This is a genomic window from Chryseobacterium metallicongregator (genome assembly GCF_031324065.1).
In the GTDB taxonomy this organism is placed as follows: domain Bacteria; phylum Bacteroidota; class Bacteroidia; order Flavobacteriales; family Weeksellaceae; genus Chryseobacterium; species Chryseobacterium metallicongregator.
The window spans coordinates 115,344-230,686 of sequence record NZ_JAVIXS010000004.1 but is presented as its reverse complement, the minus strand read 5'-3'; the positions used below and the strand labels follow the sequence as shown (position 1 = coordinate 230,686).

The window sequence follows — 115,343 nt, the reverse complement described above, 5'->3', positions numbered from 1 at the left end:
AGCCTACACTTACGAAGAAAACAGCTAACAGCAGTCCTTTGAAAGGGTCAATCTGGGCTTCCAGTTCATGACGGAATTCACTGTTGGCAAGCATGACTCCTGCAAGGAAAGCTCCCAGTGCCGGAGAAAGCCCGATAACAACCATCAGTTCAGAAACTCCAATAACGAGGAATAGGGAAGAAGCCGTCAATAATTCTGCCATTCCAGATTTTGAAACATAGCGCAAAAAAGGAACAAAGACATATCTGCCCAGTAAAATAAGCAAAGCTACTCCGAAAATTACGGTTCCGGCCTGAAGCCATTCCGGTAGTTTTTGAATCAGAATCTGAATTTCATTATCATGATGCTTGGCTTTATAATTGGCAAGAATAGGGAGTATTGCCAAAATAGGAATCACTGAAATATCCTGAAACAACAAGGTAGAGAATGAAGCTTCTCCTGCTGTAGTCTTAAGATTATTCTTTTCCTGCAAGGTCTGGAGGACAATTGCGGTAGACGATAAAGCAAAACACATCGCAATAGCTATAGCTTTGTCTACTCTCCAGCCTACACTTGTAAATACTAAGAAAAGCAAAAGAATGGTGAGTACCATTTGAGAAAGTCCCAGACCCATTATTTTTTTTCGCATTTCCCAGAATTTGCGCGGTTCCAGTTCTAAGCCCACCAAAAATAAAAGCATGATGACTCCAAACTCGCTGGCATGCATAATGTCATTTACATTATTTCCTGTAAGTTTAAGTACATATGGTCCTATAATGATTCCTCCTAAAATATAACCGATTACAGAACTCAATCCTAATTTCCTGGCCAATGGAACCATAATAATGGCTACACCAAGAAAAATTAATGTGTTCATCGCTAAGCTGGATTCCATATGCTATTGATTGAGGAGTTCTGTAAATTCTTTTTTATGTAAAATAATTTCTTTTTTAGAGAGCTTGTTGGCTTCGTATACGATTTTGAGATGCTTAATATCTGCTTTGAAGACCTTTAATGAAACAATAAGTCCGCTGATGAGTTCATCTATGGTATATTGATAAGTGCCGGTTTTACTGAAAGACCTTTCTTTTCCGCCGGTGGTTACGAGAATATAGACTTCTTTTCCTTCCAGAGGGTTATGTTCACCTTCTTTCAACCAGTCTCTGTCGAAAACTTCATCAATCCATAATCTGAGAAGAGGAGGCATTCCGAACCATATCAGAGGAAACTGGAAAACAAATCGTTCATAGTTTTTTAGGCGTTTTCTTTCCCGAAAAGCTGCAATGTGAAAGTCAGGATATTCTTCGTAAAGATCTCTTAGGGTATAATGCTGGTGGCGAACGTAGAAATTGATGAGCTCTACATTCGAATTGGAGTGCTCCAGATAAGGGTGTGCAAATACTACCAGCGTCTTCTTCATAATCCTGTTTTCAGTAAATATAATAAAAAATATTGAATAAAAGGTGATTTTTTAACGCTTTTGTTAATTTTTTAATATAGAAAATTGAATTTAATGTTAAGATTAAATAAATAAAGGGAGTATTTTTGTCATTTAGATAAAAAACAAGTATTAGTTGGTGGGAGTGAAAACAGGAATGAATAGAATAATCGGTTGAAAATCTATTTATTCATTCTTTAATCCGGATATGAGCCTTGTAAAAAGATATTGTTTATTTTTTGAAGCTGCTTAATGTTTTACGTATGTCTTCACGAAGAATAGTAATCATATCCTGTTTGGTGACTAAATATTTATCATCTTCAGGATTCTCAGTACGTTGATACCAATAGATATCTTCTTTTATGATTTGTAAATTAGAAGGAAGATCTTTTATTTTAACAAATTTAGAATCTCCATTGATACTTACTATTTTTTCTGAATAATCATTTCCGGTATCTTGTTTATATAAACTTTTTATGGTTCTGTTTTCCTTCTTAGGGATCGCAAAATGAGATGATTCATACACAAAGCCAAACTTAGACTTTTCCGAATAACAAAGAGCTATAACGAATTCTTCATCATTAATTTTGACAATTCTAAAATCACTAAGCCATTCAAAACCTGCATTTTTCATTTCTTCTTTTAAGATGATGCTGGCTTCTGTTTTATTCAGCCATACCGTATATAATCTTTTACTTTTTAAATTTTCTTTATTGTTGTTATAAAAATTATAATAGTTTTCTGAATTTATTTTCTGAGAAAATGTACTGATTGAGAAGAGTAAAAAGAAAAGATTAAATAAGAATTTCATGGGTTGAGTTGAAAAAAATTGTAATGAATTCGAAAAAGAATTTAAAATGATAATGTAAAAAAGATGAGGGAGATGTACATTCTTTTAATGGTAAATTTTACCATCCTCCGGATGCACCACCACCTCCAAAACTTCCGCCACCGCCGAAGCCTCCAAAGCCGCCGCCGCCGCCGGAACTTCCTCCGCCAAAGCCACCGCCTCCGAAACTGCCTGGGAATGGGAAGAAACCGCCAGGATAATTTCTGCGTCCTTTTCTTGTGATAATCACATCATCGTCGTCGTCATTATTTCCGCCACGTCCGCCGCCTCTGTTTCCAAAAAGGATCGCAATAATGATGAAAATAACAAAAGCAATAATAAGGACTTTAAAAGCACTTCCGTTACCGGAAGGAGCTGTGGTTGCTACAGGTTTGAATTTTCCCTCAACAGCCTCCATAATGGCTGAGGTCCCACCGTTGATTCCTTCATACCAAAGGCCTTTTCTGAAATTTGGGGTGACAATATAATCTAAGATCTGTCCTGCTACGGATGCTGTAAGATATTGTTCCACGGCACGCCCCTGCTGGATAGACATTGTTCTGTCTTCTGTGGCAACAAGGAAAACCACTCCGTTATCCACCCCTTTTTTTCCGATTTTCCATTTCTCTCCGAACATGGTTGCCAGAAAATTCACATCTTCTCCTTTGGTGGAGCGGATGATGACTACTTCAATTTCTGTTGAGGTAGAATCTGCAAACTTAATCAGTTTATTATTAAGGGCATCTTTTTCCTGCTGAGAAAGCAACCCGGCTTCATCAAAAACAGGATAGAGAACTGCTGGTTTTTCAGGAATGGTGTATTGTGCTGATACAAAAGTGTAAAAGCAGAGTAGTAAAAATGAAAATACTATTTTAAGAGAATGTAATTTCATTTGGGAGTTGGTTTGGATTTTCTCCTTCTACAGGAAAATGTTTTTTGAGTTCAAGTCCTGTTTCCAGGATGGCACTTTTCAGCGCCTGATAATAATTTCCTTTGGCAAATTCAGCAGTGATATAATCGTGAAGATGATCCCAGTAAGACTGTCTTACCTTTTCATGAATCCCGATATCTCCAATAATGGTAAGATATTTTTGTTCGAAATTGACATGGAAAAGCACAGCATTTCGGTCAGCGGTTTTATCCATATCGAGTTTTTTGAAAACATCAAATGCCGTTTTAGCATCACGGTTTTCTGTATTGGAATCAATATGTACCCTGATCTCTCCCGTAGAATGATCTTCTGCAGACTGAATCGCTTCCACGAGGGAAGCGATCTGTTGATTTGTTAGGAAGTTACCCATTATTATTTAAATACTTCAGGGGCTTTCTGAGCTCCTGCATCAGCTTTGAAATAAGGTTTTTCTTTAAAGTTGGTGAAATTCGCCAGAATATTATTCGGGAAAGTTTTGATAGAAGTATTGTAATCCTTTGCAGCATCGTTATAATAAACAGTTTCAGTTCTGATACTATTTTCGATAGCGGTATATTCTCTCTGGAAGTTGATATACTGCTGGTCTGCTTTTAAGTTAGGATAAGACTCTACTACGGCCATCAATCGGCTTAATGCACCCGATAATTCTCCTTGTGCAGCCTGGAATTTGGCAAGATCAGCTTCGGTCATATTCGTAGGATCAATATTGATAGAAGTCGCTTTGGAACGAGCTTCCACAACTTGTGTTAAAGTTTCCTGCTCAAATTTTGAATACGATTTTACCGTTCTTTCCAGGTTAGGAATAAGGTTCGCTCTTTTCTGATATACGGTCTCTACATTAGACCATTTTGCGTTCACAGTCTGTTCTTTGTTGACAAAGCTGTTATATCCGCTTTTTCCCCAAAAGAATAGAATAGCAACAATAATAAGAAGGGCAATACCAATGGTTCCTGCACCCAGACATCCTTTATTTTTCATAGTTTATTTTTTTAAATTTTTTGTGCTAACCAAATATACAAATTATGTGCTAATTTTGTAAAAAATTATTTGAATGACAACAATAGTGGTGGCAATGGGAGAGAAAAACGAAATTGGTTTTGAAAACCAGTTGCTTTGGCATCTTCCCAAAGATCTAAAACATTTTAAAGATATTACTTCAGGGCATCCGGTTATTATGGGGAGAAAGACCTATGAAAGTATTGGAAAAGCTCTTCCGAACCGTACCAACATTGTAGTGTCAAGAAAGAAAGACTGGTTTGAAGAAGGAATTCTTATTGTGGGAAGCATCAAAGAGGCTTTGAAATTTGCTAAAAAGATTGATGAGGAAGTTTTCGTTATCGGTGGCGGAAATATCTACGAACAGACTATGGATATGGTGGACAGGCTTGAAGTGACTTTAGTTAAAGCAGATCTTCAGGCGGATACATTCTTTCCGAAAATAGATCCGAAAATCTGGAAAAAGACCAACGAAATCTGCCATGAGAAAGATGAAAAGAATGGCTATGATTTCTGTTTCCAGACGTTTGAAAAAATTAAGAGTGAATAGTTATAGGAATTCTAGCCTTTAACTTCTAGCTTCTAATCTCTAATTTATTATCTTTGCACTTCTAAAATTTAATAATGAATAAATACATAAAAATTGCAGTAGCAGCACTTCTTATCCTGTTAGGACTTTATATGATGATTTTCACAAGAAATCTGGGATGGGGTATTGTTGTTTTTCTTTTAGCTGCATTTCCCATTTTACTATTCTTTAAAAATGAATATATCCTGTTGGCATTCTGGCAATTGAGAAAACAAAATATGGAAAAAGCTGGTGAGTGGTTATCAAAAATAACAGATTATAAAGGACAGCTTCATAAAACTCAATACGGATATTTTCACTATTTATCAGGACTGACACAAGCTCAGGATCACCCTGCTAAAGTAGAACCTTTCATGAAGAAAGCGTTGGAGTATGGTTTAAATATGAAACACGACAGAGCAATGGCTACGTTGAATCTTGCAGCAGCAGCTATTTCCAAAGGAAGAAAACAGGAAGGGCAGAAGTTGTTGGAAGAGGCAAAAAGATTAGACAGTGCAGGAATGATGACGGATCAGATCAAAATGATGAAAGATCAGTTGAAAATGCCGACTATGCAGAAGCACATGCATAACCCGAATATGAGAAACAGAGGGAAATTCTTCTAAAAAAAAAAGCACCTGAAAAGGTGCTTTTTTTATGTCTTAAATATAAAATTTACATTTCCGAATTATTATGGTCATAACCATAAAATTTAGGCATCTGCCAGTGATATTTTACAGCAAGTGTCCGTATAGCAACAATAAGGAGAATAGTGAGAATCTGTACAAAAGTATAAGATAGTACAGAATATTTGGTCATCAACAGAAAAACTGCTCCGCCCACAATACATGCCGTGGCATAAATTTCCTTTCTGAAAATTAATGGAATTCTATTGAGTAATATATCCCGGATAATCCCTCCGAAACAGCCTGTAATAGTTCCTAATGCAATACAAATCATAGGATGAATTCCTGCATTTAATCCTTTCTGAACTCCGATAATAGTAAATAGTCCAAGCCCAAAGCTGTCGAAGATAAATAAAGTGACTTTAAAATTCTTTTCAAGAGATTTAAATATCATGGAAAAAATACTGGTCACCAGAATCAGGGTACACATCAGAATATCATGCATCCAGAATACAGGGATATCCAGCAACAAATCTCTTACAGTTCCTCCTCCCACAGAAGTTACAAATGCAATAATAAGCACTCCGAACGGATCAAGCCGTTTCTGCATTGCTGCAAAACTTCCGGACATGGAAAAGGCAATGGTCCCCAGGACTTCTATGGCAAAATTGAACTGTTCGTGCATATATGATGAGTATGAATGATAAGTAATGAGCAATGAGTAATAAAAATTATGCCATTTAAATTTGCGATAATTTAAACTTATACGTAGTCATAACTTTTACAAGTTCTTCACATTCTGTTTTTAAATGTAAAATTTTTTCCGGACTTACATATTCTAATTCTTCAATAATTTCAAGCCAAAGTTGAGTTTCATCAATTTCTTCGACTACTATGCACATTTTAGCAAATTTTTCTTTCTCCGATCTCGCTATGGCTACAGCTCTGTAATTGGCTGCCACAGAAGTTGCAGATCTGATAATTTGTTTCTTATTATTGAAATATCATCAGAATAGGGTAATGAAGAAAGTATTCTAATGATAGCAATAGAAAAGTTTTTCTTTCTTTCCCTGAAAATTTGATTAAAATCTACTCTATCAAAATTACTCATTACTTATTGCTCATTACTTATATTTACCTTTCCACTCTTACTGAGTCCGGAACCATCAGTTCGTATTCGCCACCGTGGTTAATAACTTCCCTTACAATGCTGCTGCTGATGAATGATTTTCCTGATGAAGTCAGTAAGAATACAGTTTCCAGTTTTTTGTGAGCTAACGTTCTGTTGGTATGGGCAATCGCTTTTTCAAATTCAAAATCTGCCGGGTTTCTCAATCCTCTGATGATGTACTGAGCATTTTTTTCAAAACAGTAATCTACCGTTAAGCCTTCGAAGGAGTCTACTTCCACATTGGGAAATTCTGCAACAGAGTTTTGAATAAATTCCATTCTTTTTTCAAGAGGGAACATATATTTTTTCTGAGAGTTTTGTCCGATAGCGATGATTAATTTATCAAATAGCGGTGCCGCTCTTTCTATAATGTCGTAATGTCCTAATGTAATCGGGTCAAAAGACCCTGGAAAAACAGCAATTTTCATGTTGTACGAGTTATGATTTTGAGTAGTGCATTATCAGTTAAAAGCTATATATTTCTTATTTCTAACCTCTAATTTCTAACTTCTATATTTACTTATTAAGTGCTTTTTCTACTTCATTTCCACAAAGATCCATGATGGAAATTCCATAATGTCTTGCCTGCTGAGGAAGGATACTTGCAGGAGAGAATCCTGGGTTGGTATTCATTTCAAGCATGTAAGGGATTCCGTTCATCAGAATATATTCACTTCTTGAAAAACCACTCATTCCTAATGAATTGTAAGCTCTTTTGGCAATTTCTTCCACTCTTTTGGTGGTTTCTTCGTCAATTCTTGCCGGTGTAATTTCTTCAGAAGCTCCTTCGTATTTTGCTTCATAATCGAAAAACTCATTAGTAGGAACAATTTCTGTAATTCCTAACACAATAGTTTCTCCTTTAAAATCAATAACACCTACAGAAACTTCCATACCATCAAGGAAGCTTTCAATCAGGATTTCATTATCTTCTTTGAATGCAATTTCAGTAGCCGCAATCAGTTCTGATTTTTCTTTTACTTTGGAAATTCCCAGCGAAGATCCGGACTGATTAGGTTTTACAAACAGAGGAAGATTAAGTTCTGATACAATCTCATCCACATTGATGTCTTCACCTTTTCTTAAATAAATACTTTTTGCAGAAGGAATTCCATATTTAGATAATACGGCAAGAGTGTCTTTTTTATTGAAAGTAAGGGCACTCTGGTAAAAATCACAACCTGTATATTTTTGACCAATGGCATCCCAGTATGCCTGAAGAATTCCATTTTCCCCCGGAGTTCCGTGGATAATATTGAAACAAACATCAAATTTTAAGACTTCTCCATTATCTAAAGTCACAGAAAAATCTCCTCTGTTGATGGCATATTTTTTATCATTTTCTCCTAAAAAATACCATTCATCTTTAAGGACTACTACTTTATATACGTCATAGAGATTTCTGTCCAGAGAATCATAAATCAATTGTCCGCTTTTTAAAGAAACAACATATTCATCAGAATAGCCTCCCATTACTACGGCAACACTTTTTTTATTCATAACCATATAGTATCAATTAAGGCAAATTTAATCATTTTATACAATGCAATATGGGAAATCGGCAAATTTTAAAATCAAAAATGAATTGTGTTAAATAAAAAGTCCATTCTAAAATTATTAGCTATATTTGCGGTTATAATTAAAGTATTTTTAAGTATGCTTAAATCACTTTTCAATTGGAAAGTTTTACTGAATTTAGTAGTAGCCATCGGTGTTTTCGTGGGGCTTGTATGGCTTACATTTCGCTGGTTGGAGTACCATACTAACCACGGTCAGGAAATTCCTGTTCCCAATATTGTAAATAAATCGGTACATGATGCCGTTAAAATATTAGATGATACAGGACTGGAATATGAAGTAGACAGTGCCAATTACGACCCGAAATACAGACCATTCCAGGTGTTGCAGGTATATCCTGCACCAGGTTCCCGTGTGAAAGACGGAAGAACGGTAACGCTTAAAGTAAATCCGAGAACATGGGCTCCTATTGCAGTGCCAAATGTTATCAATAAATATTCAGGGCTGGCATTCCAGAGATTGGATCAGGTAGGTCTTAAAATTGGTGATACCATTTATGAGCCGAGTATTCAGAAAGATGCTCTTTTAAGAATATTATATAAAGGAAATGCTGTAAACCCGGGAACTCGTTTGCCAAGATTTTCTACGATTGATGTAGTGGTAGGATCCGGGCCCATGAGAAATATTTCTATTCCTAATGTAGTAGGACTTACGGTAAAAGAGGCGAGAGCTGTCATTGCCAAAAGTATGTTTGAAGTAGGATTGGTAGAACATGAAGATGGAAGTAAAGATGAGTCTGATATTATCTATTATCAGGATCCTGCTTCCGGAGATGTTCGTGACCAGGGAATGCAGATCGACCTTTGGGCAAGTAAGAAAACTCCGGCAGAATTAAGAGCAAAAGTAGAGCAGTTGAATTCTATTTATCGTATGAAAGTAGATACATCACTTCCTCCGGTTCGATATGAAGAAGTACACAGTGAGCCAAGTTATGAAGCTCCCGTAGTACCCGCTCCAGCGCCTAAAAGAGAAACTCCAAAGCCGGAAGTTCCGAAAACTGAAACTCCTAAAACTCAGACTACAGCAGCTAAACCAGTGGCTACCACTGTTGAAAAACCTAAAACGTCTGCAGGAAACGGTACTCATGCTACAGGAAGTACAGCCAAACCGGCTGCAACAACACAACAACCTGCGCAAAAGCCAAAAGCTAAGAAGGTTGTCGTAGAATAAAATCAGATTAATATCAAAAATACAGGCTTCAACTGCAAAATGTTGAGGCCTTTTGTGTAAAAAATATAAAACAATGTCAGAAGATAACGACGATTTTTTAGATGAAGAATTACTAGATTCCAACAGTATTGAAAACATCGATATTGATGAGGAAAATAAAGGTTTGTATGAACATCTTAATATCACTGTTGACAGCAAGCAGGAACCATTAAGAATTGATAAGTTCCTTTTAATTTACAGACAGAATTCTTCAAGGAATAAAATTTCACAGACCTGCAGAGCCGGAAATGTGATAGTGAACGGAACAGCGGTGAAGCAGAATTACCGTGTAAAACCGGGAGATCAGATCTCTGTACTGCTTACACATCCTCCGAGAGAAAATGTTATTATTCCGCAGGATATTCCTGTGAATATTATTTATGAAGATGATGACCTTGTTGTAGTTGATAAAGAAGCGGGAATGGTGGTACACCCAGGATTTGGAAACTGGGACGGAACATTGGTGAACGCACTGGCTTTCCACTTTGAAAAGAATGGTGAGAAATCCGATCTTGACAGAGTAGGGCTTGTTCACAGAATTGATAAAGATACATCAGGACTATTAGTAATTGCCAAGAATGAATATGCATTAAGCTTCCTGGCAAAACAATTCTTTAACCGAACTACGAAAAGGCTGTATTGGGCTTTTGTGTGGGGAAATATGCAGGATGAAGAGGGGACAATCAGAGGGCATATCGGAAGGCATCCTAAAAACAGAATGCAGATGTCTGTTTATGAAGACGGCAGCCAGGGAAAACATGCGGTGACCCACTATAAGGTCTTGGAAAGATTTAAATACATGACATGGGTAGAGTGTAAACTGGAGACGGGAAGAACACACCAGATCAGAGCGCATTTCAGACATATAGGGCATACTTTGTTTAATGATGAAAGATATGAAGGACATACGCCTTTAAGAGGGGTAAATCTTCCAAAATACAAGCAATTTATTAAAAATGTTTTTGAAATTTTGCCAAGACATGCCCTTCATGCACATACCCTCGGATTTATACACCCAACAACAAAAAAGGAATTATATTTTGAGAGCCCAATGCCCAAAGATATGGCGGATGCTGTAAAAAAATGGAGAAATTATTTGGAAAACTAAAAATATATTGAGATTTTTTTTATATTTGTTGAATTGAAATCAAGATTTGTTATGAGAAAACTATATGCTATCGTATGTTTAGCTCTTTTGTCAAATGCATACAAAGCACAAGAATCACTACCATACTATCAGCAATATCTTTTGGATGGTGAGTTCCTGTTCAACCCAGCTCAATACGGAAAAACAGATTACGTACAGCTCAACGCCAATTATCAACAACAATTTTCAAAATTCAGTAATTCTCCGAATGTTCAGTCAATCGGGATGAATGCGAATATCTTTGATAGAGTAGGTGCTGGTATTTCCGTGTTCAGAGACAGTAATGGACCGATCTCTGCGGGTGGTATCACGGCTGGTGCTTCATATTTTATTCCGCTGAGTAGTGAAGGAGACAGAAAAGACCAGTTCTCTTTCGGTACAAGTGTTAACTTCTATAACATGAATTTTGATTATTCAAAAATTAATACTGAAGAAGGAGGTGACCCATTATTGAGAGGTGAAGAAAGTAACATCTTTATGGTGTATGCAAACTTTGGTTTGGCAGCTACCTACAGAGGTTTATTCGGGGGTGTTTCCGTAAATGATATCGCATTAAGTAATGATGCTTCTATCGTAAACAACTACGAACCTTCTCCAATTAAATTCTTCTTAAACTTAGGATATAACTGGAACATTGCTGATAACATTACATTAGCACCGTCAGCATTGATCAACCTTAATACCAATTCAACGAGAATGGTCGACTGGAACTTGATGGCGACATTCTCTAATGATATTAACGCATTCTCTTTCGGGGTGAGCTACAGAACGGTTCAGAACAGATTTGACAATCAGAACCTGAGTATCTCTCCAATTGTAAAAGTAAGATTCAACAAATTCATGATTGGAGCTACTTATAACCTTGGATTATCTGATATCCAGAGCTATGGTGGAAACAGCTTCATGATTGGTCTGGGTTATAACTTCGACAACTTCATTAATGCTAGAGGATTTAGATACTAATTAATTTAAATTAAATAAATTTGAGCTCTGAAATTTTTCAGAGCTTTTTTTATGATATATATTCACATTCCGTTCTGTAAACAAAAATGCAGTTATTGTAACTTTCATTTTTCAACATCCCTGAATTTCAAGGATGAAATGCTTCGTGCCATGAAAACTGAAATAGCCCTGAGAAAAGATGAGCTGCAGAACAGAACCCTGAAGTCCCTGTATTTTGGAGGAGGAACTCCCTCTATTCTTTCTGTAGATGAAATCAGTTCTTTAATAGATGAAGTATTACGGTATTTCAGTTTTGAAAAGGATATTGAAGTTACGCTGGAAGCCAATCCTGATGATTTAGATAAAATCTTTTTAAAACAACTTTCCGGAACCCCTGTGAACAGACTTTCCATTGGTACCCAAAGTTTTTTTGAAGAAGATTTAAAACTGATGAACAGGGCTCACTCTGCTTCCGAAGCAGAAAGTTCCATTAAACGAGCACAGGATTTCGGCTTTGAGAACCTTAGTATTGATCTGATCTATGGTTCACCCACTTCCAATCTTGAGATCTGGAAAGAAAACCTGAATAAGACAATTGCTTTAGAAGTTCCTCACATTTCATCTTATGCATTGACGGTAGAGCCTAAAACATCTCTGGAAAACTGGATTTCAAAAGGGAAAATAAAAAGTCCTATAGAAGAAGAGCAAAATAAAGAATTCTATTACCTGTCCGACTTTTTGAAAGACAATGGTTTTGAGCATTATGAAGTATCCAATTTTGCCAAACCTGGTTTCTACTCACGGCACAATTCTGCTTACTGGAAATACAATGAATATCTTGGAATAGGGCCATCAGCACATTCTTATAACGGATTTGATGTCCGAAGCTGGAACGTAGCCAATAATCAGCAGTACATTAAAAAACTGAATAATAAATTGCTGGCCAAAGAGGAAGAGATTCTTTCCCAGGAAGATCAGTTTAATGAAATGATTATGATTGGTCTGCGCACCATCTGGGGAGTAGATCTGGAAAGTTTAAAAAGTAAATTTTCAGAAAGAATGCTGGAGCATTTTCAGAGAGAGAGCAAGTCCAAAATTGAAGACGGTATTTTAATCATTGAAAATAATCATTTAAAAATTCCTGAAAAACATTGGTTTATGGCAGACGGAATTGCTTCGGATTTGTTTATTGTATAATAGCTGGATGTATACAGGATGCCATAAAATTCACTATTTTTGTATAAAATTTCAACTCATTTGAAAACGAAAAAACAAGATTATTCACATCTTTCACCAAGCCAGCCTATCGGAATTTTTGACAGCGGAGTGGGAGGTCTTACCGTTGCCAAAGAAATCAAAAGACTTCTGCCTAATGAAGATCTGATTTACTTTGGAGATACAAAGCACCTTCCTTACGGAGAAAAATCTAAGGAAGCCATTATTGAATATTCTACAAAGATCACCAATTTTCTGTTGGAGCAGAACTGTAAAGCTATTGTGATTGCCTGTAATACAGCAACGGCTAATGCTTTAAATGAAGTTATGCAGTCTGTTGCGGGAAAAGTTCCTGTAATTGACGTTATTAATCCTGTGGCAGAAAAAGTATCTTATGAAATCCATAATAATGTAGGGGTTATTGCGACCAAAGCTACTGTGAATTCAGGATTATATAAAAAGAGTATCCGAAAGCATAATAAATGGATCAAAGTGGATGAATTGGCAACGCCATTGCTGGTTCCTGCTATTGAAGAAGGATTTAAAAACCATCCGATTACCCATGCTATTATTTATAATTATTTAAGTAACAGTAAATTAAAAAATATTGAAACACTGATTCTGGGATGTACTCATTATCCTCTTTTAATTGACGAGATCAAGCAGTATTATGGTAACCGGGTTCGTGTGATTGACTCTCCGAATATTGTAGCCAATCATCTGAAGATTATTCTGGATAAGTACAATCTTTTAAATGATAACAATCCCAAGCCGAATTATCACTTCTATCTTTCAGACCTTACCAAAAATTTTGAAAAGATCTCTAAGAAGTTCTTCGGAAAAACAATTGATTTAGAATTAAAAGTATTATAAACAAGAAAGTCTGCCTCGTATGGAAGCAGACTTTTTTATTTGTTACATGTTGTCATTACAAAATCATGTTTTTAAGACACAAAGATTTATTTTTTGTAAAACCTTATACTTCATTTAGTTCCCACAGATTTCACAGATTCCACAGATAATAATGCTTTTAAAATTAAAAGGTGACTAAAAATCTGTGTCCTCTGTGGGGAAATAATGTGCAATTTCATTGGTGTTTGCTGTGAAAGAGATCGTGAATTCGTGTTTAAAATTACGCTTCTACAATTACTTTTTCAGCATTCAGTCTTTTCTTCGGATTGAATTTAGGCTGATTGGCATCTGCTTCATCTCTTTCCCCGATGGCTACAGCAAATAACGTCTCGTATTTTTCATTATTCAGAACAGCATCATATCCTTCAGGTTCAATGCCTTCCATTGGAGTAGAATCTATTCCTATTGCTGCGCATGCAGATAAAAGTACTCCTAAAGATAAATATACCTGATGGCCAAGCCATGATTTTATCGCATCTTCTCCCTTAGGTTTTACCATAGTTCGGTAATAATTAACAGAACCTTCTGGAAGGTTTTCTTCAATTTGCTTTTCAAAGTTTTCTACGTTTTTGATCACCTGAAAGACAATTATATGACTGCTATCTAAAACTTTTTCTTTATTAAAATAAGACTTATCACCTAATTGTTTTTTCAGTTCAGGATCATTCACGAAAATAAAATTCCATGGCTGACTGTTGATGGAGGAAGGACTTAAATTTAAGATCTCCTGAAGCGTTGCAATTTGTTCTTCACTGATTTTTCCCTGTGGATTATACTTTTTTACAGTATACCTGTTTTTCATTTGGTCTAAAAAGTTCATAATTTTATACTATCATTTTTATAGTTGCAAAAGTAATTTAAGTTTCTTAACTTTGCAATAACGGTAAAAAAGGATAGTATAAAATGTATACAATAGATAATAAATCGTATCCCTGCTGTACAAGCGTCACGATGAAATTTATAGGAGGGAAGTGGAAAGCAGTAATTTTACATCATCTTATTGGTGGGGCTAAGCGTTATAACGAGATAAGAAAGTCTATTCCTACCATTACGGAAAGAACATTGAGTTTACAGCTAAAACAATTGGAAGAAGACGGAATTGTGGACAGAAAAGTTTTTACGGAAAAACCTCCTTTAGTGGTAGAATACGAATTAACAGACTTTGGAAAGACACTTTTACCCGTTTTAGAAGCAATAACAAAATGGGGTGAAAAATCGCCTGTAATATCAAAAAAAATAATCAGGAATTAGAGTTCCTGATTATCTTCTTTATTCGGTTCAAAAAAACTGAAACTTACGTTTCCGTATTTTCGGGTATCTATTAAATTGGGATGGTCGAGCTTCATACGACTTTGGTGCTCTACTATCAGAACCCCGTTTTCCTTCAGGTATTTATTGTTTAAAACCAGAGAAATGAGCTCGTGGTATTTTTTCTCTTCCATTTCAAAAGGAGCATCAGAGAAAACAATTTCAAAAGATTTCTTATTTCTGAATTTTTTAAGCCAGTCAAAGACATCTCCTCTCTGTACATTGATCTGAAGTGCCATATCAAGTTCAGAGGCAGTAGAGTTGATAAATGCGGTATGCTTTGGATTCAGTTCCACAGAAGTAACATTCTGACACCCTCTGGAAGCAAATTCAAAGGTAATAGAACCAATACCTGCAAAAAGATCAAGTACGGAAATCGACTGCATATCATATTTGTTTTCCAGAATGCTGAATAAAGCCTCTTTCGCAAAATCGGTGGTAGGTCTTACTTCAAAGTTTTTAGGAGCTGCAATTTTTTTGGCTTTCCATTTGCCTGATATAATTCTGAACATACTGAAATTATTATTGACAGCGAAATTACTAAATGTTGACAAATAAAAAAGAACCAATACGTAATTATTTTTTATTTCGGGAGAATGCCTATTTTTGCGCCTTGAAAAATAATAATCATGAATAAATCATTTTACACATTTTTGTTCAGTGTCGTTCTAAGTTTAACATTATCTGCACAGAATAATTTTGAAAAAGGCTATGTAATCAATAGCACTGGAGAGAAAATTGAAGGGTTGATAAAGAATCTTGATTGGAAAGACTCTCCTTCTCAGATTACCTTTAAACAGGAAAATAACCTTTCTGTTAAAACATATGCTATTGACAACATTAAAAGTTTTGAGATTGAAGGCAAAGTGAAATATGTAAAAGCCGAAGTGAATGTTGATATGTCCAGCGATGACATCAATGCTTTAACAGAGGATGAAAAACCTCATTTTACTAAAAAGACAGTGCTTCTTAAAACGGTTATCGAAGGGAAATATACGCTGTACAAATATGCCAGTGAGTATCTTGAGCGCTTTTTCTATCAAAAAGAAGATGGAATAGAACCTCTGATATTTAAAAGATACCAGATATCGAGTTCCCAGGTGGGAAAAAATAATACGTATCAAAATCAATTAAAAAGTCTATCGGATTGTGGTAATACTACTGGTTCCCAATTTTCAAATGTAGAATACAGAGAGAGCAGCTTAAAAAGTGTTTTTATTAAGTTGAATACTTGTGGAAATGAAGATTATAAAAGTTTTGATGAAAAAAGAACAAATAAAAAAATATTCCATTTGTCTGTAAGACCCGGAATTAATTTTTCATCTTTAGATATTAAGAATAAGGCACTTAATAATGTTTTTGATTCTGATTATGGAAGTCAAACTAATTTTAGAATGGGAGTTGAGGCAGAGTTTGTCCTGCCGTTCAATAATAGCAAATGGTCAATTATTGCAGAACCTACCTATCAATATTTTAAAGCAGATAAAGAAGTATTTACAAATACTATTTTGGGCGAAAAAGTATCAAATAAATCTTCGGTAAAGTACTCGTCTATTGAAATTCCTGTAGGAGTAAGATATTATGCATTTTTGAATGAAAAATCAAGGCTGTTTTTTAATGCGTCAGTGATATTTGATGTTCCAATGGGAGATTCAGAAGTGAAATATGAGATATATAACTATGCTAAGGAAAATTATAATGTTGAACCCGGAATGAATTTAGGCCTTGGAATAGGGTATAAATACAATGACAAATATAGTATTGAATTTAATGTACATACAAAAAGAGACCTGCTTAAGGTGGATCAGCAAGATACATCTTATCAAAACTTTTCAATTATCCTGGGATACACATTATTCTAGATATAAAAATAATGAAGACAAAAAAAGGTACTGCCAGCGCAGTACCTTTTTTAATTTAATATAAAATTCTTATTGGGAATATTGTCAAAGACAATTTTCAGATTTTTAACAAATTTCTGAAGTTCAGAAATGAAAGTTTCATTTTCCGTGGTTTCGCCATAAGCATAAAAGCTGGTTTCATTGATTCCGAAACCTATTTTACTCAATGTAAACATGATGAAATAAAGAAAATCTACTTCTGAGTTGACATCCAGATTATTATAAAGAATAATTTTCTTATTATCAATCGCAAAAAACTCACATTGATTGTGATAAAGATTGATATGAATTTCCTTATTGGTTTTATTATTGATCGAACTTAGAAACTTTTCTCCGGAGAAATTAAAATGAACCGGTATTGCCAGCTCTTTTATTTTCTTATAGTAGTTTTTCGGGAAAGTATAATAAAACTGAATATTGAATTTTTTGTTGATAGAAAGCATCAGCTCTTCCTTCTCTCTGTCGGTAGGAGCGTTGAAAGCAATCAGATCAAATCCTGCATCATGCTCGGAAAAACCTTCCGGCATCAGGGTAAAATGATTCAATGCTGAAATCACATGGATTTCGTCATAGCGCTGCTTTATAAGAACTTCATCCAGCTTTTGGTCAATAAGATTGGCCGGTGTCTCTTCAGTAACGAAATAAGACTTTTCCTCCAGAATGTTTTTGTTTTTAACAATCTGGCAAATCAATCCGTCTTTGGTAAAAAGTAAATTAAGTACGTTCATATTTCAATTCCTGCAAATTTAGTGAAATTCTACCATTACCGCACCCGATTGATGGTGAAGTATTTCCTTATTATAAAAATCAATATTAACCTGGCTTTCCAATACATCCCGAACCATCCTCTGCAAAGTCCCGTCACCAATGCCGTGAACAATTTCCAGTCTCTTCAGGTTGTTTTTTCTGCAAAACTCAATCACTTCAATCAGTTTTTCCTTTTGAATAAACAATCTTTCAAAACTGTCATAATCATTAGGATTCTTTACCAAATTATGAAAATGAAGGTCTAAAACCAAATGATTTTTCTGATGTTTTTTAGAAATAATTTTTTTAGGTTCTGTTTTTCTTACGACTCTGATATTTTCATAAAGATCAGCATCTTTAGGAACCAGTTTTTCTTTGTGGTATTGATGAGTAAAACCATATTCATCTTTAAAAAAGACAAAATTTCCTTTCACGGAAGTAATTACTCCGCTTAAATCTTCATCTACTACCGAAACCTTATCGCCGATCTTCATAATTTTTAAGACTTATCTGAACCCAATGTTTCTGCAAAGGTAGAAAGTAAAATGGATGAACACAAACTCTCAAATTCTCAAATCCTCTCACCCCGTCAGGCTCTTGGTCCCAGTTCAATGACCTCCAGATCTTTAATTTCTTCACCGTCTACCACAAATCGCATCATAGTTCTTACTTTATGCCAGCCCTGTTTACCACAAGCTCCTGGGTTCAGATGAAGAAGACTGTTTTTCTCGTCATACATTGCTTTTAGAATATGAGAGTGTCCTGAAATAAATAATTTCGGAGCTTTTTCTGCAATTTCTTTTTTTGTAAGTGGAGTATATTTTCCCGGATAACCTCCGATGTGGATCATCAGAACTTCCAGTTTTTCACAAAAGAAACGGTTCACTTCCGGAAATTCAGCCTGAATTTTAGCATTATCAATATTTCCGTAAACTCCTTTTAATGGTTTTATTTTTTCCAGCTGTTCAATCACATCCATACTTCCGAAATCTCCGCAATGCCATACTTCATCAGCCTGAGAAGCATATTCCAGAATTCTGTCATCAATATAAGAATGAGAGTCGGAAAGGAGAAGGACTTTGGTCATTATCTAATTGTTCTTTCAGTAATATTTTCGTTGTATTTATCTTTGAAAATGGCTACACGGTCGGGATTCAGTTCTCCGTCATGATTAATGACTCTTTCTTTCAATAACCATTTCACCAGCTTTTCCATCCCTTTTTTGGAATTCATAAAATTGGCAATTTTAGCAATATCAGTAGATTCTACCTTTACCTTTTCTGTCAGAAAATTCAGGATAAAATAATCATCACTTACATAACTTGGCGTTTCATTATCCATATATCTGTAAAGAAGAACTTCCTCATCATCTTTCATGGAGAAAAATGAATATTGTGCTACATTGATCTTTTCAGCTTTCAGGATTTGTTTTCCATCCAGTAAAACTTTATCGTCTTTGATGGTTACATCCTGAGAAAAGTATAAATTACAGCTTATCATCAATAAGAAGAAAGTCAATAATCTGTTAACTGTCATTTTACTATTTTTTAAGACTGCAAATATAAAGAAGCTTTTATCAATTCACAGGAGATCCTAATCAGTAATATTTTTTGTTTTTCTGATAGAATCCATTTTCTTTTCAATATCTGCACTGAAAACCTTTTTTAATTTCAGTTGATTTTCTGTAAGTTTTGAAATAACAAAAGTACCGGTCATATTGGTATTAGACGGGAAAACTAATGTCACTGTAGAATCAGAAGCTTTTCTCCAGCTCCCGATATAACGGTCTGGCTTTTCATTTTTTTTATTTGCAGGTTCTTCTAAGGAATCATATCTTAAGGTAGATTTAATCAGATTTCCTGTGATTTTTCCATTTTTCTGAAATCTTATTCCTTCTCTTCTTGCCTCAAAACCATCCTGTTTTTCATAAGTATAAATATAGGTATCCATTTTACTAAGATTCCAGGTCTGTAAAAGCAAAGGATTGGAAGTTCTGTCCTGGGCTTTACCACTGATTGCGAAAAAAGAGAAAATACAGATACAAATAGGCTTTTTCATGAATACTGCTGATTTATCGTAAAGTTTTAGCACGGCTAAAATTAGCATGCGTAATATTTAGTAAATTTGGGAAAATTAAAATAAACAATGAAACAGAAACTTTCTTTTTTCATTTTTCTTTTGACCGTTGGATTGGCCAATGCGCAGGTAGAAGAAAAAAAACTGGATGAACTGATCCAAAATACCCTGAAAACCTTTGATGTACCGGGAATGTCAGTAGGAATTGTGAAAGATGGAAAAATGATCTATTCCAAAGGGTTTGGTGTACGTTCTCTTACAACAAAGCAGCCGATGGATGACAATACGCTAGTTGGGATTGCTTCCAACTCAAAAGGCTTTACCTGCACAGCATTAGCCATTTTAGCAGATGAAGGAAAGCTGAACTGGGATGATAAAGTTTCAAAATATATTCCTGAGTTTCAAATGTACGATCCTTACGTTTCGCAAAATGTTACCATTAAAGATCTTATCACACATAGAGCAGGATTAGGACTAGGACAGGGAGATCTTATGTTTTTTCCGGAAGGAGGAAATTTAACCGTTAATGATATTGTGCATAATGTGAGATATCTTAAACCGGAAAATCCTTTCAGAACAAAATTGGATTATAACAATATCATGTTTATTGTGGCTGGGGAAGTGATTCACAGAGTTTCCGGATTAAGCTGGGCAGAATTTATTGAGCAAAGAATTATGAAGCCTGTAGGAATGACTTCAAGCTTCGGAAGCTATAACAGAGCAAAAGCTACAGCAAACAAAATTGATGCACATGCTCCTGTAGACGGAAAAGCAATTGCTGTTCCTCACGACTGGAATGAGACTGCCAATGCTGCTGGAGGAATCATGAGTAATATCAAAGATATGACAACCTGGGCAGAATGTCTATTGAATAATTTTACCACTAAAGATGGGAAAAAACTGGTTTCTGATAAGAATGTTCAACAACTTTGGAGTCTGCAGATTCCGGATAGAGTAGCTGCAAAAAATCCGTATGATACAAGTTTTTACGGATATGGTTTAGGATGGTTTCTGAGTGATGTTAAAGGACACAAACAGGTACAGCATACAGGAGGATTGATCGGAACTGTTACTCAGTTTACCTTAATTCCGGATATGAAGCTGGGAATCGTAGTATTGACCAATCAACAGTCAGGAGCGGCTTTCAATACAATTACCAATACGGTGAAAGATTCTTACCTTGGGGTAGCAGACAGAAACTGGCTGAAAACATACGGCGACAGAATGTCTAAAATGGAGGCTGAATTCAACAAACAGAAAAAAGATGCCTTTGCAAAATCTGAAGTATTCAAAAAAGAAAAATCACTTCAGCCAAAAGCAGAACAGTTCACAGGAACATACAATGATGCCTGGTTTGGTGATGTGGAAATTGTTCAGCAGGGAAATACCTACAGAATCTCATGCAAAAACTCTCCAAGATTAAAAGGCGAGTTACTTCCTTATTCCAACAATTCCTTCATTATCAAATGGGATGACAGAAGCTATGATGCAGATGCTTATATTATTTTCAATTATGATGAAAACGGAAAAGCAGAATCTGCTAGATTGAAAGCAATCTCTGATGTGACAGATTTCAGTTTTGATTTTGATGATCTGGATTTGAAAAGAAAATAAAAAATGAAATCGCAAAAGATATTCAATAGAAACGGGCTTTAGCTCGTTTTTTTCATTTTTACCACGATAATGGCTTTAGCCGAAGCTAGCCACCCCGTCAAAAAATAAATTTTTTGCCACCCCCTCCAATGGAGGGGAATATGCAGCCGGTACAACAAATATTGGTTTATTTTACAAGATTCAGATCCTGATTGGCTAAAGTAAGTTCTGTGTTAAGATGTAGCTTTTCAAAGAAATTTTTCAGCTCAAGAAGTCTTTTCTTATTGTCATAATGGATACTTGAATTCAGTTTTCTCTGGCAGAGCGAGCAGGCTCTGGCAAGATGATAATCTGTTTCGGGTAATGAATTAGTGCCGTTCATCGCACAGTTGGCATTCAGACAATGACTAATTCCAAACATATGGCCAATCTCATGTGAACTGATTTTTATTAGTCTTAAAAGACTTTCATTAAAATTAGAATCTGTTAATTGACCTCTGGCAAATCTGTACATCGAGGTTACTCCCACGCCATCCTCATATGAAGCCAGTCCGAAAACGTAGTTCCATTCCGGTTTTGGAAAAAGATCTTGCTCTGTGATTCCCATCAGTACCAATGCATCTTTCGGTTTCTTTTTAATCAGAATACTGTCTAAAACATATCCTGCAAGAATCTGTTCCTGTCCTTCTTTTGAAATTCTTTTAACCTTTTCAGGAAATATTGTGTTGGGTAAAACAGGAAGTACCTTTGTTTCCAGCTGAAAATAGGTTTTCAGATATTGTTGGGCAAGTGCTATTTCTTTTTTCTGAAGTTCATCAAATTGTCCGATCGGCTGCAGATAAATGGTGTTCTTTCCAGGCTCAGGTTTTATCTTTTTTAATTTCTGAAAATCTTCCAATGTCTGGAAATGTTCATTATGATTATACCGCCAGCTTCCGGGTTTGGGAGAAGAGGAAAGCTTTATATCATTCAGTGCAATAGATTCATAGTAGGTTTTCTTCTGTTTCTGACATGAGAAAAGAAGGATTAATAGGGGTACATAAAAAAATAAAGAGATGAAGTTATATCTTCCCTGGCTCATAAAAGAAGAGTAGTTTCTTTTTAGCACCGTCGAATTCTGCCCAGGATTCACAGTCTACTTCAAAACCGGCAACTCCGCAAGTGGGAAAATGGAAAATATCCTCAGAAATGGAATTGGCAAAATTGGAAATTCCATTATTGTGAGAGAAGAACGCAACTGAATTCAGGTTGTCATCCAGATCATAAATTACAGATTCAAAGCTTCTTTCCGAAGGGTTATATAGTTTTTCATCAGTAGAACAGTTCAGCTGATAGGCCTGATTAAAGATTTTACAGGTATTCAGTGCACGAACCGCGGGGCTCGATACAAAATGGTCTATAGAAATATTATTGCTTTTCAGGAATCTGGACATGTGCATAGCATCCTCCAAACCTTTGTCTGCCAAAGGTCTGTCAAAGTCCTCCGTTTCCTCCGGCCAGTCGCTTTTTGCATGTCTAACGAGGATGAGTTTCTTCATATAATTGTTTTTTGGAAGATTAAAATTATAAAAAAAATAATGGAATAAAACATGATTTATATAAAAAAACTGCGTTATGAATAAAATCAGTAAATTTTACTAAATTTGCAAACTTATGGGACAAATCCTTGCAATAGACTACGGAAAGGCTCGTTGTGGTATCGCTGCAACCGATGATATGCAGATTATAGCCAGTGGACTGGAGACTGTAGAGAACCGTTTTTTAATGGAATTTTTGAAAAAATATTTCAATGAAAACAAGGTAGATGAAGTGGTAGTTGGGCTTCCCATAGATTTGAAAGGAAATGTTTCAGAAGTGGAAACCGATATTTTAAAATTCATAGAAGAATTTAAAAAAGAATTTTCGGATATTGCAGTTCACCGTTTTGATGAAAGGTTTACCTCCAAAATGGCTTCATTTTTTATTTCCCAAAGTGGAAAAAACAAGAAAAAGAGGCAGGAAAAAGGATTAATAGATAAAGTAAGTGCAACAATTATATTGCAGAATTTTTTAGAACAAAGATTAAAATGATATTACCGATAAGAGCTTTTGGGGATCCTGTTTTGAGAAAAGTAGGAAAAGATATAGACAAAGATTATCCCGAATTACAGGAACTGATAGATAACATGTTCGAAACCATGTACAGCGCAAATGGCATAGGTCTTGCAGCGCCACAGATTGGTTTGGATATCCGTCTGTTTGTAATAGATGTAACGCCTCTTGCAGAAGATGAGGATTATGAAGATATTAAAGACGAGTTGGCGGAGTTCAAAAAAGTATTCATTAATGCACAGATTCTTGAAGAATCAGGGGAAGAATGGAAGTTCAATGAGGGCTGTCTTTCTATTCCTGATGTAAGAGAAGATGTGAAAAGAAAGGGTACAATCGTTATTGAATATTATGACGAAAATTTTGTGAAACATACAGAAACTTTTTCCGATATTAGAGCCCGCGTAATTCAGCATGAATATGACCACATTGAAGGAGTTCTGTTTACCGACCATCTGAGTGCTCTGAAGAAGAAACTCGTAAAAGGTAAGCTGACTAAAATCTCTCAGGGGGATGTGAACATCGGTTACAAAATGAGATTTCCAAAATAATTAAATAAGGATTAAAACGAATAATAAAAAGCAAAAAGCTAGTGCTGATTGCAGAATTTACAAAAAATAAAATTATGCTGTTAGAAAAAATAATTTCAATTTCTGGAAAACCAGGACTTTTCAAATTAGTTTCTCAATTAAGAAACGGATTCATCATTGAAGATGTTACCAACAAGAAAAAAGTAAGCATTGGAAACTCAAGCCAGGTAAGTTTATTGGACAATATTGCCATGTTTACATTTGAGAAAGAAGTTCCTTTGTTTGAAGTATTTGAAAATATTGCTAAAAACAACGACTATAAGGAAACAATTTCTCACAAATCTTCTGATGCAGATTTGAAAGATTTTATGCTGGAATCACTTCCTAACTATGATACAGAAAGAGTATATTCTTCTGACATTAAGAAATTGGCTCAGTGGTACAACATCCTTCATAAAGCAGGATATATCACTCCGGATAGCTTTGTAAAAGCAGAGCCTGAAACTTTGGAAGGTGAGCCGGCTGAAGAAGTAAGCATTGAAAAAGAAGCTAAAAAAGCTCCAAAAGCAGAAAAACCAGCTGCTCCAAAAGTAAAAGCTACTTCCGCTGCAAAATCAGCTCCTAAGAGTACACACAGAAAACAAGGATAATTCATTTTTGAATTAAAAATACAAAACCTTGTCTGGAATTTCCGGACAAGGTTTTTTGTTTTTTATTAGGGAGCAGGAAGCAGATGTTAGGTAGCAGGGAGCAAGGATCAGCAAAATTTTCTGCTGAGTTCAAGCTTCGTCTTTATCTTTATCTTTAAACCTTAAACCTTAAACCTCGAATCTCACTAACCCCGTATCTCGTATCCTATTAACCATAAACGTCCAAATTTTCACTTCAAACCTCTACCACAGACCCAAAATAACCCTTACATTTGTATAAGATTGAATTTGCCATTATTTATGAATACGAAACAAGAGAAACTGGAGGCCTTCGGAAGATTACTGGATATTATGGATGATTTACGTGAAAAATGTCCATGGGATCAGAAACAGACATTACAGTCCCTTCGCCATCTTACCCTTGAAGAAACCTACGAACTTTCAGATGCTATTTTACAGGAAGATTTACAGGAAGTAAAAAAAGAATTGGGTGATGTTTTACTTCACTTGGTTTTTTATGCTAAAATAGGTTCGGAAAAAGAAAGTTTTGACATTGCAGATGTTATCAATTCCCTTAATGAAAAGCTGATCTTCCGTCATCCTCATATTTACGGAGATGTTGAGGTGAAAGATGAAGAAGAAGTGAAACAGAACTGGGAAAAATTAAAATTAAAAGAAGGAAACAAATCTATTTTGGGTGGAGTACCGAAAAGCCTTCCAAGTCTGGTAAAAGCCTATAGAATTCAGGATAAGGTGAAAGGGATCGGTTTTGAGTTTCATGATGCAGAAGATGCATGGAAGAAAGTAGATGAGGAGATTCAGGAGTTTCATGCTGAGACTGATCTTGATAAAAAAGAACAGGAACTTGGCGATGTATTTTTCTCACTGATCAATTATGCCAGAATTTCAGGAATCAATCCGGATTCTGCGCTGGAGAGAACCAATCTTAAGTTTATTTCAAGATTTCAAAAGATGGAAGGGCTTGCTGAAGAGCAGGATTTAAAGTTGGCAGATATGTCTCTGGAAGAAATGGATGTCCTTTGGGAAAAGGCAAAAAAACATTCATAACTTCTGATTGGAACAATTAATGCTTCTTACATTCAATTAAAAAAATAAAAATATACCTATGTTACGTTTTCTTATTTTACCTGCTTTGCTTTTATTGAGCTGTAATCCGAAAGCTCAGAATTCTCCCACTAATGAGGACGAATTAAAAGTTCAGTTTTCCTTACCTAAAAAGTTGAAGGAAGTTTCCGGAATTACTTTGTCAAAAGATAAGAAAACGATCTGGGCAATAGAAGACAGAGGAAATAAAAATGCAATATACGGACTGAGTGATAAAGGTGATATGCTGGCAAAGATACCTGTGGAAAGTACTGAAAATACAGACTGGGAAGATATCATATCAGATACTCAGGGAAATATTTATATTGGGGATTTTGGTAATAATGATAATAACAGGCAGGACCTTGCTATCTTAAAAACAGATTTGAAAGACAGCAGACAAAGTACTACCAGGGTTGTTCAGACTACGAAATTCCATTATCAGGGACAGACGGAATTTCCTCCAAAAAAATCAAATCTTTTGTATGATTGTGAGGCGTTTGTTGAAATGAATGGTAACTTTTATTTATTTACCAAAAACAGGAGCAAAGGTTTTGACGGGACTTTCCTTGTATTCCAGGTGCCTAATAAAGAAGGTGATTTTGAAGCAAAGCTAATAGGAACACTGAAACTTCAGGGTGGATATAATGATGCTGCCATTACTTCAGCTACCATCAACAGTACGAAGGATAAGATTGTATTGCTGACCCATAAAAATGTTCACGTCCTTACCGGATTTACTGCTAATGATTTCAGCTCTGCTAAAATTCAGAAAATTCCATTGAATCATAATTCGCAAAAAGAAGCTATTGTTTTTCTTGATGATAAAACAGTAATGATTGCAGATGAGAAAGGGAAGAATGAAGGTGGAAATGTGTATACTTTTTCTTTAAATTAAATTTTTTATTTTTATAAAAATAGACTAACTAACTAACCATGAAAAAATTGTTTTACATTTCACTTGTGCTGAGTTTGTTTTCCTGCAGCAACAGTGATGACACGACCGAAGATACGCCATCTCCAATTGTACATACAGAAAAAGCTTATGTATATAATACGGATGGTGTAGGAACAGTACCTAACCCTAAAGAATACTATGAGTTTACTTATGAAAACGGAAATTTAGTCAATGTTAAAGGAAGATTTTTGCCAGTATTCTTTCAAATGTTTAACATGTTTTTCTCCGATTTAACTACTCAATTATCTTATAATGATAACAAAATAAAGGTAAGTGTTTTAGAATTTGCTGGCATTTCCAAACATGATGAATATCTGTATTACATGGAAAATAACAGACCCCAAAAAGTTGAATATTATTATGTTAATAAAGACACAGGGAATTCTCCCATAGTATATACAAAAACTTACACCTATGGGCAGGATAGAGTAGAAAAGACGTCTATAAAATTTAATAATGCAGCTAATACTGAATATGCTACAACATATTATTATGACGACAAAAATAACCTTACCAAATCTGAGATGCTTGAAACAGGAAATGGGGTAACTTATCAACGAACCACTACTACTTATTCTGATTTTGATAATGCTGCAAATCCATTCAAAAAACTTTATCTCATTAATGATGTTTTCTATGAGAAAAGCTTATCTGCTAATAATTTCAGAACAAAAGAATCTGTTGTTGAAAGATTAAATCCTAATAGCACTGTTCCCCCAAAAATATCGAAAAGAACTTGGACCTATAAATATGATGTCAACGGACAAGTACTCTTATACTTCCCTGTACCATAAATGAATAAATAAAACCCCAAAGAGAAATCTGTGGGGTTTTTGAATATATGAAATGTTAATGAAGTGATTGACGTTTGCATTGTTTACGGAGTCAGATATGAGATATGAATATTTCCGCTGGATAATCTGAAATCCTGAGTATAGCGGCAGCGTATTCTGAAGGTTTCTCCTGTATTAAAAAAGTTAATGGAAGAAAGGTTATGATTCAATCCCGTTGTACGTTCTCCATGGCCCGTAGATATGCCTGCTAGCGTTGTGAGTGTGGGGGAAACTTTTTGTATGTATGAATTAGCTGTTCCTGCAGTTTGTCCTGATGGATTTAAATTGAGATCATAGGTGGCATAAGGAACAATATTATAAAATCCAGGTTTTACAACTGTGAAAAGACCTGTTGTTGAATTATAAGTTAAATAAGCCGTATCAATTTTATTACTCACATTGAAAATATAGGTTTGTGAATAATTCTCATGAGTACTAACCGGAGTAGAATGGGTACCTGTATAACTTCCGCTTGCCGGACTGATGTTTGTTTTGTTTCCTACATACACCACCTTTAGAAAGTTTTCAGATTCAATCGTTTTCCAAACCGGGGCATTTCCCGCTCCGTTGGACATTAAGACCTCGCCTTTGTTTCCTGAATTTCCCTTTGTTCTGTCATCTCCTCCTACATTCAGATCTTTAACTACCTGAAGTGAACCGTTGACATGCAGAGTATGTTGTGGAGTTGGAGTTTTGATCCCTACCTGTGCATTTAAGTGTATGAACATGACAAATAATGCCATATACAGTAGCTTTTTTTTCATCATTTGTTGATTTTTTGTTGCCACAAATATAAAATGTTTTTAAAATGTCAATTTTTTGAAAAATTGATAAACATATTGAACTATGTCTGGTTTTGACTTATGTAGCTGAAAATATGACTTTTAATTAAAAGCCATATTTGTTTTATCAGTAAAAAATGTGAGTTGAAAATTTGAATTGTTAAATTTTATTTAAATTGATTTTTTTTCGAATATTCAATTTTAAACAAATTAATCAACTGTTAATCAGTGTGTTGTAGTGTTTTTAAAAAAGTAAATTTCTTTTGTCTTGAAAAACTTAGAACTTCATACCCACTCCGGCAGAAATCCTTCCTCCGTCTGAACCATAGAAATAATTCAATCTTGCAGACATCATTTCCACAATACTCAGCCATACTCCTGCACCGGCAGATTGATGCCATTTTCTGGAATTTTCATTGTCGTTCCATACACGGCCGATATCATATCCGATAAGAATTCCCATGTTTGCCGGAACAATATTATTTCTTACCCTTCCAAAATCCCATCGGATTTCCGAGTTATTGGTAAAATATGATCTTCCTGAGAATCTTTCATTTCTGAAGGCTCTCATTCCATTATTGCCTCCAATAGCTGCAGCCTGATAGAATTCAAAATTATTATTATTAATCCACATGACATTACTTGAATTGGCGAATACAAATGTTCCCTTTTTATCAATTCTGTGGTCAATGGCAAGCTTTCCTTTTACGGTTACGAAATTCTTGTTAAAATCAGAAAGCGTTGCTTTCCAGTCTGCATTCAACATAAATTCCAATCCAAGAGTAGGGAAGGCCGCATTATCTGCATTTTTATATCCGAACGTATAATTTGCTCCCACAAACTGCTGACTGTTGAATACGCCTGGTCTCACATCCGGTGACTGGTTGATGAAGCGGTCAGCTTTTCTCTGTACTTTATTATCTTCAAAAGTCAATTGAAACTGGTGGCTGAGGTTCATCCAGCTCTTTTGAGAAATGGAAGGAGCAAAGTTGAACTTGGAAATTCTGGCTCTGTTGTATTCCCTTTCTGTATCTTCCTTGTCATACTCACTTTCATTGGAAAGCCCAAAGAAGTTTTGAGAGAATCTTGGGGTTGTATAAAATGCATCAAGGTTGATATCCCAACCTGAGATCGCTTTTTTAAATACACCTTTGTACGTAAGACTAAACCCTGCAGTAGCAGTATAAAAATTAGCTTTTAAGCTGTGCCTTTGGGTAAAAGGATCACGAATGAAATTATTCACAGTATAATTGGCCAGAACCCCCACAATGACTCCATCGTCCGGGTTGTAATCCAGGTTTGGATATCCGGCAACCGAATTATATTTCGGGTGTTTATAATTATAACTGTTGATATCATAATCATCAGTTATATTCTTGGTTGCATTTCCTGCATTATAGGTATTCTTCTGAGATTTAAAATCATAAATCTTCACTTTTCTTCCATCCGCAACGTTATAGGTATCGTGGTTATATCCTCCAATCAGTCTGATGGTCATTTTAGGATTTCCACTACCTGTTACTACGTAGGTATCATCATCTTCCAGTCCGTAGATCCATAATTCTTTAGTTTTTGAATCATGATAAGTCTTTTCAAAAACCAATTCATTCTGATCTTTATTTTTACCCAACTTATATTGCTGTACCAGTACGGAGTGTCCGTTTTTGGTGATCACAAACTTATCAGGATTTACCGTTCCAGCCAGAGGAACTTTTTTCTGCAATACATCATAATACTGTGCAGCGTAGCTCTGAAGTTTTGTTTTTCTGATTTTCAGTTTTCTCTGGATTTCGGCAATGGTGTCATCCTGTACTTCTTTCGGAAGATTATGGAAAGCATCATCAATATCTGCATCAGTCAGGTGTTCCTGTATGTATTTTGCCTGAGTTTCCCATTCACTTTGATCAGCTCCTTTTAAAAATACAAGATCCATAGGATAAGGTTCCATCGCAAGCCATTTCACACTGCTGATATCTTCTGTAAAGGTTTTCATGTGACGGATGGCAGGAACATTCATAATAATCCTGAAGGCTGCACCGTCATATTTACTGAATGCCTGATCTCTGTCTTTTGGAATGGGTTTATAAATCACTTTATCACCTTCTTCATATTGTGCCCATTTCCATTGGTCTGAGTGTCTGTCCCAATCACCGATAAGCATATCAAATAATCTTGCTCTGATGTAAGATTCTCTGTCGACAGAATATTTACTGCTTTTGTTGAGGTTTTTTAATACATCATCTGTAGAAACGATATCATTTGCATGATCAAGAGAAGCCAATGTTTTGGGATCAGAAGAAAAACGTTCTTCAATCATATACATTTCATCTCCGTAATTCTCATTGTACCTTCCCAAAGCTTGTTGTTTGGGGATATAGTATAGTTTTGGATTACTATGGAAAATATTGAGCTTTTCCGACATATTTCCAATAGTAAACGGAGTAAATGGATGATTGGTGGTATAAAAATCCAGCAGGAATTTTTCAGGATATGAATCTGCAAGCTCTTCTCCTAATGTACTTTTCTGAAAAGCCATATTGTTTAAGAAACGAATTGCACTTTTTTTCACCCCTCGCATTACAAACTCCTGCCCGTCTGCAGACTTCAGCCGCAAACTGTTAGATTGGTTTCCTCCACCTTCTCTAAAAGGAATATACCCTCCGTTCAATTCTGAAAGGTTAGCTGTGGGAGCTTCAATGGGAATTCCATAATATCTTCTGTAATGATCTCCCCAAAGCCACCGGTAAAACTTTCTTTTTTCGGTAAGCTGCACCGGGTAAATGGTTGAAGAGAACTTTGCAGGAAAAGAATTAGGGAAATTATTGACAAATACATCAGGTTTGGAAATCACAGAAATATGAGTCAGTTTTTGAAGCTGGGCATCTTTGGTAGAAAAATACTCCACATCTGTACTTTCATCTTTTCTGAAATTTAAAACAGCAAAACCGCTGCCTCCGTAGGAAAAGTCTGTTTTTTCTACAATGGTTGCCGGATCTGTTTTAGAACCTGCGCCACTGACGATCTGTCTCAGGTTTCCATCTTCGTGATATTGCAGGTTATGATCATGTCCGGAAACGAAAATAATATTTTCTTTATCCTGAACAATGCTTTTCAGCCTGTTGGCCAGATCTGCATAATGTTGGTTATTGATATCTTCAGGACTGGCTCCTGAAGAACTTCTTAAAATATTGATTACACTTGCTACCACAGGAACAGGAACTTTACTCTTTAATGGAAAGAGATGAGATTTTGCAGAATTAAAACCTGCATGGGTTCCACTGCTGATGATAGGATGATGTAAAGCAACAATTATTCTTTTACCCTGATTTTTAATGATAAGGTCTTTAAACTCTGTAAAAAAATCTTCACGGGTTTTGATATTACAGTTTTTATTGATTCCCGGATAATTATCCCAATTGGCAATCACCCATTCTGTATCGATTGCGATAAGCTTGATATCTTTAGAAACGTTAATATCATCAATAGGGCAGCCGTTTTTAGGAAGAAAAGCTTTTTTATCATCAAGATATTTTTTAACCAGCCCTTCCTGGGTATTCAATCCTTCAATTCCATTGTACCAGTCATGATTTCCGGGAATTACGAGTGTTTTTCCTTTGAAATTTTTGGTAATGGCAAGCTGGTTTTCCAGTTTCTGTTTTGCCTGGGCATAGTCTTTATCTGTTTCTTTGGGCATTCCATTGGGATAGATATTATCTCCCAGAAAGATCAGCATAGAGTTACTGTTGGCAGAATCCAGCTTACTTTTCAGTAAATTCAGAGTTTTTTGGGCCTGAGGTTCATCTGCATTTCCTGCATCTCCAATCAGAAAAAGTTTAAAATCATTTTCGGATTTTATTTCGGAATCTTTTACTTCAAATAAGTTTTTGCCCTTTTGTACGTTATAGGTAGCACAGGAATAAAGGACTCCTGCGGACATTACTGTTCTAAGAACAATAGAAGTATTTTTTAGATGAGTTTTAAAGGATAAATTCATAAATTTACATTAACAAAATTTCAGGGATGAGCATTTTACAAAAAGCTAAAAATTATGTTGAAATCTTATTCAAAGATAAGTTATCTTCGGTATATTTTTATCATAATTTTATCCATACTGCCTATACAGTTAATAAGGCTGAGGAAATCATGAAAAACACACCTGTTTCTGAAGAGGATCAGGAGAAGGTACTCGTTGCATTATGGTTTCATGATACTGGGTATATAGAATGTGCCCTGAACCATGAGGAAAGGAGCGTGGAGGTGATGAAAGCCTTTTTACACCAGGAAAACTATCCGGAAGCCTATATTGCAGATGTTGAAAAACTGATTCTGGCTACGAAAATACAATATGAACCTCAGAATTTACTGGAGAAAATTGTAAAAGATGCCGATTTCAGCCATTTTGCCGGCCATGATTACAGTGATATTTCCGATGCTTTGAGAAAAGAATGGGAACTTACCAATGTAAGATGTTTTTCCAATGAAGAATGGAATGCCGGAAATCTGGACATGCTGAAAAATAAGCATACTTTTTATACAGATTACGCCAAAGAAAACTGGGAACCGCTGAAAAAGAAAAATATTAAAAAGATCGAAAAGAAGCTGGAAAAAGAAGAAGAGAAAAAGGAAAGTAAAAAGGAGGTTTCAGAAGGCAAAAAAGAAAAAGAAAAATCGGACAGAAGTGTAGATACTTTATTCAGAGTAACGCTGAATAATCATACAAGATTAAGTGATATTGCAGACAGTAAAGCCAATATTCTTTTATCAGTAAACGCCATTATTATTTCGGTTTGTCTTTCTGTATTGGTTCCAAAGCTGGATGCTCCTAAGAATTCTCACCTGATTCTTCCAAGCTTCATATTATTGCTGTCTAGCGTACTGACAATCATATTTGCTATTTTATCCACAAAACCGAATGTAACAAAGTCAACATTCACTTCTCAGGATATTGCCAACAGAAAAGTAAACCTGCTTTTCTTCGGAAACTTTCAGCAGATGTTGTTTGACGATTATAATAATGCGATGAAAGACCTTATTAAAGATAGGGATTATATCTACGATTCTATGGTGAAAGATCTGTATTATCTTGGGAAAGTTCTTAACAGGAAATATAAGCTTTTATCCATTACCTATAAGATCTTTATGGCTGGAATTATTATTTCCGTTTTATCTTTCGGGGTGGCTTTTCTTAGTCTTTAATTAAAAATATAGACACAAATGATTGTCAGACAACGTACGAATTGGCTGAAAATGTTATTTATATGGAGAGGTTCCGTATTAAAAAAAATTGTTGTTCAGCTTTCCATCATCACGCTGTTTTCCCTGGCAATCTATTTTTTCAAAGGGAGAATCTTTGATTATAAAGTGCATCTTAATCCTACCATTTTTACATTGATAGGATTGGCATTGGCTATTTTTATGGGTTTCTGTAATTCTGCGAGCTATGACCGTTTCTGGGAAGGACGTAAGCTTTGGGGATTACTTGTGATTGAAACCAGGTCTTTGACGAGACAGATTTTATCCTTAGTAAACGATTCTTCACCTGAAGCTAAAGAGGAAAAAGCAAGAATCATTAAGCTGATCTCTGCATTCTCCTGGTCACTGAACTTTCAGCTAAGAGATAAAACAGGGACAGAACATCTTGAAAGACTGCTTTCGCCCGAACAATTGGAACAGGTGAAGAATAAAAAATTCATTCCCAATATTATTCTTGGATTTATTGCAGACTGGCTTAACGAACAGCATAAAAAAGGAAATATAGATACGATTGTCATGACTTCCATGGATCATCAGCTGAACCAGTTTTCTAATATTTCCGGTGGGTGTGAGAGAATTTACAATACACCATTACCCTTTGCTTATAGTGTTTTGCTGCATCGCACCGTTTATCTATATTGTTTCTGGCTTCCTTTCGGACTGGTAGATTCTTTGGGATGGATGATGCCTTTGATCGTTTTGCTGATCAGCTACACCTTTATTGCTCTTGATGCTATTATTCAGGAAATTGGAGAACCTTTTGGTGAAGAAGAAAATGATCTTGCCCTGAACAGCATCTGCCGTACTATTGAATTTTCTATTTTTGAACAGGCAGGAATTCCTCAAGGTGAGCTTAAGAAACCAGATACTTATTTTGTGGATTAGAATAATTTCTATTCCTGTGGTAGGGTAAAAGAAACCCTTAATGCCAGCAATCCCGTAATTCCCTGAAGATCTTCTACTCTTAAAAATTCTATATCATTTTGTAGAACTCCTTTTTTCTGGAGTTTAGAAATGTAGTCAAGATATTCCTTCTGATTTTCCATTCCGAAATAGACGATGGTGATTTTTCCGGGTGCAGTGATGCGTTCTGAAGAATCTTTCACGTGTGCTTTATCCAGACGCTTTTTGATGATTTCGTAATAAGAATTGTAAGCTCCATCAACATCAAAGCGTTTTTCATCCATTCTGAAACGGATGTCTATTTTTTCATTATACACAAAGATCAGTGAAGCAATATCAAGCGGTACCGGAAGATACTTTTTGAACGACTGAAATTCAAGTTCCATTTTACAGATGGTTTTCAGCTGCCAGTATCTCAGTTTGTGAACTACTTTCGAAGTATAGTGTAGTTCAGGAGCTATGGTAGAACCACTGTACAGATTGTGTTCCACACCGTCTGACTTAAATCTTTCATAGTAATGTGGGAAAATTTCCTGTGCTTTTACCTGGCTTTCATCCAGCATATCTGCCAGTTTTCGGTTGACCAGGGTGATAGAATCATCAAGGTTTTTCCTGTGGTGATAAAACAGATCCGTAGAAGTAAAGATGTGTGAAAAATAGTCTTTGATTTTCGTTTTTATTTCTCTCGAAGTTCTAACTTCCAGTTTTCCTTGTAAAAAAGGATGAATTTCTTCCCTTAATAATCTCTGGAAACGCTGTTCCGTATCAGCTTTGATCTCGTTGTTGATTTCATTCTCAAAAACATCAAGTGCCAGTACAAATTTTTCTGAATCGGAATTGGTGAGTACCAAAACTTCATTCAGCCATTCAATTTGTTGGTTAAGATCCTGCAGCATCAGGTTAAAACGCTTTTCCGAAGAAGAGCGGATATCTGAAACGCCAAACAAAGGAGTGAGATTTTTAAAGGCAATCTGCTTTAAAGTATATATTTTTTTTCCGAGCGATGCTGTAAAATATTTTTCTGCTTCATTTCTGAACTTCCACACCACACTGTCGTGGATGGTTGTATATTCACGCTGGATAATGGCTTCTATCTGATAGTTTTTTTCAAAGTAGAATCTGTTCAGAGAGAAAAGAACCATATCGGTGAAAAACTCCAGTTTTTTAAGTTTTAAACCATTGAAACTTCCGGCAATAGGAGAGGTGAATTCCATGATAGCAAGGAGCTCACCATCTTTCATGATTGGGATTACCATGAAGCTGTTGACATTATTATCCTTTAATATACTGAAGGAAGGAAGCTCTTTGACATTTTCATCGAGATTGTTGACATTGGAAACAACAACTGGTTTTGAATTATGATTTAAATTATTAAAAGTACTCTTTCGGGTATCTTCATCAAATGCATTGATCCAGAAATCCAGGATATGATTGGTGAGAAGACTCTCATAAATTGGGAGCTTATCCAGTTTTTGTTCCTTTTTGTTAAAAGTCATCAGGCCGAAACTAAGCTCTGAAACATCAAAATAGGATTTAAAAATTTCCGTCAGATTTTCATTGGGATTCATATTTTCCGGATCAATTTCAATCATGCTTGATTTCAGATCGGAAAGGGCTACTTCAGAGGTACAGTCTACCAGTGAAATGATAGTAAATCCTTTCAATATCCAGGATTGAGACGGGAAATATTTTTTCCACATTTTAAAGTCATCCAGGTTTTCCAGCAACATATCTAAAACATCGTCGGACGGAATTTTGGCATCTTCTGTGGGAGTAATTTCCGTAAAATCTGAATTGACCGTAATTTTATAATGTTTCATGATTCCCTGCTTATTGGGGATATCATAATAAAACGGGATGGTACTTTTAATATCTTTTTTGAAGTAGCTCTGAAGAATCAGACAGCAACAGAATACATAAAATTCATTATCTGAAATATTCCTTAGCTCTATTTCGAAATCTTTTCCCGCATCTTTCAGAATATCTTTAAACCTTTCGGTATAGTTGAAGGTAATATTGGAAAGCGGAATACTTGCTGCTTTTATTTCGTTTCTGGTGAGGCCTGTTGGAAAAAGATCGGCAAGAAGCAATCTGATGAGGTCTTCATGTTTTTCAAGAAGGGTCGTGTCCTGAAATCCTTCTCTAAGGTCTTTAAAATTTCTGGTGCTCTCTAGTAAAGACTCAGCATAGTTCACCCTGTATTCCAATCTGTCATTATACCGGATATGTTCCAGAACATCCAAATATTTTTTGAATGATATATAAACCTGAAAGGGAGAGTCTTTTTTATAGAGATTAGCCAAGAGCTGAAAAATTTAAAGTAAAGTTATGAAAAAAGCAGAATATTGATAGTGTGGAATTTTTATTTTTATTGTACATAATTTGCAGGTGCTTTGGGAAACTCTGCAAGGTATTTTATAATTTCTTACTGTTTTTTATACAGACAGATTATAGATTTACTGATAAACAAAAATTGTAACTTTTTTGAGTAAGATATTAATTATTTAAATAAGATAATAAAAAAGCACAACTGAGAAGTTGTGCTTTTTATATTGTAGAGTTCTGATTTTACAATCCGAACATTCTTGCAAACATATCCGGGAATATCCCAAGGATAACGATCAGGACAATAACAACTACTCCAATGATGTTGTAAGTAAGGGTTACTTTCTCTGATGATTTGAATGTTGATTCTTTAAAGAAGAACATCGCAATGATCAGTCTTAAATAGTAAGCAATAGATAAGGCAGAACCTAAGACTGCTACCAATACTAAGAAAGCCGCACCGTTCATAGCCTGGGAGAATAAAGCAAATTTCCCCATGAAACCAGCTGTTAACGGAACTCCTGCCATGGAAAGCATAGAGATCGTAGCTGCTGTTGCCAGTAAAGGTTCAGTTTTTGCCAATCCTTTGAAGGCTCCGAAAGAAGTTTCTCTCTTTAATTTCTCTACCCAGATCAGACACATGAAAACTCCTACTGTAGATAAAGAATAAGCAAACAAATAGAAGGCAAGGTTATAAGTAGAAAGGCTTGTCATTCCGAAGAATACCAATCCGATATATCCTGCGTGAGATACTGAAGAGTATGCCAACATTCTTTTTGCATTCGTCTGAGCAAGACCCATAACGTTTGCCAAAAGTAAAGTAATGATTAAGAATACTCCTAAAACATTGATCCACTCATGAGTTACCCCAGCAAAACCAAGCGTCATTAATCTGAACAGAGCAAAGAATCCGGAGATCTTTACCACACTCGCCATGAAAGCTGTGATTAATGAAGGAGAACCTGCATATACATCAGGACTCCACATGTGGAAAGGTGCCAAAGCTACCTTAAATGCCAATGCACAAAGAATCAGTAATACTCCTAAGATGAACATTACATTCCCTGAATTAGCAACCCCAAAATCGTGGATCTTGTAAAGATCAAAACTTCCTGCACTTCCGTAGATGAACGCAATACCGAACAGTAAGAAACCTGTTGCGAATGCACCCATAAGGAAATATTTAATAGAAGCTTCGTTAGATCTAAGATCTGTTTTATTAGCTCCAGCCATTACATATAATGGAATAGAAAGAATCTCAACTCCTAAGAACATCGTCACCAGGTTCTGGTATCCGAAAAGGATGATCCCTCCACATAATGCAAATAGCATCAATGCATATAATTCTGACTGGTGGCTTCTGTGATTGCTGAAAGCAAAACCTCCCAGAAAGAATAACAATAAAGTTGTTACGATTGATATTTTAGTGAATAATGCAGTATTGTCACTGTACTCATACATATGCTTGTAATGATCGAAAAACGAACATTCCGGCATAAAACTTACGTACAATGCGATGATTAATCCCAAAATCCCAATGTATCTTGCGAATTTTCCTTGTTCAAAAACTCCTGAAAATAACGCAATAACTGCCGTTAGGAAAACAATAATTAAAACACTCATTTCTTAAAATATCAAATTAACTTACCATTGATTGGTAGATAAACTTCACCGAACTACTCACCATGTCGATTACCGGTTGTGGGAAAATACCTAGTAAAATCACAAAAACCGCTAAACTTGCCAATACAGAAAATTCTACCCCTGATAAATCTTTTGCTGTACTTAAAACGGCTTCATCTCCTTCTCCAAACATTGCTTTTCCGTAGAATCTCAATAAATACACCGCACAAAGAATTACCGTAAGACCAGCAATTACTGCTGCTGTTCCGTTAAAATCATATACTGATTTCAACAAAATAAATTCCCCGATGAATCCATTCGTTAATGGAACTCCCATTGAACCTAATATAATGATCAAGAACAATACAGCAAACTTAGGAGCTACTTTAGCTAAACCACCCATTTGTCTGATGTCTCTTGATTTAAATCTCTTGTATAAAATATCACAACAGTAGAATAAACCTACTACGTTGATACCGTGGGCAAATGTCTGTACCAATGCTCCTTCAGCTCCTTCCACATTGAAAGTCCCTCTCAAAGTAACTACTGCAGAAGCAAAGATCCCTGCTACCATCAATCCTACGTGAGAGAAAGATGAATACGCAATGATTCTCTTCATATCCGTTTGGATGATAGCGATCAACGCACCGTGAACAATTCCTACAATAGCAAGAATAATTACGATCTGTCCTGAAATCCCGGCTATCGGAAGCGGAGTGATTGGAAGTAAGTAACGCATTACCCCATATACTGCCATCTTAAGCATGATCCCTGATAACAACATCGATCCCTGAGTAGGAGAGTAGGTATAGGTATCAGGCTGCCATGTATGGAAAGGGAATACCGGTAATTTCACTGCAAATGCAAAGAAGATAAACCAGAATACCACAGTCTGCTGTACTTCATTCAGTTGTGCATTGTATAAATCTGTTAAAGCGAATGATGCTGAGTGGTTGTACACATAGATCAATCCGGCTAACATAAATAACGATCCAACGAATGTATATACGAAGAATTTCGTAGTGAATTCAAACCTTTTATTCTCTTGTCCCCAAAGTCCGGCAATGAACCAAATTGGAATCAAAGTTACTTCCCAGAAAATGTAGAATAACAATCCGTCTAAAGAAGTAAACACTCCTACAAGTCCGAACTGCATTAACAGAATCAATCCGTAGAATGTATTTCTGTAGTTTACACTTTCGTTGAAAGATGACAAAATAATGATTGGAGCCAGAATGTTGGTCAATAATAAAAGAAGCATGCTCATTCCATCGATACCGAAGTGAAGAGAGCTCTTCATAAATTGTGACCATGGATAATTGATCTCATGCTGCAATACGCTGTCTACTGTCGGAGTAAAATCAAAATCCGAAAGTACGTAAAACGTAAGGAGCATTTGTACCAATGCAATTCCAAGCGCCAAATATTTGCTGGAATTATTCTTCCAGGCAAAAACTAATCCCGAACCTACTAGAGGTAATAGTAATAATGTTAATAATAAACAAGACATTATTATTGTAATAAAAAGTTAACAATTAATATAATTCCCACAGCTAAAGACATGATAAGGATATATGTCTCTACATTTCCGTTCTGTACACGCTTCATAGCTTTTCCGCTGTCTTCAGCACCATCACCTACAAAGTTTACAAAACGGTCTAAGATACCCTTATCAAACATTTTTCCTCCGCGTCCTAATCCTTCAACAGTTTTTACAATCAATGCGTTGTAAAGTTCGTCAACGTATAATTTCTTAGCAGAAAGCTTTTCCCATCCGGTATAGTTTTCCTCTGCAACAGCCATCTTTTTCTTACTTACGTAAGTGTTTCTAACGATGAACCATACAGTGACGAACATCAGGATTGTTGCTGCTAATAATATCATTTCAGTATTGAAAGGTACTCCTGAAAGAGTAGCTTCCATCTGGCTGTAGCTTTGTTCCGTAAGTACCGGCTTTAACCATTCCATCAGTTTAGCATAGTGCCCGTGACCGATGAAGTGCGGCAGGTTGATGAAACCTCCAATTACAGAAAGAATAGCCAATATGATCAATGGTAATGTCATATTTGACGGGCTTTCATGTAAGTGGTGTTTTTGTTCTTCAGTACCTCTGAATTCTCCGTGGAATGTCAGGTAGTATAGTCTGAACATATAAGTTGCAGTCATTGCCGCTAAAACAAATAAGATTACCCAGTAAATAGGGTTTTTAGCGAAAGCTGCTACTAAAATTTCGTCTTTAGAGATCATCCCTGATAATAAAGGGAAACCTGAGATAGCTAATGTTCCGATCAGGAATGTAGCGTGCGTAAGAGGAATATATTTTTTAAGACCTCCCATGAAACGCATATCCTGTTCGTTGCTCATTGCGTGGATTACAGAACCAGCACCTAAGAATAACAATGCTTTAAAGAATGCGTGCGTCATTACGTGGAACATTGCTGTTGTATACGCTCCAAGACCTAAAGCAATGAACATAAATCCAAGTTGTGAAACTGTAGAATATGCCAATACTTTTTTGATGTCGTTCTGACGTAGCGCATAGAATCCTGCCAAAGCAGCTGTTAAGAATCCGATGAATAAAATTCCTCCCTGTACAGTAGGTGCCAAAGTAAATAAGAAGTTAGATCTTACTACTAAGTAAATACCAGCTGTTACCATCGTTGCCGCGTGGATCAACGCTGATACAGGAGTAGGTCCGGCCATCGCATCCGGTAACCATGTATATAATGGAACCTGAGCAGATTTACCGGTAGCACCGATGAATAAACTCGCTGTGATAAAGATAATCACTGTTCCGTCTAATTCAAATTTTGAAGCGTTTTCTGCTACAGAAAGATAATCTACAGCATTGGTCTGTGAAGCAATCATGAAAATACCGATCAATAACGCAAGGTCACCAATTCTGTTCATGATGAAAGCTTTTCTTGCTGCTTTACCGTATTCTTCGTTAGTGTACCAGAATCCAATCAACAGGTAAGAACAAAGACCTACACCTTCCCATCCGATGAACAGGATCAGGTAGTTGCTTCCCATTACCAAAAGTAACATGGAGAAGATGAAAAGATTCAGATAAGTAAAGAACTTGTAGAACCCTTTATCATGACTCATATATCCGATAGAGTATAAGTGGATCAGTGAACCGATACCCGTAATGATCATTACCATCATTAAAGAAAGCTGATCAATCTGGAATCCAAAATTGATTTGAACTCCATTTACTCTAAACCATTCAAAAGCTTTTACAATAACAGGCTGGCTTTCAGAATTGAAATTCATGAAAATACTTACCGCAATACAGAAAGATCCAAAAACCATCAAAGTAGCCAAAGATCCTACCAATATTTTTGGAAGATTTTTTCCGAATAGCCCGTTAATAAGAAACCCTAAAAGTGGTAAAAGTACTATTGCATATACTAGATTCTCCATTCTTATCCTCTTAATTTATTAAATATACTCACATCTACAGAACGGGTGTTTCTATATAGCATAGCAATAATTGCCAGACCTACTGCTACTTCAGCAGCAGCTACCACCATAATGAAGAAAACTAAAAGCTGCCCGTCGCCATTGCCTTTATATGCTGAAAAAGCTGCCAATAAAAGGTTTACAGAATTCAGCATAAGCTCTACACAGCCCAGAATCACAATAGCATTTTTTCTAAGCAATACTCCCATTACTCCCAAACAGAACAATACTGATGAAAGAATGATGAAGTAGTCCAAAGGGATGCTTTGTATAAATGTATTTACTTCTCCCATAATTTTATAAATCTTTTTTACCGATTAATACCGCGCCTACAATACCTGCCAGAATTAGGATGGAAGCAAGCTCAAACGGTAAAACATATTCATTAAACAAAAGTCTACCCAGATTTTTCGTAAGACCAATACCTCTGTCTACATTTTCAACAACAATGTGTTTGTCTTGTACTCCTCTGAAAACTCCTAATACACCTACCAAAAGAAGACCTGCCGTAAAAACTCCAACAAATTTTAAAGTATTGTTCTTTTTACTTTCGTCTTGCTTATTAAGGTTAAGCATCATTAAGATGTAAAGGAAAAGTACCATGATAGCACCTGCGTACACTATAATCTGGATAATTGCCAGGAACTGTGCATTGAGAAGAATGTACATTCCTGCAATTGAAAACATCGTAACAATTAATGACAAAATAGCATAAAGAGGATTTCTTGCAAATACAAAGTAAACAGCACTTGCCACTGCTAAAAACGCCACCAAGAAAAATAAAAACTGATCCATTATTTTACCGCATTTTTTTGTTTCTCGGATTGTCTTGTCGTGATATCAATCCTTTCATTTATTTTTTCAACTAATTTATCTTTTCCGTAAATGAAAGAACCTCTGTTGGTTTCTACGTCTACCAATCTGTCAGTAAGATAGATGGCAGATTTAGGGCAAGCTTCTTCACACATACCACAAAAAATACATCTTAGCATATTGATTTCATATACTGAAGCGTATTTCTCTTCTCTGTAAAGACCTCTTTCCTCTTTAGTTCTTTCAGCAGCAGTCATCGTAATGGCTTCTGCAGGACAAGCTACCGCACAAAGTCCACAAGCTGTACATCTTTCTCTGCCTTCTTCGTCTCTTTTCAAAACGTGCTGACCTCTCCAGATGGTGGTTCTTGGTTTCTGTACTTCCGGATACGAATATACTGCGGGAGCACCCTTTATCACGGTTCTTACAGCATGCTTAAATGTAATCCCCATCCCTGTAAAGATGGCAGGAAGGTAGATTTTTTCAGCAAGGGTCATTTCTTTATTGGAAACAACTTTTGATCTGTTTGTAAGTTTCATTTAATTATAGATATTAGATGTTAGACATTAGATTTTAGACTAATCTTGTCTGTTATCTTAATTATTTAATATTGATGATTGAATATGATATGCTAAAGATAAAACTTTGATTTCATTATCAAATTTTCAAATCAGCTCATTTTCAAATTTTCTTAGTTTGCAAATGCTAAAATTACAGCTCCTGTAATTAATAGGTTTACCAATGCCATTGGGATTAATGTTTTCCATCCTAAGTGCATTAACTGGTCATATCTGAATCTTGGAAGTGTCCATCTGATCCACATAAAAATAAGAATTCCGATTACTGTTTTTGTAAGGAATGCTACGATACTTAAGATACCTGCAGTGTTCTCACCCCAGTTCTGAGTTACCCATTCAATACCAGGATAGTTATAACCTCCAAAGAAAAGAACGACCATAAAAGCATTGGAAATAAACATGTTCACATATTCTCCGAACATATATAATCCTAACTTCATGGAAGAGTATTCTGTAGAGTACCCTGTTACCAATTCAGATTCACATTCAGGTAAATCAAACGGGTGTCTGTTGGTTTCTGCCAAAGCAGCTACAAAGAAAACAAGGAATGCAATCGGCTGGTAGAAAATGTTCCAGTTTAATCCTGAAACCCAAGGAATAACTCCCCATAATTTTCCGGTAGTCTGACTTTCAGTAATTTCTTTTAAATCCAAACTTCCTGACATCATAATGATAGAAAGAAGTGCTAATCCCATCGCCAATTCATAAGAAATCATCTGAGAAGAAGCACGGATAGCACCTAATAATGAGTATTTGTTGTTCGAAGCCCAACCTCCGATCATAATTCCGTAAACCCCGATGGAAGCCATTCCGATGATGAAAAGTACACCAACATCAATGTTAGCAACCTGAAGATCAAAAGAAGTACCTGCAATATTTAAACTTTTACCCCAAGGAATCACAGCTCCTGTAATCAATGAAATAAACATTACCAAAGCTGGCCCTAATACGAAAAGGAATCTTTCTGCATTGGCAGGTGTAAAGTCTTCTTTAAAGAAGAATTTTCCACCGTCAGCAAGAGGCTGCAGCAATCCGAAAGGTCCTGCTCTGTTAGGACCAATTCTATCCTGCATGATAGAGGCTACTTTTCTTTCTGCCCATGTAGAGTAGGCTGCAATCGTAAGCGATAGCAGGAAAAGTGCTAGTACAAGTATAAGTTTAAATGTAAGTAAATCCATTTTTATTTTTATAGATGTTAAAGGTTAGAAGATGGGAGCTGGAAGATGGAAGTTATAGTAATCACATCAACAGAGGCTCTCATTTTCAAATTACCTCATTTTCAAATTTTATTTTTCGTCTTTTTCACTGATTTCTTTAGCCATCGGATTGTCTAAAACTCTTAGCTCATCTTTAGGCTTTTCGTAGTGGTTCAATGAAATTACAGAATGTCTGTCGATATGTCTAGGACCTTCAATGTTCCAGTCTGATAATGCTTTTCTTTCGAAACGACATGTATCACAGATGAATTCTTCAACTTCACCCCACTGGTCTTTTCTTGCCGTAACTCTTACAATTTCGTCTCCTTTAAACCATACTACAGCTTTTCCAGAACATTTATCACATTTACAAGTTGCATTCATAGGTTTTGTAAACCAAACTCTGCTTGCAAAACGAGCTGTTCTGTCTGTTAATGCTCCTACAGGACAAACGTCGATAACGTTTCCGATGAAGTCATTGTCTAAAGCTTTATTTAGATAGGTTGAAATTTCAGCGTGATCTCCTCTGAAAAGGATACCGTGTTCTCTTGTTTCTGTAAGCTGATTGGCTGTCAGTACGCATCTTGCGCAAAGAATACAACGGTTCATATTTAATTTGATGTTTGGTCCAAGATCATCAGCTTCGTAAGTATTTCTTTCGAATTCTGTTCTTGTATTTTCCACACCATGCTCATATCCTAAGTCCTGAAGATGACATTCTCCTGCCTGGTCGCAGATAGGGCAGTCCAGCGGGTGGTTTACCAATAGGAATTCGGTAACCGCTTTTCTTCCTTCCTGAGCTTTCTCAGAAGTAAGATTTTTTACTTCCATACCGTCCATTACATTAGTTCTGCAGCTTGCTACTAATTTTGGCATAGGACGAGGATCTGCTTCGGATCCTTTAGAAACTTCTACCAGACAAGTTCTACATCTTCCTCCACTGGTTTCCAACTTGCTGTAGTAGCACATTGCAGGAGGTACAGATTTACCACCGATTTGTCTTGCAGCTTCCAGAATAGAAGTACCAGGCAAAACTTCTGTAGTCTGTCCGTCTATAGTTATTTTGAATTTTTTAACTTCTTCGCTCATATGATATGCTTTAAGCTTTATGCGTTAAGCAATAGGCTTTGTTATTTATATTTCTTTGTATTAAATGTATATCCAATTCCTCCCAGAATCTGTCCGAAAACAAAATCCTGACGTGCTTTGTCCGGCTTATTATTCAACGTGGTTTTAATGTCCCACATATTAATATAACCGGCTTTTCCTTCTAATCTCAGCATCCAGTTTTTCCAGAATACTAAGTTAAGACTGGACCTGATATCAGTTCCCATCCCTGCAACGTGAAAACGGTCACTTCTTTCATTACCAAAAAGCTTTACATTACTTTTCGGAAACATAAATCCGATTCCGGCTCCATAAGACCATACTAAATCTATATTTTTCTTATGAACAAGATTTTTGTATTTCTCAAGACCTAAGTTTTCATAATTAAGTCCATCAGTATGTTCGAAAGTAAGGAACTTCTCATCTGCAAGGTTAACCTGCCCGTTTTGAACCATCGCTGCATATTCAGGATCTGAAATATGTCCTTTGAAACCGACAGTCTGGTTCTGATCCATTACATATTTCATATGGTCTATCCCTAATACCAATGCTAAATTGTCTTTAATGAAATATCCTATTCTGAAATTATACTGTGTTACAGTAAACCAGCTTGGATCAAAATAGACAATTCCGAATTTTGTAGGTCGGTCTTGTGCAGTTACGTTATTCAATTGAAAATCGTATCCGTTTCCGGTAAAATGAATGTCAGAATTACTATAAGCAGCTCTGTTCCATCCATAAAATACGAAAACCTGACCCTTTTTGCTTAATGGTAAAGGTTTTTCCTTTTTCTCAGCTTTAATCTGCTCTTTCTCACTCACTAGATATGACAAATCCTCTTCTACGGATCTGTTATAATTTGCAGTATCACTCTTCTTGTTCTGTGCAAATACAAGATTCGACATCATTAAGCCGACAACCAATAATTTTTTCATCTTACCTACGCATTCTTTTCAACAGCCGGGATAGGATCTGCATAATGTGCCAATCCATAATTTTGTGTCTGAGACAATTCAGGGTTTTTCACGTGCCACTCAAATTCATCTCTGAAGTGACGGATTGCTGCTGCAACCGGCCAAGCTGCTGCATCACCCAACGGACAAATCGTGTTTCCTTCGATTTTTCTCTGGATATCCCAAAGCAGATCGATATCTTCCATTTTTCCTTCTCCTTTCTCGATTTTCTTTAAAATCTTGTACATCCATCCCGTTCCTTCACGGCAAGGCGTACATTGTCCACAGCTTTCGTGATTGTAGAATCTCGCTAAAGTCATTGTGTGATCTACAATACACTGGTCTTCATCCAAAACGATGAAACCTCCTGAACCCATCATAGTACCGGTAGCAAAACCACCATCTGCCAATGATTCATAGTTCATATATCTTGGCTCTCCGTTCACTGTTCTCAACAATAAATTAGCCGGAACAATCGGAACAGAACTTCCTCCAGGAATACAAGCCTTTAATTTTTTACCATCTTTAATACCACCACAATATTCATCAGAGTAGATGAATTCTTCTACAGTGATCGTCATATCGATTTCGTATACACCTGGTTTGTTGATGTTTCCACAAGCCGAAATCAATTTCGTTCCTGTAGATCTTCCAACACCAATTTTAGCGTATTCAGCACCTGTAATATCAATGATCGGAACAATTGCCGCAATAGATTCAACGTTGTTTACCACCGTTGGTCTCTCCCAAAGACCTTTTACAGCCGGGAATGGCGGTTTTAATCTTGGGTTACCTCTTTTTCCTTCAAGGGATTCAAGCAATGCAGTTTCTTCACCGCAGATATATGCTCCACCACCTCTCTGCACATAGATTTCAAGATCGAAACCAGTTCCTAAAATATTTTTACCTAAAAATCCTGCTGCTTTGGCTTCTTCAATAGCTTCTTCAAGGATATCCGGAATCCATGAATATTCTCCACGGATGTAGATATAAGAAGTATTGGAACCTAAACAGTAAGAAGAAATTAGCATTCCCTCAATCAATAAATGAGGAAGAAACTCCATCAGATATCTGTCCTTGAATGTTCCGGGCTCAGATTCATCCGCATTCACAACAAGGTGTCTTGGAACACCTTCAGGCTTAGCCAAAAAGCTCCATTTCATTCCTGTCGGGAATCCAGCTCCACCACGACCTCTTAGTCCTGAAGCTTTTACTTCTTCAAGAATTTCGTCAGGAGTCATTTTCAAGGCTTTTTCAGCTGCAGTGTAACCTCCCTGTTTGCGGTAAGTCTCAAAGTAGCGAATACCTTCTATATGTGCGTCTTTAAGTAAAAGTTTTTTACTCATTGTTATTTGCTTATTGCAATCGGCTTTTGGCTTCTTGCATTAATTATGATTAAACGTTAAGTGAATAATTTAAAATCTAAAATTTAGAATTTAAAATTTCTATTAGTCTAAAGCAACTTGTCCCTGTCTGCAAAGATCAAGGATTTCATCTACTTTTTCTATCGTTAAATTTTCATGAAAGAACTTTCCTAACTGTAGCATTGGTGCATATCCACATGCTCCAAGACATTCAGCAGGCTTTAATGTGAACATACCGTCTTCAGTAGTTTCTCCATCCTTAATGTTCAGTTTGGTTCTGATATGGTCAAGGATTTTTTCGCTTCCACAAACCATACAAGGTCCTGTTCTGCAAACTTCCAAAACATATTTACCCACCGGCTTCATATTAAACATGGTATAGAAAGTAGCCACTTCATATACTTCGATCGGTTGGATACTTAATAGTCCGGCAACATAATCCATCACAGGAACATCTAACCATCCTCCGAATTCTTTCTGTGCCAGGTGAAGTACAGGAAGAAGAGCAGATTTCTGTCTTCCTTCAGGATATCTTGCGATAATTTTGTGTACCTGTGCTAAACTTTCCGGTTTAAAAGCTATTGTTTCGCTCATTTTTGAAATTTTAGATTTTAGATTTTAAATTCTAAACGAATAACGGTCTAAAATCAATTTATAATTTATAATTCAAAATTTATAATTCCAGTTATGCGTCTAATTCTCCCGCAATAATATTCATACTACACATCGTTACAATGGCATCTGAAATTACAGAACCTGTAATCATTTCAGGGTATGCCTGATAGTAGATGAAGCATGGTCTTCTGAAGTGAAGTCTGTAAGGACTTCTTCCTCCGTCACTCACAAGATAGAACCCTAATTCTCCGTTTCCACCTTCTACAGCATGATAAACTTCTCCTTTAGGGACATCAGTTTCACCCATTACAATTTTGAAATGGTAGATTAATGCTTCCATTTTCTGATATACATCTGCCTTTTCAGGAAGATAGAAATCAGGAACATCCGCGTGGAATGGCCCTTCCGGAAGATTTTCGTATGCTTGTTTGATAATTTTGATTGATTCCCAGATTTCCTGTTGACGAACCATGAAACGGTCGTAAGTATCTCCTGAAGTTCCTACAGGAATAATGAAGTCGAAATCTTCGTATGAGGAATAAGGCTGTGCAACTCTTACATCGTAATCTACACCTGCTGCACGTAAATTTGGACCTGTGAAACCGTAGCTTAATGCTCTCTCGGCAGAAATTGCTCCTGTACCAATGGTTCTGTCCATAAAAATTCTGTTTCTTTCTAATAGTGTACAGAATTCTTTGAATCTTGGTGGGAAAGTTTTTAAGAAGTCTTTCAGCAACTCATGAAACTTAGGAGTGAAATCTCTTTCGAAACCTCCTATTCTTCCCATATTGGTTGTCATTCTGGCTCCGCAGATCTGTTCATACATATCATAAATACGTTCTCTTTCGATGAACATATAAGTAAGACCTGTAATGGCTCCTGAGTCCATTCCGGTTACCCCGTTACAGATCAGGTGGTCACCGATTCTGGCTAGCTCCATCAAGATAACACGCATATAGTCTACACGTTTTGGAACTTCCACGCCAATCAGCTTCTCTACTGTCATGTGCCAACCTAAGTTATTGATGGGTGCAGAACAGTAATTCATACGGTCTGTAAGGGTAGTGATCTGAGAATAGTTTCTTCTTTCAGAAATTTTCTCAAATGCTCTGTGGATGTATCCTACTGTTTGCTCTGCGTGAAGGATTCTTTCTCCGTCCATCGTTAAGATATTCTGGAAAATCCCGTGCGTAGCAGGGTGGGTAGGTCCAAGATTCAGGGTATATAATTGTCCGTCAATCTGTTCCTTACTTTCGTACTGGTTTAGTATATTAGATAATGAGTTATCTTTCATAATTTAAATGCTTTAGGCTATAGGCTCTAGGCTTTAAGCATATCGCTTACTGCTTACTGCTTATTGCATTATTTTTTATCTTCCGAACATGCTATCGTTCTTGTCGGTTCTTGTACCGTCTTCAAGGCGATATTCCTTCAACATTGGGTGGTATCCAAGATCTTCCATATTTAAAATAGGTCTGAGATCCGGGTGTCCTTTAAATTTAATCCCATAGAAATCATACGTTTCTCTTTCCATCCAGTTGGCTCCTGCATATAGCTCTACAAGAGAGTCTACTTCAATATTTTCTCTGGACATAAAGATTTTCAGACGTAATCTGAAATTAGCCATCATATTATGCAAATGGTAGACAACACCAATTTCCTTTTCAGGGAATTCAGGATAATGAATACCACAGATATCCGTAAGGAAATTAAATTCCAGTGATGAATCTTTCAGATAGTGAATGATTTTCTTAATATCTTCTTTCTTCACTTCAATCGTCAGCATTCCATAAGGTTCTGAGCTTGAAATGACAGATTCCGGAAATTCTCTTGTGATGGCTTCTAATACAAATTCGTTTGTCATTTCCGTTTAGTTGCTTATGTTGTAAGAATCTAATAATTTCTGATATTCAGGCATATCTCTTCTTCTGATGCTTTCGCTTTCTGCAAGAGCCTGTACCTGCATTACGCCTTCAATGATCTGTTCAGGTCTTGGAGGACATCCAGGAACGTAAACGTCTACCGGAATAATTTTATCAATTCCCTGAAGTACAGAATACGTATCAAAAATACCACCGCTGGAAGCACAAGCTCCAACTGCTACAACCCATTTCGGCTCAGCCATCTGAGTGTAAACTTCTTTCAGGACTGGTCCTAATTTCTTTGATATAGTTCCGCAAACCATCAGCATATCTGCTTGTCTTGGAGAGAAAGAGTTTCTTTCCATACCAAATCTTGAAGCATCATAAGTCGGGTTCAGGGTAGCCATAAACTCGATACCACAACAAGAGGTTGCAAAGGGTAACGGCCAAAGTGAAAACTTTCTTGCCATCCCGATTACACTGCTCAGTTTTGTTGCGAAAAACCCTTCTCCTTCATAGCCTTCGGGAGCAGGTGCATCTGTTCTTATTACTGGTTTTTTATCTGACATTTTTAGTAAATATTTAAAGATTAAAATATTTAAAGATTAAAAACAAGACCTTTACAATCTTTAAATTACTTAAATAAAATCAATCTTTTAATGTTAAAATTTATTTATCCCAATCCAGTGCGCCTCGTTTCCAGACATAGAAAAACGCTACGAAGAAGATCGCAACGAATGTAAGCACGGCAAGGAAACCTTCCATACCGAATTCTCTGAAGTTGACAGCGTAAGGATAAAAGAATACGATTTCAATATCGAATAGTACGAACAATACCGCAGTCAGGAAGTACTTGATAGAAAACGGTGTTCTTGCGTTTCCTTCTACAGGAACTCCACATTCCCAGCTTTGGTTTTTTACAGAGTTTCCTTTTTTCTGCTGTGGACCTAAGAAATGTGCTCCAAGCAAAGAAACAGCTACAAATCCTACTGCTACACCAGCCTGGATAAGGATTGGAATATAACTTTCAGGTAAATTCATTTTTGCATTATTATCTCAATTTGCAAATTTAGCGAATAAACAAGAAAGCATGAAATTTATCAGCTTAAAAGTCGGATTAAAATGAGCTAAATCGGTAATTTAGAATCAATAAAAATTAGCTTTTTATGATTATTTTTTTGTGGTGTTTTTCCCCTTTTTTTGTAGTAACTCTGGAAAAATTATATCCCATCATGTACATTGCGGATATTTTGAATTTATTTATTAGGGAATAAAAGCAAGCGATTAAAGGCCCTCTTGGGTTATGTTTATCACTTATTTTTTCATTTTTTTCAAAAGAGTGTAAGCCATAAAGGAAATATATCCAAAAAGAATACTGGCAAAAAGAATATTAATTACTGTATTGGTTTTGTCATCGGGCGACTGAAAAAAAATGTTATAACCGATAAATCCGGCAATTAAAATAGCAAATATAATAAGCTGTGGTTTCATAAAGTTCAAAGTTTGGGTGTGAGTTTACGTTTTACAAAGTGCAGTATCAATTATTTGAGTTCCATTGAATACGTTCTTCTTCTTTTATGATTCACCGGATTGTAATCCTGCCACAACAGCTGAATACTTTTGTTTTCTTCCAGTTCCGGATTGGTTTCAAGGTATTTAACACCCTTTTTTCTGAATATGTCCCAGATTTCTTTGAAAATAATTGACGTTACTCCTCTTCTCTGATAATCCGGATGAATTCCGATCAGGTAGAAGTTTGCTCTGTCATTTTTCTTTCCTGCCTGTAAGAAATGCCACCAGCCAAAAGGAAGCAGTTTTCCACCGGACTTCTGCAGGGCTTTGGAATAAGAAGGCATTGTAATAGCGAAAGAGATCAGATTATTGTGCTCATCAGCAATACAAACAATGAAATCTTTATCAATAAGTTTGAAATATTTCTCTTTGTAGGTTTTGCGCTGTTCATCTGAAATTGGAGTATACGTAGAAAGATGTTTGTAAGTCTCATCCAGAAGATCAAACATAGGATCTACATACTGAATAATCTCTTCTTTGTTTTTGAATTTTAAAACTTTCAGCTTGTATTTTTCAGAAATAAGCTGATTAAATTTATGAATTTTGTCCGGTAATGTTTCAGGGAAGATGATTTCAAACTCTACCCATTCCTTTTCCTTAGTCAATCCCAGGTTCTCAAGATGTGTTGGATAGTAATCACTATTGTAAATTCCTATCATTGTTGCCAGCTGGTCAAAACCTTTGATCAGCATTCCTGCCTTGTCAAGATTGGTGAAGCCCATTGGACCTTCAATCTTGTCAATATTTTTTTCTTTGGCATAATCAACCGCTTTTTGAATCAATGCCTTTGAAACTTCAGCATCATCAATAAAGTCGATCCATCCAAAACGTACTTTTTTAATGCCTAACTCTCTCTCTTCTTTGTGGTTGATCAGAACTGCAATTCTTCCTACAATCTTGTTATTCTTATAAGCCAGAAACTGTTTGGCTTCTGAATATTGAAGCGCAGGATTTTCATCCGCATTCCAAATGTTGATTTCGTCATTGATAAAGGACGGAACATAGTAGGGATTGTTTTTATACAAATCCATCGGAAACCTTACGAATTGCTTGAGCTGACCCGCTGTTTTTACTTCAATAATTGAAACTGTAGACATGTTTTTTGAGAGGAATTAAAGGACAAATATAAATAATAATATCTTATACTTTGGCACAGTTTTTATATGATTATGGGTAAAATTAAACACAAAATTTATATAAAATGGTGGGTTATTATATCATTATTGGTATTTCAATGTTGGTGAGCTGGTGGGTTTCGTCCAGATTGAAATCGAAATTTGAATATTATTCCAATGTACACCTTCGAAATGGTCTTTCGGGGAAAGAAGTAGCGGAAAAGATGTTGAGAGACAACGGAATAAATGATGTTCAGGTCATATCAGTACCCGGACAGTTGACGGACCACTATAATCCGGCAGATAAAACAGTAAACCTTTCTGAAGGCGTTTATATGCAGAGAAACGCAGCAGCAGCGGCAGTAGCAGCTCACGAATGCGGACATGCAGTACAACATGCGGTAGGATATTCTATGTTGAATTTACGTTCAAAACTGGTTCCTATTGTGAATATAAGTTCCAATCTGATGCAGTTTGTCCTTATTGCGGGTATCGCGGTAATGGCTGCATCCAGAACAATTGAGAATCCAAATGGAAATACAACTGTGCTGGCAATCGGAGTTGCAATGTTTGCGATGACCACACTTTTTGCTTTTGTAACACTTCCAGTGGAATACGATGCAAGTAACAGAGCGATGAAGTGGCTTAAAGATACCGGAACGGTAACTGCAGAAGAATTTGTTGGAGTACAGGATAGTTTGAAATGGGCTGCAAGAACTTATGTGGTAGCCGCATTAGGTTCTCTGGCACAACTTCTTTACTGGGGATCTTTGCTTCTTGGTGGAAGAAGGGATTAATCATTAAATTCAAATGAAACATATTGCATCTCGGAAAGCTTTTCTGAGATGCTTTCTTTTTGTGCCAGTTTCAAGGATGCGGTGAGAATACAGTTTTCATCAGCATCGAAATTCAAAACTTTGGCATCAAATTTAGAAAGTAGGGTGAAAATAGTATTCTGCTGATTGAAGTTAAATTGAATCTCTACTTCTGTTTCTAATTCTCTGGTAATAATACTTGCTTCCTCCAATGTAATCTTCGCAGATTCTTTATAAGTTTTTACAAGTCCGGAAACTCCCAGTTTGGTTCCTCCATAATAACGGACAACAATGACAAGAACATTCGTGATTTCATTAGCCAAAAGCTGGTTGTAAATAGGTAAACCGGCACTTCCGGAAGGTTCACCATCATCATTGGCGCGATAGTTTTCCCCATTTAATCCCATTCTGAAAGCATAGCAGTGATGAGTAGCTTTCGGATGTTCTTCCCTTATCTTTTCCAGCGCACTCTTTAATTCTTTTTCATTGGTTACCGGGTAAGCAAATCCGATAAACTTGCTTCCTTTTTCTTTTAAAAGTGTATTTTCTATGGGTTTTTCTATGGTTTTGTATTCAAACGTCATCAGAGTAGCTGCTTTGTTTTGCAAAAATATTAAATAAATCCTAGTAGTTAATTAAAGAAGCTGCCAGATTTCTGACAGCTTCCCAATTTTATGTATTGCAACTTTTATTATTTCTATCCGCAATAATCCAGCGGAAGTAAACAAATGTAGTTTGTAGGGCCACAGAAGTCTGTAGGACAGAAATCTCTACATCTTGTAAGGTCTCCATTAGGCAAAGTACAGTTTACAAAAGCTCCGCCTTGAATTGATTTTAAACCGATTCTTGATACTTTTTTCAAATTTTTCATGATATTAGTTTTTTGTTTTATATTAAAATTTAACAAGGGAATGTTCCATCGGCCCAGGGTGGTGGACAACTCATGCTGGAAGGTGTTGCACAGCAATGCTGTAATGAAGGAGGGTAAAATGAGCAGCATTCCGGAGCGATACCTCCCTGAACTGTTTTCAGCTCCTGTCTTGAAACTTTCTTTAAATTTTTCATAGTAATTTTGATTTGTAAGACTAATGTAAAGAAATTATTTCATTTTACGGTGATAAAAAATATTATTTTGCTTTAAAAAATGAAACAGTATTATCTCTGAAATTTTCAATTGTAGCAGGAATTTGATCGAATTCCGGGGCTTTTGTCCCATTTTCTAATATCAAATTCTCATTTTTAATTACAATGGCTTCGTCCCAAAGATTAGCATTGATAAACTGCTGCAGAGTAAAACGGCCGCCTTCAATAATGACAGACTGGATTTGTTCTTTATACAATACCTCCATAAGTTCCCGCAGAAAATGAGCCTTGTGGATTTGAATAAATTGAATGTGTTCTTCAGTACTTTCTTTCACGGAATTTAAAACCAATGTTCTTGCTTCACTGTTATAAATATTGAAACTGGCAGGAACTTTTAAGTCAAAATCAATCAGAATTCTGACAGGATTTACGCCTTCAGTATTTCTAACGGTAAGACTTGGGTTGTCATTCAAAGCGGTTTGCGTGCCTACTAAAATGGCATGCTCGTCAGCTCTTAACTGGTGAACAAACTGGTTCACTAATGTATTGGAAACGGCTGTCGGTTTAAAATCTTTATCCAAAAATCCATCATCGGATTCTGCCCATTTTAAAATGATATATGGTCTTTTCTTTTCGTGGTAGGTGAAAAACCTTTTGTTAAGTTCAATGCATTCTTTTTCAAGAATTCCTGATATGGCTTCAATTCCAGCATCCTGAATGATTTTCTTTCCTTTGCCATTCACTTTATCATGAGAATCCATAGCACCAATCACCACTTTTTTAAACCCTAATTCTTTAATTTTCAAGGCACATGGCGGAGTTTTTCCATAATGTGCGCAGGGTTCCAGAGATACATAGATTGTAGATTCCGGAATAAGATCTTTATTCTTAACAGAATTGATTGCATTGATCTCTGCATGGTGTTCTCCTGCTTTGTGATGATATCCTTCACCAATGATCTCTCCGTTGTGTACGATCACACTTCCAACAAGAGGGTTAGGATAGGTGTTGCCAAGAGCTTTTTGAGCCAGCTCGATACATCTTTTAATATAAAATTCGTCGTTGTTCATATGTATAAAAAGAAAAAAGCGAAGACAAATTGCTTTGCTCCGCCTTTATTTATTTTGTTATCTGTTAATCTCCGCTGATAATACTGTGAAGATTTTGTTTTAACGTTTCAAGATGAGCTTTTTTCTCATCAATCGTGTTATATGTGTCTTTTAAAAGAGGGTTTTCTCTGGACGGTTTGTTAAAGAAAGAAAGGTTATTTTCCAGTTTAACGATTTCTGCCTCAAGATCAGAGATTTGATTTTTGATCTTTCTGGCTTTGTCTGTAAGTTGGTTTTCAGATAAACCTTCCTCTTTCAGCTCAAGTTCATTGATTTTGTTTATTTTCAATTTCTCTCTTAATGTCTTGTTGAATTCAGAGTTGATTGAAATTTTATCTCTAGGAACTTTTCCGATGTTATTCCATGAAGTTTTAATTTGCTCAATTCTTTCGATACTTCCTTCTTCGTTGGAAACTTCCTTAAGTTCATCAAGAAGAGCTTTTTTGTTCTTATAGTTTTCTTTCCAGTTGTCAGTAGATGTGTTGCTCTTCTCTCTGTAGTTGTTGAAGAATGCATTACAAGCGTCACGGAATTCATCCCAGATTTTATTGGTCATGCTTTTTGGAACATGCCCGATTTTTTTCCAGTCTTCCTGAAGTTTTTTGAATAACGGAACGGCAATATCCCATTCCTCATTATTCATATTGTCCTGTGCAGTCTGGATCAGTTTTAATTTTTCTTCAAGATTCGCCTGTTGAGAACCTTTTAACGATTTATAATAGTTATTTTTCGTTGTATTGAAACCTCTTAGTGTTGTTTTGAAATCATTCCAGTTTTGGTTGGAAAGTTTTCTTGGAACACTTCCTGTCTTTAAAAAGTCAGAACGCAGATCTTCCACTCTTTTGATGGCATTTTGCCAGTAGTTGTGGTTAGGAGTTTCAGAAGGTTCAGACAGTTTCTTGATTTCAGCAATAATCTGATTTTTCTTTTCAAGATTTTCACTCTGTTCTTTTTCAATAGAAGCTGAAAGTTCAGATTTTCTTTCATGAATTTTGTTCGAAATTTCTTTGAACTCTTCCCATGTTTTCTCACGGAATTCCTCTGCTACGGGCTCAGCTTCTTCTTTCCAAAGTTTGTGAAGATACTGAAGTTCATTTAGAGCCTTCTGGATAACGGGTTCATTTTCCAGCTCTTTAGCACGGGCAATAATGTGTTCTCTCTTTTCCAGATTGTGGCTGTATTCCTGCTCCAAAAATTCCTTATTAAGATCCAGCATCTGATAAAACTGATTCAGGTGATGGAAATAGTTATTGTTAAGAATTTTGAATTCAGACTTTGCAACCTGTCCTGCTTTTGACCAGTCTTCTTTAATCTCACGAATAGATTTGAAAAGATTGACACCCGGTTCAGAGTTGGTGTATAGATTTTTAAGTCTTTCGATAATGCTTTGACGGTGATCAAGGTTTTTCTTTTGCTCTTCTTCCTGTCCTTTCTGGAAGGTATCATGTTTTTCCTTGAAAATATTAACCAACGCAGAATACTTAGTCTGAGAAGGGTGTTCGTAGCTGAAATTTTCAGCTGGATTTCCGGCTTCTACATATTCATGCTTTTTATCCTCCACTTCATCATGGATGTAATGACTTGCTTTCTCTTTCAGCTGGTTGAATCTTTTGAAGTTCTCACCGGCGTTGGGAGTATTGATGATTTTTTCCATTTCCTTTAAAGCATCGGCAAGGGAAATTTCTTCTTCATGGTCATCCAAGTGTTCTGTATCATCTTCATGTTGGTTTGCATCATGAGAAACGGTGTTTTCTGATGGGTCCTGAGATACTTCGTTAGGATTTTTCTTTTCTTCGTTTTCAGAAAGATTGTTTTCTGTAGTCATAGCAAATCTTTTATGTGAGTGGCGTTAATATCCTTTAAATATAGCTTTAAGGCCAATTAAAGTACTAATTTATGTTATTTTTTTTGAAAATTCCAAATTTCCCAAGCTTTTTCTGCTTGCTGTTCAAGCATATAGTACCCATTCACTGTTTTTGCTCCTTTTTCTGAGGCATTGATGATGAATTGGGTGTAGTTTGGGTTGTAAATCAGATCAATAACCAGATGATCTGAAGAAAGCCCGTCAAAAGGAAAGTTCAGACAATCTTTCACATTCGGGAAAGTACCTACCGGTGTACATTGGATGATAATTTTATGTTTGGCAACAGTTTCCTGATCAAGATTTTCATAATTGATTTCTGTACTCCTTGAAATAGTTACAGAAGGAATATTGTGTTTGTCCAATGCATATTTGACTGCTTTTGCTGCGCCTCCGTTTCCTAAGATCAATGCTTTATCCTGTGAAGGTTTTTTGTGTAAAAGAAGCGTCTTTTCAAAACCGAACGCATCTGTATTGTAGCCGGTTTTTTTGCCATCCTGAATAAGAACGCAATTGACGGCACCTATTTTCTCAGCTTCATCACTTAGTTCATCAAGATAATCGATTATTTTTTCTTTATAAGGGATGGTCACATTGAATCCTAACAGGTCCGGAGAAGCAAAAAGGTTTTCTACTTCATTGATTTCATTCAGATCAAAAATATCGTAGGAGAAATTCTTCAGCATGAGCTTTTGGAACTTGTTTTCGAAGAATTTTTTAGAAAAAGAATAAGAAATATTTCGTCCTATCAATCCTAATTTTTTATTGGAATCCATACATCAAAAATAAAAAAAAAGACCGGATAAATCCGGCCTTGGTTTGAAATATTTTTTAATAATTAATCTACGATAAATTTAGAAGAGAAATTATCTGTTTTAAGGATATAAGTTCCTTTTACCATACCTTTAAGGTTGATTTTGTTTGAATGTCTGAAAGGGTTTGCAATTGTTTCAATTAGTTTTCCTGAAAGATCATAGATCTCAGCTTTTGAAATTTTGCTAAGGTTTTCTCCTTTTACAAATAATTCATTATTTCTTACCGGGTTAGGGTAGATGGTAAATGCTGATTTGTCTTTTTGGTTTTCAGCAGTAGCTAACGTAGTTCCGAAACATGTCCAGCTAAGATCATCCAGAGCAACTCTGTTGGAAGTAGAAGAATTTGTCAGTTTAATCACCGCATTTCCGCTTACATTTATATTATTGATGGTAGTTGTAGTAACAACATTACTGTAAGGAATAGTTCCTACATTAACATCGTTTACAAAAACATTGAAATATCCTGCGCTTCCGGAGAATTTCAATTGAGTTGTTAAAGTTAAGCTTTGAACTCCACCTGAAAAAGTTGAACTTGTTAAAGTTCCATTTTTTATGGTAATGGCTTTATTATTGATGGTTTGGTCAACTCTTGAGTCAGTAGCAGTCCATGAAATTCCATTGTTGGTCCAGTTTACTGTCAGGTATGTATTTACAGGACCGCTGATTGTTTCGAAATTTTCAGTTCCACAGCTTCCTCCACCGGCAGGTACATCAAGAGTTGTTTCTGTAGCTGTTGTACTTTGTGGAGAAGAGTTTGCGAAAGCATCTTTAGCAATGATGTAGAATGTGTATTGAGTCAATGGTGATAATCCAGAAACAATAGTAGATGTTGTTGTGCCTGAAACAGTCGCTTTTAAGGTTCCGTTGGCATAAATCTCATACGAAGTTACTCCCACATTATCCGTAGCAGCTGTCCAGCTTAAAGCAATAGAGTTTGAAGTTGGGTTGCTGGCAACAAGGTTGGTTGCTGCTGTAGGGGCTTGGTTATCAACAACCGGAGCTCCCCAGATCTGAGTGACATATTCAGGGTGATCAATGAAAGGATTTCTGTTTCCCTGGTAAGTATAAGAAGCATTGTTTCTTGCAATTTCTTCAGCAGACACAGGGTCCATAGCATTCCATGCTAAATATTGATTAAGTGCCCAAGGCTGTAGTCCCGGGAATGCTGTGTTACCAAGCATGTCACCAGTAGTGAAATTAGGAAGTTTATCCTCATATCTTGTCACAAAATAAAGAATCATTCTCGCAATGTCTCCTTTGAAAGCGTCAATAGGTTCAAATACCGTACCTCCGTATCCTGCTGATACGGATGTACCTAGTTTAGATCCGTTTTTAGATGTAAAAGAAGTATTGCCAACGATTCCGAAAGGGTAGTTGGATCTCATTCCGTTTACTTTTCCATCGGTAGCTCGGATAAAATGAATATCCGCAACCATAGGAGAAGCACTGTTGAATAAACTCTGAGGAATCACGTGCTCTCTGTTGTAGCAGTCGCCTTCATTAGAATATCCTGTAGATCCGCACTGACTGGTTCCCAGGGTGAAATTATACTGATCCGGTCCATTTGGATTTTCAGAATAAATATCCAGAATTGTCCCGTCATTTTCATAGAAATAATCACGATCCGTGGTAGCATAGCCTGTCCATAAACCACCATAGCCATGATCTATATGTCCATCACTGATAATGGTTTTAAGAGCTGTTTTAAGAGCAGCACCTGTTAAGGTCGGCGATTGGTTATAATATCCTGCCGGAGCCTGTGCCAAAGCGCTTATAAATGTCACGCTTAAAAGAAAAAAAGATAAAATTTGTTTCATTTTTTAAAATTGGGGCGTAAAGGTACGAAAAAATGAAACCGAAGTATATTAATTGTATGTAATATATAAAGATGAAATGTTAGCCTTTAGTAATATATTCTTTACTGATTTTTGAAAAGAACCATGAAATAGTAATTCCAAATAAGGAAGCTGTAAGAGCTACGATAAGATAATTTTTACCTACAATTTTTACCGGGAATGGCAGAACCTCATTGGCTCTGAAGAATTCTGTGTAAAGCTGGAAGTAGCAAAGTGCTGTTCCAAGAATTAATCCTGTAATCACTCCGGAAATAACAATCAGGAGCCCAGTGTAGAAATAGGTCATTCTTAAATGGCTTAAAGGGAAGCCGAGTGATATCAATGATTTTGCCTGCTCCTTTTTATCAAGCTGAAGAATAATAATGGCTCCGGCAAGATTAAAGGTCGTAATAAAGATGACCAATGCAAAGATCAGGTAAATAAAAAGCTTTTCAGTGTTGATCATTTTCCAGAAAGCTGCATTTTCCTCTTCCTTGGTTTTGATCTCGATATTTTTTCCGAGAGAAGAAAGCAGGCTTTGTTTTACAGTATCTGCATTTTCCGGATTTTTCAGTTTAATAACAATCTGGTAAGCGGACTTTTTAGGAAGAGTAAGTAATTCTTCTGTAAGCTCAATAGGAGAAACGATATAATTGTCCAGCTGGTCTTTTCCTGGGAAAACACCCGTTACCAGAATATCTCTTTTATTATAGATGTCTTCTTCCTTACTGATAATCCCTGTTCCCGGTTTGGGCATAAAAACGGTTGCATAATGATTGGAAGAATCCACAGGAATTGAAAGTCTGTTATCCAGACTGTTTTCCATCAATACCTCATTCGAGTATTTGAAACTTGGATAAGTTCCGTAGAACACTTCTTTATTAATAGGATTTACCTTAACATAAGCCGAATCTACACCTCTTAGGTAAGCAATATCACCCTTTCCGTTGAAACTGATATATACTTTTTCTTCAATAACGCGGGAAAAACTACTGATTTCCTTATTGTTGCTCAAAACTTTACTGACGTTATCCAGATTTTTGATGGTTTTTCCGGAGGTGCTTTTTAACGTAAGATCAGCATGAAGATTGGAAATAAGATCTTTGTTCAGGTCTTCAAGTCCTGAAAAAACAGAAATAATGACGAACATTGCAGCCACAGCAACCGTCATGGCACCTACGGCCAGCCACGTAATGAACGTAACGGCAGTACTTCCCTTTTTAGCCAAAAGGTATCTGGATGCTATGTAAAATGCAATATTCTTCAAGATCTATAAAACAGGATTGTCGCCTTCGCCTCTTAATTCTCTTTCCAGTCTTTCAACATCATCAAGAGCGGTATCCAGGTAAAAGTTAAGTTGTGGAATAATACGCACCTGTTTTGCCATTTTCTGGCCAATGAAGTTTCTGTATTGAGGTTTGTTTTCTTCAATCTCCTTCATCACAGCGGTACGGAATTCCTGTGGGAAAATGCTTAAATAAATCTTAGCAATTCCTAAGTCAGCAGTTACTTTTACATCTGAAACAGATACCAATATGCTCTGTTTGCTTTCTGAAGCCTGTTTGCGGAAAAGCTCTGCGAAGTCTTCCTGAATGATCTGTGCTACTTTTCTTTGTCTGTTACTTTCCATAATTTCTGCAAATTTAGTACTTTTGTTTGAATTGATACTTTGAAATTCAACTACAGTATCAAATTTACGATTTAATTATATTGATTAGTATTTATGAAACTAGAACATATTGGTATTGCTGTAAAGTCTTTAGGGGTTTCTGATGAACTTTTTGCCAAATTATTAGGAAAAGAATCCTATAAAAAAGAAACAGTGGAAAGAGAAGGGGTAGTAACTTCTTTCTATGAAACGGGAGAAAGTAAAATTGAGCTTTTAGAAGCCAGTAATCCTGAAAGTCCGATCTCTAAATTTATCGATAAAAAGGGAGAAGGCATCCATCATCTGGCATTTGGCGTTGAAAATATCGTGGAGGAAGTGAAAAGACTGAAAAAAGAAGGATTTCAGTTTATCTCCGAAGAACCGAAAGAAGGTGCTGATAACAAATTAGTTGTATTCCTTCATCCTAAGTCTACAAACGGTGTACTGGTAGAACTTTGCCAAGAAAAGCAATAAAAAATTTTGTAGTGAAAGAAATTTTACTATTTTTGCAAACACAAAATTTAACCAAGTTTTGAGGTCCTATAGCTCAGTTGGTTAGAGCACCTGACTCATAATCAGGTGGTCCCTGGTTCGAGCCCAGGTGGGACCACGAAAGTGAAGAATAGATTTCTTCAAAAAATTACAAAGCCTCTATTTTAGGGGCTTTTTTTATGCTTTGTTTCGTCACCATTCGTCATGGTTCATCACAAAATCGTCCCCCTTTTCGCCCCCTCTCTCTTTTTGATAAATTGTACCAGTGCAAATAAATGATAATTAATTTGTTGTATAAATCAGACTAATTAATCACATTAACGAGAATTTAATATATTTTAACTTTATTATAATTAATTGATAATCAATCAATTAATTTGATGATTCGATATTTTTATCTATCTTAGCTGATTTTTTAATTGTTACCGATGTATGAATAAGGAATAACAATTAAATATTATAAAATGAGAAAGCCAATTATTAAAGCAATCATTAGAACTGATAAGGTTGATAAAAAAACAGGCGAATGTCCTATATGTATTCAAATCAGAATAGATGGAGATAAAAAAAGAATTTCAATCGGAGAAAAAATACATCCTTCGCATTGGGATACGGATGCAGGTCGTGCAATAGGTAAAGGATATGGAAATCTGAATAAGATGATTGATAAGCGAAAAAGCGATTTAGAGGAATTTTGTGCAGATACTATTATAGCAGGGTATCAATTATCATTTTCTGATATAGATAAATTTTTAAATGGGACAAAGAATAGTAGTTTTTATGATATTTTCGATTCAGTGATGGAAATAAAGAAACCCAAAATTTGTGATGATACTAAGTATAAGTATGATACTTTGCGTAGCAGATTAAAAGCATTTCAACCGAGAATATCTGCTTCAAATATTGATGTTGCTTTTATCACAAGATTTGATAATTATTTAAAAAACTTGAATATAGGAGATGGAGGTATTTACAATCATCATAAGTGCTTGAAATGTATTATAAATGAAGCTAACAGATATAAGAAAGCAAAAATTGAGCAACCGTATGGTAAAGATATGTTCACAATCAAGACTCCAAAGCATAAAACTGTCTTTTTAGATGAAGAGGAAGTAATTAAGTTTAGAGGTTTTAAAAGTGATAGTATTTTATCTAATACAGTAAGAGATATGTTTTTACTTTCCTGTTATTCAGGTTTAAGGTATTCTGACCTGTTTTCATTGAAAGTATCAGATATAGACTTTAACAAGGGAATTATATCAAAGAAGATGTTAAAAACTAAGCATAATATTGATATTCCGATGAATAGTCAAATAAAAACATTACTCTTGAAATATATGGTAAGTCAAAAATCCAATACAAAAATCTTTAGAGAGGTTAGTAATCAAGTAGGAAATTCTATTCTGAAAGAAATAGCAAAAGAGTGTAAGATCAATAAAAATATAACATTTCATGTTGGACGTCATACTTTTGCTTCTTATTTGGTAAACAATTGTAATATCTCACTTCCTATTGTAAGTAAGCTACTAGGACATGTAAATATTGCCAATACTTTAATTTATACAAATTCAAATATTAATAATCTTAAAAACGTAATGAGTAATGTTCGTTTCGGATAAATTAATAAATTTGTAAAAGAAAATAATTTTTAACGATAAAGCGTAAGCTGTTTATTTGTTCTGCCGAAAACTGGTAATTTTTAATACAGACAAAATAGATAGTGATACGCCTGCGCATTGCGTGGGCTATCCTATTAGTCTGTATGGGTATACCAGTACCTCGGTAGTTAATATGGTTTAGTTCCACGCTTTTTCTATGTATTAAACTGCCGTTTTGGAACTGAATGGTTACTAATAATCATGGGAAACTTTTCTTATCTGATTCAGAAAAAATTTCGAGACCTGAATTCAGAGCAACAACGAATCTTTATCAACGAATTTGAAAGACGAAAAAAATCTGTGGGAATATCTTACCTGCTCTGGTTTCTTTTAGGTTGGCATTACGCCTATCTTAAAAAATGGGGTTGGCTGATATTATATATTCTTACCGCAGGAGGTTTTTTTGTCTGGGCAATTATTGACCTCTTCAGAATTCCTAAAATGGTTGAACAATATAATAATGATCTTGCTTTAGAGATATTACGAGATATCTTAATCATGTTTCCCGATGAGGGTCGTAATTCAGATGATAATAATGTTTCTAAAAAGGCTGTAAACGACTTTTACATCACTCAAAAAATGCAATCAGGAGAAAGTTATTCATTTTATATAATTGTTGGTATTATCATCCTGTTTAGCGTTTCTGCTTTCTTCTTAAAGCCCAATAATACAGAAATGAAAAATAAGATTGTTGATGATATTATGACTTATCAGCCTCAACTTTTCAAAAGTATAAAAGATTTTTTTGCTGGTGAGAAGCTCAATGAAAGGCAATCCCAGAGCTTTATAACTTTATTTCTATCAGAGAATGGTTATGATAATAATAAGGTATATGATGAAGATCTTGTTTTGCTAAGGAAATTAGTCTACAAAGATGAAAATGATAAACAAAATCTGATAACTGCTTACGGCTTCTTTGGTTATACAAAGATTATATATGAGGATGAAAATCTGAAAGAAAGAAAGTTTGGAAGTTATAAAAATGAGCGGAAGACAAAACCTTATGAATATAGTATAATAGAATCGACGAATAAATATCAAAAATTTGAAAGACTTAATTCTGAAGAAAACCAATCACAAACTAAAACTAGAGAAAAAAATAAGGTATCCCAGAATTCTGAAGTTGAAAATAAGCAGGGAGATTCAATACAAATCAATTAATCATGAAAAACTTAATAACATTCATTTTATTCATTAATTATGTTCTGGTTTTTAGTCAGAAAAATATCAATGAGGAACTTGCAGAAGCTGAAAATTTTGCTAATAAAATAATAGAAAATAATCCCGATAAAATTTTACATTATTATAAGCTGAATAATGGCATCCTTAAAAGGTACTATCCAGATAACGATAATTATGAGGACGATGATAGTGAAATCATGATGTCATACAGAATCATTAAAAAAAATTATAAGATCATTTACATTAGTAAATCTGATAGTTTTTGGGGAATGGGAGATTGGAATAGTTCGCAGGACTTTTATTTTGATGAAAAAGGAGTTTTGCTCGGGGCTGTAAAAAAGGAAGATTGGTTTTTAGAAAACAAATGTGCAAGGCAGATCAGATACCGTGGTATTTATAAAAATTATGGAAAGTCCAAATTATATAGGGTTGATAAGTTTTACAACGAAAACGATAAAGAGATCGATTTAGATTCTCCCAACTGTAAAAAAAGTAAAAATGAGGCATTAGAAAATGCTGAAAGAACTGATAAAATCACCTTCAGAAATTTGGAGGGATTTATGAAAGCTGAGAGAATCAAATATTATAAATAAGGTTTGGAACGAAAAATAAAACAAGTCGAAAGCAAGTAAAAGCATAATACGGTGGCACTGAAATAATCAAGTAAAAGCATAAGTTGGAATGCAAGAAGAAACAAGTGAAGCTTTTCTACTATGCTTCTATGAGTCCCGAAAAAAAAATGATATTATTTAGATAGAATTTTATCTTTTTAAACCTGTGAGAGAGGAGTAATACAAGTGAAAAGTTTCCAAACCTGCTAAATGACATTCGATAAGATACCATAGACGACTTTTAAGTCGTCTATTTTCGTTTTTCTTAACTTTTGATAACAAAATTTAACAAAAATTAACTCGATTTTGAACATTTTATTTTTGTTTCCCTGCTATTATATAAGAAACCATTCAAAATGAAATTACTGAAGGAAAGACGGTTTCTGTTTTTACTGAACCGTACTAACAAACTTAAAAAAAGAATAGCAGTATTAGAATCTTTAGCATTAGAAAACATAAAATCCAAAGAGATTTTGACTGTAGAGGAAACGTTGGAGTTATTCAATATGAGCCGATCAACATTTGATAGATTAAGAAAAAAAGGTTTTGATGCTCCTCAGCCCAATAGGAACGGGAAGATTTATGTTAATAGAGCAGAACTGGAAAAATTTTTACAAAAAAAGTAGTATGGTAGATTTAATTAAATTTTATCTTGAAAATGTATCGCTAAGCGATTATATCTTAGCGACAAAATTTATAAAAATAAGAGAGGAAGGTGGATTTGAAATTTTTAAAGCTGACCCTGATGTGATTTCTTTTTTGTCACAAAAGGTAAAAGCTGAAGATTGTAATTTACCAAAATCTGAAATTGTAGTTCAACAAGAAAATATTATCAAAAGGCTGTCATACCAGAATAAGTTCATCAGTTTTAAAAGAAAATTGAACGCAAAAGAAGGTAGATTGTCGGTTTGTCAAAACATAAGAAAAGACTTTATCCGCATCAAAAATTTAAATCCTTTTACTGATCTAAATTATCTGAATTTTGTTGAAATAATCGAACTGTATGCGCACGAGTTCGGGATTGAAAAAGAAAAATTCTGGAAGGCAAAAATTACTCAGGTGGAATTGGGGGTAAATATCAGATTTAATATGAATATAGCTTCTATTATGAGTAGTGTTTCAAGAATGAAAGGTATGGAAAATACGCTACGAATAGGAAATACTGTTAACTTTAAAAATCAGAAATATGAAGTCTCTGTATATGATAAATTAGAAAGAGAATCTCAACAAAACGAAGTTTTCAAAAATGCAAGCAAGGCAAGAAGAAAGCATTTGGTGAAAAAAATCTCAAAGAATAATAGCTTTGTTAGGATTGAGCTGAGAGTGAAACGAGTTAGTCAATTTAATCGGGCTTCCATAAAAAGCAAAATACAGACTCTGGAATCTATCAGAAAAAATTTTCATTCGTTGGGTAACGAATTATACAAACATTTTGTTAATATCTCCTTTGTAAATGAGATTTCGCCAGATATTGCTCAGGGTCTTTTGAAGTCTCAGTTAAATAGCAAGAGCGCAAAAGCTTTTGATGAATATCTGAAATTTCTAGGATTGAAATATTTTGGAGTCCAAAAGTTTATTGAGTTCGCATCTCCGATCTTGAATACAAATAATAGAAATAGATATCTTGCAAGTTTGGAGGATCTTTACAATCAATATAAAGGAGATAATGATTTTGTGAAAAAACAGTTTTTTCGGAAATTGTCAGCGAGGATTAATAAACTCACTGTACCTGCTATTTCAAGTAGTAACTAAGGTTAATATATCTCTAAAACTATTACTACTAATATACTAAAAGATAGTAAGGGGGCAAATGGGAACGGGTAAACGTAATATGGTGAATGCCAGAGAAAACATGATTACTGTATTTCTTATGTTTCATTGAAATACCAATGATTCTTACGAAGCACTAATAGAAACAAGTTATAAGACTCATGGAAACATGCCTTTTGACGACTTTAAATAATTTGCAGTCTCTTTCTGCATATTTTAAAATTAGAAGGAAATTAAATGACTGGACTATCTAGTCATTTTTATTTTCAGATTTAAATAAATATTACTTGGTAATTTGAGCTATTTTTGTAATTTGATTAAAACAATAAAAACTATTTTGATGCCTGATACAACAATTAAAATACCGTTTAAAGTTTCTGCTAGAACTGCAAAGTTAATTGGCTTAGAAAACTTTTCAACCGAAGAGGGTGCGGTTATTGAGTTGGTTAAAAATACATATGATGCAGATGCAAAAAACTGTATTATAATTTTTGACTTAAAAAAGAAAAAAGTCAAAGAAAAAAATGAAAAAGAAGAAGAATTCGAAGTAGAAAAGTTTGACAAGGAAAATAGTAGCATTTATATTTTTGATAATGGTGTCGGTATGAACGATAAAATTATTAAAAACCAATGGATGACTATAGGTACAGATAATAAACTGTATGAGCATACTACAGAAGGAGGGAGAGTCAAAACCGGGGCAAAAGGTATTGGTCGTTTCGCTCTCAACAGATTAGGTATGTTAACATCTATGACTTCTCTTCCGAATTTATTGGAAGTAATAGATGAAGAGAATAGCGAAATTGAAAAAGAATCAGAAGAGTCTCCAAAAACTAAATTAATCGAAAACATTACAAACGCAAGCTTTGATTGGACAGTTGATTGGAAAGACTTCGATAAAAAAGGTGCTACAGTATCTGATGTTGAAGCAGTTTTGTCAGCTAAGGAGAATTTAAATCTTAAACAGGAATTTTTGAAGCGATTTTCCTCTTATCCTAAAATTAAAGAAGTATTAGAACAAATCGATTTTAAATCGGGAACTGCCATTGAAATTACTGAACTAAATGATGAATGGAATGAAGAGAAGTTAAGCAAGTTATTTGGAAATTTAGAAATGTTGCTTCCTCCAGAAGAACAAAATGATTTTAATATTGATTTATTCTTATTGAATAACTTACAAGAATTTGGGAAGGTAAAGCGAGCTTATTATGATGATTATGATTATAGGATCAATGCTTCTTATTGTCAGGATAACGATAAAACACTGAGGGTAAAAATTTATCGTAACGAATTAGATTTAGACGCTTTAGAGAAAAAATATTCCGAAGTATTTGAATTTGATTTAATGAAAAAATCTCCATATCGACTTGAAGATTTCAAAAATGAAAAAATTGAACTTAATATACCTATAGAAAAATTGACTTCTGATGAAGTAGACAAAGACTTATTGGAAAGAATTGGAAGATTTGATTTTACATTTTACTTCTTGAAGAATACCATTTCAGATGACAAGGATGATGGAGATTTGAAGAAATACCCTTATAACAGTATAAATAGTGCAAATAGAAAGTCTTGGTTAAAAAAGTTTGGTGGTATTAAAATATTCAGAGATGATTTTCGAATAAGACCTTATGGAGAAAATGGAGATGATTGGTTAAGATTGGGTGAACGTCAAGCTCAAAGTCCAGGAGGTGCAGGACAAAGATTAGGGGGATATAGAATTAGACCTAATCAGATAGCCGGTACTATTAAGATTTCAAGGCTTCACAATGCAAGTTTTCAAGACAAATCTGGACGAGAAGGCTTAATTGAGAATGATGAATTTGAATTATTCAAAAATATCATACGAGAAATAATATCCTTATTTGAAAGAGATAGAAATGTAATAATGTACAATCTCTCTGAATTGCATAAAATAAAAAATGAGGAAGCAGAAAAACTGAGACAAGGAAAAGAAGGGGCTGAGAGAATTAGAAAACAAAAAGAACAACGAGAGCAAGAAAAAGCAAATTCAGAGAGTAAAAGTGGAGAAAATAACTCTTCCGAAGAAAAAAAACAATATTCTGAAAATGAAGAAAATATGGCTGAGGCTATATTTATTTTAGAGAAAGAAAATGATAAGAAAGATGATGAAATCAGATTATTAAGAAGTTTAGCTAGTGTAGGTTTAATTGTTTCTTCTTTTGCCCACGAACTGCATAATTTGAAAAACAGACTTGTTCCGAGAACTAAATTTTTGGAAGAAGAAATGCAAAAGTATATTGATAAAGATATATTTATTGACAAGTCAAAATATGAAAATCCATACTATATGTTGGATTTGATTAAGAAAGAGGATTTGAAACTTCAACATTGGCTAGTTTATTCTCTAAACACCTTAAAAAGAGACAAGAGAGAAAGAAAAAATGTTAATTTAAATAAATATTTCGAAGATTTTAGATCTATTTGGCAAAATTCTTTAACTGATAGAAAGATTGCATTTGAGTTTAAAGAAGATGCTACAGATCAATGTATAATTAGAGCATTTGAAATTGATTTGGATTGTATTTTTAATAACCTATTATCTAATTCCCTCAATGCTCTTAAAGGAGTTAGTGATGGTGAAAAGAAGATTTCAATTTCTTGTCAAAATGTAAATGACAATATCGAAATATTGTTTTCAGATAATGGTAAAGGACTTGATAATAAGTATAAAGATAATCCTGAACAGATCTTTGATTTATTTGAATCGTCAAAAGTTGACCAATACGGTAATGTTATAGGAACAGGACTAGGTTTATCAATGGTTCAAGCAATTATATCTGAATACAACAATTCCACAATTAAAATAATTGAATCCACTAAAGGATTAAGTTTTAAAATAACTTTTAAATTAAGAAAATGAGTTACCGATTAGCCTATATAGATGAAGAAGAACAATCACTGAGTAATTTTTATAGTCATTTTAAAGATTTCTATGAATTAGTTATGATAGAGGTTGATGAATCTACAACTATTGAGTCAATTTTAAGTCAATGTTTTGATAAAGAGACTGATGCAATAATAACTGATTACAATTTAATTGAAGGTGGAGAAGTCGGCTTTAATGGAAATGAATTAATAAACACCATTACAGATAAATACCCTCATTTTCCAGTTATTATGCTAACATCTTACGAACCAGATGCAATTAATCATATGGAAAATGTTCATTTAATTTATAATAAAGATATACTTAACGGCACAAATGGAGATGAGTTTAAAGTATTCAATTCAAAAATAATTACTGCTATTAAGAATTATTATAAAAAAATTGAAGATACCGATTCTAGAATAGCCGTATTGGTCGATAAAAGAGACAATGCTGAGTTGGATTTAGCGGAAGAAGAGGAATTAACAAAATTATATATGCTCTATGATGAATTACATCCAGATGGCAAAGAGATTCCAACTAATTTGATTCAAAAAGGATCTATTACGCAACTGAACGATTTCGTTAGTGAAGCTAAAGAAATACTTGAGGAATTAAAAAAGATTAATAAAAAGTAATAAATGGGCTTTAGAGAAATCAACAAAATTCCTTCACGTAGAAATATTACAACTGCAGTTGCCCACTATAGAGATCACAGAGGAAATCTAACAATTGATTTTAAGCAAAGGTGTGGTTACTGTAATGATGTCCATTTTTACAGGACAGCTTCATTTGAAATAGATCATTTTATTCCAAGGAAAAAAAATAAGAAACCTTTTCTAACCATTAAAACAGAAACAGATTATTCTAATTTGATTTATGCTTGCAAATCTTGTAATAATGCAAAGAGCAATAAATGGCCGACAAATGATGAAAACATTTGCAACCATAACAATGAAGGATTTATTGATCCTTGTGATGTAGATTATGACAATCAGTTTGAAAGGTTGCCAAATGGTCAAATTAAAGCTTTAACAGATCTCGGCAAATGGATGCGAAAAGAATTAAAATTAGATAAACCGCAACACGAAATTATCTACAACCTTGAGCAGTTGGATATCATAATTGATCAGTTAGAAGAGGATCTGAAAAATTTAGAAGATATTGGCTTATATAAACGCATTACAGCTCTTTTATTAAGATACAGAGCATATGTAAAACAATTGGGAACTATATAATGAAAGAAGCTACAAAATATCTAAGTCAAAAATGTAACACAGATCCCTGGTTTGTGGATAGGCTTATTATTTCTGCATTTCTGTACATAAACCAAATACAATTAATTAATAATAGGCTGTTACTAGAATATTGTATTCGTGAAAATGATGAAGATTTTGAAAACTTGATTGGGTTTATTGAAACAATAAACAACATAAAGAATGAATTTGTTATTGAAGATTTAATTGAACTTTTTGAATTTGTTATTTCCCCTTCAGATAGAATTATTAACGGTGCAATATATACACCGTCTGAGATAAGAGATTACATTGTACGTCAAACATTCAGAAATAATGCAAATATTCTTAACGAAGTTACTATAGCGGATATTTCGTGTGGTTGCTCAGGATTTTTATATACTGCATCTAGAGAGTTAAGAAGAAGAACAAGAAATACCTATCAGCATATTTTTCAAAATCAAATTTTTGGTTTAGACATTCAGGAATATTCAGTAACACGTAGTAGATTACTACTGTCATTATTGGCTTTATCTGAAGGAGAAGATGTAGAAGAATTTCATTTTAATTTACATCAAGGAGACGCCTTACTTTTTAACTGGGAAGAGCATTATCCAGGCTTTGATGGATTTCAAATCATTGTGGGAAATCCACCGTATGTTTCCGCTCGTAATCTTGATAACGATGCAAAAGAAAATGTAAAGCTTTGGGAAGTTTGTACTACCGGAAACCCCGATTTGTATATTCCTTTTTTTCAAATAGGATATGAGAATTTAGCCCCTAATGGGATTCTTGGCTTTATAACAATGAATACTTTTTTCAAAAGTCTGAATGGTAGAGCTTTAAGAAGTTATTTTGAAAGAAATAATACATCTATTAAAATTATTGATTTTGGAACCCAACAAATATTCAAATCTAAAAGTACATATACCTGCATTTGTTTTTTAGAAAATACGGAAAGGAATTATATCGAATACTATAAGTCAATAGATAAAGAATTACCAACTAATAGAAATCAATATAGCAGAATAAATTACACAAGTCTTGATGCAAGAAAAGGCTGGAATCTAAATGAGAATGAAATTATTTCAAGAATTGAAGCAACCGGAACACCTTTCGGAGAGAAATATAAAACAAGGCACGGCATTGCTACTTTGAAAAATGACATTTATATTTTTAAACCAGTAGCTGAAGATGATGATTATTTTTATCTTCAAAATGGAAATCTATATCCAATTGAGAAAGGAATATGTAAAGATATTTTGAACTCAAATAAATTGAGTAGAGATATTAACTTTGATGCAGTCGTTGAAAAGGTGTTGTTCCCTTATAATGATGAGGTAAAACCGAAAGTGCTCGATGAAGACTTTTTAAGAGAAAATTTCCCAAGAGCTTTTGAATATCTGCAGGTAAAAAGAAAAATTCTGGCAGGAAGAGATAAAGGTAAAGGCAAATATGAAAAATGGTTTGCCTTTGGAAGAACTCAGTCTTTGGAAAAAGTTGGAAACAAATTGTTTTTCCCAAAATTTTCAGATAAAACACCAAGTTATTTAATTAGCAATGATGATGATTTGCTGTTTTACAATGGTCAAGCAATTATAGGCCATTCGGAAGAAGAAATGCAATTAATTAAAAAGATTTTAGAATCACGCTTGTTTTGGTATTATATCAAAACAACAAGCAAGCCATATTCTTCCGCATATTATTCTTTGAATGGTACTTATATGAAAAATTTTGGGATTCCAAATTTTAATGAGGAAGATAAAAGGTTTTTAATTGAAGAAAATGATCAGAGAATTATAGATAGGTTTTTGGAAGATTACTACGGTGTTGACCTAAGTGAAAATGCTGTAATGTAATTTAAATATCCCCTAAAACGCCCCCTTTAAAAATTGAAATGCTTGAAAGTCCCATAAATAAAAGTCAAAATAAAAAATATTCGAGCCCAGGTGGGACCACTTTTTAAATCAAGCACTTACAGAAATGTAGGTGCTTTTTTATTTTTCTGACTAACATTTGAGAGCGGCTAATCTTTTTTATATTTTATTTGTATTTTTATATTCTAAAAAGATTGGAAAGCAGGACAAAATATAATTCTTGAATTTATAAATAAATATAGCACATTTAAAACCTCGCAAAAGGATTATTTGGAACTAAACAAAGGTGATTTCAGTTTAACAGCAGATATTTTGTCAAGATATAAGGATAAATTATAACTATCTTAGTTGTAATACAAGTCCTTTCGTATTTAATAATCGCCAAATCATTGCAATAAAAGATGCAATGATTTTTTTGTTGTAAAAAAAACATTGTAAAAATGTGTTCAATACTTAGTTTATCTTATTTAGGTTTATTTTACAAAATTGTACTGGTTTAGTAAGTGCTGTAAGCATATACTTTTGATAAAAAAGTTTTATGAAACCAACAGAAAAAATTATTGCATTAGGGAAACAAATTGCTACTCTAATAGAAACACAAACAGAATTCACTTCAAAAGCCTTGTTAATCCTCTCTTTAGGAGTTAAAAGTATCTATTCAAAAGAAGAGGCTGCACTTTTTTTTAATCTTGACCCTGATTATCTGTATCAGCTTAAACACCATTGGAAGATATTACACGATTAAAAAAGACTTTATCCTTAAAAAATATGTTGAAATGTTGAATTGATAGCTAATGAAAATAAAATTATTGTTTCGATGTTTTACATCGAGCAAATGTTTTCAGAACTTAAATTACCGATTACTGAAAAGCATGATTGGTTAGCGAATCAAACAATTCTTTCAAGAAAGAGTTCAATGCAGATAAGAGATTGAATAACCAATTGAATAAAAAATTTATGGAATTTGATCCAAAATATCACGCATTTTTTGAATCGGCCGAGTTTGAAGAGACAAGAAATTTAATTATTGAAAACATATCAGAAACCAAATCGGCTTTAAAAAAGATAACAGAATATAATTCTAATTTTTTGGTTTCTTTTTTTATTGATATTTTCCATATGCATATCAACAGGACTTTTATTTCCAGCCAAAGATTGTTCGAAATGATCATTTATGATTACTTACTCCGCCACAATAAGATATTGTCTAAACAGTCTTGGATGCTAAATTAAAATATTGAAAACCAATATTTTGAAATAGAAATAAGCCCTGTAAATTTATAAATCTATATTGTATTTATTAGGAAATCTTATAGTGAACAGATAAATTTGCTGCAGAAAATATAACATAGCGGAATCCGAAAAGCTTATAGAGTAGGACAATTCAAGGAACTTTCAAATGATTATTAGTAATGTGTATTTTCCGAATCAATTAAATGTTATGATGTTTATGTTTTGTATGTGTACGGTACATAATTAAATATAGCTGATCATCAAAAAGCCCAATGCCAGGGTGTGTATGGCAAAAACAAATTTTAATTTTTATTTTTTTTTAATTATGAGAATAAAAAAAATATTACTTAGCATATTCGCTGCTCTTGTTTTAATGATATCAATATTTCTTTATATGAATAAGGATAAATTTGTCTATGTAGGTTCAGTAGATATTATTGAAGTCGATTGCAGCAAAAAAATTCAAATCTTGAGCGAAGTTTTAGAAAGTGACCAAAGGATTAGAAAATCAAATGAATTAATCAAATACGCTAAAGAAGATCACAGGAATCAAGAATTAGTCATTAGCATTATTGAAAAGTGTGGGATGCCAACATTAAAGGAGGTGGGTCAAAAACAAATGGATGCAATCTGGTTGGGACTGCAACATACTACTAACGAAATCAGAAAAAAGTATTTTCCACAAATAGAGAAAGCGGTTGAAAATGGAGACTTATCTAAACAACAATATGCATTGATGAAAGATAGGATTTTAATGGACGAAGGAAAACCCCAAATATATGGTTCGCAAATAGAAAATGGTAAATTGTATAAATTAGAAAATCCTGAAACTGTGAACGAAAGAAGAAAAAAAATGGGAATGGAACCAATAGAGGATTATTTAAAGAATTTCCATATTCAGTTCAATCCGAATTAACAACACAACATATAACTCCGGTCATAATTATAGGAGTAGGTGATTTATCGATACGTTTATGTCTTTCTGGACGAAGTGCGTTTAATATTCTTGAATTAATGAAATGCATGGGTGCCCCTATAGAATACTGCAAAAAACTTATTCTTACGACGCATATCAATGTGATTTCGAAATAAGTTTACAAAGATAAAATTTCTTATAATTTTTCCTTAATGCAAAATATTTGCATTAATATATTTTACATTATTATAAATCATATAATAGGGAATGCCCTGCCCCCTTTAAGTGCAGAGTTAATACTTAAATCGTTTTATTATGTTAAAATTAGAAGATTTCAAAATTAAAGAAATTGAGACTTTAGATTCAATCAAAGGTGGTAAAGGAGATTGTCTTTACACGACCCATGAAACTGTGAATTTTTTAGGTTGGATCATTGAAACTGGTACTAAGGGTGATATAAGCCCAGATTAGTATTAGCAAGAGCTAATTTGCAATTAATTACCTCTATAGCAAATTCTTATTTGTAGATAGAGGTAATTTTATTTTAAAATAACAATCGATGGCAAAACATTTAATTGTAACTCAAGATAGTGATGGATCTTCAGATGAAGTTTGTAGCTGGTTTTATAGATATGGTGTGTCTTTTAAAAGATTAAATCTTGATTCATATAAAATAATAGATCGTAATAATGATCTATATTCAGACTATTTTAATTTCGATAATATTGACATAAGTATTCCCGGTGAAAAAAAAGTTAATGATGAAAACTTTACGGAAAAATTTACTTCGATTTGGTATAGAAGGCCAAGTGCTAATGTTGAAAACATGGTAATTGACGAAACTGAGTCAGGTCTCTCTAAATTTCTTCTCCATAAAATAAGATCAAATCAAAAATCGGAATTAAAAGAACTTTACAGTTACATTTTCAATTCCATACAGGGTTCGGTCATATTAGGAAATAGATTAAAAACTAGAGTGAACAAATTAGAAATTCTATCTATAGCAAGCAAATTAGGAATTTGCATTCCTAGAACCAAAGTAATTTCTACAAAAAGTCAAATTTTAGAATTTCAAAAAGAGGTTAACAGTTCCCTTATAACTAAATCAATTTTTGAGCCAATAGCTGCTATGGACGATGACTCAAAACAAAGACACATATCTTACACGAATGAATTGACGGATTCTATACTAGACAAAATACCAAATTATTTCTCACCGAGCTTGGTACAAGAAAAGATAGAAAAAGATTTTGAAATCAGAACTTTTGTTATGGGAGAAAACTACTACAGCATGGCTATATTCTCCCAGAACAACGAACAAACCGCTGTAGATTTCAGAAGATACGATTTTAAAAAACCAAGTAGAAATATTCCTTTTACTTTACCTGAAGAATTGACTATAAAAATAAAAGAACTGTTAAAAATAATAGAATTTAATACGGGTTCAATTGATATTATCAAAGGTAAAGATGGGAAATACTATTTTTTAGAAATCAACTCAGTCGGACAATTTGGAATGGTTAGCAAGCCTTGCAATTATAATATAGAGTATCACATATATAAATATTTAACCAGAGATGAAGAATAAACTTCTTAATTCGGAAATTTCACTTGAAAAGTTATCCCTTAACAATATTTTAATTGATTCATTTGAATATTCAGATAATAATAACATTAGGAAATTTTTTTTAGCTCGAAATTCATTGATAAATACTAATCAATATGTAGTCAGAGAATATTATAAACAAAATACGACAGTAATTTTGAATTATGAATAAAAATAAATATGTAAGAGTTTTTACAGACTGTTATTTAGTTGATGGAGATAATGGCTATCTAATATATGATTTATCAAGACAGAAACTCCTTTCTATAAGTCAAACTGCATACAACGTACTAAAAGAAATTGATGGAAAAAGGATTGATTCTATAATATCAAAATTTGGGAATGGCATAATTGATATAATTGATTATTTCCTTACAGAGGAAGTATGTTTTTTAACTGACAGTCCCACAAATTTTCCTAAAATTAGCGAAGATATACATTTTGAGAATGAATGCTATTCAGCTATTTTAGAAATAGGTACTTCTACTAATTATGATTATGTTGAAGTAATAAATGAACTTAATCAATTAGGATGTCAAATGTTGATGCTTTCCATTAAATCAGATAGTAATATCACATCAGAGGAAATTTTAAACATTTTTAATGCTACAACAAATTCTTTTTTAAGATGTATTGATGTTGTTGTTCCAAGCTCTTTTGAGAATATATTTTCTATGGACTTTTTCAACCACAATATTAGAATTACTTCTGTAACTTATTTAGGTTCTAAGCAATTTAAAACAGAAGAAAATAAGAATTATGTATTAATAAAAAGAGTAAAAGATGAAGAGTTAAATTGGACTGAAAAATTTGTTCGTTCAAATTTCACTTTTACTTTGAAGAGTTTTATGGAATCAAAGAAATATAACATTGCTCTTAATCGTAAAATTTGTATTGATGAATTTGGTTATATCAGAAATTATATAAATCATCAAGAGCATTTTGGAAATCTATCAGATACTACTACTTCAATAAGCCAAGTATTTAGAAGTCCTGAATTTCAGAAAAAATGGGAAGTTAGTAATGATTTAATTGAAAAATGTAAGTTGTGTAAATTCCGCTATTGCTGTTTTTCCAATACAGATCTTCATTATTCCAATGAGAAATGGTATAAAGTAAATTCTTGTGAAAATTTTGAGCCTGTAAAAGAAAATGCAAAATGATTTTTATTAATATCTAATTAAGACAGTAATAATAAGTCTAAAACAGAAGACAATTAAATATCAGAAAATATAATTAAAAAATAATTTTCAAATAGATTTATTTTGAGAAAGTTCCCGTTTTATAAACAACCCGATACCAAAGATTGCGGCCCCACTTGTTTGCGAATAGTTATCAAACATTATGGTAAGACCATTCCTTTGCAGCAAATCCGTAACCTTACAGAAACTACCAGAGAAGGAAGTTCTATGTTAGGGCTTAGTAATGCTGCTGAAAATATGGGGTTAAAAAGTTTAGGGATTAAAATAAACTATAAAACCTTACAAGAAGACGTTCCATTACCATGTATTGTACATTGGAATAAATCTCATTTTGTAGTAGTTTATAAAATTGATAAAAATAATACCGTTTATATTTCCGATCCCAGTTATGGTTTAATCACTTATAACAAAGAAGATTTTATCAAAAACTGGATTGGAGCAAACGCAAATGAAACCACAGAAGAAGGTATTGCCTTACTTTTAGAAACCACACCTCAATTTTATAAAAGCGATTGGGACGAAACCAAAGATAAAAAATCACCATTACAATTTGGTTTACAGTATTTTGCGAAATACAAATCATTAATCGTTCAACTTTCTGTGGGGTTATTGACTGGAAGTATTATTTCATTAATTACTCCGTTTCTTACCCAAAGCATGGTAGATGTGGGGATACAAAATCAGGATTTAAACTTTATTTATCTTGTTCTCATTGCACAAATAATGCTTTTTATCGGCAGAATAGGAATTGAAGTGATACGCAGTTGGATTTTACTTCATCTTTCCGCAAGAATCAATATTTCCATTATATCAGACTTCTTTATCAAACTGATGAAACTTCCGATTTCATTCTTTGATACAAGAATGACGGGAGATATTATGCAGCGAATCAACGATCATACGAGAATAGAACAATTGCTTACAAGTTCATCTCTGAATACATTATTCTCATTAGTCAACCTGATTATTTTCAGTATTGTACTGCTGTTTTATGATTATAGACTATTTCTGGTTTATTTGGCTGGAGCAATTCTTTATATCGGATGGATTAGTTTTTTCCTCAAAAAAAGGAAAGAACTTGATTACAAAAGATTTTCCCAAATATCCCAAGAGCAAAGTAAGGTCATTGAATTGGTTAACGGAATGCAGGAAATTAAAATGCATAATGCCGAAAAGCAAAAACGTTGGGGCTGGGAGTTTTTGCAGGTCAAATTATTTAAGCTTAGAATAAAATCTTTATCATTAGAGCAATGGCAATCTGTAGGAGGAAATTTCATCAATCAAATGAAAGATATTTTAGTGAGTTTCCTTTCTGCCAAATTGGTGTTAAGCGGAAATCTTACTCTGGGAATGATGCTTTCGGTTCAATATATCATCGGTCAGCTCAACAGTCCTTTATTACAATTGGTAGAATTTATAAGACAAACGCAGGATGCTAAAATATCGTTGGAACGTCTGGGAGAAATTCACGATAAGGAAGATGAAGAAAATGCTGATGAACAATATGTTTCGGAAATTCCACAAAATGATATAGAGGTACACAATATGTCTTTTAGATACATCGGTTCCAGCCAATTCGTTTTTGAAAATCTCAATCTTTCAATTCCGTACCAAAAAACCACCGCAATAGTCGGAGCCAGCGGAAGTGGAAAAACTACTTTACTGAAATTGTTGATGAAATTTTATGAACCCAACAACGGTGAAATTAAAATAGCAAATACTAATCTCAAAAATATTTCTCCCAAAAAGTGGAGAGACCATTGCGGCGTGGTGATGCAGGAAGGTTATGTTTTTAATGACACTATTGCGGAAAACATTGCTGTCGGCGAAGATTTTATTGACAAGCAAAAACTAAGAAAAGCTGTAGAGATAGCAAATGTCAAAGATTTTATTGAGGGACTTCCGTTAAGTTACAATACTAAAATCGGGAATGAAGGAGTTGGTATTAGCGGAGGACAGAAACAGAGATTATTTATTGCAAGAGCTGTTTACAAATCCCCTGATTATATTTTATTTGATGAAGCAACAAGTGCTTTGGATGCTAATAATGAAAAAGTGATTATGGAAAACCTTGAGCAATTTTTCAGAGGAAAAACTGCAGTTGTAATTGCCCACAGACTTTCCACTGTTAAACACGCCGACAAAATTATTGTTTTAGACAAAGGAAAACTGGTAGAAGAAGGAAATCATACCGAATTGGTAGCTAAAAAAGGTGAATATTACAGACTTGTAAAAAATCAATTGGAACTTGGAAACTAGGAAAGACATATTAGATAATATCGAACTTCGCAGCGAAAGCGTTCAGGATATTCTTACACAGCCTCCACATTGGATGATTCGGTGTGGAAATACGGTTATTTTCATTATTATGATAATGGTATTATTGATGAGTTGGTTCATCAAATATCCTGAATTTATTCCCTCATCCATCGTGGTGACTTCACAAAATCCACCGGAAAAACTGGAGGCAAGAACCAACTCGAAAATTGAGAAAATTCTTATCAAAGACCATCAGAAAGTTGAAAAAGGCCAGGTAATGATGGTTTTGCAATCTACGGGAAATTATCAGGATATTTTAAAACTGAGAAACTTGATGGATTCTGTTTCCACCAATCATTTACAAGATTTTCCTTTGAAAATGGTGTCTGCTTTTAAATTGGGAGAGATTCAGAGTGATTATAATAGTTTTGCAAAAGCATTTCAGGATGAAAATTTATTTACAAGACTACAGCCTTATGCTCCGGAAAATCTAGCAGCCAATCAAGGTATTTCAGAGTCTAAAAGTAGAATCACGAATTTAACACAGCAAAGAAATCTTGAAGTTGCAAAAACCGAACTTACACTAAAGAATTATAAACGTTCACAAGAATTGTTTAACCAAGGAGTTATCGCAGCGGTAGAGTTGGAAGGTGAAAAAATAAAATATCTTCAGGCTCAGCAAAACTTAGAGAACATAAATATTTCTTTGTCTCAAATGCAGGAAAGTATATCCAATTTCAACAAAACAAAAAGCGGAGCGGCGATTAATACAGAAAAAGATAAAATCACTTATTCATCCCAGACCCTTCAGTTATTTGAGCAATTAAGAAAATCTTTAAAGCAATGGGAGCAGAATTATTTAATAGTGTCATCCACAAACGGAACGGTAAGTTTTCAACAATTCTTCGGCGAAAATCAATTTGTTAAATCAGGGGATGCAATTCTTTCAATTCTGCCTAAAGACAAAGTTGCTTTAGTGGGTAGGATGTCCGTTCCTGCAACCAACTCTGGCAAAGTTACTACAGGTGAAAAAGTTTTAATAAAATTGGATAATTACCGCTACCAAGAATTTGGAATTGTAGAAGGTAGGGTTCAAAATATATCATTAACACCGAATGGTGAGGGCAATTATTATGTAGATGTTATCCTTCCTAAAGGTTTAAAAACTTCATATAATAAGAGACTTCCATTTGACAAAGAATTGAAAGGGAATGCTGAAATAGTTACCAAAGATTTAAGACTAATTGAAAGGTTTTTCTATCAAATTAGGGAACTTTTAGGACATCAGACATGAAACAATCATCAGAAAATATCCCAAATTATAAACTTAATTTTTAATAATTATGGACCTGAGAAAACTAATCTATATAAAATACGGCTTCTATTAAAGATGTATTGGCAAAATAATGAAGTTAAAAGTTTTGAAGATTTTATACGCAAATACTTTTCTATTCTACAAAAAACGGTAATTTAGGTCAATAAAAAAGTGTTGGCTTCGTTCAGTTTTAATATATTTCCATTAGTGCCCTGCGTAAGAATTTATGAGATACTAATGGAAAGTGTTTTTTTAGGGGAATAATATCAGGAAACAGAAGGAAAAGAATGGAGCATTTTGAAAAATTCTTTATAAGGATGACTCGTAAGCAAGCGTTTTATAATACCTTACGAGATAATCATAAATTACCATTTCAAATAATCTTTGTTGAGAAACAAATAATCTATTGATATTCATATGAAAAATACTCTGAAATAAGAATTGCAGAGGCATTTCTAAAGATTGATCTTTATATTTATAAAGAATGCTTTGTAGTGCTGTGTTCTTTTCTTCAATAGTATGAATAACAAAGTTTCTTTCTTCCAAAAACTCTTTAGAATTAATAAAGTCTACAAATTTAGGTTTGAACTCGCGGTATTTTTTGTCAAGCTGGCTATTGAGCTTTTTATCTGCCTTAAATTCCTGTTTGAAAGTATGATTAAAGTATTTGATCCACTCCAGCTTTTCTTGAATGGAGAGATTAAGTTTATTCAACATCTCATCCATATAAAACAAGCTAACGATGATCTTTTCCTCATCATCATAATGCAAACATTCCAATGTGAACTCACTATTTTTGTAAAACAAGGTTTCTACTTCTTCCATGGTATTCTTTCCATACCTTTCAATTTCCCGGTTATAGGTGTCGACCATAATGGTAAAAATCTCTCCACTATCTATATATGGCTGGAAAATATTTTGTGCCGTATTAAGAATTTCATGGTAATATTGGAGATCATTTAATTTTAATCTTATCCTCAAATGGGATTTAGGATCATAATACCGTATAAAAAACCATTCGGAAATATAGCCGTTCTTCTGAAAAGACTCTATTAAAGGTTGTATTGCTTCTTCAAGGATAATATCAGAAGTTTTTATACCTGTATATATTTTCAGGTATAACCAATTACTTCCGGGGATAAAAGTTCGTTGCATTATTAAATATCTTACTTATTTTTCTCTTCTACGGCTTTATACACTGGAAAAATGAACTCTCGTCTGAAATGGTCATTTTCATTGTATAAAAATTCTTCTATAACGATTGATTTTTGACTTTTAACAGTTTCAATAAAAAGCTTTGCCATGTCATAATTTTCAAGAGCCATGGTTAAAGTATTGTCAAATTTAGACCATTGAATCCAGTCCGGAATTTTTCTTTTGTTTCTCCAGTTTCTTAGTTCCTGTAAAAAATCCTTTTTGTTCAATTTTAATTGATCTAACAAAAAAATATCTTTTTCTGTAATCTTCCACCGTGCTTTTGAAAGAATGATATTATGATATTCTACCCTTGGCAAAAATGTATAAATATATTCTAAATCACCCCAGTTAAAATAAAGCCCGGGTTTGATATTCTGTGTATGTAAATCTGATAAGAAATGATAGACAGGTAATGTATTGGTATAATAATTATGGGCGTTTGTGAGATAAGGTATAACCCTCTTATTTAGTTTTTTTGAACGTAAAATAATCTCATCATTTTTTAAAGAAATATAAAGATCCTCTGTAGATATCTGATTTTCTTGAGGCAATAAAGATTGAGCTAAATAAGGAATTTCATACGCTCTCAAAGTAGGTCTTCTTATTATATTTCCTATTCTTGCTTCTGGTAAATGAATGATTTCGGCCAGGATCTCATCAGGTCTGAGTTCTTCTTCTTTTTTAGCAATATTTTTGAGGAGATTCTGTACTTCCGATTTTTCGGAACAAAATCGTCCTAACAGCGTGCCGGCACTACTTCCTGAACTTGCATTTAAAAATATTTTTTCCTGATTATTTTCAGAAATGATTTCTGCCATGATAGAGGTGGTATCAGGCATATTATCCCAGTTTTCCTGGAAATCTTCAAAATCCGTATCGGTCAGTTCTATACTATACTGGTTATCTAACAGAGCTTCCTGTAACTTTTCGTTAAGTATTATCTGGATTGGAGTAAACTCAATTTTTTTGTTTTGTTTTTCCTGCAGGGTAGGAAGTGCCAAATCTTCTATATAAGGATGGATACCCTTTGAAGATACATTTTGCTTATATCCAATACCTATTTCAGTATCTAAGACATAGAGTAGGGGCATTTCCTGAGTGTCAAACTTTTCGACAAAAGCTTTTTTAAATCTGGAAAATTGATTTTCCTTTTGTGTTAAAGTGATTTTATTCAGAAAACTTATTCCGGTTTTTAATTCTTTTTTCCAACTTTGGGATAAGTAAAAAGGAGAGGTATTATAGAGATCCGTCTGAAAGAGATATTTTTGTTCATACTCCATTGCGAACGATTGTATCAGATCTCTGATTTCATCGTATAGTATAGTAGGATTACCAATATTTAAATCCAGTTTCTCCAGGTTATCCTTTAAAGAAACTAAAATATCAGTTTCATTTTTTATTTCTAATCTGTTTAGAACAGTGATAATAGTATTTAAAAAATCAGTTCCCGACACATTAGGTTCCAGCTCACTTACCAGGACCTGATTATCAATTAATTCTTCTATAAATTCTCTTGCATCATCTTCTGTTATCTCTTCATTAATTAGAATACGAGAAATCTCACTAATGGTTTTACCTTGTTTTGAAAAATTTATTATTTGTTGTAACTCTACAGATATTGGAGCCGAGGAAATAATGTATTCTCTTTTTCCTCCTGTATATTGATATTCTATATATCGAATTCTACGGCCTATTTTATAGATGCTGTTATTAGGGAAAAATAAAAGCTTATTCTTTACTATGGGTAGTTGTGTAAAATATTGTGCAAGAGAAACAAGAAAATGCATATCCAATCTGGTATCCCGTACTAATTGATCAGTTGGTAGCTCGCATCCTGTTGTGTTGTCGGAAAATTTGGATGCTTCCAAAGAAAATTCTCCTAACCCTATACCAGAAAATAAGCCGAATGGAGTACAACGGGTACTCATTCGGCTATAATATTTTATAAGGGTATTTTTTAGTTTATGAAATTCTTTGGAAGAGAGTGGCTTTTCTGAGCTCAGCCATTTATCAAATTCTTCATATAGATGAGATGAAGCAAGATAGATAGCCTCCCTAAAAACAGGATTGTTAAAAATTTCTTTTAATTTTCCATCTGAAATTTCATCTTGGCTAAGTTGTTCCTGAAAGCTCTTTTGTGAGAATAAAGGGGTTCGTACTATATACTCATTAAAAAAATGATAAGGGAAGCGTGACATCTACTTTTTTATTTGTTCTTTTGGTTGGTAGTCGGGATGGCCTAATTGCCAAAATGCAAAAGTAAATATATCATCAATATTAGTATATCTTTGATCTACTGCGACATTATTTCCATGACCTCCTTCAAAATCTATTTTTAATAACTGAGGATTGGAAGAAGTATCATTAAACATTAGTTTAGCAGCATATTTTACTGGCTCCCAGACTATAACCCGCTGATCATTTATTCCTCCGGTTATAAACGTAGCAGGATATTTTTCTCCTTTTTTAATATGCTGATAAGCATCCATTTCCAGCAAACTTTTGAATTCTTTTGGATCGTTAACTGTTCCGAATTCTTTGGGCTGCCCATTAGGGGTTATTTCATCTCTTAGCGGATTCATTACTCCTACTTCAGCAATAACTACTTTAAAGAGGTCAGGTCTCTCCGTCATGGCTCTTCCTACAGTGATTCCTCCGGCACTGGCGCCCCAAATCGCTACTTTTTCCGGGGAGGTGTATTTTTCTTTTATCAGATATTCTGTACAATCTATCAAATCCCTCCAGGTATTGGGTTTAGTTTCTTTATATCCTCCCAAACGCCATTCTTCTCCTTTTTCTCCTCCTCCTCTTACATGAGCTATTGCAACTACACCACCTTGTTGAACCCATAATAAATAAGTGGGTGAAAAATAGGGATTATTAGAAATGCCATAAGAACCATAGCTGTTAATAAGAGTCATATTCTTACCATCTTTTTTTATATTTTTATTATATAGTAAGGATACCGGGATTTCTTGTCCATCTCTTGATTTTACGATGATTTCATTAACAATAATATCCTGAAACTCGGGATATTTAGTAATAGGGGTAAGATTTTCTGGCTTGAAAGAATTGGTCTTTAGGTCATATTTAAATCTTTGCTCATCATTGGCCCAACCGGAGCAAGTTATCCATATATCGGAATGATTTTCTCCTTTGCCTCTTAAATTAATGTCTCCGGATGGATAGGGAAGATCAATAGAATGGTTTTGTCCGTTTTTATATAAGTACAGCTTAGCTTCTACTCCGTTTTTTGTAGTGGTATAATAAATACCATCTTTTGTAATTTTATAGCTTTTAATGATTTCGTCTTTTTTTTCAGGAATCAAAACTTCACCATTCTTAAAGTCAGGATTGAGAATGTTGGTTTTACAAAGCTTATTGAGAGAAGTATTGTAGCCTGATATAAAAAATATTTTATCTTTTTGAAAAGTTAAACTTTTAGCTTTATCGTCCGGATTGGAAAATAATTTCCAATTTTTTTTACCTGCTAATAAATCCTGCTTACGAATGATAAATGTTTTTCTATAAGACTGGAAATCAACCAACATACCAATATAGTATTGATCATCAGTACTAAAGTCTAAAATGATTGGAAATTGATCTTCGGTAATATGTAAATCAGGATTATTTTTAGCAGAAAAAACGTCTACCGATTTATTAGGATCAGTTCCAATTTTATAGAATACAGTTTTTGTATTTTTATAAAAGTTTTGAGATGTTGGGTCAGTTGTAGAAAACTCTACATAGATAAACCCTGTATTATCATCTGTCCATTTTATGCCATCGAAAGTAGCGGGTGCTGAGTTGGTAATAATCTCAGGATGTACATATTTCGTTTTTACATCCAGGATAATTATTTCTGATAATTCTTTTCCTTTTTCAGACATGGAAACAGCTATTTTACTTCCATCCGAACATGGGCTTATATAATTGATAACGAAAGAATGACTTCCGTTATTCTCTTTATACATAGCAGGATCATATAGCAATATTTCTTTGCCTAAAAACCCTTCCTTATAATATAATTTGGCAATCTTTTCATCGCCATTTTTCTTTAAATAAAAATATTTGTCATTATCGGTAATTTCAAAATCCGATATAGAGTACCCCTGCCTTCTGTCAAATTCCAACCTTTTTTCAATATAATAGTTTTTTTTGGGAATTTGATTTAATATAGAATTGGTATAATTGGTTTGAGACTGCATCCAATTTATAGTTCCAGCGTTTTGAAGATCCTCAAGGTTTCTATATTCATCTATTATTTTAGTTCCAAAATAATTTTCTGTAACAGGTTTTGAAGGTGCTAAATTGTTTTTTTGAGCCTTTACAGGAAGTACATATAAAATAGCAATAATGACAAATATTAAGTTTTTCATATTTATTTAAGGCTTGATTGTATGTTTAATGGGTGTGTTTGGATCAACTTCGCCATTTTCATCTAAAAATACCTGATTACCATTCCCTCCATATCCTCCATGGATTCTCTTTAAATCATTAATCTTCATAATCTGTACTTTTTTTAAAGACAATTTCTTTTGCGCGTTGTTTTCTTTTTTCATGATTGTTATTATTATGGTTTATAAAAATTAATTGTACAAAGAAAGCAATATTTCTTTGACCTACTGAAAATATATCTATAGATTTATAAATATATGTTTGTAAAATGTCAATAAAATAATAATGATCAATTAGTTAAAATCAAAATACAAATTATACATTTTCTTGAAAAAATGAATATTTTTGTACGGTATAGAAAAATTAATGAAAAAGATATTCCTGCTTTTATTTGCATTCTTTTGTAGTCTATTTTTTGCTCAAAACAAAATTGATAGTTTAAAATTATTGAATTATGAGGAGTTAAAAAATAAATTTAATGTTTATGATGAATCTAATAAAAAGTTAGAAGCAAAAGTTATTTCTCAATATTACTTAGCAAAAGCAAAAAAAGAAAAAAATATCCTTGAAATTGCAGAAGGGTATAATCTTATGCATTCAACTGAGGACTTCCAGGGGGCTTTAAAGTATATTGATAGTCTGGCTATAATTACAAAAAATGTGAAAGGAGATGTATATCCAGCCAGAACATTTATTATAAAAGGAAATTTATATTATAAATATGACAATTTAAAAGCTGCCCTTGATAACTATATTTTAGGTTTAGAATATTCTAAAAAGCAAAAGAATTTGAAGCAAATAGCTTATGCCAATATGAATATTGCTTATTTAAATAGTTATATGGGGAAAAATAAAGAAGCAGCAAAAACATTTAGATATTATTTATTGAATTCCGACGATATAACAGATGAATATCAGCATGATCAGATGCGGGTAAGTCTTGCATACTGCTATATTAAAATAAATAAAATTGATTCTGCCAGTTTTTTCATTAAGGAAGGATTGAATTCTCCCTTTGTACAAAAGAATATATATAATAGGAATCAGTATTTATATTTATCTGGACAGCTGCATCTTAAAACCAAAAATTATCAAGCTGCTATTGCTGAGTTAACAAAGGCGTATACTTATTTTTCAAGTATTAATGATAACAATCAAAATTTTGTATTATATAGTCTGGGAAAATGTTATGAAGAATTAAATAACAAACAAGAGACGATAAAATATTTTACTCAGATAGATTCCAATGTAAAAAAAACGGAGATTACTTTTCCAGAGCTAGGAGATGTATATACTTTTCTAATAGATTATTATAGGGAAAGCGGTGATAAAGAAAAACAACTCTATTATATTGACCGTTTTCTAAAAGTTGATAAAAAGCTTGATGAACAATTTCGATACTTATCAACGGAGTTGCACCAGAAATATGATACACCCAATCTTTTACAAGAAAAAGAAGTTATAATAAATGAATTAAAAAATAAAAAAACATTTTTGTATGCTTCTGTTAGTATTTTAGTATTAATATTAATCTTGCTTACCTATTTTTATTACAAAACTAAGAAAGCTGAGAAAGAACATCGAAAAATTGCTCAGGACTTAATTCATTTGATTGAAAAAAGAAATCTTGAAGCAGCTCAAAATAAAAATGATAAACCAGTAGAAATATACGAACCGGTAAAAGTAGAAAGTGAGACCAAAACAATTAAAACGGTTCCCGAAGATGTTGCTCAATCTATTTTAAAGGATCTGGACAATTTCGAAAACAAACTTCTTTTTTTGAAAAACGGGATTACATTAACAAGTCTTGCGAAAAATATAAAAACCAATACTGCTTATTTGTCGGAAATCATTAATAACCATAAAGATAAAAATTTCACTACTTATCTTAATGATTTGCGTATTGATTATGCTTTAGATCAGCTTGTAAAAGATAAAAAATTTCGTTCTTATAAGTTACCTGCTATTGCTGAAGAAATAGGTTATAATAATGTTCAGGCATTTTCGATTGCTTTTAAGAAAAAGACAGGAACTACTCCGTCTATTTATATTAAAGAGATTGAAAAATCAATTTTGAATTAAACCAAAACAAATAGTGTTTTAGTATAGAATATATTTTCTGTGTAATTCGAATAATTTCATATTTATCAAATACTTACTTAAGAATTAAAACCGGTAATCTATACCTGTCAAACTGACTTATAATAGTAAGCAAGCGATTATTATCCACTGGAGTTGCCCAGCCGGTTAATCTATTTTGAAGTCCCAGATCATTTTGATCTAATGAAATTTCGCTTTCAAAGACTAATGTATTATTTGAATAGATAAATATTTTACTTGGTATTGTTGAAACATCTGCATTATTATAGTTGAAATCACAGTTAAGCAGACTATGTATCAAAGCTGTATTGTCAGACTTTAGAACTTTCCATTTCGGGATTGATGAGTTTAAATTTTTTCGGTCTTCCGGAGTTAATATTATATATACAACCATATTTTGAGAGCTTTTCAGTTCCGGAATATCTTTTAATTTAAATATTTGGCCGGGTTTAAAGTTAATGGGTTCAGGATCTTTTATATCAGTCGATGAAATGATCAGCGGATTATAGAAAAAATATCCTGCCATTAAGAGGAGCATCGAAAAAATAACTTTTTTAGTCATGTAGTTTAATCATCATTATTAGTATTGTGAATGTAATAAAAAGCCGCACAACTTTTTAAAAATATTTATACAATTTTCATTTTTATTTTCTTAAAAAGAGACATTTTGCAAAAGCTGAATTTCCTATGTATAACATTAAACATTTGTTTAAAAAATCATAAAATACATTTAAAATTCAGTTAACAACCTTTTTCCCCAGATACTGTTGCTTTGCAAAAAAAGTAATGATGGAAAACAACCCCCAATTCAACAGAAGAAGGTTTCTTAAAAATTCACTATTGGCAGCCGGAGGAATTTTTCTTGCTCCTCTTATTGAAAGCTGCAGTGATGATTTTACTGAAAATGGAAATGCTCCCGATAATCTCCAAAACGGAGGTTTCGAATCCGGGGTAGCGAGTTTTGATCCCAGCGCAACAGGAATTATTATCTGGACCCGATATTCAAAAGGAACGGATGCCGAGATTACATGGGAAATCAGTAAAAACAGTAACTTTTCAGAAGTGGTAAGAAGAGGACAGGCGAATGCCACCGTTGTGAATGATTTTACTATAGCGGTAGATGTTCAGAATATCTCTTCCAACACAAAATATTACTATAGATTCTATAATGGTAAAACTAAAGAAGTCAGTGTAACAGGAGAGACTCTTACTTTACCTTCAAAGTCAGATGCTGTAGGTGAAGTAAAAATGGCAGTGGTGTCTTGTTCCAACTTTCCTGCCGGACTTTTTAATGTATACGGTGCAATTGCAAAATCTGAAGCTGATGTTGTCGTACACCTTGGAGACTATATTTATGAATATGCTCCGGGAGAATATGGAACAAATCCTTACACCAACCAGTTGGGAAGAGCCCATCAGCCGGCGAAGGAAATTCTTAACCTCAGCGATTACAGAGAAAGATACAAGCAGTACAGAGGAGATAAGAATCTTCAGCTTCTTCATCAGAAAAAACCGTTCATCTGTGTTTGGGATGACCATGAATTTGCCAATGATACCTATAAATCCGGGGCAGAAAATCATCAGCCTAACGAAGGAGATTTTCAGGCAAGAAAAATGGCGGCTTTCCAGGCATATAGCGAATATATCCCTCTTAAAACGGGGAAAGATATGAGAATTTACAGAAGTTTCAACTTCGGGAATATCGTTTCACTTTATATGATGGATACAAGGGTGATTGCAAGAGATAAGCAAATGGAATATTCCGATTATCTTGATAACACTGGGAATTTTAATCAAATACAGTTTAAAAAAGATTTTTTAAGTACGAACAGAAAACTGATCGGTAATGAGCAAATGGCATGGCTGGGCTCTCAGATCAATAGCGATACAGCAAAATGGAAAGTGCTTGGACAGCAGATTTTAATGACTAAAATGATGGTTCCTGCAGAACTTCTGATGCTGTTGAATCAAATTCTGGCAGAAATTAAACAACATGGAAGCGCACAGCCGGCAACCATGCAGGCACTTCAAAATACGATCACACAACTGATTATTCTTAAAACAAGACACCAGCAGCAGGATCCAACGCTGACTCCGCAGGAAATTGCAAGAATCACAACTACTTTACCATACAATCTGGACGCATGGGATGGATATTTCATGGAAAGAGAACAGCTTTATTCCCTTCTTGCAGGAAAAAATGTAGTGGTATTAGCAGGAGATACTCACAATGCTTGGTTAGGAAAACTGAACGATGCACAGGGTAAATTCATAGGAACAGAGCTTGCTTGCAGTTCCATTTCTTCTCCTGGTCTTGAAGGATATCTGGGGATCACTTCAGATCCTGCAAAAGCGATAGAACTGGCACAGGCATTTTCATTACTGATTGATGATCTGGATTATGCCAATCTTTATAAAAGAGGATATCTGCATGTGAAATTTACCACTGGAAGTTCAGTTGCAGAATGGAGATTTGTAGATAACGTTATCTCTGACACTTATAATGTAAGCACAGAAAAAACCTATACCATTTCATAGTTTCAATAATCATATCTTATTTTCAATTAAGTAAAAAGAGTCACGGTGTACTACGGTGGCTCTTTGTATTATCTAATCTGATTAAGTAGTTTGGAAGCTGGAAGCAGGAGGAGGAAAGTTATTGAGATCATAACAAAAGCTACTCTTCACAACTTTATCATTTTTTTATGGAAAAATTTATGGATTTTACGATAACTGCCAGAAATTATCAGACTAACAGTTGCCCCCAGCCTCCCTCTTCCAGTTTCCATCTATACCAGAGTTTACTTAATTTTTTTGTATCTTGAACAGATGCAAGAGGAAGTAAGAAAAGATTTTTTGCCATTAGTTTCTACAACATGGTGGTTCATGACCTTGTTGACCAGGACTTTTGGGATACTTTTATTGTTGGTAGCGTTTCTGATCATATTAGGATTACCTGTTGTGATGAGTGATAAACTGGTCATATTGGTTATTGTAGCCATACTATACTATCCGGCAGTTGCTTTCGGTTTATATCGTTTTTTTCTTTACCAACGGAGAATCAGAAAAAGAATAGTCAGAAAAATAGAGGTTGATGATAAAGGAGTTCACTATGAGAGAGCCGATGGAACGATAGATAAAATTTTGTACAATAACCTGAAAAAATATTCCTTTTCTGATGAATATGATGTGAGTATCAGTCCAAGGCACAAAACTTATATATTGAAAGTAAATGACAATGGCTCGGTAGCAGAAGTTGACTTTAATGGAATGGATGCAGGCTACACTACTTATATTGGAAATTTGAGAGCTTTACGAAGAAGATACATCCAGGGAATTGTGTATTTTCGACCAGATTTGCGTATAAATCCTTTGGTGTATGATGTCTATTATATTAACCCTGTTAATTTTACTTTCGATCATAAAAAGTTTTGGGCAGAATTTGGGAAGATTTTTGCGGTAATGATCCTATTCTGTTTAGTATTAGGAACAATCATGCTCGGATTAGTTAAATGGCTTTTTTAAGAATTTCTCATTGATTAATGAAGAATTTAAATTTCATATCCTTTTCAATTTATTTTTACATCTCAAAATCTTATGCTTATATTTATTTTATATTAAGGTTTGCCGGTCAATAAAATAGAGTGTATTTCTCTAGAAACTATGGCTGGATTTAAAATTAAATGAATGAAAAGTTTAAAAAAACAGCTCGGACAGTTTCCCGATGAAAAAAGAAAAGAATATTTCAGTACATTGCCCAATTATCTCAACGGACGATTTCAGAATATATTAACAACTCCGGCACTGTTAGAAGGAGAAAGCATGACTAAATTGCTCCTTCAAAGCTTGTGCAAAGTAGACAATGCATCACCAAAAACCGCTCTCCCTTTTGTCGTGACTGACCTTAAGAATCTTCGGCCGGATGAAAATGTGTTGGTATGGTTTGGGCACAGTTCCTATTTCATACAGGTTGATGGAAAGAAATTCCTGATAGACCCTGTTTTCAGTGGCAATGCATCCCCAATGCCCGGTTCTATAAAAGCTTTTCAGGGAGCAGATTATTACAAACCGGAACATATGCCGGATATAGATTTTCTGCTTATTTCCCATGACCATTGGGATCATCTTGATTATAAAACTGTTCAGGAATTAAAAGATAAGGTCGGTAAAGTTATTTGTGGTCTGGGAACTGGACAACATTTCGAATACTGGGGATGGAACTTTGATACCATTATTGAAAAAAACTGGTGGGAAAGTATAGATATTGCAGAAGGCTTCAGAGTTACACTCACTCCGGCAAGACATTTTTCCGGAAGATTACTGAACCGTAATATATCACTCTGGGCTTCTTTTGTTTTAAAAACTCCAACTAAAAATCTGTTTTTGGGTGGTGACAGCGGCTATGGAAGTCATTTTACAGAAATTGGAGAAAAATATGGACCATTTGATTTAGCCGTAATGGAAAATGGACAGTATAATGAAAAGTGGCCTTATATTCATACATTGCCAGATCAGTTGATGACAGAAATAAAAGAACTGAAGGCCAAAAACTTTATCCCGGTACACAATTCTAAATTTAAACTGGCACAGCATACCTGGTATGAGCCTTTAGAATTGGCTTCAAAACATGCAGAAGAAAATAATATTCCGATAACCCTTCCGATGATGGGAGAAAAAGTAGATCTGAATCAGTTGGGAACTGCAGTATGGAAAAAATGGTGGGAAAACTATATATAATTAAAACCCTTGATGTACTACTATAAAAAACTAATAACATTATTAATTCTGTTTTACAGTATTTTGTCATACGCTCAATCCTATGAAAAAGATACTTTGCATGGAGATTTTACATATCGCTTAAAAGCCAGGTTAAATATACAAACAGATTACATTCACGAGGAGCTCTTCTCATTACAGGTAAGTAAGAACCGGGCATTTTTTACGAGTGTTCAATCCCTTAAAAGAGATTCGGTGATAGAAAATTCTTTGCAGACAACAAAGAATCCGGATGGAAGCATTAGTCTTAGCCTTGCAGGGGTATCGGTACCTAAAACAAGATTTCTCTCTACTATATTACAGACCAATGAAAATGTACAATATTTCCAGTTAGCCGGAATGTCTTTGCTTACTTATAAGCAACCCGTTATGAACGGCTGGAAACTTATTAATGAATCAAAAATAATTAATACACTACAGTGCAAAAAAGCGGAACTCAGCTATAGAGGAAGAATCTGGATAGCATGGTATTCCACTGAAATTCCGTTTCCTTATGGTCCCTATAAATTTGGTGGATTGCCAGGACTGATCATAAAAATAGCTGATGAAACAGGAGATTTTGATTTTGAACTTGTAAAATCTGTACCCACTGCTGAACTAAAGGGTAAACCTATTAAGATCAATAAAAGAAGATATACTGAAGCTATAGAAACTACACAGCCAAAACTGGAACAGGCATTAAAGACTGCCAGAGAAAATACTGCTGCTGTGCTGGCAAGCTATGGTACGACAATTTTAAAAGGGCAGGAAATTGTACGGCAAAGGGAAAGAGAGCAAAAACAGAACCTTACATATGATAATCCGATAGAACTGGAAAAATAAAATCCGGCCCATTATTGGGCCGGTTCATCATTTTTATCAAAAAATAATCACTACAAAGGCTCTTTATGGTTGACCTTAGTATGAATGATATCGTAAAATACAGAGGAATTTGCAGCGTCAGGTGTAATTCTGTAAGTAAATGTTGTTTCATTCAGCACCAAAATATCTACAACACGGGTAAAATTAGGAGTAGTAAGCGTTCTCTTTTTCCCATCCGGAGAAATAGACCATGTCCCTTCAGATCTCAAGACATCATTTAAACCGAAAATTTTAAAAGTTCCGTTGGCCTTAAAGTAAGAATATCCTACAAATCCGGCTACACTGGCATCATTTAATGCAACATTATTTCCATTTTTATCCTTAGCTCCGGTAGTTTCCCATGGTGTAGAAGCCAGAGTAAGCTGTCCATTGGTTAGCTCAGCATGAGAGGTTTTTGTATGGATGATATCATAATAAACAGAAAGATCATTGGAGTTAGGACGAATTCTGTAGGTGAACTCATTTTTGTTCAAAACAAGAATTTCAACATCACGTGTGAAAATAGTGGTCCCATCCGGGTTGAGTGCGGCAATAGTTCTTGTTTTTCCCTGTGCATCTACAGACCATGTTCCCATAGATCTTAATACGTCAGTAAGATTATAAATCGCAAACTTTCCATCTGCTTTGAAATAAGCAAAACCCACATATCCGGCTACGCTGGCATCGGTAAGGGCTACGTTATTTCCATTTTTATCTTTGGCTCCTGTAGTTTCCCATGGAGTAGAAGACAATACCTGTGAGGGAGTCTGTTGTTCAATGCTTATTTCATTGTCATCACTTGAGCATGAAACAAAAGATGCTGACAACAATATAGCAGCAGACAGATAACATAATTTTTTCAGTGTATTCATAAGGGTATTTTTTAAGTCTTTGCAAACTTATTTCTAATAAATATCAATGTGTTGTACGAAATATCTCTTTTGTTGTAGAAAACATAACAGATCCCAGATTAGAATGAGAAGAATAATATCATTGACAAATTTAACAATCAAAGGTGTGAAATTCCCCTCCCTTGGAGGGGTGTCAAAAATTCAAAGAATTTTTGATGGGGTGGTTTCTAACATCCATCAAAAATTCTATTTTTGAGTATGAATAACAGAAACCGTGGAAAAAATACAGGTGATGATACCTTATTTGGCTCAGAAAAACAGATCTCTAAACTGAGACTAGCTGTTGAAGACATGCAGTATCTGTTAAGCAGAGAGTATCCGGAAAAAGCAGCTTCTGATCTTGTAGGCAACAGATATAGGCTCAAAACCCGTCAGATACAAGCTCTTCGGGGAGCATCAGCATCCTTTCAACAGCTTCATAACAGACAATTAAAGCATGTTGGTACTTTAGATTTAAAAGATAAAACGGTATATCTTGATGGATTTAATGTTCTTATCTTACTGGAAAGTCTGCTTTCCGAAGCTTATATTTTTGAAGGATTGGATGGCTGCATCCGTGACCTTTCAGGAGTTCATGGAACTTATAAAAGAGTGAATCAAACCTTAAGAGCAGTAGAATTAGTGGCTTCTTTTTACCGGAAAAATCAGATTCATCAATTGGTATGGATCTTTGATAAGCCGGTTTCCAACAGTGGAAGAATCAAACAGATTATTCTGGAATTTGCCGAAGAACATTATCTCAATTGGGAGGCAGATCTGCAATACAATCCCGATAAATTCCTGGCAGAAAGTTCAGCAATTGTTATTTCCTCCGATGCCTGGATTCTGGATCACTGTAAAGAATGGTTTAACATGATCGGATATTTGATTACAGAAGAAAGTCTTCCTGTTAATCTGATTAAAATGAAGTAAAATATGAATCTGTTCGAACCCTATATTGGCCTGTTTTCCGAAACATGGAAAGACCAATACAAAGCTCTTTTAGCAAAAGAACATCTGGAAGATCTGGAAAAAAATATTCAAAGATTTAAGAAAGGAACCTTAGATTGGGATTTTCCCTATTTTAATGAAGAAATAAAGATCAACAGAGAAGAAAGCTTTGAAAAGTTGATGAAAATTCTTGATAATAATGATTCAGATGAGGTAAAAGCCAAACTTATGGAAACTATTTCAATTGAGGATTGGCTCAGCATTTTAGGACAAAGATTGACTTCAGCAAGCATTCGTGATAAAAATGCCATTCCCCCATTGAAAACAATGTTGATCAATGCCTGCAAAGACCCATTCAACAATGAAATTACGATTGCACAAAGAGCCTGGGAAAAGCATATTGGAAGAATGGATGATGATTTCTGGGGAGAAATAAAAGGAAACAATCAACAGAAACAGGAAAAAGTAATGGCAAAAATCAATGACATCCTTGATAATAAGACCTGGTGGAATGTTTTTTTCCATTACAAACATGAGCTGGTTTTTGAAGTTCGGGAAAAAGAAGGCCATGGAATCCGCTGGAGCCATGGAGGAACAAAGCTGATCGGTTTTCTCGAAAAATTTATCAACGAATAAGTTATCCACAAACATCTGCGCCATCTGTGAAATCCGTGGGAAATAAAAACTCCCGCCGATTATGTTGTTTTTACTCTTAAAACTATTTCACCTTTTCGTTTTTTTTAACTTCTTTTTTACTGCGTAAAAACATTGCGTACCATGCTTCTAGTTTTGCAGCCAAAAAACAGAAGCTATGAATCAGTCAGAACAAAAGTTTTCAAACAGAATTCTGCGAGTTTCCATTTTATATTTAGAAATTAACATTTAATAAAGATTAAAAAACAAATGAATACTTATATTGATATTGGCATTAATCTGACCAATAAACAGTTCCATAATGAACACGAAGAAATTATCAACCGCGCATTAGATCATGGTGTTGAACATATGATTCTCACAGGAACCAGCGTACGTGGAAGCAAAGAATCTGCAGAAATTGCAGAAGAATATCCTGAAATCTTGTTTTCAACAGCAGGAATTCACCCTCACGATGCCAAATCTTTTAATGGACAAAGCATCACCGAACTGAGGAATTTATTAAAAAAGGATCATGTGATTTCAGTAGGTGAGTGCGGACTGGATTTTGACCGGGATTTTTCTCCCAGACCTGTTCAGGAAAAATGCTATAAAGCACAACTGGAACTCGCCATAGAAATGAATAAACCCCTTTTTCTTCATGAAAGATCCGCATTTAAAAGATTTAATGAGCTCACAGATGATTACCTCTTACAGTTACCTGAAGCCGTTGTACATTGTTTCACAGGAACATTGGATGAAGCGAAGATCTATCTGGATAAAGGATTTTATTTAGGATTTACAGGAGCTATCAGTGATGGAAAAAGATTTAAACATCTTGAAGACGTTATAAAATATACACCTCTTGACAGGATGATGATTGAAACGGATGCGCCATTTATGCTTCCGAAGAATATGCCCAGAATACAGAACAGGCGAAATGAACCTTCTTTCTTGCCTTATGTAGCACAAACGATTGCCCATCTGAAGAAGATCAGCATTTCTGAAGTAGCAGAAGAGACTACAGAAACAGCCAGAAATTTTTTCAGACTATAAAAAAGAGCTCTACTGAATAAAGTAAAACTCTTTTTTATAATTAATTTATTTCTTACAAACTCTTTATTGCCGATTCCAAAGCCAGTTCCATCATCGGATTCAACGCTTTTTCTCTTTCGTCAGCAGAGATTTTTTCATGGGTAGGGATAATATCCGTTACCGTAAGAATAGTTGCTGCATTTTTTCCTAAATGCTGGGCATTGGCGAATAAGCCGAAAGCTTCCATTTCTACTGCAGGACAATTATATTTTGTAGCAATTTCCGGAGTGTTAGGATCTTTTCTGTAGAAAATATCACTACTGTGGATATTAATGGCTTTAGCATTTAAAGATAAATCTTTAGCCGTTTCATTGATGGTATTAAAGATATTCCCCTGGTGAGAAAGGATTTCGTCTTCAATTCCCCATGCATATTTGGCATAAGTGCTTTCGCTGGCTGCTTTGTCAATATTTAAAATATCAAAAAGTTTAAGATCTGTATTGTAAGCACCACAAGTTCCGATTCTGATGATCGTATCTACTTCATATTCTGTAAACAGCTCAAAAGAATAAATTCCGATACTCGGGAATCCCATTCCACTTGCTCCTACAGTAATTTCTTTACCCTTATAAAGTCCTGTATAATAAAAAATACCTCTGGTTTTGCTTACCAGTTTAGCATTTTCTAAATAATTTTCAGCAATATACTGTGCACGAAGCGGATCCCCCGGCTGCAATACTACTTTAGCAATTTCTCCTTTTTTTGCACTGATGTGAATACTCATAATATTTTTTTGAATGCGACAAAGATAGCAAATATGTAAATAGTGAACAGACCATCCGGTAGGTTATCATTTTTTATCTATTGCATTCCGGATGCACTGGAGTGTTCTGCATTCTTCCTGAACTGTGTGGGAGGAACGTTTTTAATTTTCTTAAAAACCCGGTTGTAGTAAGGAATATCACTAAACCCTGAAGCAATACAGATTTCAGCGACTGACAGTTTTGTCTTCAATAACATTTGACACGAAGATTCTATTTTAAATTCTGTCAGATAAGTGAAAAAAGATTTTCCTGTCATTTTTTTGAAAAAAACACAGAAGGATGATTTTTGCATTCCTACAGACCTTGAAATTTCTTCCAGGGTAATGTTCCGCTGAAAATTATTTAAGATAAAAAGATATATTTCCTGCAGCTTTTTTTCCTTTTTGTTTTCAGAAACAGGTCTTCCGACAACCTGCATTTTTTTACAGTAAGAAATTAATTCCAATAATTGTATAAAAGAAGAAAGTCTTTCAATACTATTCTGATCGATCATGGAAGTCATTAAAGTCTGGAGCCTTTCTAACAACTCATTTTGAAAAGAAACTGCATTTTCATTACTTTGAATTTCGGAAATACTATTCAACAGTTCAGGGAAACTATTTTTACAGCTTTCTAAAAAATCGTTTTCAAAAACAATCGTGATATTTTCAATGTTACCTTCACTGTCATGCACAGATTCATCAAAAGACCAGCAATGTGGAATGTTGGGAGGAATAAGAATGATTTCACCCTTTGAAAAATTTTCCACAATATCACCAATAATTCTTACACCGCTTCCGGTAATAATATAAGACAATTCCCAGGTTTCCTGCTGATGTAACGGAACCTGCTGATTCCATTTGATATGAACATGATCAAAATGAAACGTATGGGTTCTGGCTTTTGGATAATATTTTAAATTTTGCTTCATTTAAAGAATAAAAATCATAATAATGTAAATATAAGACAATGATTGGAAAATATAGAACAAACTTTTTGATGACAGACCCTCTATTTTTGCATCAAATCTTATTTAAAATATGAATCAGACCTTATCTGTTTCTCAATCGAAACCCCATTATGAAATTCTTGACGGCTTTCGTGGAGTAGCTGCTATCATGGTTGTATTTTTCCATGTTTTTGAAACTTTTTCCAATGGAGATCATACAAAGCAGATTATTAATCATGGCTATCTGGCAGTAGATTTTTTCTTTATGCTTTCCGGATATGTGATCAGTTACGCATATGATAACCGATGGAACAACATGACACTGAAAGATTTTTTTATCCGTCGTCTTGTGAGATTACAGCCGATGATCATCATAGGCTCTTTGGCAGGAGCTGTTTTATTCTATTTTCAACATTCGGAAGGATTAGGGTGGGGCGGAATTTCCACGACTCCGGTTTGGAAAGTAGTATTGGTTATGTTGGTAGGGATGACGGTTATTCCGGTGGGTAAAAGTCTTGATATCAGAGGCTGGAATGAGATGCATCCTTTGAACGGGCCATCATGGTCGCTGTTTTTTGAATATATTGCCAATATTGTGTATGCTTTGGTTTTAAGAAAAGTTTCCAAAATCGTATTGGGAATTCTGGTATTAATTTCTGCTGGGTTTACCATTCATTATGCATTTACCAATCCAAATGGTGATATCATCGGAGGTTGGTCTATAGACGATGCAATACAATTGAAAATAGGCTTTACAAGGCTGGCTTTCCCTTTTTTGATGGGAATATTTTTAGCGAGAGCTGTATCATTAAAATTTACAAAAAATGCCTTTTTTTCAACAAGTATTTTACTGGTCATTTTATTTGCATTTCCACGTCTGGGAGGAACTTCTGCACATTGGCAAAATGCGTTCTATGAATGTTTCGTTTTGATGATCATGTTTCCGGTTGTTATTCTGCTGGGAGCTGGAGGAAAAGTGACGAATGCAGAAGCGAGCCGTTTCTGCAAGTTTTTAGGAGATATTTCATATCCGATATACATCACCCATTTTCCATTGGTGTATGTTTATATGGCCTGGATTGTAAATGGAAAACATACATTGGAAGAACCTTTGTCCTGGATTTTAGGATTGATAACCGTATTGGCTTCGGTAATTTTAGCATACTGTTCTATGAAATTCTACGATATTCCTGTAAGAAAATGGTTGAACAAAAAATTAATTTCAAAAAAATAAAAAGAAATGAAAATAGAGCATATCGCGATTTGGGTGAAAGATCTTGAAAAATCCAGAGCATTTTATCAGAAATATTTCGGAGCCGTTTCCAATGAAAAATACCATAATCCTGTTAAAAACTTTCAATCCTATTTTTTAAGTTTTGAAAATGGCTGCCGTCTTGAAATCATGACCAGACCGGATATCAAAGAAAGCGAAAACTCTTATGAATCTCAGCAATATGGAATGATTCATCTTGCATTTTCTGTAGACAATAAACAAAAAGTAGATGAACTTACAGAAATACTGAGAAAAGATGGATATAAAGTGGTCGGCGAACCTCGTACCACAGGAGACGGATATTATGAAAGTGTAATCCTTGATCCTGAAAATAATATCATTGAAATCGTAGCTTAACCTGTCATTGCGAGGAGCTTTAGCGACGAAGTAATTTTTAGTATAGTAATGAATACGTAATTTCAAACCTTGTAGGTTTTAAAAATCTATAAGGTTTAGATTGTAAGATTTATTTTGCTGAAAATCTTTGATTTTCTTGTGCCTTAAAAACAACATAATGCTATAACCTTTGCGCCTTTGCGTTTTCCAACCATATAATTCCCCCAAAGAATCCATATTTAACACGAATCTTCTTCGCAAAAATTTTATTCTCAACGAAATAATTTTATTTTTGTTAGATCATGGAAACCAAGTCACCGTTTTTAGACACGATCTTTTTGCTTCGTAAAGAAGAATGTATTACTCTTTTTTCAAACTTACAGCAAATTTCCCCTCAGGAAGAGGCGGAAGCAGGAGATTATTTTGAAACTGAATTCGAAAAAGAAAGACTTGAATTTTTGTCAGATCAATTAATCTGCAGCAAAGAAACATCTGTTTGGGCTGCCAAAGTGCTCTACCATAGTGTACAGCTTTATCTCATTAGAGAAAATACAGAAAAAAATATTGACAATCTTATTCCCCGATTCAATGGAATACGGGACATTCCTTCTATCTTATCTGCAGATTTATCCCTGAGATTTTTGCCACAGGTAATAGTTGCTTTAAATACTGTTGATCCTGAAGATCCAATAATAACCATGCTGGAAAATATTCTGACACGGTTTCACTATTCCGGAATAGGGTATGATCTTGATCTGAAGAACGTGAACTGGAAAGAAGAACTGAAAGACAATACATACAGAAAACTCTATCTGGAAAGAATTGTTGAAAAAAGAGATTATAAACTGGCGGAAATTCCGTTTATTAATAAATTACTAATAGCCGAATTCGGAATGCACAAAGATACATTCTGGCGAGAACTAAAAACTATAACCGAAGACCACAATGAAAACGTATGAGAAAGTATTTGAATTTTTAACTGACCCTACAAAAGAAACATTCCTGAAATGCCGTGAACTGGTGATCAATAATCCTGAATATGATCCCTATTCCGAAGACATTGAAAACATGCAGGATTTACTGAATGAAAGTAAATTTGAAGAGGTTATACAATATGTCAACGTCAATATTTTGTTGAGTCCCAGAGCACATATCTGTAAATATTTTGCTTACAAAGAGCTGGGTGATGAAAAAGGAAGGAATATTGAAATGACCATAGCACAGCTTATTTTTGAATGCCTTGAAAAAACAGGAGACGGAACCAAAGATTCTCCTTATATGATCACAAGAATTTCTGACGAAAGAGATCTGATCAGACATCACCTCAATAAACAGGATGTTTCACAAAGTCTGGTTAAGGATGGAGATAAAATCATGGATGCCCTTACACTGGATGACGGAACACAGCTGTATTTCGATATCAAAGTGCCTTATCAGAGACTGGCTTTTTCATTCAGTAAAAGAAATGAACAGGCAGAAAATAAAGAAGAAGAGAAAAACCCGAAGAAAAAGTGGTGGAAATTTTAATTTTTAAAATCAATGAACCAAAATATAAATCAGCTTAATACCGTCCTTAACTACGTAAAAGATACTTTTGTAGGTAAAAATGATGTCGTAGACCTATTGGGAATATGCCTTTTGGCCAGAGAAAATGCCTTTTTGTACGGACCTCCGGGTACTGCAAAATCAGCTATTGTCAGAACATTGGCAAAAACAGTAAAAGACGGAAAAAACTTTGAATATCTGTTAACCCGTTTTACAGAACCGAACGAAATTTTCGGACCTTTTGATATCAGAAAACTGAAAGAAGGGGAGCTTTTGACCAATACAGAAGGAATGATGCCCGAAGCCTCAATGGTTTTTCTTGATGAGATCTTCAATGCGAACTCGGCAATTTTGAATTCCCTTCTGACGGCACTCAATGAAAAAATATTTAAAAGAGGAAAAGAAACCAAACACCTTCCTGCACTGATGTTTGTAGGAGCAAGTAATGTTCTTCCGGAAGATGAAGCACTGAATGCATTATTTGACCGTTTTCTGATAAGAATTAACGTAGACTATGTCAATCCTGAACTTTTACAACAGGTACTTTTGGCAGGAAGAAAACTGGAAAACGAAGAAGAAACGGAAATTCCGGAAATCCATGCCGATGAAATCAGGCAGCTCCAGAGCCTATGCCGGACAATAGACCTTAAACCCATTTATGAAGTATATCTGAACACAATCATGAGCCTCAGAAATACAGGGATTACCATTTCTGACCGTAGAGCTGTAAAACTTCAGAACCTGATTGCTGCAAGTGCTCTGATCTGTGGAAGAAAAGAAGCCGTACTTTCTGATTTGTGGGTGTTGAAGCATATCTGGGATACCGAAGAACAGATTGAAATTCTGGAAGGAATTATCAACAGAACAATTGAGAAAGATGACCATCCGGATTCCCATCCACAGGCCATGCAAAACAAAACTCCCAATCCTGAAGAAGTCATGAAAGACGTAAAAATTCTTGTGGAAAAATGGAATGGAGGAACATTGAGTTTTGAAGAACAGAATGTAATAAAAGATAAACTGAGATATCTGCAGACCCGTTGCGACTGGATCAGAAATCCGGAACAGAAGCAGTATATCCAGCAAGAAATTGAAAGCTTATGGCAGAAGATTCTTCAAAGCGTTTAAAAGAATTCTGGGCGGAAATTCCCCGGGCAGATGAAGACTTTCTGGGCTCAATCCGAGACTGGAAGAATATTCAGATTGCTGTAGAGGATGAAACGATCTGGCTGAAAGGTTTTACCGAAGAACAAGCAACAGCCTCAGAAATACAACAATTGCCCGATTTTATTTTATATGAACTTCGTGATGGCCTTTTATTCAGAAAAGAGGCTTTGGTTCCCAGTAAAAAAATGAGAACAGCATTGCTCTGGATTCCTATAGACAAAGCATTACAACTTAGTCTTCCCCCTTCAAACCAAAACTATTTTGGGATTCACAAGCAGATTCAGATACAACTAAAAGAAAGTAATGAAGAACAGCCGGCCATCGCTTTACTCTGTAATATTGCTGATATTAAAGACCGTATTGTAGCATTGCCCAAATTTAAACTTGAAAAAATACAATGGACTTTACTGGGAGATCAAGCACTGTTTGTAGGAGTTCCTTTACTCAGCTTTCCCGGAAAAACCTATTGGACTAAAGACAGACATTTACTGCCTGCCGGTCTGGATTTTGAATTTAAAAATGTAAGCCCACTGTTGCAGCAGAAATATAATAAAGAGCCGGAAGGATGGCTGTTATGGGATGAAAATGGGAACTGTATTTTAATGAAAGATACCGATTTTCGTTCGTTGTCCGTAAGCTCATTCCGTCTTACCGAAAAATCAAGAGAATGGAATTAAAGACTTATTTCCAGTCCTACGAAAATTACTTTTGGGAATGGAAAACAGATGAAGATGTTCCCGGAGATTCCGGTTATCATGAAAATAATCTCCTCTCCATCCCTGGAGTGGGAGCAATTGCTTACAGGCCTTATGTAATGGAGATTCTGAAAGAGCTTCAACCGCAGGGATGGCCTCCGTTCGGGGCATTGCTTATGGTTTTATATGCGATGCAGGATGGCTATACAGATTTTACCAGTCCATTAAGACGTACAGCAGAGTTTTATAGCGGAGAGGATTTTGAATTCAGTGTAGAAAAACAAATTGAATTTCTTGAAAAAATAAAATCACTTCCTAAAGCCTATAAACAAAGACAGAACAGAATTGTACTGCTGCAGACTCTTTTTGAAAACGGACACAACAGATTGTCTCCAAGCCTTTCCGATGGTTTCCTAAGATTCTATTATAAAAGACCACAGGAACTTGCTTCCAGTGCAGAAAAACATGACGAAGGTTCATCTGCTTTAAACAAAGATTTAAGTGCTCTGAACCTGAACGAAAAGTTTCCTACCATGCAATCCATCATCGATGCCATGAAAGGATTGATACATGAGCCAGAGCTGGATGATGAGGTGATAGAAGAAGAAACAACTGCAGATACCGATAAAGATTTTATCAGAGAATTAATTGAAGAACCTAAGACATTTCAGGTGGGAAGCCTCATTAAAAGAATATGGAGCGGGCTGAAAATTCCGATGCGTCATCTCTCTCCCGGTGAACAACCTATCGGAGGAATTTCTGATATGACCAACAAAGGTGATTTTCACAGGATGCTTCTTTCCGAATTTGCCAATGAAGATGATGTCTTTATGAATCGTGTTGCCAATAACGAAGCCCTTTATATTCAAAGAGAAATTCCGCCTGAAGAAAATATTTTTGAAAGAATTATCCTGATTGATACTTCCCTTAGAAACTGGGGAACGCCGAAGGTATTGGCTTATGCCTCTGCAATAGCCGTTATTAAACATCCCAAAGCCCATTCTGAATGTAAAGTTCTGGCTTTAGGGCAGGCAGCTACTCCTATTGCTTTGAACAAAGTGGAAGAAGTGGTGGAAAACCTTAATCAGGTAAGTGCAGTTCTGGAAGTTTCGGAAGCCCTGGAGAAGTTTTTTAACGAACATCATTCAGAAAAAGATATTGAAGTTTTCTTTATTACCCATCAGGATAATATGGCTGATGAGGAAATTCAGCGGGTTGTACATCAGAACAGAGATAAACTGAAGTTTTTGGTGACAACAGCTTCAGATGGTGAAATTAATTTTTATAAACATCATAAAGGAGCAAGAAAACATATTCAGAAAATAAAACTTCCATTGCAGGAGATGTGGGCCAATCCGCCGCAGCAAAAACAATCTGCTCAGAACTTTAATGGAAGGAAAACAGATCTTCCGCAAAATTATCCGATCTTATTCCCAACACCCGTTAATAAGATTGCTAAGTTCTTATATGAAGGCGAATTTTTCATTCTGAGTTCAAAAAAACAATTGCTGAAGACTTATCTTTCCGATAATTATTATGACAGACATTCCTATGATTATTATAAAACACATCATGGCTGTGAAGTACTGTTTGATCAAATTTCCATAAAACCCAAAGGACAGTTTGCTCTTGCAAAAAACAGACAGCAGCACTTTATTCTCTGTCAGTACCATCCTGAACAGAAACTTATTTTAAAACTTAATCTTAATACCGGAGAATATTCTGACCAGAACCTTACAGGGATGAATATTCCGGAGTCTTACAGATTGATTTATTTTGGACGGAATTTTTATCTCCATCATCCGGATAGCGTTACTCATTATAAAATAAATATTGATGGGAACATTTCTGTAGAGCCTATTACCGGAAAGGATAAAGAATTTGAAAAAAATAATATAAAAGCAGAAGCGGAAGTGGCAAAATTGCAGGGAAGCGGGTTGAGAATTGTTAATAATTTCAATAAGATCGGAATCAACACCTTTCAAAATCTGGTTGTTTCAGGAAATGAATTATACAGTGCTTCTGAAAACACCCTGGATTTTTCCAAAAATAAATATGATATTAAAATTTTCGCAGAGCAGAATAAAAATAAATTTACATTTCCGGATGGAAGTGAAATTATTACCGATTCACGAGGAATGCTGACATTCAGAAGCAGTAACAAAAGCATTGAAGAATTCTTTATTCCCTCTACTTTGGGAGGCTTTCTATCACTGGCAACTTATACGGAATTTGGAGGATCAGAATATTATCTTCCGGAGCACGCCCTGTTGAAAGTAAGAACCATGGATGATATGTGTGACAGGTTTTTAAAACCGTTTATAGAACAGATTTTGGATTATGGAGCTTAGAATAAAACCTTTCCCGAAAAATAACTATCCCAAAAAAGGACTTTTGATCAAAGGTTCTTCGCCTGTGGTATGGCTTCAGGAAATGGAAGTCCTTGGAATTAATTTACACCAGGTTAAATCTTATGCTATTCCGGCAGACAGCCCCAATGTGCTGTATGGATGTTTTCTTATTTTTGATGACCATGCTCCACAGGAAATAGGACGAAATAGCTACTTTCAAAAGGTGGATGACAGACTTTTCATCCCTGAAAATACAACGTTTTATCCCAAAATAAATCCTGAAGACTGGGTACAGCTTGATTGCCGTTTTTTGATTATGCATCCCGAATTCGGATTGGTAAAACTCTCAGAAGAAATCGACTGGATTTCATTAATTCAACAGCCGGAAACCATAAATGAAACCATCAGAAAACCACTGAACGGAGTTTCAATCCCTCAAAAAATTGAAAGCTACACGGTGGAGATGGATGATGAAAAAGTAATGGAAGCATTACAGCCCAAACAAACCGAAGAAGAATGGATGAACGATCTGCCATTTGATCTTAAAAAAGTAATGGCCGGAAATAAAAAAGAAATAGAAAAATACTTAAAATATATTGAAAAATACCCCGAAAGAGCTGTAGAATTGGGCGTTTCTCTCGATGTTATGGGAACTTCGAGAGGAGATGGATTTGGTAAATTTACCTGGCTGGAAGGATTATTTGGTGGTGCAGGAGGTAAAAAGGAGAGTGCAGGAACCAGAAATTTTCGCAGAGTATTTTGGGCAGTTATTATTGCAGCGATCGTTTTAAAGATTGCATTACCTTCAGATAAAAATAGTTCTGAACAGAAAGAAGAAACTCCTTCTTCAGGAAAGATAGCAAACAATGCGGTAAAAGCTCCTTCGGATATGATTGCTTTCCAGTCCGGAACTTCGGAAATTGATCTTAAGATAGATTCAATATATCACCAGCAGAGAAAAGGATTATCCAAAGAGCTTATTCATGCAGGAATCATAGAATCCAAAACGAAAGAAGACAAAGAAAATTATAAGAAAGGAGGTGGAAGAGATGTAAGCGAAATAGGAAGGGATATTGAAAAGCTTGTTCATAAAGAAAAGCAGAGCAGAGATTCCCTTAAAACCATTTACACCCAGAAAATTACAAAACATATTGAACAAAAAACTGAAAATCTGAAACGTAAAATTTCAGATTCTCTAAAGCAATACACCAAAGGAAAACCGGTGAATGGTGATGTTGTAAAATATCTTCTGAAAAAGAAGAAGGCATTGATGGCAGATTCACTAGGGAAACTTTACGGTACACTGGAGGTCGTGGATCCTTCTTCTGCTTCAATCGACAAATCTAAAGTAAAAGGAATGGGTTCAGAAGGAACTCCTTTAGAAAAAGAAGCTCCCGTTTCAGATATTCTGTATATGGTAATCCTGATGATTGCCGGAGTAGGATTGTACTCATTCCTGTTTAAAAATAAATTGTTAAACCTTGGTGGAGACAATGTACCCAACTGGGTAAAGTTTGTTTTAATAGCAATTCTTGTAGCCATGCTGGTGTATTTATTTTACCCGTTGGTAAAAATGTTTGGATACAACTGGTTTGTATGGGTTCTGGTAATTTGTGTGCTGTTACTCCTTTACCGTCTGTTTAGAGAAGATAAAACCATTTTAAACTCCGATGATGATGAATAGACAGAAATTTATAGACAAATTTATGGCAGCATTTGTACTGTTGGCCATGTTTAAGATTGTCGGAATTGTTGCCCAGCTATTCCATGAAAGTTTCTGGAGTGTGGCAGGAACATTGGGTATTTTCTTAATTGTGGCGTTTATTATCCTCATTGTGATCACTTCCTTAAAAGATAAAGAACAAAACAACAGAAATTCAGCAGGACGTAAAGGCAGTGGGAGCAGTAGTTTCTATCTGGAAAACTCACTTTTTGACAGAATCCGAAGCAAATATGAAGAGCTGGCCGAAAAATACATTGCTGAAAAAGATTATAAAAAAGCTGCGAGAGTTTATATGAATCTCCTTCAGGATAACTACAGAGGAGCAAAAACATTAGAAAATGGTGAGCTCTACAATGAAGCAGCAGTAGTATACCTAAAAAAACTGAACAATAAATCCGATGCTGCCGTTTGTTATGAAAAAGCAAAGCAACATAAAAAAGCCATTGATCTTTATAAAGAAATGGAGCAGAAAGAAAAAGTAGGAGATCTCTATAAAGAAATCAACGACCTTAAAAACGCTCATCACTATTATCAAATGGTTGCTGATGATTATGTGAAAAACAGTCAGATGGTAAAAGCTTCTTTGGTATACCGCAGAAAAATGGAAAAAATAGAAGAGGCACAAAAAGTACTGCTGAAAGGATGGGAAGAAGATAAAGATGCTTTCAACTGTTTGAATAATTATTTCGCCAATATTTTTGATATTAAAAAGTTGGAGTCTGAAATACAGAATTTATATAAAAAAGCTCCGGCTCACAAAAAAATCACGTATCTGGACGTTATGAAATATGAATTCAAGAAAGATCCGAAACTCCATACCGTTACAAGAAATATAGCTTATGAAATCATTGCTGAAAAAGTAAGCACCCGATCCGAAATTGTGAATGAACTGAAGTTTTTTAATCCTGATGATGAGGTGATTTTGAAAGATATCTCAAGATTCAAAACAGGAAGAAATAAGATGTTCAGGAATTAAATATTTAAAGATTGAAGAATTTAAAAATTAAAGAAAAATTTCTCTTTGGAAAAGAAATATCATCCGCTTCATCAAATCAATTGTAATTGATCCATAAAGATAAGAAACTCTTGAAATAAAAGATAACTTAACAATTCTATTTTTGTTGAAAAATTGCAAAGACGCAAAGGTTTTATAAGTTTTATCTATAATTTTTTTAAGTCGCAAAAAAAATCAAAGATTTTCAACAAGGTTAGCTTATTAATTAATTGCATTATTTAGCAATATTAATTAGCAGTATTAAATTTTATCGGAGATAAAATCCTCGCGCCTTAAAGCACAATTTTTTGATATTATTTTGCGCCTTTGCGTATATAAAACCTTCCAGAAATTGTAAATATTATAAAAATGATACCAAAAAGATTTATCTTTGCACCAGAAAATTATGACAATACAAAGAGCACATATCAATGCAGAACTATTCAAAAGTCCTTCTAATAAAGGATTATTTGGACGTGATGAGGTGATATGGAATGAGGCGAAATGTGCTGACTTTGGAAATTATTTACTATAAACTTGTAAAAAATTAATCAAAATACAACAGAAACGCCTCGGAAAACCGAGGCGTTTTTTGTTTTTTAGGTCAGAAATTATTTAGAATGAAAAAAAATAACCGTAAACATGAAAATTTTTTAATAAACAATGAAACTTTAATACGATAAAATAGAGTGATAAGCAACCCAGTGAGAGACAGTCATTTAGGTAATTAAGATATCCGCAAAATATTGCGGACAGAAATTCTCTATTCTAAAATTCAAATGTAATTAATTGATTGTCAGTATTTTAATTTGAAAATTTATTTGCAGGTAAAAAAAAATCATATTTACTTTGCAACCGAAAATTGAAAGCAACAGGTTTTCAGGATTCAGTTAAAAATAATTTAGAAACAAACAAAAATAAAATGAAACAGTTACACAGCATATTCAATCAATATTCAAGACTATTCGGACAGGAGCCGACAGGTGTTGCGTGTATTCTTGAAAGTGGAATTGTGGATAAAAGGTGCTTATATACGTGGGTCAGCTAATGATCTCTTACGTTTAAATATATGAAGCGCCTCCCGAAAAGAGGCGCTTTTTTTATGGTTTCTTTAGCTTATTTGGTAAAGCGCCGGTCTGTGGAACCGGAGAACAGGGTTCGATCCCCGGAGATACCCAAAGTAGAAAATCTCATGGCTCAATTGGATAGAGCGTCGGTTTACGACACCGAAGGTTGAAGGTTCGAGTCCTTCTGAGATTACAAAGAATGTGAATTTTAAAATTAGCAAGCCAAGCAAATTGATTATTGATGATTCACAAAACCAAAACAATCTCATAGCTCAAATGGTTAGAGCACCGGTCTTTTAAACCGGGGGTTGAAAGTTCAAATCTTTCTGGGATTACAAAAACGGTTCCGTAGCTCAACTGGATAGAGCATGGGTTTTCTAAACCCAGGGTTAGAGGTTCGAATCCTCTCGGAATCACAAAAAGGTTCATGGAAACTTTCCCATCCGGCTGTCTCCCGGAAAAGAAACGGAAGTGAACCCCAAAGCTGGAAAGATAACGGTGGTTGTTTACCCGTCTTGGACGCGGGAGGTCGCAAGTTCGAGTCTTGCTTTCCAGACAATTTGTTCCATTAGCATAGTGGTAAGTGCATTCGGCTTTCTACCGAACGACAAGGGTTCGATCCCCTTATGGAATGCAAATGATTTCGTAGCTCAAGTGGTTAGAGTGTCGGTCTGATACACCGAAGGTTGAAGGTTCGAGTCCTTCCGGAATTACAATGATTTTGTAGCTCAATGGCAGAGCACCGGTCTGTTAAACCGGAAGTTGAAAGTTCGAGTCTTTCCAGAATCGCAGGTAACTAATTGTTAATTGTTTCAGGAGAAAAAGTAAAAGTTTGTCGAGAGCAGAAGATCTTTACGCCAAACACGAAAAATAGAGACAGGCTTTTCTTCTCTCCGGATTCATTAAAAGTAGGAATATCATTTATAAATTTTTAGGTAAAATAAAGTTTGTCAAGCGCAGAAGTTCTTATATCAAACAAATGAAGACAGACTTTATTTTTTAATCTGATGGTTCGCCGAAGTGGAAGAGTCGGGGCGGTCTGCAAAACCGTTGTGTAAACTGAGTGGGTTTGAATCCCATAACCATCTCAAAAAAGGGAAAATAATAGAAAGGGAAATACACAAATGAAATATTATTACTCTTATGAAATATCCTTTATTAATAAAAGAAAAAGGCTGTCGAGCGCAGAAGATCTTTAATCAAACATTCAATAAAGACAGACCTTTTCTTTTTAAAAGGAAAAATGAGGAATTACTTATTAATCATTATTAATTGCTCATAAAATACGGAAGTACGCCGAAGTTGGAGAGTCGGGGCAGACTGTAAATCTGTTGCTTCATTGCTGAGTAGGTTCGAATCCTACTACTTCCACCAGCCGCTGATAATGTAATGGCAGCATGCAGGAAATGTACTCTTGTTGTTTAGGTTCGATTCCTGGTCAGTGGCTTAATGCTCTATTCGTCTAACGGTGAGGACGCCTGCCTTTCGAGCAGAAAACAAGGGTTCGATTCCCTTATAGAGTACTGGATGTGAATAGCTGGTCAATATTGAATTGATATTAATACCATGAAAGTTCAGATTTTATTGAAAAAATTGGCCAGTTACCATTCACACAAAAAATGCAGAAAAGAGAAAAAAGGACTGTCGAGAGCAGAAGATCTTTAGTCAATAAAAACAGACAGCCTTTTACTTTTTTAAACCAAAATACAATTAGGAAACGAGAAAGGTTTGTCAAGCGCAGAAGATCTTTACAAACACTAACAGGCATAGTTTATCAACAGACAGAGCTTTCTCAAACCTAGACACAATATGATGAGCAATAAGTAATAACCATAGATTTTCATATTACTAATTACCCATTACTAATAAATTACGCCTCTCTATTCCAATTGGCAGAGAAAACGGCTTTAAACCCCGTAAAGTCCCAGTTCGAATCTGGGGAGAGGTACAAAACATGAGCAATAAGCAATGAGCAATAAGTAATAACCATAGGTTTTTATATTACTTATTACCAATTACTCATTACTCATAAAAAACCTGCGGGAATGGTGGAATGGCAGACACTCTTGATTTAGGATCAAGCTTTTGGGGGTTCGAATCCCTCTTCCTGTACCAAAAATAAGCAATAAATAATGAGCAATGCGTAATAATGCCAGTCATAGATTTTCATATTACTCATTACTTATAAAATCCGGAAGAGTGATGTAGAAGGTCTGCACGTTAGTCTGAAAAACTAAAGTACAGGTTCAATTCCTGTCTGTTCCGCAAAAACATGAATGATAAGTAATAAGCAATGAGCAATCATTGATACCTGACTGATTTTTGATATTACTTATTACCAATTACTCATTATTCATAAAATTGATTCATAGTGTAATAGGCAGCACACAAGATTTTGATTCTTGGAGTTTAGGTTCGAGTCCTAATGAATTAACAGTATTTACTCTGATAGTATAATGGCAGCATCTCAGTCTCCAAAACTGATGGTATCGGTTCGAGTCCGGTTCGGAGTGCTAAAAATGAATGGTCAATAGTGAATTTTGCTTTGCAAATGAATCTTTAAAAATTGACGGTAAAACGAATTGACGATTCACAATTCACAAATTAATTTAAAACAAAATTTAAAACATGTAGAAAAAATGGAAACGCAACAACAAACATGGCAGAATATGAATGGAAAAATTTTCCAACACTCTATCACGCAGCTGGTAGAAGAAGCCATCCTCCGCGAACAGGCCAACGGACATCGTCTGAAAGTATGTGTGGGATCAGACTCTCATGTATACGGAGATGCCATCAACTATGCTACAGCAGTAGTATTTATTCGTGAGGGAAAAGGAGCGTTTACCTTTATCAGAAAAGAAAGAGAAATACAGAGTATCAGTATCAAAGAGCGAATGCTGAATGAGGTCAACAAATCCGTAGAAATTGCATACGCGATCTGCTCTGTGTTGGATGCTTATGGTGTGGAAATGGAGGTACACGCAGACATTAATACCGATCCCGATTTTAAATCCAATGTAGCATTGAAAGATGCCATGGGATATATTCTCGGAATGGGATATGTGTTTAAAGCAAAACCTTTTGCCTTCGCAAGTTCCAATTGTGCTGATATGATGGTGTAATAAAGCTGGAAGCTTAAAAACTATAAAAATTAACTCATGGAAAAAACAAAAAGATTACTATTTCTGGATGATATAAGATACCCGATTGAGGCTTATCATTATACTAAACAGGATATTTTCCTCAGAAGCGACTGGCATATCGTTCGAAATTACGAACAGTTTGTCAACAGAATTCTGGAAAAAGGCCTTCCGGAAATGATCTCTTTTGACCATGATCTTGCGGACGAG

At 34.6% G+C, this 115,343-nt stretch carries 114 protein-coding genes, 16 tRNA genes and 1 pseudogene (2 of these 131 cut by a window edge); 75 read left to right on the top strand and 56 right to left on the bottom strand.

Annotation, left to right across the window (positions count from 1 at the left end):
- The 6 genes from REB14_RS07655 to REB14_RS07630 form a co-directional block, all read right to left on the bottom strand.
- Nucleotides 1-874, bottom strand: the start of a protein-coding gene (locus REB14_RS07655; RefSeq protein WP_079240409.1) for a monovalent cation:proton antiporter-2 (CPA2) family protein. Its footprint begins 1,016 nt before the window's first position; the window shows 874 of its 1,890 coding nt (coding positions 1-874); its start codon is at nucleotides 872-874; the stop codon falls past the left edge of the window.
- Between the two features lie 3 nt (nucleotides 875-877).
- Nucleotides 878-1,399 carry an NAD(P)H-dependent oxidoreductase gene (locus REB14_RS07650; protein ID WP_309521895.1) on the bottom strand — a complete coding sequence of 174 codons (522 nt, stop codon included), beginning with the start codon at nucleotides 1,397-1,399 and terminating at the stop codon, nucleotides 878-880.
- A 250-nt stretch (nucleotides 1,400-1,649) separates the two neighbouring features.
- The gene (locus REB14_RS07645) at nucleotides 1,650-2,228 is read right to left on the bottom strand and encodes a hypothetical protein (protein ID WP_079240411.1); all 579 of its coding nucleotides are present in this window, start codon (nucleotides 2,226-2,228) and stop codon (nucleotides 1,650-1,652) included.
- Between the two features lie 97 nt (nucleotides 2,229-2,325).
- Nucleotides 2,326-3,138, bottom strand: a complete 813-nt coding sequence (locus REB14_RS07640) for a TPM domain-containing protein (protein ID WP_309521894.1) — start codon at nucleotides 3,136-3,138, stop codon at nucleotides 2,326-2,328.
- A complete protein-coding gene (locus tag REB14_RS07635) occupies nucleotides 3,119-3,547 on the bottom strand; it encodes a TPM domain-containing protein (RefSeq protein WP_185117008.1) in 429 nt (142 codons plus the stop codon). Before REB14_RS07635 ends, REB14_RS07640 begins: the two co-directional genes overlap by 20 nt.
- Before the next feature lie 2 nt (nucleotides 3,548-3,549).
- On the bottom strand, nucleotides 3,550-4,155 hold the full coding sequence (locus REB14_RS07630) for a LemA family protein (protein ID WP_034693337.1): 606 nt from the start codon (nucleotides 4,153-4,155) through the stop codon (nucleotides 3,550-3,552).
- Between the two features lie 73 nt (nucleotides 4,156-4,228).
- Between REB14_RS07630 and REB14_RS07625 the strand changes: the two genes are divergently transcribed.
- Both REB14_RS07625 and REB14_RS07620 read left to right on the top strand, forming a co-directional pair.
- Nucleotides 4,229-4,723 carry a dihydrofolate reductase gene (locus tag REB14_RS07625; protein WP_079240414.1) on the top strand — a complete coding sequence of 165 codons (495 nt, stop codon included), beginning with the start codon at nucleotides 4,229-4,231 and terminating at the stop codon, nucleotides 4,721-4,723.
- A 74-nt stretch (nucleotides 4,724-4,797) separates the two neighbouring features.
- Entirely contained in the window at nucleotides 4,798-5,367 is a 570-nt protein-coding gene (locus tag REB14_RS07620) for a hypothetical protein (protein ID WP_079240415.1), read from the top strand.
- A 49-nt stretch (nucleotides 5,368-5,416) separates the two neighbouring features.
- Here REB14_RS07620 and REB14_RS07615 read toward each other — a convergent pair whose 3' ends face one another.
- The 4 genes from REB14_RS07615 to REB14_RS07600 all read right to left on the bottom strand — a co-directional run bounded on the left by REB14_RS07615 (nucleotide 5,417) and on the right by REB14_RS07600 (nucleotide 8,038).
- Nucleotides 5,417-6,052, bottom strand: coding sequence for a trimeric intracellular cation channel family protein (locus REB14_RS07615; protein WP_047428487.1), 636 nt, complete (start codon nucleotides 6,050-6,052; stop codon nucleotides 5,417-5,419).
- A gap of 55 nt (nucleotides 6,053-6,107) precedes the next feature.
- Nucleotides 6,108-6,329, bottom strand: coding sequence for a four helix bundle protein (locus REB14_RS07610; protein ID WP_309521893.1), 222 nt, complete (start codon nucleotides 6,327-6,329; stop codon nucleotides 6,108-6,110).
- Nucleotides 6,330-6,501: 172 nt separating this feature from the next.
- On the bottom strand, nucleotides 6,502-6,966 hold the full coding sequence (coaD, locus tag REB14_RS07605; protein WP_034693345.1) for a pantetheine-phosphate adenylyltransferase: 465 nt from the start codon (nucleotides 6,964-6,966) through the stop codon (nucleotides 6,502-6,504).
- An 88-nt stretch (nucleotides 6,967-7,054) separates the two neighbouring features.
- Nucleotides 7,055-8,038, bottom strand: coding sequence for a D-alanine--D-alanine ligase (locus REB14_RS07600; protein ID WP_079240416.1), 984 nt, complete (start codon nucleotides 8,036-8,038; stop codon nucleotides 7,055-7,057).
- A 156-nt stretch (nucleotides 8,039-8,194) separates the two neighbouring features.
- Here REB14_RS07600 and REB14_RS07595 point away from each other — a divergent pair, with 156 nt between their 5' ends.
- The 5 genes from REB14_RS07595 to murI all read left to right on the top strand — a co-directional run bounded on the left by REB14_RS07595 (nucleotide 8,195) and on the right by murI (nucleotide 13,502).
- Nucleotides 8,195-9,286: a PASTA domain-containing protein gene (locus REB14_RS07595; protein WP_079240417.1), complete on the top strand. Its 1,092-nt coding sequence runs from the start codon at nucleotides 8,195-8,197 to the stop codon at nucleotides 9,284-9,286.
- A gap of 73 nt (nucleotides 9,287-9,359) precedes the next feature.
- A complete protein-coding gene (locus REB14_RS07590) occupies nucleotides 9,360-10,433 on the top strand; it encodes an RluA family pseudouridine synthase (RefSeq protein ID WP_034693350.1) in 1,074 nt (357 codons plus the stop codon).
- Between the two features lie 51 nt (nucleotides 10,434-10,484).
- Nucleotides 10,485-11,435, top strand: coding sequence for a PorP/SprF family type IX secretion system membrane protein (locus tag REB14_RS07585; protein ID WP_034693352.1), 951 nt, complete (start codon nucleotides 10,485-10,487; stop codon nucleotides 11,433-11,435).
- A 51-nt stretch (nucleotides 11,436-11,486) separates the two neighbouring features.
- Nucleotides 11,487-12,611: a radical SAM family heme chaperone HemW gene (gene hemW / locus REB14_RS07580; protein ID WP_309521892.1), complete on the top strand. Its 1,125-nt coding sequence runs from the start codon at nucleotides 11,487-11,489 to the stop codon at nucleotides 12,609-12,611.
- 60 nt (nucleotides 12,612-12,671) lie between these two features.
- Nucleotides 12,672-13,502: a glutamate racemase gene (gene murI, locus REB14_RS07575; protein WP_079240419.1), complete on the top strand. Its 831-nt coding sequence runs from the start codon at nucleotides 12,672-12,674 to the stop codon at nucleotides 13,500-13,502.
- A 259-nt stretch (nucleotides 13,503-13,761) separates the two neighbouring features.
- On the opposite strand, the gene REB14_RS07570 is transcribed toward murI, so the two are convergent.
- Entirely contained in the window at nucleotides 13,762-14,361 is a 600-nt protein-coding gene (locus REB14_RS07570) for a nitroreductase family protein (protein ID WP_079240420.1), read from the bottom strand.
- 83 nt (nucleotides 14,362-14,444) lie between these two features.
- Between REB14_RS07570 and REB14_RS07565 the strand changes: the two genes are divergently transcribed.
- Nucleotides 14,445-14,792 carry a winged helix-turn-helix transcriptional regulator gene (locus REB14_RS07565; RefSeq protein ID WP_079240421.1) on the top strand — a complete coding sequence of 116 codons (348 nt, stop codon included), beginning with the start codon at nucleotides 14,445-14,447 and terminating at the stop codon, nucleotides 14,790-14,792.
- On the opposite strand, the gene REB14_RS07560 is transcribed toward REB14_RS07565, so the two are convergent.
- Complete coding sequence (locus REB14_RS07560) at nucleotides 14,789-15,361, bottom strand: RsmD family RNA methyltransferase (RefSeq protein WP_079240422.1); 573 nt, start codon at nucleotides 15,359-15,361, stop codon at nucleotides 14,789-14,791. The genes REB14_RS07565 and REB14_RS07560 overlap by 4 nt on opposite strands.
- A 117-nt stretch (nucleotides 15,362-15,478) precedes the next feature.
- On the opposite strand from REB14_RS07560, the gene REB14_RS07555 reads away from it, so the two are divergent.
- Nucleotides 15,479-16,711, top strand: a complete 1,233-nt coding sequence (locus REB14_RS07555) for an outer membrane beta-barrel protein (protein WP_079240423.1) — start codon at nucleotides 15,479-15,481, stop codon at nucleotides 16,709-16,711.
- 50 nt (nucleotides 16,712-16,761) lie between these two features.
- Here REB14_RS07555 and REB14_RS07550 read toward each other — a convergent pair whose 3' ends face one another.
- The 5 genes from REB14_RS07550 to REB14_RS07530 all read right to left on the bottom strand — a co-directional run bounded on the left by REB14_RS07550 (nucleotide 16,762) and on the right by REB14_RS07530 (nucleotide 19,555).
- A complete protein-coding gene (locus tag REB14_RS07550; RefSeq protein WP_309521891.1) occupies nucleotides 16,762-17,478 on the bottom strand; it encodes a DUF3822 family protein in 717 nt (238 codons plus the stop codon).
- Between the two features lie 18 nt (nucleotides 17,479-17,496).
- Nucleotides 17,497-17,991: a Smr/MutS family protein gene (locus REB14_RS07545; RefSeq protein ID WP_079240425.1), complete on the bottom strand. Its 495-nt coding sequence runs from the start codon at nucleotides 17,989-17,991 to the stop codon at nucleotides 17,497-17,499.
- A 95-nt stretch (nucleotides 17,992-18,086) separates the two neighbouring features.
- Nucleotides 18,087-18,584 carry a metallophosphoesterase family protein gene (locus REB14_RS07540; RefSeq protein WP_079240426.1) on the bottom strand — a complete coding sequence of 166 codons (498 nt, stop codon included), beginning with the start codon at nucleotides 18,582-18,584 and terminating at the stop codon, nucleotides 18,087-18,089.
- On the bottom strand, nucleotides 18,584-19,033 hold the full coding sequence (locus REB14_RS07535) for a hypothetical protein (RefSeq protein ID WP_079240427.1): 450 nt from the start codon (nucleotides 19,031-19,033) through the stop codon (nucleotides 18,584-18,586). Before REB14_RS07535 ends, REB14_RS07540 begins: the two co-directional genes overlap by 1 nt.
- A gap of 57 nt (nucleotides 19,034-19,090) precedes the next feature.
- Nucleotides 19,091-19,555, bottom strand: coding sequence for a hypothetical protein (locus REB14_RS07530; RefSeq protein WP_145953200.1), 465 nt, complete (start codon nucleotides 19,553-19,555; stop codon nucleotides 19,091-19,093).
- A gap of 87 nt (nucleotides 19,556-19,642) precedes the next feature.
- Here REB14_RS07530 and REB14_RS07525 point away from each other — a divergent pair, with 87 nt between their 5' ends.
- Nucleotides 19,643-21,187: a serine hydrolase gene (locus tag REB14_RS07525; protein ID WP_079240429.1), complete on the top strand. Its 1,545-nt coding sequence runs from the start codon at nucleotides 19,643-19,645 to the stop codon at nucleotides 21,185-21,187.
- Nucleotides 21,188-21,353: 166 nt separating this feature from the next.
- Here REB14_RS07525 and REB14_RS07520 read toward each other — a convergent pair whose 3' ends face one another.
- Together REB14_RS07520 and REB14_RS07515 are read right to left on the bottom strand one after the other, a co-directional pair.
- Nucleotides 21,354-22,247, bottom strand: a complete 894-nt coding sequence (locus tag REB14_RS07520; protein WP_309521890.1) for an archaemetzincin — start codon at nucleotides 22,245-22,247, stop codon at nucleotides 21,354-21,356.
- Entirely contained in the window at nucleotides 22,228-22,704 is a 477-nt protein-coding gene (locus tag REB14_RS07515; RefSeq protein ID WP_079240431.1) for a SixA phosphatase family protein, read from the bottom strand. Before REB14_RS07515 ends, REB14_RS07520 begins: the two co-directional genes overlap by 20 nt.
- A 115-nt stretch (nucleotides 22,705-22,819) precedes the next feature.
- Here REB14_RS07515 and ruvX point away from each other — a divergent pair, with 115 nt between their 5' ends.
- The 6 genes from ruvX to REB14_RS07485 all read left to right on the top strand — a co-directional run bounded on the left by ruvX (nucleotide 22,820) and on the right by REB14_RS07485 (nucleotide 27,290).
- Nucleotides 22,820-23,236, top strand: coding sequence for a Holliday junction resolvase RuvX (ruvX, locus tag REB14_RS07510; protein ID WP_309521889.1), 417 nt, complete (start codon nucleotides 22,820-22,822; stop codon nucleotides 23,234-23,236).
- Nucleotides 23,233-23,805, top strand: a complete 573-nt coding sequence (gene def, locus REB14_RS07505) for a peptide deformylase (protein WP_034693378.1) — start codon at nucleotides 23,233-23,235, stop codon at nucleotides 23,803-23,805. Before ruvX ends, def begins: the two co-directional genes overlap by 4 nt.
- A 74-nt stretch (nucleotides 23,806-23,879) precedes the next feature.
- Nucleotides 23,880-24,434, top strand: coding sequence for a DUF5606 family protein (locus REB14_RS07500; protein WP_034693379.1), 555 nt, complete (start codon nucleotides 23,880-23,882; stop codon nucleotides 24,432-24,434).
- A 300-nt stretch (nucleotides 24,435-24,734) separates the two neighbouring features.
- A complete protein-coding gene (mazG, locus tag REB14_RS07495; RefSeq protein ID WP_079240432.1) occupies nucleotides 24,735-25,502 on the top strand; it encodes a nucleoside triphosphate pyrophosphohydrolase in 768 nt (255 codons plus the stop codon).
- 58 nt (nucleotides 25,503-25,560) lie between these two features.
- Nucleotides 25,561-26,436 carry an SdiA-regulated domain-containing protein gene (locus tag REB14_RS07490; protein ID WP_309521888.1) on the top strand — a complete coding sequence of 292 codons (876 nt, stop codon included), beginning with the start codon at nucleotides 25,561-25,563 and terminating at the stop codon, nucleotides 26,434-26,436.
- Nucleotides 26,437-26,474: 38 nt separating this feature from the next.
- Nucleotides 26,475-27,290, top strand: coding sequence for a hypothetical protein (locus REB14_RS07485; protein WP_309521887.1), 816 nt, complete (start codon nucleotides 26,475-26,477; stop codon nucleotides 27,288-27,290).
- 83 nt (nucleotides 27,291-27,373) lie between these two features.
- Here the strand turns inward: REB14_RS07485 and REB14_RS07480 are convergent, their stop codons facing one another.
- Nucleotides 27,374-28,096 carry a hypothetical protein gene (locus REB14_RS07480; RefSeq protein WP_079240435.1) on the bottom strand — a complete coding sequence of 241 codons (723 nt, stop codon included), beginning with the start codon at nucleotides 28,094-28,096 and terminating at the stop codon, nucleotides 27,374-27,376.
- 292 nt (nucleotides 28,097-28,388) lie between these two features.
- A complete protein-coding gene (locus REB14_RS07475; RefSeq protein WP_309521886.1) occupies nucleotides 28,389-32,105 on the bottom strand; it encodes a metallophosphoesterase in 3,717 nt (1,238 codons plus the stop codon).
- A 26-nt stretch (nucleotides 32,106-32,131) separates the two neighbouring features.
- Here REB14_RS07475 and REB14_RS07470 point away from each other — a divergent pair, with 26 nt between their 5' ends.
- Nucleotides 32,132-33,307, top strand: coding sequence for a Pycsar system effector family protein (locus REB14_RS07470; protein WP_079240437.1), 1,176 nt, complete (start codon nucleotides 32,132-32,134; stop codon nucleotides 33,305-33,307).
- 18 nt (nucleotides 33,308-33,325) lie between these two features.
- On the top strand, nucleotides 33,326-34,249 hold the full coding sequence (locus tag REB14_RS07465) for a bestrophin family protein (protein WP_309521885.1): 924 nt from the start codon (nucleotides 33,326-33,328) through the stop codon (nucleotides 34,247-34,249).
- Nucleotides 34,250-34,257: 8 nt separating this feature from the next.
- Here REB14_RS07465 and REB14_RS07460 read toward each other — a convergent pair whose 3' ends face one another.
- The 18 genes from REB14_RS07460 to REB14_RS07375 all read right to left on the bottom strand — a co-directional run bounded on the left by REB14_RS07460 (nucleotide 34,258) and on the right by REB14_RS07375 (nucleotide 52,837).
- The gene (locus tag REB14_RS07460; protein WP_309521884.1) at nucleotides 34,258-36,570 is read right to left on the bottom strand and encodes a GAF domain-containing protein; all 2,313 of its coding nucleotides are present in this window, start codon (nucleotides 36,568-36,570) and stop codon (nucleotides 34,258-34,260) included.
- A 265-nt stretch (nucleotides 36,571-36,835) separates the two neighbouring features.
- Nucleotides 36,836-38,215 (bottom strand): NADH-quinone oxidoreductase subunit N, encoded by a 1,380-nt coding sequence (locus tag REB14_RS07455; protein WP_079240445.1) that lies wholly within the window; start codon nucleotides 38,213-38,215, stop codon nucleotides 36,836-36,838.
- A 16-nt stretch (nucleotides 38,216-38,231) separates the two neighbouring features.
- Nucleotides 38,232-39,725 (bottom strand): complex I subunit 4 family protein, encoded by a 1,494-nt coding sequence (locus REB14_RS07450; RefSeq protein WP_079240446.1) that lies wholly within the window; start codon nucleotides 39,723-39,725, stop codon nucleotides 38,232-38,234.
- Nucleotides 39,726-39,727: 2 nt separating this feature from the next.
- Nucleotides 39,728-41,641, bottom strand: a complete 1,914-nt coding sequence (gene nuoL, locus REB14_RS07445; protein WP_309521883.1) for an NADH-quinone oxidoreductase subunit L — start codon at nucleotides 41,639-41,641, stop codon at nucleotides 39,728-39,730.
- 2 nt (nucleotides 41,642-41,643) lie between these two features.
- The gene (gene nuoK, locus REB14_RS07440; protein ID WP_002983557.1) at nucleotides 41,644-41,973 is read right to left on the bottom strand and encodes an NADH-quinone oxidoreductase subunit NuoK; all 330 of its coding nucleotides are present in this window, start codon (nucleotides 41,971-41,973) and stop codon (nucleotides 41,644-41,646) included.
- Between the two features lie 4 nt (nucleotides 41,974-41,977).
- On the bottom strand, nucleotides 41,978-42,475 hold the full coding sequence (locus REB14_RS07435; protein WP_079240448.1) for an NADH-quinone oxidoreductase subunit J family protein: 498 nt from the start codon (nucleotides 42,473-42,475) through the stop codon (nucleotides 41,978-41,980).
- Entirely contained in the window at nucleotides 42,475-43,032 is a 558-nt protein-coding gene (locus REB14_RS07430) for a NuoI/complex I 23 kDa subunit family protein (RefSeq protein WP_034693420.1), read from the bottom strand. Before REB14_RS07430 ends, REB14_RS07435 begins: the two co-directional genes overlap by 1 nt.
- 152 nt (nucleotides 43,033-43,184) lie before the next feature.
- Nucleotides 43,185-44,249 carry an NADH-quinone oxidoreductase subunit NuoH gene (gene nuoH, locus REB14_RS07425; protein ID WP_079240449.1) on the bottom strand — a complete coding sequence of 355 codons (1,065 nt, stop codon included), beginning with the start codon at nucleotides 44,247-44,249 and terminating at the stop codon, nucleotides 43,185-43,187.
- A gap of 108 nt (nucleotides 44,250-44,357) precedes the next feature.
- The gene (locus tag REB14_RS07420; protein ID WP_034693425.1) at nucleotides 44,358-45,356 is read right to left on the bottom strand and encodes an NADH-quinone oxidoreductase subunit G; all 999 of its coding nucleotides are present in this window, start codon (nucleotides 45,354-45,356) and stop codon (nucleotides 44,358-44,360) included.
- A gap of 41 nt (nucleotides 45,357-45,397) precedes the next feature.
- On the bottom strand, nucleotides 45,398-46,309 hold the full coding sequence (locus REB14_RS07415; protein ID WP_185103645.1) for a hypothetical protein: 912 nt from the start codon (nucleotides 46,307-46,309) through the stop codon (nucleotides 45,398-45,400).
- A gap of 5 nt (nucleotides 46,310-46,314) precedes the next feature.
- Entirely contained in the window at nucleotides 46,315-47,673 is a 1,359-nt protein-coding gene (nuoF, locus tag REB14_RS07410) for an NADH-quinone oxidoreductase subunit NuoF (protein WP_034693428.1), read from the bottom strand.
- A 102-nt stretch (nucleotides 47,674-47,775) separates the two neighbouring features.
- A complete protein-coding gene (locus REB14_RS07405; RefSeq protein WP_034693429.1) occupies nucleotides 47,776-48,285 on the bottom strand; it encodes an NADH-quinone oxidoreductase subunit NuoE family protein in 510 nt (169 codons plus the stop codon).
- A 91-nt stretch (nucleotides 48,286-48,376) separates the two neighbouring features.
- The gene (nuoD, locus tag REB14_RS07400; RefSeq protein ID WP_034693431.1) at nucleotides 48,377-49,600 is read right to left on the bottom strand and encodes an NADH dehydrogenase (quinone) subunit D; all 1,224 of its coding nucleotides are present in this window, start codon (nucleotides 49,598-49,600) and stop codon (nucleotides 48,377-48,379) included.
- Between the two features lie 75 nt (nucleotides 49,601-49,675).
- A complete protein-coding gene (locus REB14_RS07395) occupies nucleotides 49,676-50,170 on the bottom strand; it encodes an NADH-quinone oxidoreductase subunit C (protein WP_034693433.1) in 495 nt (164 codons plus the stop codon).
- Nucleotides 50,171-50,176: 6 nt separating this feature from the next.
- Nucleotides 50,177-50,737 carry an NADH-quinone oxidoreductase subunit B gene (locus tag REB14_RS07390; protein ID WP_002983540.1) on the bottom strand — a complete coding sequence of 187 codons (561 nt, stop codon included), beginning with the start codon at nucleotides 50,735-50,737 and terminating at the stop codon, nucleotides 50,177-50,179.
- 100 nt (nucleotides 50,738-50,837) lie between these two features.
- Nucleotides 50,838-51,209, bottom strand: coding sequence for an NADH-quinone oxidoreductase subunit A (locus REB14_RS07385; RefSeq protein WP_034693436.1), 372 nt, complete (start codon nucleotides 51,207-51,209; stop codon nucleotides 50,838-50,840).
- 273 nt (nucleotides 51,210-51,482) lie between these two features.
- Nucleotides 51,483-51,659, bottom strand: coding sequence for a hypothetical protein (locus tag REB14_RS07380; protein WP_167348785.1), 177 nt, complete (start codon nucleotides 51,657-51,659; stop codon nucleotides 51,483-51,485).
- A 50-nt stretch (nucleotides 51,660-51,709) separates the two neighbouring features.
- On the bottom strand, nucleotides 51,710-52,837 hold the full coding sequence (locus REB14_RS07375) for a GNAT family N-acetyltransferase (RefSeq protein WP_079240451.1): 1,128 nt from the start codon (nucleotides 52,835-52,837) through the stop codon (nucleotides 51,710-51,712).
- A gap of 104 nt (nucleotides 52,838-52,941) precedes the next feature.
- Here REB14_RS07375 and REB14_RS07370 point away from each other — a divergent pair, with 104 nt between their 5' ends.
- Nucleotides 52,942-53,652: a zinc metallopeptidase gene (locus REB14_RS07370; protein WP_174525207.1), complete on the top strand. Its 711-nt coding sequence runs from the start codon at nucleotides 52,942-52,944 to the stop codon at nucleotides 53,650-53,652.
- Here the strand turns inward: REB14_RS07370 and REB14_RS07365 are convergent.
- The 9 genes from REB14_RS07365 to rbfA form a co-directional block, all read right to left on the bottom strand.
- Nucleotides 53,649-54,254, bottom strand: coding sequence for an IMPACT family protein (locus REB14_RS07365; protein WP_309521908.1), 606 nt, complete (start codon nucleotides 54,252-54,254; stop codon nucleotides 53,649-53,651). The two genes, REB14_RS07370 and REB14_RS07365, sit on opposite strands and share 4 nt — an antisense overlap.
- A gap of 113 nt (nucleotides 54,255-54,367) precedes the next feature.
- Nucleotides 54,368-54,541 (bottom strand): bacteriocin-like protein, encoded by a 174-nt coding sequence (locus REB14_RS07360; RefSeq protein ID WP_157885786.1) that lies wholly within the window; start codon nucleotides 54,539-54,541, stop codon nucleotides 54,368-54,370.
- A 29-nt stretch (nucleotides 54,542-54,570) separates the two neighbouring features.
- Nucleotides 54,571-54,735: a bacteriocin-like protein gene (locus REB14_RS07355; protein WP_158521339.1), complete on the bottom strand. Its 165-nt coding sequence runs from the start codon at nucleotides 54,733-54,735 to the stop codon at nucleotides 54,571-54,573.
- 62 nt (nucleotides 54,736-54,797) lie between these two features.
- A complete protein-coding gene (gene ribD, locus REB14_RS07350; protein WP_309521882.1) occupies nucleotides 54,798-55,823 on the bottom strand; it encodes a bifunctional diaminohydroxyphosphoribosylaminopyrimidine deaminase/5-amino-6-(5-phosphoribosylamino)uracil reductase RibD in 1,026 nt (341 codons plus the stop codon).
- 64 nt (nucleotides 55,824-55,887) lie between these two features.
- Nucleotides 55,888-57,687 (bottom strand): DUF349 domain-containing protein, encoded by a 1,800-nt coding sequence (locus REB14_RS07345; protein WP_309521881.1) that lies wholly within the window; start codon nucleotides 57,685-57,687, stop codon nucleotides 55,888-55,890.
- Between the two features lie 74 nt (nucleotides 57,688-57,761).
- Nucleotides 57,762-58,499 carry a shikimate dehydrogenase family protein gene (locus REB14_RS07340; RefSeq protein ID WP_309521880.1) on the bottom strand — a complete coding sequence of 246 codons (738 nt, stop codon included), beginning with the start codon at nucleotides 58,497-58,499 and terminating at the stop codon, nucleotides 57,762-57,764.
- Nucleotides 58,500-58,561: 62 nt separating this feature from the next.
- The gene (locus tag REB14_RS07335; RefSeq protein ID WP_079240456.1) at nucleotides 58,562-60,355 is read right to left on the bottom strand and encodes an endonuclease; all 1,794 of its coding nucleotides are present in this window, start codon (nucleotides 60,353-60,355) and stop codon (nucleotides 58,562-58,564) included.
- A 79-nt stretch (nucleotides 60,356-60,434) separates the two neighbouring features.
- Nucleotides 60,435-61,640: an ABC transporter permease gene (locus REB14_RS07330; RefSeq protein ID WP_079240457.1), complete on the bottom strand. Its 1,206-nt coding sequence runs from the start codon at nucleotides 61,638-61,640 to the stop codon at nucleotides 60,435-60,437.
- 3 nt (nucleotides 61,641-61,643) lie between these two features.
- Nucleotides 61,644-62,003 carry a 30S ribosome-binding factor RbfA gene (gene rbfA, locus REB14_RS07325; protein WP_034693455.1) on the bottom strand — a complete coding sequence of 120 codons (360 nt, stop codon included), beginning with the start codon at nucleotides 62,001-62,003 and terminating at the stop codon, nucleotides 61,644-61,646.
- A 93-nt stretch (nucleotides 62,004-62,096) separates the two neighbouring features.
- On the opposite strand from rbfA, the gene mce reads away from it, so the two are divergent.
- From mce to REB14_RS07235, 20 genes and pseudogenes are all read left to right on the top strand, one after another.
- A complete protein-coding gene (gene mce, locus REB14_RS07320) occupies nucleotides 62,097-62,495 on the top strand; it encodes a methylmalonyl-CoA epimerase (protein ID WP_062675576.1) in 399 nt (132 codons plus the stop codon).
- 62 nt (nucleotides 62,496-62,557) lie between these two features.
- Nucleotides 62,558-62,631, top strand: a tRNA-Ile gene (locus tag REB14_RS07315).
- A 346-nt stretch (nucleotides 62,632-62,977) separates the two neighbouring features.
- Nucleotides 62,978-64,132, top strand: a complete 1,155-nt coding sequence (locus tag REB14_RS07310; protein ID WP_309521879.1) for a tyrosine-type recombinase/integrase — start codon at nucleotides 62,978-62,980, stop codon at nucleotides 64,130-64,132.
- 240 nt (nucleotides 64,133-64,372) lie between these two features.
- Nucleotides 64,373-64,588: pseudogene (locus REB14_RS24180) on the top strand (TM2 domain-containing protein); the annotation flags it as partial.
- A gap of 24 nt (nucleotides 64,589-64,612) precedes the next feature.
- Nucleotides 64,613-65,332, top strand: a complete 720-nt coding sequence (locus tag REB14_RS07305; RefSeq protein ID WP_309521878.1) for a hypothetical protein — start codon at nucleotides 64,613-64,615, stop codon at nucleotides 65,330-65,332.
- A 2-nt stretch (nucleotides 65,333-65,334) separates the two neighbouring features.
- Complete coding sequence (locus REB14_RS07300) at nucleotides 65,335-65,946, top strand: hypothetical protein (protein WP_309521877.1); 612 nt, start codon at nucleotides 65,335-65,337, stop codon at nucleotides 65,944-65,946.
- Nucleotides 65,947-66,320: 374 nt separating this feature from the next.
- Nucleotides 66,321-66,590 carry a helix-turn-helix transcriptional regulator gene (locus REB14_RS07295; RefSeq protein WP_309521876.1) on the top strand — a complete coding sequence of 90 codons (270 nt, stop codon included), beginning with the start codon at nucleotides 66,321-66,323 and terminating at the stop codon, nucleotides 66,588-66,590.
- Between the two features lies 1 nt (nucleotide 66,591).
- Nucleotides 66,592-67,716 (top strand): hypothetical protein, encoded by a 1,125-nt coding sequence (locus tag REB14_RS07290; RefSeq protein ID WP_309521875.1) that lies wholly within the window; start codon nucleotides 66,592-66,594, stop codon nucleotides 67,714-67,716.
- Nucleotides 67,717-68,074: 358 nt separating this feature from the next.
- On the top strand, nucleotides 68,075-70,618 hold the full coding sequence (locus tag REB14_RS07285; RefSeq protein ID WP_309521874.1) for an ATP-binding protein: 2,544 nt from the start codon (nucleotides 68,075-68,077) through the stop codon (nucleotides 70,616-70,618).
- A complete protein-coding gene (locus tag REB14_RS07280; RefSeq protein ID WP_309521873.1) occupies nucleotides 70,615-71,262 on the top strand; it encodes a response regulator in 648 nt (215 codons plus the stop codon). Before REB14_RS07285 ends, REB14_RS07280 begins: the two co-directional genes overlap by 4 nt.
- Before the next feature lie 3 nt (nucleotides 71,263-71,265).
- Nucleotides 71,266-71,862: an HNH endonuclease signature motif containing protein gene (locus REB14_RS07275; protein ID WP_168238473.1), complete on the top strand. Its 597-nt coding sequence runs from the start codon at nucleotides 71,266-71,268 to the stop codon at nucleotides 71,860-71,862.
- A complete protein-coding gene (locus REB14_RS07270) occupies nucleotides 71,862-73,718 on the top strand; it encodes an Eco57I restriction-modification methylase domain-containing protein (RefSeq protein ID WP_309521872.1) in 1,857 nt (618 codons plus the stop codon). Before REB14_RS07275 ends, REB14_RS07270 begins: the two co-directional genes overlap by 1 nt.
- 556 nt (nucleotides 73,719-74,274) lie before the next feature.
- Nucleotides 74,275-74,481 (top strand): hypothetical protein, encoded by a 207-nt coding sequence (locus tag REB14_RS07265; protein WP_079240458.1) that lies wholly within the window; start codon nucleotides 74,275-74,277, stop codon nucleotides 74,479-74,481.
- Between the two features lie 131 nt (nucleotides 74,482-74,612).
- On the top strand, nucleotides 74,613-74,969 hold the full coding sequence (locus REB14_RS24195; protein ID WP_079240459.1) for a lantibiotic dehydratase C-terminal domain-containing protein: 357 nt from the start codon (nucleotides 74,613-74,615) through the stop codon (nucleotides 74,967-74,969).
- Nucleotides 74,970-75,363: 394 nt separating this feature from the next.
- Nucleotides 75,364-75,885, top strand: coding sequence for a DUF6624 domain-containing protein (locus REB14_RS07260; RefSeq protein WP_145953201.1), 522 nt, complete (start codon nucleotides 75,364-75,366; stop codon nucleotides 75,883-75,885).
- 315 nt (nucleotides 75,886-76,200) lie between these two features.
- Nucleotides 76,201-76,356 carry a hypothetical protein gene (locus REB14_RS07255; protein ID WP_158521340.1) on the top strand — a complete coding sequence of 52 codons (156 nt, stop codon included), beginning with the start codon at nucleotides 76,201-76,203 and terminating at the stop codon, nucleotides 76,354-76,356.
- Nucleotides 76,357-76,444: 88 nt separating this feature from the next.
- Nucleotides 76,445-77,473, top strand: a complete 1,029-nt coding sequence (gene gwsG / locus REB14_RS07250; protein WP_079240461.1) for a grasp-with-spasm system ATP-grasp peptide maturase — start codon at nucleotides 76,445-76,447, stop codon at nucleotides 77,471-77,473.
- A 182-nt stretch (nucleotides 77,474-77,655) separates the two neighbouring features.
- On the top strand, nucleotides 77,656-78,654 hold the full coding sequence (locus tag REB14_RS07245; protein WP_079240463.1) for a hypothetical protein: 999 nt from the start codon (nucleotides 77,656-77,658) through the stop codon (nucleotides 78,652-78,654).
- Between the two features lie 102 nt (nucleotides 78,655-78,756).
- Nucleotides 78,757-80,952: a peptidase domain-containing ABC transporter gene (locus REB14_RS07240; RefSeq protein ID WP_309521871.1), complete on the top strand. Its 2,196-nt coding sequence runs from the start codon at nucleotides 78,757-78,759 to the stop codon at nucleotides 80,950-80,952.
- Nucleotides 80,942-82,246, top strand: coding sequence for an HlyD family secretion protein (locus tag REB14_RS07235; protein ID WP_309521870.1), 1,305 nt, complete (start codon nucleotides 80,942-80,944; stop codon nucleotides 82,244-82,246). The genes REB14_RS07240 and REB14_RS07235 overlap by 11 nt, the downstream gene beginning before the upstream one ends.
- A gap of 330 nt (nucleotides 82,247-82,576) precedes the next feature.
- On the opposite strand, the gene REB14_RS07230 is transcribed toward REB14_RS07235, so the two are convergent.
- From REB14_RS07230 to REB14_RS07215, 4 genes are read right to left on the bottom strand one after another with little or no spacing between them, the layout of a single operon-like run.
- A complete protein-coding gene (locus REB14_RS07230) occupies nucleotides 82,577-83,422 on the bottom strand; it encodes a thiopeptide-type bacteriocin biosynthesis protein (RefSeq protein WP_309521869.1) in 846 nt (281 codons plus the stop codon).
- Between the two features lie 11 nt (nucleotides 83,423-83,433).
- Nucleotides 83,434-85,662, bottom strand: coding sequence for a lantibiotic dehydratase family protein (locus REB14_RS07225; protein ID WP_309521868.1), 2,229 nt, complete (start codon nucleotides 85,660-85,662; stop codon nucleotides 83,434-83,436).
- Entirely contained in the window at nucleotides 85,663-87,843 is a 2,181-nt protein-coding gene (locus REB14_RS07220; RefSeq protein WP_309521867.1) for a prolyl oligopeptidase family serine peptidase, read from the bottom strand. It lies immediately after the preceding gene.
- A 6-nt stretch (nucleotides 87,844-87,849) separates the two neighbouring features.
- Nucleotides 87,850-88,026 (bottom strand): hypothetical protein, encoded by a 177-nt coding sequence (locus REB14_RS07215; protein ID WP_158521341.1) that lies wholly within the window; start codon nucleotides 88,024-88,026, stop codon nucleotides 87,850-87,852.
- Between the two features lie 202 nt (nucleotides 88,027-88,228).
- Between REB14_RS07215 and REB14_RS07210 the strand changes: the two genes are divergently transcribed.
- The gene (locus tag REB14_RS07210) at nucleotides 88,229-89,944 is read left to right on the top strand and encodes a helix-turn-helix domain-containing protein (protein ID WP_079240469.1); all 1,716 of its coding nucleotides are present in this window, start codon (nucleotides 88,229-88,231) and stop codon (nucleotides 89,942-89,944) included.
- Nucleotides 89,945-90,017: 73 nt separating this feature from the next.
- On the opposite strand, the gene REB14_RS07205 is transcribed toward REB14_RS07210, so the two are convergent.
- Entirely contained in the window at nucleotides 90,018-90,524 is a 507-nt protein-coding gene (locus tag REB14_RS07205) for a hypothetical protein (RefSeq protein WP_145953202.1), read from the bottom strand.
- A gap of 224 nt (nucleotides 90,525-90,748) precedes the next feature.
- On the opposite strand from REB14_RS07205, the gene REB14_RS07200 reads away from it, so the two are divergent.
- The 4 genes from REB14_RS07200 to REB14_RS07185 all read left to right on the top strand — a co-directional run bounded on the left by REB14_RS07200 (nucleotide 90,749) and on the right by REB14_RS07185 (nucleotide 95,560).
- Complete coding sequence (locus REB14_RS07200) at nucleotides 90,749-92,500, top strand: alkaline phosphatase D family protein (RefSeq protein ID WP_309521866.1); 1,752 nt, start codon at nucleotides 90,749-90,751, stop codon at nucleotides 92,498-92,500.
- 291 nt (nucleotides 92,501-92,791) lie between these two features.
- A complete protein-coding gene (locus REB14_RS07195) occupies nucleotides 92,792-93,487 on the top strand; it encodes a hypothetical protein (protein WP_309521865.1) in 696 nt (231 codons plus the stop codon).
- Nucleotides 93,488-93,649: 162 nt separating this feature from the next.
- A complete protein-coding gene (locus REB14_RS07190; RefSeq protein WP_309521864.1) occupies nucleotides 93,650-94,699 on the top strand; it encodes an MBL fold metallo-hydrolase in 1,050 nt (349 codons plus the stop codon).
- A 12-nt stretch (nucleotides 94,700-94,711) separates the two neighbouring features.
- The gene (locus tag REB14_RS07185; protein WP_309521863.1) at nucleotides 94,712-95,560 is read left to right on the top strand and encodes a GLPGLI family protein; all 849 of its coding nucleotides are present in this window, start codon (nucleotides 94,712-94,714) and stop codon (nucleotides 95,558-95,560) included.
- A gap of 50 nt (nucleotides 95,561-95,610) precedes the next feature.
- Here REB14_RS07185 and REB14_RS07180 read toward each other — a convergent pair whose 3' ends face one another.
- Nucleotides 95,611-96,450: a DUF4822 domain-containing protein gene (locus REB14_RS07180; protein ID WP_309521862.1), complete on the bottom strand. Its 840-nt coding sequence runs from the start codon at nucleotides 96,448-96,450 to the stop codon at nucleotides 95,611-95,613.
- 237 nt (nucleotides 96,451-96,687) lie between these two features.
- On the opposite strand from REB14_RS07180, the gene REB14_RS07175 reads away from it, so the two are divergent.
- The 3 genes from REB14_RS07175 (at nucleotide 96,688) to REB14_RS07165 (ending at nucleotide 99,108) form a co-directional block, all read left to right on the top strand.
- Nucleotides 96,688-97,401, top strand: a complete 714-nt coding sequence (locus REB14_RS07175) for a DUF434 domain-containing protein (RefSeq protein ID WP_309521861.1) — start codon at nucleotides 96,688-96,690, stop codon at nucleotides 97,399-97,401.
- A gap of 3 nt (nucleotides 97,402-97,404) precedes the next feature.
- Nucleotides 97,405-98,055, top strand: coding sequence for a hypothetical protein (locus tag REB14_RS07170; protein WP_309521860.1), 651 nt, complete (start codon nucleotides 97,405-97,407; stop codon nucleotides 98,053-98,055).
- 267 nt (nucleotides 98,056-98,322) lie between these two features.
- The gene (locus REB14_RS07165) at nucleotides 98,323-99,108 is read left to right on the top strand and encodes a TatD family hydrolase (protein WP_079240478.1); all 786 of its coding nucleotides are present in this window, start codon (nucleotides 98,323-98,325) and stop codon (nucleotides 99,106-99,108) included.
- 52 nt (nucleotides 99,109-99,160) lie between these two features.
- Here REB14_RS07165 and deoD read toward each other — a convergent pair whose 3' ends face one another.
- Nucleotides 99,161-99,871 carry a purine-nucleoside phosphorylase gene (gene deoD / locus REB14_RS07160; protein ID WP_079240479.1) on the bottom strand — a complete coding sequence of 237 codons (711 nt, stop codon included), beginning with the start codon at nucleotides 99,869-99,871 and terminating at the stop codon, nucleotides 99,161-99,163.
- Between the two features lie 77 nt (nucleotides 99,872-99,948).
- On the bottom strand, nucleotides 99,949-100,821 hold the full coding sequence (locus REB14_RS07155; RefSeq protein WP_309521859.1) for an AraC family transcriptional regulator: 873 nt from the start codon (nucleotides 100,819-100,821) through the stop codon (nucleotides 99,949-99,951).
- 109 nt (nucleotides 100,822-100,930) lie between these two features.
- Between REB14_RS07155 and REB14_RS07150 the strand changes: the two genes are divergently transcribed.
- The 28 genes from REB14_RS07150 to REB14_RS07015 all read left to right on the top strand — a co-directional run.
- On the top strand, nucleotides 100,931-102,073 hold the full coding sequence (locus tag REB14_RS07150) for an acyltransferase family protein (protein WP_309521858.1): 1,143 nt from the start codon (nucleotides 100,931-100,933) through the stop codon (nucleotides 102,071-102,073).
- 6 nt (nucleotides 102,074-102,079) lie between these two features.
- Nucleotides 102,080-102,469, top strand: coding sequence for a VOC family protein (locus REB14_RS07145; protein ID WP_079240482.1), 390 nt, complete (start codon nucleotides 102,080-102,082; stop codon nucleotides 102,467-102,469).
- A 281-nt stretch (nucleotides 102,470-102,750) separates the two neighbouring features.
- Complete coding sequence (locus REB14_RS07140; protein ID WP_309521857.1) at nucleotides 102,751-103,407, top strand: hypothetical protein; 657 nt, start codon at nucleotides 102,751-102,753, stop codon at nucleotides 103,405-103,407.
- Nucleotides 103,394-103,975, top strand: a complete 582-nt coding sequence (locus tag REB14_RS07135) for a DUF4919 domain-containing protein (protein ID WP_079240483.1) — start codon at nucleotides 103,394-103,396, stop codon at nucleotides 103,973-103,975. Before REB14_RS07140 ends, REB14_RS07135 begins: the two co-directional genes overlap by 14 nt.
- Before the next feature lie 12 nt (nucleotides 103,976-103,987).
- A complete protein-coding gene (locus tag REB14_RS07130; RefSeq protein WP_309521856.1) occupies nucleotides 103,988-105,121 on the top strand; it encodes an AAA family ATPase in 1,134 nt (377 codons plus the stop codon).
- A complete protein-coding gene (locus REB14_RS07125) occupies nucleotides 105,094-105,837 on the top strand; it encodes a hypothetical protein (protein WP_079240485.1) in 744 nt (247 codons plus the stop codon). The genes REB14_RS07130 and REB14_RS07125 overlap by 28 nt, the downstream gene beginning before the upstream one ends.
- Nucleotides 105,828-108,206 (top strand): hypothetical protein, encoded by a 2,379-nt coding sequence (locus REB14_RS07120; protein WP_309521855.1) that lies wholly within the window; start codon nucleotides 105,828-105,830, stop codon nucleotides 108,204-108,206. Before REB14_RS07125 ends, REB14_RS07120 begins: the two co-directional genes overlap by 10 nt.
- Nucleotides 108,196-109,890 (top strand): APC family permease, encoded by a 1,695-nt coding sequence (locus tag REB14_RS07115; protein ID WP_309521854.1) that lies wholly within the window; start codon nucleotides 108,196-108,198, stop codon nucleotides 109,888-109,890. The genes REB14_RS07120 and REB14_RS07115 overlap by 11 nt, the downstream gene beginning before the upstream one ends.
- Nucleotides 109,877-110,905, top strand: a complete 1,029-nt coding sequence (locus REB14_RS07110) for a soluble NSF attachment family protein (protein WP_309521853.1) — start codon at nucleotides 109,877-109,879, stop codon at nucleotides 110,903-110,905. The genes REB14_RS07115 and REB14_RS07110 overlap by 14 nt, the downstream gene beginning before the upstream one ends.
- A gap of 424 nt (nucleotides 110,906-111,329) precedes the next feature.
- A complete protein-coding gene (locus REB14_RS07105; RefSeq protein WP_167595381.1) occupies nucleotides 111,330-111,458 on the top strand; it encodes a penicillin-binding protein in 129 nt (42 codons plus the stop codon).
- A gap of 387 nt (nucleotides 111,459-111,845) precedes the next feature.
- A complete protein-coding gene (locus tag REB14_RS07100) occupies nucleotides 111,846-111,971 on the top strand; it encodes a hypothetical protein (protein ID WP_309521852.1) in 126 nt (41 codons plus the stop codon).
- Nucleotides 111,972-112,033: 62 nt separating this feature from the next.
- Nucleotides 112,034-112,101: transfer RNA gene (locus REB14_RS07095), tRNA-His, on the top strand.
- 8 nt (nucleotides 112,102-112,109) lie between these two features.
- Nucleotides 112,110-112,183 (top strand) — tRNA-Arg (locus tag REB14_RS07090).
- Nucleotides 112,184-112,251: 68 nt separating this feature from the next.
- Nucleotides 112,252-112,325 (top strand) — tRNA-Lys (locus REB14_RS07085).
- 7 nt (nucleotides 112,326-112,332) lie between these two features.
- Nucleotides 112,333-112,406: transfer RNA gene (locus REB14_RS07080), tRNA-Arg, on the top strand.
- 68 nt (nucleotides 112,407-112,474) lie between these two features.
- Nucleotides 112,475-112,546: transfer RNA gene (locus tag REB14_RS07075), tRNA-Pro, on the top strand.
- 6 nt (nucleotides 112,547-112,552) lie between these two features.
- Nucleotides 112,553-112,624, top strand: a tRNA-Glu gene (locus REB14_RS07070).
- 5 nt (nucleotides 112,625-112,629) lie between these two features.
- Nucleotides 112,630-112,703, top strand: a tRNA-Ile gene (locus tag REB14_RS07065).
- A 4-nt stretch (nucleotides 112,704-112,707) separates the two neighbouring features.
- Nucleotides 112,708-112,779: transfer RNA gene (locus REB14_RS07060), tRNA-Asn, on the top strand.
- A 217-nt stretch (nucleotides 112,780-112,996) separates the two neighbouring features.
- Nucleotides 112,997-113,078 (top strand) — tRNA-Cys (locus REB14_RS07055).
- A gap of 199 nt (nucleotides 113,079-113,277) precedes the next feature.
- Nucleotides 113,278-113,364 (top strand) — tRNA-Tyr (locus REB14_RS07050).
- A gap of 77 nt (nucleotides 113,365-113,441) precedes the next feature.
- A tRNA-Glu gene (locus tag REB14_RS07045) sits at nucleotides 113,442-113,513 on the top strand.
- A gap of 351 nt (nucleotides 113,514-113,864) precedes the next feature.
- Nucleotides 113,865-113,938 (top strand) — tRNA-Leu (locus REB14_RS07040).
- A gap of 91 nt (nucleotides 113,939-114,029) precedes the next feature.
- Nucleotides 114,030-114,105 (top strand) — tRNA-Leu (locus REB14_RS07035).
- A 78-nt stretch (nucleotides 114,106-114,183) separates the two neighbouring features.
- Nucleotides 114,184-114,255: transfer RNA gene (locus REB14_RS07030), tRNA-Phe, on the top strand.
- A 177-nt stretch (nucleotides 114,256-114,432) separates the two neighbouring features.
- Nucleotides 114,433-114,503 (top strand) — tRNA-Trp (locus tag REB14_RS07025).
- A 126-nt stretch (nucleotides 114,504-114,629) separates the two neighbouring features.
- A complete protein-coding gene (locus REB14_RS07020; RefSeq protein ID WP_034693776.1) occupies nucleotides 114,630-115,115 on the top strand; it encodes a ribonuclease H-like YkuK family protein in 486 nt (161 codons plus the stop codon).
- Between the two features lie 36 nt (nucleotides 115,116-115,151).
- A protein-coding gene (locus REB14_RS07015) for a cyclic-phosphate processing receiver domain-containing protein (protein WP_079240490.1) crosses the window boundary here: on the top strand, nucleotides 115,152-115,343 show its 5' portion. 180 nt of this gene lie beyond the right edge of the window; 192 of the gene's 372 nt are visible here — the first part of the coding sequence; the start codon lies at nucleotides 115,152-115,154; the stop codon falls past the right edge of the window.

What these genes read in the sequence shown, in the direction of transcription:
- REB14_RS07650 (WP_309521895.1), bottom strand. Translation starts at nt 1,399, where the DNA reads ATGAAGAAGACGCTGGTAGTATTTGCACACCCTTATCTGGAGCACTCC.
- REB14_RS07645 (WP_079240411.1), bottom strand. Translation starts at nt 2,228, where the DNA reads ATGAAATTCTTATTTAATCTTTTCTTTTTACTCTTCTCAATCAGTACA.
- REB14_RS07640 (WP_309521894.1), bottom strand. Translation starts at nt 3,138, where the DNA reads ATGAAATTACATTCTCTTAAAATAGTATTTTCATTTTTACTACTCTGC.
- REB14_RS07635 (WP_185117008.1), bottom strand. Translation starts at nt 3,547, where the DNA reads ATGGGTAACTTCCTAACAAATCAACAGATCGCTTCCCTCGTGGAAGCG.
- REB14_RS07630 (WP_034693337.1), bottom strand. Translation starts at nt 4,155, where the DNA reads ATGAAAAATAAAGGATGTCTGGGTGCAGGAACCATTGGTATTGCCCTT.
- REB14_RS07625 (WP_079240414.1), top strand. Translation starts at nt 4,229, where the DNA reads ATGACAACAATAGTGGTGGCAATGGGAGAGAAAAACGAAATTGGTTTT.
- REB14_RS07620 (WP_079240415.1), top strand. Translation starts at nt 4,798, where the DNA reads ATGAATAAATACATAAAAATTGCAGTAGCAGCACTTCTTATCCTGTTA.
- REB14_RS07615 (WP_047428487.1), bottom strand. Translation starts at nt 6,052, where the DNA reads ATGCACGAACAGTTCAATTTTGCCATAGAAGTCCTGGGGACCATTGCC.
- coaD (WP_034693345.1), bottom strand. Translation starts at nt 6,966, where the DNA reads ATGAAAATTGCTGTTTTTCCAGGGTCTTTTGACCCGATTACATTAGGA.
- REB14_RS07600 (WP_079240416.1), bottom strand. Translation starts at nt 8,038, where the DNA reads ATGAATAAAAAAAGTGTTGCCGTAGTAATGGGAGGCTATTCTGATGAA.
- REB14_RS07595 (WP_079240417.1), top strand. Translation starts at nt 8,195, where the DNA reads ATGCTTAAATCACTTTTCAATTGGAAAGTTTTACTGAATTTAGTAGTA.
- REB14_RS07590 (WP_034693350.1), top strand. Translation starts at nt 9,360, where the DNA reads ATGTCAGAAGATAACGACGATTTTTTAGATGAAGAATTACTAGATTCC.
- REB14_RS07585 (WP_034693352.1), top strand. Translation starts at nt 10,485, where the DNA reads ATGAGAAAACTATATGCTATCGTATGTTTAGCTCTTTTGTCAAATGCA.
- hemW (WP_309521892.1), top strand. Translation starts at nt 11,487, where the DNA reads ATGATATATATTCACATTCCGTTCTGTAAACAAAAATGCAGTTATTGT.
- REB14_RS07570 (WP_079240420.1), bottom strand. Translation starts at nt 14,361, where the DNA reads ATGAACTTTTTAGACCAAATGAAAAACAGGTATACTGTAAAAAAGTAT.
- REB14_RS07565 (WP_079240421.1), top strand. Translation starts at nt 14,445, where the DNA reads ATGTATACAATAGATAATAAATCGTATCCCTGCTGTACAAGCGTCACG.
- REB14_RS07560 (WP_079240422.1), bottom strand. Translation starts at nt 15,361, where the DNA reads ATGTTCAGAATTATATCAGGCAAATGGAAAGCCAAAAAAATTGCAGCT.
- REB14_RS07555 (WP_079240423.1), top strand. Translation starts at nt 15,479, where the DNA reads ATGAATAAATCATTTTACACATTTTTGTTCAGTGTCGTTCTAAGTTTA.
- REB14_RS07550 (WP_309521891.1), bottom strand. Translation starts at nt 17,478, where the DNA reads ATGAACGTACTTAATTTACTTTTTACCAAAGACGGATTGATTTGCCAG.
- REB14_RS07545 (WP_079240425.1), bottom strand. Translation starts at nt 17,991, where the DNA reads ATGAAGATCGGCGATAAGGTTTCGGTAGTAGATGAAGATTTAAGCGGA.
- REB14_RS07540 (WP_079240426.1), bottom strand. Translation starts at nt 18,584, where the DNA reads ATGACCAAAGTCCTTCTCCTTTCCGACTCTCATTCTTATATTGATGAC.
- REB14_RS07535 (WP_079240427.1), bottom strand. Translation starts at nt 19,033, where the DNA reads ATGACAGTTAACAGATTATTGACTTTCTTCTTATTGATGATAAGCTGT.
- REB14_RS07530 (WP_145953200.1), bottom strand. Translation starts at nt 19,555, where the DNA reads ATGAAAAAGCCTATTTGTATCTGTATTTTCTCTTTTTTCGCAATCAGT.
- REB14_RS07525 (WP_079240429.1), top strand. Translation starts at nt 19,643, where the DNA reads ATGAAACAGAAACTTTCTTTTTTCATTTTTCTTTTGACCGTTGGATTG.
- REB14_RS07520 (WP_309521890.1), bottom strand. Translation starts at nt 22,247, where the DNA reads ATGAGCCAGGGAAGATATAACTTCATCTCTTTATTTTTTTATGTACCC.
- REB14_RS07515 (WP_079240431.1), bottom strand. Translation starts at nt 22,704, where the DNA reads ATGAAGAAACTCATCCTCGTTAGACATGCAAAAAGCGACTGGCCGGAG.
- ruvX (WP_309521889.1), top strand. Translation starts at nt 22,820, where the DNA reads ATGGGACAAATCCTTGCAATAGACTACGGAAAGGCTCGTTGTGGTATC.
- def (WP_034693378.1), top strand. Translation starts at nt 23,233, where the DNA reads ATGATATTACCGATAAGAGCTTTTGGGGATCCTGTTTTGAGAAAAGTA.
- REB14_RS07500 (WP_034693379.1), top strand. Translation starts at nt 23,880, where the DNA reads ATGCTGTTAGAAAAAATAATTTCAATTTCTGGAAAACCAGGACTTTTC.
- mazG (WP_079240432.1), top strand. Translation starts at nt 24,735, where the DNA reads ATGAATACGAAACAAGAGAAACTGGAGGCCTTCGGAAGATTACTGGAT.
- REB14_RS07490 (WP_309521888.1), top strand. Translation starts at nt 25,561, where the DNA reads ATGTTACGTTTTCTTATTTTACCTGCTTTGCTTTTATTGAGCTGTAAT.
- REB14_RS07485 (WP_309521887.1), top strand. Translation starts at nt 26,475, where the DNA reads ATGAAAAAATTGTTTTACATTTCACTTGTGCTGAGTTTGTTTTCCTGC.
- REB14_RS07480 (WP_079240435.1), bottom strand. Translation starts at nt 28,096, where the DNA reads ATGATGAAAAAAAAGCTACTGTATATGGCATTATTTGTCATGTTCATA.
- REB14_RS07475 (WP_309521886.1), bottom strand. Translation starts at nt 32,105, where the DNA reads ATGAATTTATCCTTTAAAACTCATCTAAAAAATACTTCTATTGTTCTT.
- REB14_RS07470 (WP_079240437.1), top strand. Translation starts at nt 32,132, where the DNA reads ATGAGCATTTTACAAAAAGCTAAAAATTATGTTGAAATCTTATTCAAA.
- REB14_RS07465 (WP_309521885.1), top strand. Translation starts at nt 33,326, where the DNA reads ATGATTGTCAGACAACGTACGAATTGGCTGAAAATGTTATTTATATGG.
- REB14_RS07455 (WP_079240445.1), bottom strand. Translation starts at nt 38,215, where the DNA reads ATGAGTGTTTTAATTATTGTTTTCCTAACGGCAGTTATTGCGTTATTT.
- REB14_RS07450 (WP_079240446.1), bottom strand. Translation starts at nt 39,725, where the DNA reads ATGTCTTGTTTATTATTAACATTATTACTATTACCTCTAGTAGGTTCG.
- nuoL (WP_309521883.1), bottom strand. Translation starts at nt 41,641, where the DNA reads ATGGAGAATCTAGTATATGCAATAGTACTTTTACCACTTTTAGGGTTT.
- nuoK (WP_002983557.1), bottom strand. Translation starts at nt 41,973, where the DNA reads ATGGGAGAAGTAAATACATTTATACAAAGCATCCCTTTGGACTACTTC.
- REB14_RS07435 (WP_079240448.1), bottom strand. Translation starts at nt 42,475, where the DNA reads ATGGATCAGTTTTTATTTTTCTTGGTGGCGTTTTTAGCAGTGGCAAGT.
- REB14_RS07430 (WP_034693420.1), bottom strand. Translation starts at nt 43,032, where the DNA reads ATGAAACTTACAAACAGATCAAAAGTTGTTTCCAATAAAGAAATGACC.
- nuoH (WP_079240449.1), bottom strand. Translation starts at nt 44,249, where the DNA reads ATGGATTTACTTACATTTAAACTTATACTTGTACTAGCACTTTTCCTG.
- REB14_RS07420 (WP_034693425.1), bottom strand. Translation starts at nt 45,356, where the DNA reads ATGAGCGAAGAAGTTAAAAAATTCAAAATAACTATAGACGGACAGACT.
- REB14_RS07415 (WP_185103645.1), bottom strand. Translation starts at nt 46,309, where the DNA reads ATGAAAAAATTATTGGTTGTCGGCTTAATGATGTCGAATCTTGTATTT.
- nuoF (WP_034693428.1), bottom strand. Translation starts at nt 47,673, where the DNA reads ATGAGTAAAAAACTTTTACTTAAAGACGCACATATAGAAGGTATTCGC.
- REB14_RS07405 (WP_034693429.1), bottom strand. Translation starts at nt 48,285, where the DNA reads ATGAGCGAAACAATAGCTTTTAAACCGGAAAGTTTAGCACAGGTACAC.
- nuoD (WP_034693431.1), bottom strand. Translation starts at nt 49,600, where the DNA reads ATGAAAGATAACTCATTATCTAATATACTAAACCAGTACGAAAGTAAG.
- REB14_RS07395 (WP_034693433.1), bottom strand. Translation starts at nt 50,170, where the DNA reads ATGACAAACGAATTTGTATTAGAAGCCATCACAAGAGAATTTCCGGAA.
- REB14_RS07390 (WP_002983540.1), bottom strand. Translation starts at nt 50,737, where the DNA reads ATGTCAGATAAAAAACCAGTAATAAGAACAGATGCACCTGCTCCCGAA.
- REB14_RS07385 (WP_034693436.1), bottom strand. Translation starts at nt 51,209, where the DNA reads ATGAATTTACCTGAAAGTTATATTCCAATCCTTATCCAGGCTGGTGTA.
- REB14_RS07380 (WP_167348785.1), bottom strand. Translation starts at nt 51,659, where the DNA reads ATGAAACCACAGCTTATTATATTTGCTATTTTAATTGCCGGATTTATC.
- REB14_RS07375 (WP_079240451.1), bottom strand. Translation starts at nt 52,837, where the DNA reads ATGTCTACAGTTTCAATTATTGAAGTAAAAACAGCGGGTCAGCTCAAG.
- REB14_RS07370 (WP_174525207.1), top strand. Translation starts at nt 52,942, where the DNA reads ATGGTGGGTTATTATATCATTATTGGTATTTCAATGTTGGTGAGCTGG.
- REB14_RS07365 (WP_309521908.1), bottom strand. Translation starts at nt 54,254, where the DNA reads ATGACGTTTGAATACAAAACCATAGAAAAACCCATAGAAAATACACTT.
- REB14_RS07360 (WP_157885786.1), bottom strand. Translation starts at nt 54,541, where the DNA reads ATGAAAAATTTGAAAAAAGTATCAAGAATCGGTTTAAAATCAATTCAA.
- REB14_RS07355 (WP_158521339.1), bottom strand. Translation starts at nt 54,735, where the DNA reads ATGAAAAATTTAAAGAAAGTTTCAAGACAGGAGCTGAAAACAGTTCAG.
- ribD (WP_309521882.1), bottom strand. Translation starts at nt 55,823, where the DNA reads ATGAACAACGACGAATTTTATATTAAAAGATGTATCGAGCTGGCTCAA.
- REB14_RS07345 (WP_309521881.1), bottom strand. Translation starts at nt 57,687, where the DNA reads ATGACTACAGAAAACAATCTTTCTGAAAACGAAGAAAAGAAAAATCCT.
- REB14_RS07340 (WP_309521880.1), bottom strand. Translation starts at nt 58,499, where the DNA reads ATGGATTCCAATAAAAAATTAGGATTGATAGGACGAAATATTTCTTAT.
- REB14_RS07335 (WP_079240456.1), bottom strand. Translation starts at nt 60,355, where the DNA reads ATGAAACAAATTTTATCTTTTTTTCTTTTAAGCGTGACATTTATAAGC.
- rbfA (WP_034693455.1), bottom strand. Translation starts at nt 62,003, where the DNA reads ATGGAAAGTAACAGACAAAGAAAAGTAGCACAGATCATTCAGGAAGAC.
- mce (WP_062675576.1), top strand. Translation starts at nt 62,097, where the DNA reads ATGAAACTAGAACATATTGGTATTGCTGTAAAGTCTTTAGGGGTTTCT.
- REB14_RS07310 (WP_309521879.1), top strand. Translation starts at nt 62,978, where the DNA reads ATGAGAAAGCCAATTATTAAAGCAATCATTAGAACTGATAAGGTTGAT.
- REB14_RS07305 (WP_309521878.1), top strand. Translation starts at nt 64,613, where the DNA reads ATGGTTGAACAATATAATAATGATCTTGCTTTAGAGATATTACGAGAT.
- REB14_RS07300 (WP_309521877.1), top strand. Translation starts at nt 65,335, where the DNA reads ATGAAAAACTTAATAACATTCATTTTATTCATTAATTATGTTCTGGTT.
- REB14_RS07295 (WP_309521876.1), top strand. Translation starts at nt 66,321, where the DNA reads ATGAAATTACTGAAGGAAAGACGGTTTCTGTTTTTACTGAACCGTACT.
- REB14_RS07290 (WP_309521875.1), top strand. Translation starts at nt 66,592, where the DNA reads ATGGTAGATTTAATTAAATTTTATCTTGAAAATGTATCGCTAAGCGAT.
- REB14_RS07285 (WP_309521874.1), top strand. Translation starts at nt 68,075, where the DNA reads ATGCCTGATACAACAATTAAAATACCGTTTAAAGTTTCTGCTAGAACT.
- REB14_RS07280 (WP_309521873.1), top strand. Translation starts at nt 70,615, where the DNA reads ATGAGTTACCGATTAGCCTATATAGATGAAGAAGAACAATCACTGAGT.
- REB14_RS07275 (WP_168238473.1), top strand. Translation starts at nt 71,266, where the DNA reads ATGGGCTTTAGAGAAATCAACAAAATTCCTTCACGTAGAAATATTACA.
- REB14_RS07270 (WP_309521872.1), top strand. Translation starts at nt 71,862, where the DNA reads ATGAAAGAAGCTACAAAATATCTAAGTCAAAAATGTAACACAGATCCC.
- REB14_RS07265 (WP_079240458.1), top strand. Translation starts at nt 74,275, where the DNA reads ATGAAACCAACAGAAAAAATTATTGCATTAGGGAAACAAATTGCTACT.
- REB14_RS07260 (WP_145953201.1), top strand. Translation starts at nt 75,364, where the DNA reads ATGAATAAGGATAAATTTGTCTATGTAGGTTCAGTAGATATTATTGAA.
- REB14_RS07255 (WP_158521340.1), top strand. Translation starts at nt 76,201, where the DNA reads ATGTTAAAATTAGAAGATTTCAAAATTAAAGAAATTGAGACTTTAGAT.
- gwsG (WP_079240461.1), top strand. Translation starts at nt 76,445, where the DNA reads ATGGCAAAACATTTAATTGTAACTCAAGATAGTGATGGATCTTCAGAT.
- REB14_RS07245 (WP_079240463.1), top strand. Translation starts at nt 77,656, where the DNA reads ATGAATAAAAATAAATATGTAAGAGTTTTTACAGACTGTTATTTAGTT.
- REB14_RS07230 (WP_309521869.1), bottom strand. Translation starts at nt 83,422, where the DNA reads ATGCAACGAACTTTTATCCCCGGAAGTAATTGGTTATACCTGAAAATA.
- REB14_RS07225 (WP_309521868.1), bottom strand. Translation starts at nt 85,662, where the DNA reads ATGTCACGCTTCCCTTATCATTTTTTTAATGAGTATATAGTACGAACC.
- REB14_RS07220 (WP_309521867.1), bottom strand. Translation starts at nt 87,843, where the DNA reads ATGAAAAACTTAATATTTGTCATTATTGCTATTTTATATGTACTTCCT.
- REB14_RS07215 (WP_158521341.1), bottom strand. Translation starts at nt 88,026, where the DNA reads ATGAAAAAAGAAAACAACGCGCAAAAGAAATTGTCTTTAAAAAAAGTA.
- REB14_RS07210 (WP_079240469.1), top strand. Translation starts at nt 88,229, where the DNA reads ATGAAAAAGATATTCCTGCTTTTATTTGCATTCTTTTGTAGTCTATTT.
- REB14_RS07205 (WP_145953202.1), bottom strand. Translation starts at nt 90,524, where the DNA reads ATGACTAAAAAAGTTATTTTTTCGATGCTCCTCTTAATGGCAGGATAT.
- REB14_RS07200 (WP_309521866.1), top strand. Translation starts at nt 90,749, where the DNA reads ATGATGGAAAACAACCCCCAATTCAACAGAAGAAGGTTTCTTAAAAAT.
- REB14_RS07195 (WP_309521865.1), top strand. Translation starts at nt 92,792, where the DNA reads ATGCAAGAGGAAGTAAGAAAAGATTTTTTGCCATTAGTTTCTACAACA.
- REB14_RS07190 (WP_309521864.1), top strand. Translation starts at nt 93,650, where the DNA reads ATGAAAAGTTTAAAAAAACAGCTCGGACAGTTTCCCGATGAAAAAAGA.
- REB14_RS07185 (WP_309521863.1), top strand. Translation starts at nt 94,712, where the DNA reads ATGTACTACTATAAAAAACTAATAACATTATTAATTCTGTTTTACAGT.
- REB14_RS07180 (WP_309521862.1), bottom strand. Translation starts at nt 96,450, where the DNA reads ATGAATACACTGAAAAAATTATGTTATCTGTCTGCTGCTATATTGTTG.
- REB14_RS07175 (WP_309521861.1), top strand. Translation starts at nt 96,688, where the DNA reads ATGAATAACAGAAACCGTGGAAAAAATACAGGTGATGATACCTTATTT.
- REB14_RS07170 (WP_309521860.1), top strand. Translation starts at nt 97,405, where the DNA reads ATGAATCTGTTCGAACCCTATATTGGCCTGTTTTCCGAAACATGGAAA.
- REB14_RS07165 (WP_079240478.1), top strand. Translation starts at nt 98,323, where the DNA reads ATGAATACTTATATTGATATTGGCATTAATCTGACCAATAAACAGTTC.
- deoD (WP_079240479.1), bottom strand. Translation starts at nt 99,871, where the DNA reads ATGAGTATTCACATCAGTGCAAAAAAAGGAGAAATTGCTAAAGTAGTA.
- REB14_RS07155 (WP_309521859.1), bottom strand. Translation starts at nt 100,821, where the DNA reads ATGAAGCAAAATTTAAAATATTATCCAAAAGCCAGAACCCATACGTTT.
- REB14_RS07150 (WP_309521858.1), top strand. Translation starts at nt 100,931, where the DNA reads ATGAATCAGACCTTATCTGTTTCTCAATCGAAACCCCATTATGAAATT.
- REB14_RS07145 (WP_079240482.1), top strand. Translation starts at nt 102,080, where the DNA reads ATGAAAATAGAGCATATCGCGATTTGGGTGAAAGATCTTGAAAAATCC.
- REB14_RS07140 (WP_309521857.1), top strand. Translation starts at nt 102,751, where the DNA reads ATGGAAACCAAGTCACCGTTTTTAGACACGATCTTTTTGCTTCGTAAA.
- REB14_RS07135 (WP_079240483.1), top strand. Translation starts at nt 103,394, where the DNA reads ATGAAAACGTATGAGAAAGTATTTGAATTTTTAACTGACCCTACAAAA.
- REB14_RS07130 (WP_309521856.1), top strand. Translation starts at nt 103,988, where the DNA reads ATGAACCAAAATATAAATCAGCTTAATACCGTCCTTAACTACGTAAAA.
- REB14_RS07125 (WP_079240485.1), top strand. Translation starts at nt 105,094, where the DNA reads ATGGCAGAAGATTCTTCAAAGCGTTTAAAAGAATTCTGGGCGGAAATT.
- REB14_RS07120 (WP_309521855.1), top strand. Translation starts at nt 105,828, where the DNA reads ATGGAATTAAAGACTTATTTCCAGTCCTACGAAAATTACTTTTGGGAA.
- REB14_RS07115 (WP_309521854.1), top strand. Translation starts at nt 108,196, where the DNA reads ATGGAGCTTAGAATAAAACCTTTCCCGAAAAATAACTATCCCAAAAAA.
- REB14_RS07110 (WP_309521853.1), top strand. Translation starts at nt 109,877, where the DNA reads ATGATGATGAATAGACAGAAATTTATAGACAAATTTATGGCAGCATTT.
- REB14_RS07105 (WP_167595381.1), top strand. Translation starts at nt 111,330, where the DNA reads ATGACAATACAAAGAGCACATATCAATGCAGAACTATTCAAAAGTCCT.
- REB14_RS07100 (WP_309521852.1), top strand. Translation starts at nt 111,846, where the DNA reads ATGAAACAGTTACACAGCATATTCAATCAATATTCAAGACTATTCGGA.
- REB14_RS07020 (WP_034693776.1), top strand. Translation starts at nt 114,630, where the DNA reads ATGGAAACGCAACAACAAACATGGCAGAATATGAATGGAAAAATTTTC.